Source organism: Domibacillus sp., assembly GCF_031181085.1.
In the GTDB taxonomy this organism is placed as follows: domain Bacteria; phylum Bacillota; class Bacilli; order Bacillales; family Domibacillaceae; genus Domibacillus.
On the sequence record NZ_JAPSLE010000006.1, the window covers coordinates 115,343 to 230,685 of the forward strand.

A 115,343-nucleotide genomic window follows, 5' to 3' on the forward strand; every position below is an offset into this window, starting at 1 on the left:
TCATTTAAAATATCCTCCTCTACTTTCGCCCGGACATAGCTGCCGAAATCGCGCACCTTTTTTTGAATGGCCGGGGTATTGTTATCCGAAATCATGTCTAATGCATCAAATACAGCCAAAAGGACAGACACGCGATCCCGCCCCGAATAACAAATTTCATAAAACGTTTCATATAAAATCTTTTCAAACGGACGTCGAGGGATGATTACTCTGTCTTCAAAAACAGTGTATTTTCCATCGAGGCGGCTTGCTTCATCAAGTGCCATCCCAATATGGCGGATGCCGTCAATTGCTGTATTCGGATCGTTCGCTCCCGGAGCCAGGGCCCGCAGCGTAATTTCAGCGAGCTTTTGAACGGCAAACTCCACATCCTGTACCGGCGTCCGTTCTTCACCGACTTTTACGTAATCGCGCACATCCCGATGAAACGAACGAGAGCGGTACATCTTAACGAGAGGCGTTTTTTTCGTTACAAAAGTTCCGATTGGTTCCAGCAATTCGATTACACAATCGTGTTTTTTCGCCGTCTCTAAAAGCTTTTCCCATTCATATAATTGAATGTAGCCTTTTTTACCGGAGATCAGCATTTCCGGTTCTCCCTCTGGCACAGGCGGATGCTCATCCACCCGGCTGCCTGCAACCTCCACTTTTTCAATGGTTTCCACTGCATCATCTGCCAGCCGGTCAATTAATTTGGTTACTTGAATAGAATCGGCCACATGCTGCAAGAAATGAGCAAAAAAACCGAGACAGACAAGCGCAATGCATACTCCCACTGCAGCAGAAATAACCGGGTCATCTGCATTTACTTCGCGGATAAACAGCAGGGAAAACATGGAGTAAACAAACCCGCCCATAAATATACCGAGAACCCGAAGCGTGACTTTATCATGAATAAAGTTTTGTAAAATACGCGGTGAAAATTGTCCTGAATAAGTGGTTAATACAACCATTAGTGTAGAAAAAGTAATCGAGGTCATCGTTAATAGAGAGCCTGCAATAGAGCCGAGAATGGTCTCAGACAAAGAAGTGCTGGTTAAAAGCCGGTCCGGCACCCACCTTTTGAGCTCTGCGTAATGCGAAATATCCATCCAAACCACTAAACTGGCCAAAAGGAGAGCGCCGATGCTGTAAATTCCCGGTACAATCCAAATATGGCGTGATAAATTTAATCTCGTCCGTTCCTTTATCATCAAACCACCTCTCTCTTCTTTTTTCCGTTTTGACTGTTTTCCAAAACATTTTCTGTTACTTTTCTGTTCGTTCCGGGTACAGTAAAGATAAGCATTGAATTTCAGGAGGTTATGTTTATGGAATGGATTGGCTGGATTAGTCTCGCTATTTTTGTGGCCGCGCTTATCTATCTTGCCGTTTCAGCGGTTAAAGCATTTAAATCGATCAAACCAAAAGTCGATCATTTAAAAGCAGCACAGCAGCGTATTCAAACAGAAACGGATAAAATCAAAGGCGAAACAGATGAACTAAAAGTTCATCAAGAACACATTATGGCGGATGTTGATCATGCAAAACAAGCGGTTACATTAACCGTAAATGAAGCAAAACAAATTCCACAAAACGCCAAATTTTTTGCCAAAACAGCGGTCGACCCAATAAAAAATAAAAAAACTGCTAAGGCTTAAGGTGATAGGAATGAAAGGCTTTTCGGATATGTGCCGAAGAGCCTCTTTTTTTTTACATTTTCATTTAGTTCGTTATAATGGTTACCGTTACGCAAAAAACAAGAAAGGATGTTTGAATGAGTTTTTGGCTGTTATTTTCAATTGGTATTTACATGGCCGGCATGTTGCTGATCGGGTGGTTAGCGTATCGAAAAACGTCTAACTTAACCGACTACATGCTTGGAGGCCGTGGGTTAGGTCCTGCTGTTACGGCGCTTTCTGCCGGTGCATCAGACATGAGCAGCTGGCTCCTGATGGGACTGCCGGGTGCCATTTATGTATCGGGTGTTAGTTCAGCATGGATTGTATTTGGATTAACTTTTGGAGCTTGGGCAAACTGGCTTTATGTAGCACCTCGGCTTCGCGTTTACACAGAAGTAGCAAATGACTCCATCACTATTCCCGGTTATCTGGAAAGCCGCTTTGATGACCGTAAAAAAGTGCTGCGTCTCGTATCGGGCATTGTCATCTTAGTTTTCTTTACGTTTTACGTGTCCTCTGGTATGGTATCCGGCGGCGTATTGTTTAATACAACGTTTGGACTTGATTATCATGCAGGACTTCTGCTTGTGACGGGAATTGTTGTGGCTTATACATTGTTCGGCGGCTTTCTTGCAGTGAGCTGGACTGATTTTGTACAGGGAATTATTATGGTTTTGGCACTTGTTCTTGTACCGATTGTGGCGCTTATCGAAATTGGCGGACTTGGTATAGCTGTATCAGAAGTACGATCTATTGATCCGAAAATACTGGATATTTTCCAGGGACAAAGTGTGTTAGGCATTGTTTCATTGATTGCATGGGGACTAGGCTACTTCGGGCAGCCGCACATCATCGTCCGTTTCATGGCGATCACGTCCAGAAAAGATGTGAAAACAGCGCGCCGGATCGGCATGAGCTGGATGATTTTCTCTATCGTTGGAGCAATGTTTACCGGTTTCCTTGGCATCGCGTATTACTCGATGAACAGTCTTACGATCGGTGATCCGGAAACGATTTTCATTAAACTAGGTGGAATTTTATTCCATCCATTTATTACAGGCTTTATTCTGTCCGCTATTTTAGCGGCCGTTATGAGTACGATTTCTTCGCAGCTTCTCGTCACATCGAGTTCGCTCGTGGAAGACCTGTACAAAACGTTTTTACGCCGTGATGCGTCCGATAAAGAGCTGGTATTTCTTGGACGTGCCGCTGTACTGGTCGTTTCTGTTATCGCGCTTGCGCTTGGCTGGGAGAAAAATGATACGATCTTAGGGCTTGTCAGCTATGCTTGGGCCGGGTTTGGTGCTGCGTTTGGACCGGCAATTCTGCTCAGTTTGTACTGGAAGCGAATGACGAAATGGGGCGCACTCGCCGGAATGCTCGTTGGAGCCGTAACCGTCATCCTCTGGGCGGAAGTCTCTGCACTGGCAGACTTCCTTTACGAATTAATTCCAGGATTCGTTCTTTCTCTTTTAGTGATTATCCTCGTTAGTCTGCTGACAAAAACAGAGGGTAAAACGGAAGAACGATTCAACGAATTTACCGCGAAAATGAAAGAATAAGGTCCAGCTCTTTCTTTCGTGCGGTCAGTGAAATATAATAGGCATACATGACCTTAACAGAGAAAGGCTGGATTCACTTGGAACAATCATCTAACTTTATTCGCACGATCATCAAACAGGATCTGGAATCAGGCAAACGGGATTATGTTATCACCCGTTTCCCGCCTGAGCCGAACGGCTATCTGCATATTGGCCACGCGAAATCGATCGTCATCAACTTCGGGCTTGCTGACGATTTTGGCGGCAAAACGAATTTGCGTTTTGACGATACAAACCCATTAAAAGAAGATCAGGAATATGTGGATTCAATCAAAGAAGACGTTGCCTGGCTTGGCTATGAGTGGGATGAACTTCGCTATGCATCCGATTATTTTGACGAAATGTACGCACGCGCTGTGCTACTAATTAAAAAAGAGCTCGCTTACGTGGACGACCTGTCTGCTGACGAAATCCGTGAATACCGCGGTACACTTACAGAGCCAGGGAAAGAAAGCCCGTACCGCACTCGGACTGTAGAAGAAAATCTTGATTTGTTCGAACGGATGAAAAACGGCGAATTTGCAGACGGAACAAAAGTGCTTCGGGCAAAAATCGATATGGCTTCCCCTAATTTAAATTTGCGTGATCCCGTTTTATACCGTGTTTCTCATGCGTCCCATCACAATACGGGCGATAAATGGTGCATTTATCCAATGTATGATTTTGCGCATCCGCTTGAAGACGCGATTGAAGGCGTGACACACTCTCTTTGTACAACGGAATTCGAAGACCACCGTCCTCTTTATGAATGGGTAGTCCGTGAATGTGAAATGGATATGCAGCCACAGCAAATCGAATTTGGCCGTCTAGGCCTTACCAATACGGTGATGAGTAAGCGGAAATTAAAACAGCTTGTGGACGAAAAGCATGTAGACGGCTGGGATGACCCGCGCCTTCCGACCATTTCCGGCATGCGCCGCCGTGGCTTTACAGCAGAAGCAATTCGCGAATTTGTGAAAGAAACAGGCGTATCGAAAAACTCTGGTGTGGTGGATTCTGCTATGCTTGACCACTTTGTCCGTGAAGACCTGAAGCTGAAAGCACCTCGGACAATGGGTGTACTCCGTCCATTAAAACTTGTCATTACCAATTATCCGGAAGGCCAGGTTGAATGGCTGGATGCGGAAATCAATCCGGAAAATCCAGAAATGGGTATGCGGAAAATTCCGTTTTCACGTGAGATCTATATCGAGCAGGAAGACTTTATGGAAGAACCGCCGAAAAAATATTTCCGCCTCTTCCCAGGCAATGAAGTTCGCTTGAAACACGCTTACTTTGTTAAATGCGAAGACTTCATTAAAGATGAGAACGGCAATGTAGTTGAGATTCACTGCACGTACGATCCACGCACAAAAAGCGGTTCTGACTTTAATGAACGGAAAGTAAAAGGAACGATTCACTGGGTAGATGCAAAACACGCAGTACCTGCTGAATTCCGCTTGTATGAGCCGCTCATTATGGACAGCGAAGAAGGCGAGGATACAGAAGGCAAAACGTTCCTCGATTATGTTAATAAAAACTCGCTTGAAACATTAAGCGGATTTATTGAGCCAAACTTGAAAGATGTAGATGTACAGGAAAAACTACAGTTTTTCCGCCACGGCTACTTTAACGTAGATCCGAAGCACTCCGAGCCTGACAAGCCAGTCTTTAACCGGATTGTCTCTTTAAAAAGCTCATTTAGATTGTAATGGCAAAAAACCCGCCGTCACTCAAGACGGCGGGTTTTTCTTTATTTTTTTTTATTTTTCTTTGCTGTTTTTTTACTTCTTTTGCCTGGTTGTTCTGTTTTCGCTATCCCCTCGTTCCATGGCTTTTCCCGTGCCAGCTCTTCTTTGATTTCCTTTTTAGCTTCTTCTATCGCTTCTTCTTCAATTTCAGCTTTTACTTCCTGCTTAATTTCCTGTTCGACTTCTTCCTTCACTTCTTGTTTCATTTTTTGTTCGACTTCTTCTTTTAATTCCTGTTTGATTTCCTGCTTAATTTCTTGTTTTACTTCCTCCATGAAGTCCTGTAACAGTTCGTTTTTTCGGTTCTCTTTATGATCCGGTTCTTCTACATCTGTTTCCGGAAGCGCCCAAACGGCAACAGAACCCGGATTGACCAGGAATGTGGCACAGCCGTCTTTACCTATTTCGATAATCTCATCACGGGAATTCAGCATATCTACCCACTTTTCGCCGGCTCTTTCTTCTCCGACAAACATATGCTTTTCTCCACCTTCTTCGCTGTTATTAATGACAACCGCACAGCCGGAGCGCTCAATTTCTTTTACGCCGCGCCGCACCCAGCCGATTGTATTCGGGTGGTCAAAGTAATCTTCCTGATCGCCATATGCTTTATGTAGGCGGCAGTATAAAAGCGGGTCAATTGCTTCTTTTTTCCCTTCTATTGGATGTTCGCCACTAATTCCATAATAATCACCATAAAAAACGCACGGATAACCATCATGCCGAAGCAGCGTCAGCGCATACGCACTTTGCTTGAACCAGTCTGCCAGAAAGGACTCAAGCGATTCTCCCGGCTGCGTATCGTGATTATCAACGAACGTTACGGCGTTTTGCGGATAATTTTGTACAACCGTGCCATCGAAAATTTTTGATAAATCATATTTCGCCCCTTCCTGGGAGGCCGTAAATAAATTGTATTTTAAGGGCACATCAAACAAATGAATCCGGCCGCCTGTTGCTTCAATCATATGAGCGCATGATTCGAGATCAGGCACCCAGAATTCACCGACAAAGAAGAAATCCCCATCATGCTCCTCTTCTACTTCTTTCGTAAATTGATCAATAAACTTGTAATCAATATGCTTGATCGCGTCAAGCCGGTATCCGTCACAATTTAATTCTTCTGCCAGCCATTTTCCCCACTTAATCATTTCTTCCCGCACAGCTGGATGTCGGTAGTCAATGTTGGCGAACATTAAATAATCATAATTGCCGAATTCGTCATCTACATTTTCATTCCACTTTTTATATTCGCCTTCAATTCGGAAAATACCGGTCCGATCCTCTTTAGCATCATAATCAGTGCCATTAAAATGATCAAATGTCCAAATAAAATCAGAGTACTTTCCTTTTCGTCCAGGGAATGTAAATTTGGTCCATCCTTCAATATCAAACGGCGCTTTTGAAATTACTTTTTTGCGATCAAGCTCGTCCACTTCCACAACTGCAAACGTTTCGGTTTCATCCGCTCCCGCCTTGTGGTTCATCACCACATCAACGTAAACATGAATACCGGCTTCATGGCATGCTTTAATCGCTTGCTGTAATTCCTCTTTTGTGCCGTACTTTGTTGGAATGGTTCCTTTTTGATCAAACTCGCCAAGATCAAATAAATCGTACACGCCGTATCCCTGGTCCTCGGCCGACTGTCCTTTCGTAACCGGCGGAACCCATACGGCACCGATGCCTGCTTCCTTTAATTCTTTTGCCCGCTCGGCAAGCCTTTTCCAATGATTTTGGTCGGCCGGCAAATGCCACTCAAAAAACTGCATCATTGTACGATTTCGCTCCATCTTCATCTCTCCTGTCTTCCTCTTGTGAAAAACTGTATAAACTCTTTATACCCAATTTGCAGAGAAAATGATCAGATTGACAAAAATAAATCGGCTGCCTTATACAAGGCAGCCGATGGTCGTTAAGCTGTTTGAATCGCCATCGCAATTTCATCACAGCTCGGAAATTTCGGGCAGTGCACACAATCCGTCCAGACTTTCTGCGGCATCTCTGTTTTTGAAATAATTTCAAATCCGCATTTTTCAAAAAAGGCGACTTGATACGTTAAGGAAATCAGCTTTGGAATCCCAATTAATTCAGTTTCTTCTATAATGCGCTTGACGAGCATCTTTCCAATGCCCCGTCCTTTTGCGCTGTCTTTCACCGCAAGCGAACGAACCTCAGCGAGATCGTGACCAAGTATCGCAAGGCTTGCGAGACCAAGAATCTCTCCATCTTCTTCTGCAACAGAAATCGATTGCAAATTTAGAATGAGCGAGTCTTTCGTTCGTGGCAGCATCAGCCCTTCTTTTGCATAATGATTCACAAGTTCAAATATTTGCTCCACGTCACCCAGCACGGCTTTGCGCACTTTAATCATGATATCTCACCCTTCCCGCTTCTCTTTTATCCTTTTATCTTACTTGATTCCGTAAAGATGTCAATACTATATATTCATTTAGTTTGAATAATTATTCAAATACTCTTCGCGTTCTCCCTTGTTTCCGTGTATAATAAAAGCATTGACATAAACGTATAGGGGGATTTTCTTTGACTCATTTTCCAAAAGGCTTTTCATCCTGCTCACTCAATGCAGGGATAAAAGACGACACACTTGATTTCACCATTATTTACTCAGACACACGGGCAGCGGCTGCGGCTATGTTTACGAAAAACCAATTCTGCGGTGCACCGATTGTGATTGGCAAAGAGCATGTGAAAGACGGTTACCTGCAGGCGATTGCCGTTAACAGCAAAAATGCCAACGTGGCGACCGGCGAAAAAGGGCTTCAGGATGCCCGGACGATGACGGAAGCGGTTGCGGCCGAGCTTGGAATTGACCCTTCTGATGTGCTTCCTTCTTCTACCGGTGTAATTGGCGTACCGCTGCCAATCGAAAAAATTGTGTCGGCTGTGCCCGGCTTAAAAGCCGAGCTTCGACAAGACGGCCTTGAGCAATCTGCGAAAGCAATCATGACAACCGATACGTACCCGAAATTTCGGACCCGCAAAATTGGAGAGGTTACGCTTGCTGCAATGGCAAAAGGATCCGGCATGATTGAGCCGAATATGGCGACAATGCTTAGTTATATTTTAACGGATGCAAAAATAGAAGCAGACGATTTAAAAGCAATGCTTCAGCGAGCGGTAAATGTATCGTTCAACAGCGTGTCAGTAGACGGCGATACAAGCACAAGCGATACAGTCGCGGTCATGGCAAACGGACTGGCAGGCGAAGTGAACCTGGCCGAGTTTGAAGCAGTACTGACGGATCTCTGCATCGAACTGGCGAAAGAAATCGCCCGGGATGGAGAAGGAGCGACGAAACTTGTGGAAGTCCAGGTTACAGGGGCTGACAGCGATACCGTGGCGAAGAAAATCGGTAAATCCATTATTAACTCGCCGCTTGTAAAAACCGCTCTCTTCGGTGAAGACCCGAACTGGGGCCGGATTATGTCCACGATTGGCAACTCAGAGGATGCCGTTGACACTTCTTCTGTTTCCGTTTCTTTTGCCGACGTATATGTATTCCAAGACGGTGCACCGACAGAAGACAAACGCGCCGAGCTGGAAGAATATTTAAAAACAGATGAAGTACTCATTAAAATATCGCTCGGAACTGGAACGGGTGCTGCTACCGTATGGGGCTGTGACCTTTCCTATGATTATGTGAAAATTAATGGTGAATACACGACGTGAAGCTCTGCCCGCCCCTCTCGGGCGGGCTTTTTGCTTTTTTCATCAACCTGTGTTACTCTTTGACTAACGACCGTTAGGAAGGAAACTATTATGAAAGAAACTATTAAAAAAGCGGCTGCGGCTCTTTTTGCCGAGTATGGGTATGCCGGAACATCACTGGCGCAGATCAGTGAAAAAGTCGGTATTAAAAAGCCCTCTCTTTACGCTCATTTTAAAAGCAAGGATCACTTGTTTGAATGTATTATGGAAGATGCCTTTGATGCGGAAACAAAACGGGTTGAAGAAGCAAGTGACTTACACAAGCTCCTTCAGTCTTACCTTTTTCTTTATGAGGAAGATGCGCTATTTCGATTTTTGCTGACAAGCTCTTTTTTCCCGCCTGATTTTTTAAAGAAGCGTATTTTAGAAAAGTATGATGAATATCTTCACGCGCTTGAAGAAAAAGTAAAAACGGTGCTGCCGCCCGATTCTGTTCATGCAGAAGATGCGGCCGTCATGTATACGATTATTTTAGACAGCTTATTTGTTGAGCTGTGTTATGGAACGCGGGAACGCTCGCAAAAGCGGCTCGATACAGCTTGGCGTGTGTATGAACAGGCTTTTATGAAAGGACAGAAAAAAAGATGAATGTAAAATGGTTTCTCGTTCTCGTAGCGGGATTTTTTGAAGTTGGATGGGCAGCAGGATTAAAGCATGCCGATTCACTGTTTGAATGGATGCTGACCGCAGCAGCGATTGTGATTAGTTTCCTTCTTTTGCTGTATTGCTCAACTCAGCTGCCGGCTACGACGGTTTACGCCGCTTTTGTCGGGCTTGGTTCTGCCGGTACCGTTCTGCTTGAGATGACACTTTTTGATGAGCCCTTCAGCTGGATTAAAATTGGCCTGATTGCCGTGCTCCTCATTGGGATAATTGGATTAAAGACCGTTACGGTTGAAAGAGATGTGACTGCTTCATGAGCTGGGTATTATTAATTTCAGCCGGTTTGTTGGAGGTAGTCGGCGTTGCCGGAATGACAATGGTCAGCGAGCAAAAAACAGTCCGTTCTTTTCTCGTTATGTTCGGCGGCTTTGGATTAAGCTTTCTTCTTCTTACCATTGCGATGAGCTCTCTTCCAATGGGAACGGCATACAGCGTCTGGACAGGCATTGGAACCGTCGGCAGCGCGCTGGTCGGCATGATTGTTTATAAAGAGCCTCGGGATTCTCGACGGATTCTTTTTATTGCCATGATTATTAGTTCAGTCATTGGCTTAAAGCTCGTTTCATAAAAAAAACTGCCCGAAGGCAGTTTTTTGTTTTTAGATAAACTTCGTATTGAGCCAGCCGCAAAACAGGACGTAATCGCTTTTTACACGCTCTTTGTATGCCATAGACATAAAAATAAGCTGTGTCTCAAACGCGTCATATTCTTCCCCAATGGCTTTTAAAATTTCTTCCTCACTATGGTAGTCAAGCAATGAATGTTCGATGTCACGGTCTGCACGGGCATGAATTTTTGCCGCGATGCCGCCGAACACTTCAAGTACTTTATCAAATTCCTGATTATTTTCGATATCTTCCGGCTTGATTCGTTTTTTGTATGGCGAGCGCTCCCGCACGTAAAAGTGGCGGTTATCAATCGTGACAAAACCTAGAAACGGATCGTCATAGTGATGCATCGCTTTTTGGGTCATCACTACCCGTTCACCTTGATGGCCATATCTCAGCCAAAATTCTTCATCGTACGGCATGAAGTAAGCAGGAACCGGTGCGCGAACTTCCTTCATTTCTAAAATAATATCATCAAGCTCTTGTTCGCATTCTTCTTTTCCTTCTATTAAAATGTAAAAGCGATCGAGACCGATCGAAGCTGTTCCGGAGCCGCTTTTGCGAACAATATGCTTGATTTCATAAAATTCGCTTTTCTTTCTGTCTTCTTCATCAAGGCTTTCTACATACTGGCACCAGGCGGCCTCGATTTTTTGCTGTTCTTTCTGTGTAACAGGCTGGAGTTCTTCAGAAAGTGCAAACATCCGCCTGCCCGCTTCTTTAACGGTCCAGCGGTCAAGCAGTCTGGCAAGGTCACGCTTTTCAAGCTTTTTGAGTACTTTCCGGATCGGTCCTTTCGTGTTTCCCTCTGTGAAAAACAGTGTCACCGGACTCTCTTTGCCTTTTACAAACTTTTTCAACTGTTTGTAATAAGCTTGAAGAAACGCACGCATTCTTTCTTCAGAATCAGTAAATCCATATTGTTCACAATAAAGTGCAATGCTGACCGTCATGCGGAGCAAATCATATACATAGGAACCCATATAACCTTCATCAAAATCATTTACGTCATAAACAAGTTCCCCTTCACTGTTTTGAAATGCCCCAAAATTCTCCAGATGCATATCACCTTGAATCCACGTCGGCTTATCTTCCGGTGTATGGAAAGAAAATGGAATTTTCGTTACGTCATAGTAAAATAAATACGCATTGCCCCGGAAAAAACGAAACGGATTTTCCGCCATTTGCCGGTATTTCTGTTTTCGTTTATCATGACTCAGGCCGGTGATCCGTGAGTCAAATTCATTCAGCACCGTTTCCAGCATATTGCACCGAAGTGTCCGGCGCGTTTTTTGCACTTCGGTCATCCAATTTTCAATCATCCCTACCCCTCCCTCGTCTTTTTTATTTTACCACAACAAAAAAGAGCGCGGTTTGAAAAAACAGCGCTTACGCAGGGAACCATATTTTGGCCAAATAAATGACAACAGCGACCGTAACGCTGCTCAGTATCGTCGTAACGATCACTGCCTGAGAAGCAAATTCAGGATAATTATCATACTCAAGTGCCAAAAGCGCACTATTCCGCGAAGTCGGAAACGAGCTGGCAATAAACATAGCTTGTGCCAGCGTGCCATGCACATTCAAGATTGTAATCACGAGCAGCCCGATTGCGGGAGACAGAAAAAGCCGGGTAAAAACAGCCAGCACAAGCGGCTTTGAAAGAGAAGTAATTTTCATATATGCACACTGAGCGCCTAATGTAAGAAGAGCCACTGCCAAAAATGCGTTAGAGGCGTTCTGAATGGGCGACCATAAAAAAGAAGGGACGGTCACACCGGCCGCCTTCAAGATAACCGCTGCCACAAGAGCATGAAGCACTGGCAGCTTCAACACTTTTTTTAATACTTTCTCACCTTGGGCAGAAGCAGAAACGGAATTGTAAAACCCCCACGTGTAGGTGAGCAGGTTTTGAAAAATCGAGATAATAATCTGAACCGACAAACCGAGCGGGTTCGCCGCGAAGACAAGACCGCTTACCGGCAGCCCATAGTTGCCGGAATTGCTTAACACTCCGCTGTTTTGATAGCTTGAGGACAGCTTCCGGTCAAAACCGGCTAGCTTGGAAATAAGGAGCGCTGCCACAATTAAAAGTCCATTGAACAACAGCAAATAGGCAAAAACAATCCCGGCTGTTTTGCCCGATAATTCCGTTTCATATATATTGACGAAGCAAACCATCGGCAGAAAAAAGTTAATCGTAAGCTTTGATAAAGTAGGCATATGCAGCGTGTACTTCCGGTGCAGCACAGCCCCCGCAGCGATGAGTAAAAACATCGGTAAAATAATTTGAAGGAACACACTAGCGAAAACCAACATATTGAAAACGCCTCCATCCTGTCAAAAAAGAAAACGGAGCGCGGCGCTCCGTTTTCCCTGGGGATGTGATCCACTTCTGTTCACATCAGGGGATAAAACAAGAGTAACATAGTACATTATGAAGAAACAGGTTATTGCTATTTTATTCTTTTTGTTCATATTGTTCATGATCCAGGTGCTTCTTCTTTTAAAAACCGGCTGATCCATGCACTTACAATTTCAGGATATTCATGATGAAGCCAATGAGTTGCTTCATCTATTAACACGAGCTGCCCGTTCCCACATTGCTCGACACTTTTCTTGGCCAGTATAAGAGACAACGTCGCGTCTTTTCGACCCCATAGCATCCGTACAGGCACAGCTGGTCCGGGAGCTGGAATTTCATAAAAAGCCTGCTGCCGCATCGCTCTGTACCAATTGAGCATTGCCGTGACGGATCCTTGTTTTGTCCATGCTTCTTTGTACATATGCATATCCTTCTCATCAAAGGTTCCCGGGCGGGCGGTCACTTTCATCAGTTTTTCGAGCAGGCTGTACTCATTTCGCTTGAGCAGCCATTCCGGCAAAAACGGAAGCTGAAAAAAGAAAATATAAGCGCTTTTGAGCCATTGAAGGGGATATAACGGAGCGTTTTTGGCAAAAACAGCTGGATGCGGTACGTTCAAAATGACCAGCTTTTGTACAAAATCCGGATAAACAGAAGCTAAAAACCAGCCGACAATGCCTCCCCAGTCATGACCCACCACAAGAGCTTTTTCACAGCCGAAAGATTGAATAAGGTTTATTATGTCTTTTGCAACCACACCGAGTGTATAAGCCTCGAGCGGCTCAGGCTTGCTGCTTTTTGAGTAGCCGCGCATATTGGGCACGACCACCCGATAGCCTTGCTCCACTAAAGCATCAGCTTGCTTCTTCCAGCCATAGGAGCATTCCGGGAATCCGTGCAGCAATAAAACGAGCTCTCCATTCTCCGGCCCGGCCATTTCGGTGTAAAGATCGATTCCATTTACCTCAATGAGCCGCTTCGTCCATTTATATGTATCCACCTTCTTCACTCCTTTTCCCGAATGTTTCTTCGTCTCTTTTTTCATTCCCCTTCACTGCCTAAATATGCAAAGAGAGAATAGAAAAAGCTGCCCGGTTTTCGGACAGCTTAGTGTGTAGACAAATTCTTTCGCTTTTAAAAAAGAGCCGATAAGTGAAGCCGGCCGGACTTCGCTTTCCACGGGCAGTGCGGGAGTCTTCGTCCGGCAGGCTTCACTAAGTAGTGTTGAAGATCAATAAACAAGGACCGAATAGAAACTTCTCTCCGGACAGCTCTTCTTTTCTTATTTCGGCATATTCACAAACATTTCGTCTACAGCCGGTTTTCCTTTAACCAATCCGGTCTGTTCCATCCAATCGGCTGTTTTTTGCCACGTTTCTTCTTCCTGATAGCCAAATCCCTGCTCTGATTCCATAAGCGGCAGCAAAATATCCAGGCTTTCTTTTTCCACTTTTTCTTCAAGCGGGAAGTTTTCTTTTTCCTGATTCGCCATTAAGATATCCAATGCGCCGTCCGGATCTTTTTTCACATCTTCAAATCCTTTTTCGGCTGAACGCCAGAATGCTTCGATCAATTCCGGATTTTCTTTCCATGTTTTATCGCTCGTCACAGCAATTAATTCATAAAAAGACGGCACCCCGTAGTCAGTCAAATCAAAATTAGCGGTTTTGTACCCTTCAAATTCCAACAGCGGCACTTCGTGGTTAATATAAGCACCTACCACTGCATCCGCTTTTTTGCTGATAAGAGATGCGTTTAATTCAAAGCCGATATCCACTAAGTCTACTTTCGACGGATCACCGCCGTCTTTCTCCACCATCGTTTTCACAATCGATTCATTCAACGGAATTCCTGTGTAGCCAACTGTTTTGCCTTCCAAATCTTTTGGCGATTTAATATTGCTTTCTGCAAGCGACACAACCCGGTTCAGCGGCTCCCGTACAATGGCGCCGACTGATTTCACACCAACATTTTGCTCAGTACGCGCTACAATCACGTCCGGCTGATACGTAATGGCCATTGTTACTTGATCAGACGCGGCCATTCCAATCGGGTCTGTCGCATTTGCCGGGAATTGAATGTCCAGGTTAATGCCTTCATCTTCAAAGTAGCCCTTTTCCTTCGCTACATATAAAAAGCTGTGCACGGCATTTGGGTACCAGTCCAGCATAATGCTGACATCCTGTATCTCCTTTTGGCCGCCCTCCTCTGCTGTTTCTTTTGGTTTTTCTTCATTGGCTCCGCATCCTGCGAGCATAACCGCAGCAAGAGCCCCCGCTATCCATTTTTTCATTCGTTTTTCCTCCATTTCATTGACCGCTTTTCAAGCAGTTTAACTAATACAAATAACACAATGCCTACAATCGAGAGCAGCACAACAGGCGCAAAAACAGCCGCTCCATCAAACTGGGTCATCATGCGGCGGCTGAAGTAGCCAAGCCCGGCCTGTGCCCCAAGCCATTCACCAATCGCCGCACCAATCACGCTTAGTGTAACCGCGACCTTTAACCCTGAATAAAAGTGCGGCTTCGCAGAAGGCACCTGCACTTTAAAGAAAATATCCTTTTTTGTTCCGCCCATTGTGAGCATCAATTCACGCAGCTCTTTACTGCTGGATTTCAAACCATCAAATGTATTGACCGTGATCGGAAAAAAGGTAATGAGCACTGTTACCACGACCTTGCTCCAGATCCCATAGCCGAAGAACAAGATAAAAATAGGTGCCAGTGCGATGGTTGGAATCATTTGCGATGAAATCACAATCGGATAAAAAGCCCGTTCTGCCGTTTCACTTGCTGCCATCCAGACCGCCAGCGCCACGCCAAGCACAATCGAGATGGCAAGCCCGATTAAAATGATCGACAGTGTAGACGGCAGATGCTCTAGAAAAAGTGTTTCCCGAAGCTCCCAAAAACGAACCGCTACACCAGACGGAGACGGAAAAATAAACGGAAGATTCACCAGGCGTGCGGCCAGCTCCCATAAGCCGAATAAGGGAAGCACAATCAGCAGGGCAGGTCCATATTTCTTCATCACAGCTTTTTCACCCCGTTCCGCAGCTGATCAATCAAGTCATTTTTCAGCTTTATTACAGCCGGATCATTTAAATCCCGCTGCGATCTTGGGCGGCCAAGCGGAACCGCTACTTCCTCAAGCGTACGGACCGGTGTATCCCGGAAAATAAAAATCCGGTCCGATAAAAACAGCGCTTCATTCACGTCATGGGTAATAAAGAGGATGGTTTTCTCCCGCTGTTCCCATTGATCCAAGAGCCACTCCTGCATGGACAGGCGTGTAATAGCATCCAATGCACTGAACGGTTCATCGAGAAGCAGAATATTGGAACCGGTCAAAACAGAGCGTAAAAAGGATACACGCTGGCGCATACCGCCGGACAGTTCAGACGGATATTTGCCTGCTGATCCTTCAAGTCCAAACTCATCCAGCAGCGGTATAATGCGTTTGGCTGCTTCCCTTTTGGATATGCCGGCCAGCTCAAGCGGAACAGACGCATTTTCAAGCACTGTCCGCCACGGCATTAACAAGTCCTGCTGCGGCATGTAGCCGGTACGGCCATGCCGGCTTTTGAACTGCTCTCCATTTAACCAAACAGCACCCGTCTCCTCCTGTTCCAGTCCGGTAATGAGCCGAAACAGAGTGCTTTTGCCGGAGCCGCTCGCTCCAATAATCGTCACAAATTCACGGTCGTACACCGTCATATTCAACTGATTAAGGATTGGTTTTTTGCCGCCGTACGAAAACGACACATCCCGAAACTGGAGAACCGGCTTACGCATCGCCAGGCCACATTTCTCCGTTGTATGCCATGTCCCAAAACATGTATTCAAACCGGGTCGTGTTTAGGAAAATATCCTCAAGCCGTGCACGCTCCCGTTCCGACTTTCCATCCGCCTGCTCATCCATTAAATCAATGCACCACTGGGCAAGCTGGCCGAATTCCTCGGAAGCATACATCCGAATCCACTCACCGTACAGCTCATGGTCTGCAGCGCCTGGCCGTTTACTTAATTCCTTGCCAATCTCCCAGTAGCTCCAGGCACATGGAAGTACAGCCGCCATCACATCCGCCAGCGTTCCATTTTGAGCCGCGTGCAGCATGTAATGCGTATAAGCAAGTGTAACCGGCGACGGCTTTGCCGCTTCAAGCTCTTCTTCTGTAATGCCAAAACGTGCGGCATACTGCCGGTGCAGAGTCATTTCTTCGTTTAACGTTCCGTCTAAAAGTGCGGCAAACCGGCCCATCGTCGCCACATCTTCCGCTTTCACTGCTCCAATCGCAAACACTTTCGCATATTGAATTAAATACAAATAATCCTGCACCATGTAAAAACGAAACCGGTCGGGACGAAGCGTTCCATCTCCCATTCCCTGCACAAATGGATGCTGATGGTTTTGCTTCCAGATCGGCAGGCATTTTTCCCTCAAATGATCACTAAATTTCATTTCAGCGCTCTCCTTTCTTTTGGTGTGTCCAATTGTAAATAAACGCCGCCATCACTTTTGTGTAGCGAACGAGTTCATCAATGTCGAGCTGTTCGTTCACCGCATGCGCATGACGAAGCGCGCCGGGTCCGTAAATAGCCGTTGGAATCCCGGCATCTGCCAGCCAGCCGCCGTCCGTTACAGAAGGGGACACATCGAGTACAGGCTTTTCATGAAAAACCGTTTGATGTGCATCTATCAGTGCATGGACAGCCGCATGATGAGGATCCACCTCAAACGAAGGGAAAATTTCGCCCCGGTCTTCAATCATAGACGTACCGCCCCACTCAAACCGCGGCGGATTTTCCTGCATCCACAAATCGCTTTTGGCGATGTTTCCGATAAATTCTTCGACTTCCCGCGCTACACTTTCGTACGTTTCATTCGGATAAAAATGAACCGTAATCCATAGACGGCATTCGTCCGCAATAAAAGCAGCATGGCGTCCGCCTTCGATCACCGCTGGATTGATCGTCGTCGTTCCCGGCGGAAAGCCCGGATAGCTTTTCATTACCGCCCAGTGCCGTTCAAGCTCCTGCAGGCCGTGGATGATTTTTGTCATTTTTTCAATGGCGCTCGCACCCATCAGCCGGCCGCCTGCATGAATCATCTGCCGCCGTGTAGCATCATGAAAGGTCTGGTCACTTTTTAGCGTAATCCAGCCGGTGATGACACCGCCCTGTCCCTGGATGTGCAGTTCACTCGTATCAGCTACAAGCGCAAAATCTGCATTGTAGCCGTGCCTGCAGCACTCCAGCGTTCCGGCTTCGCCGACTTCTTCGCCGATTACGGATTGAACGATCAAGTCACCCGGAAGCTTTATGCCCGCTTCGTGAAGAAGCTGGATGGCAAACAGGGCCCCGGCCAGGCCGCCTTTCATATCCGCCGCTCCACGTCCGATCACAGCATTTTCTTTTACGATTGGCGTAAACGGGTCTGACTCCCATTGCTCATCCGGCGTTACTTCTGCCACGTCCATATGACCATTAATAATGAGACTTTTATAAGCTTCGCTGTTTGTTCCCTTTAACGTACCCACCACATTCGGATCGCCTGGGTATACATCCCATTTGTCAATTTCAAAACCTTTTGTGCTCAAAAACCGGGCAACAAACTGCTGGGCTTCTTCTGTATTGCGGGCTGGCGGTGCCGGTGTCCGAAACGAAATTAATGTTTTCAGCAGTTCAACCAGCTCTTCTTTTCGTTCATCTATTTGTTTATGTATTCCTTCGATCGTCTCTTTCACAGCTCTCTTCCTTTCCCAAACAAAAAAACCGTTTCTTCGCATGGAAGAAACGGTTGTGATGACATATCGGACATAAAGCGTCAAAACACCTCTTCCTTACGCCGGTACAAACCGGATCAAGTTTTAAGGGTTAAGGCAGCTCGCCTCTCTCAGCCCGAAGGCACCCCCAGCGGTGATTCCTATTTAATTTGATCTTGATACTAGTTTTATCATACTAAAGCATCTCATTCAATAGCAAATGCAATTTTACCGATTTGTTCGGCATTTTCCATTCGGATGAATGCTTCTTTAAATTGGTCCAGCGTGTAGGTCTGGTCCATTACCGGACGCAGATTGTGAGTCTCAATAAACGCGAGCATCTCTCTCATTTCTTCACCGCTCCCAAGCGTGGAGCCGTACATATTAAACTGTCCATAGAAAAATGTACGCAAATTGATCATCACTTCATCGCCGGCAGAGGCGCCAAACGTCACAATGGTGCCGCCTGTTTTTAACTGCTCGAGTGACCGGTTAAAAGTCGCGGCTCCGACAGACTCGATCACCAGATCCACTTTTTCTCCCTCCAGTGCCTCACACCAATCAGCAGCTGAACCGATGGCCTTGTCCGCACCGAGTTCCAATGCTCTTTGGCGCTTTTCCTCTGACCGGGATGTTACATACACTATAGCACCAGCCGCTTTGGCAAACTGCAATAGGAAAGTGGCCACTCCGCTGCCAATCCCGGGAATAAAAACGGTCATGCCCGGCTTTACTTTTCCTCTTGTAAAAAGAGCACGGTAAGCAGTCAGGGCAGCGAGCGACAGGACACCCGCTTCTTCCCACGACAAATGAGCCGGCTTCGGTACAGCATTTTCTGCCGGTACCGTAATAAACTCGGCAAATGTTCCATGAAAAGGCAGACCGACGATTTCAAAGCCCTCCGGCGGGGCGTCGCTTTTATACGGCCATCCCAATCCCGGGTTGATCATCACCTCATCTCCAGTTTGGACTATGGTTACGCCAGCACCCACTTCATCTACAATGCCGGCACCGTCTGATCCGATTACAAGCGGCGGCTCTGTTTCTTTATGGCGGTGCAGAACAAAAAGATCGCGGTGGTTTAAGCCGGCTGCTTTTAACCGTATGCGTACTTCTCCCGGTCCGGGTACCGGCTTTTCAATCTGACCGGCCGAAACGCCTGACAAGCCTGGTCTTCCTGCGTGCAGAATGGCTTTCATCAAATTCCCCCTTCATTTTATCTGTATGGTATGATTTTAACATACACATAGATAGAGACCGGCATTTTGTGTTTTGGCAATCAGGCTCGCAAAAAGAGACAATAGAATAAAAGAAACCGTAATAAATCTTTTAGCTTGCGTTTTTTCAATGTTACTCCCGTGTTAAACCGGCAGATGGAGGAGCTGTATGAACGGACCGCTCACAAATAGCAGACGATCAAAGGAGGATAATAATGAATCTCCCGGGTAAACCAGACTATGTGATTGAGCTGAACATGAAAAGGATTCACATTTGGTCGCTTGTGCTGACTCTTCTGTTCGTCCTGATCGGCAGTTTTGCCGCTGTCATGCTTCACGGAGAAAGCTTTTTTTCCTTTTCCATGCTTGGTATCCTGTTATGGCTCATTCTATATGTCATCCTTATTGTGCTGCATGAAATTTGTCATTTGATCGGGTTTAAACTTTGGGGAAAATGTAAACGTGAAGATCTTGTATACGGAGTGAACCGGGAACTTGGTGTTGCGTATGCAGGCACGAAAAAAATGCTGCCGGCACGGGCTATGAAAAAAGCGCTCCTGCTCCCGTTTTGGCTGACCGGGCTGCTTCCGTTTGTAATAGGTATTTGGCTGAACAGTGCTTCTCTTATGACCGTTTCCGCTTTTTTAATCGGGGGAGCTGCGGGTGACTTTTCTATGTATGGACAGCTGCGCCGGGCACCTAAAAATGCGTTCGTTTTCGACCATCTTCACAAACCAATTTTGTATATTTTTAATCAAAAAATAGACAGTCCTTCTTGAGGAGCTGCCCACTTTTGCTTTCAAGCTTGATGCATTTCGATATGCGGTCATTAAATATCGAGTATGATTTTTCCGAATGAATCGCCATTTTCCATGTAGTCGAGAGCTTCCGCAGCTTTTTCAAGCGGAAAATGCTTATCAATCACTGGATGAATTTTTTCCTGTTCAAATAATGTCAGCATATCGGCAAATTCCTGTGGACTGCCCATTATGGTTCCGCGTATATCCAGATGCTTAAAAAACGCGCGGGGCAAAACGATCTGGGGCACTGGACCCGTTGTAGCACCAAAGCTTACAATCCGGCCTCCCGGCTTGGCAAGGTCGATTAAACGGTTAAAGGTTTCCCCGCCAACCCCATCAACGATCAAGTCGGCGCCGCCCATTTCGCTCTTTAATGTTTTGGCCCAGCCCTCACTCCGGTAGTTGATGCCGCCGGCTGCACCCATTTGTTTAGCCCGTTCGATTTTTTCATCATTACTTGACGAAATAAATACACGCGCTCCCTTTGCAACAGCAATTTGAAGAGCAAACAAAGCTACACCGCCGCCAATGCCAGGGATAAAGACCGTATCGCCTTTTTTCAGTTCTCCGCGCGTAATGAGTGCCCGGTAAGCCGTAAGGGCGGAAAGCGGAAGAGCCGCTGCTTCCGGCCATGTTAAGTAAGCCGGCTTTTTATACACATTCTCGCATGAGATTTTTACATATTCGGCATAGGTTCCATCTGCAGGCATGCCGAGAACGTGAAAGTCCGGCTGATTGAATCGAATGTCATCTCCCCACTGAAGGCCTGGATTGATGACAACTTCATCCCCTGCCCGCAGACTTTCCACACCGTCTCCCACAGACTCTACGATACCTGCTCCGTCTGCTCCAAGAACAGCCGGCAGCTTCATACCCGGGTACATGCCATATGTAATGAAAACATCACGCCGGTTTAAGGAAGCATTTTTCAGCTTCACAATAACTTCCCAGCTGCCCGCAGACGGCTTTTCTACTTCTATGCGCTTTAGCGCGTTCGGTCCGCCTGTTTCCTGCAGTAACATGGCTTTCATTGCATTCGCCTCCTTTTTGTTCGACATTTTTCTGCGTTTACCCGTTCATTTTAACAAGAAAACATACCTCTGCATACGATATAGCACTACGCTGCTGAAAAGGATGTGCTTGTGATGCTGAACGAGAAACTCACAAAAGCGATCAATGGAGAATATACAGCCATTCACATTTATGAGAAGCTAGCAGATATGGCTTCAACGCCTTCTCAGAAAGAAAGAATTTTAGCAATTCGCACAGATGAAGTCCGGCATTTAGAAACATTTTCCTCCCTTTATCATGCGTTAACTGGAAACGCTCCTTCTCCTGTATGTGCCGAACTCTTTCCTAAAACATTCAAGCAAGGTATTTTGCGGGCTTTTAAGGACGAACAAGAAACGTCTGAATTTTATCAGGACATAGCCGATTCCACTCATCTTCCTTACGTGAAAAAAGTATTTAACCGGGCGGCGGCCGATGAACAGCGCCATGCGGTTTGGTTTCTATCTTTTTTATAATCTCTTTTAAAAACCGTGCTTGCGAAGCCAGCTTTCACATACAGACGTCCATTTAGACACTTCCTTATAACCCTCAGCAAGGCCAAGTCCGTGGCGGCCACTTTCAAAGATGTGCAAATCAAAGGGAACCGAAGCACGGCTCAATGCAGCCGCGAATAACAAGCTGTTTTCCACTGGGACCGGCTCATCATCCGCTGTGTGCCATAAAAAGGAAGGCGGCGTTTCTTTCGTTACGTGCCGCTCATTTGATAGAAACAGCCGCTGTTCACCCGATGAACCGGGTCCAAGCAGATTTTCCATCGATCCTTCATGGCGATGCTCGCCGAGTGTAATAACGGGATAACCTAAAACGAGCAAGTCCGGACGAGACGGCTGCTGTTCAACTGGATCAGCAGCATCTGCCATTCCCTGATCGTATTTGGTGGCAAGCGTTGATGCGAGGTGGCCTCCCGCCGAAAAACCGAGCACGCCAATTCGGTTTGGATCCACATTCCACAACGCTGCATGATGCCGGACAAGACGAATGGCGCGGGAAGCATCCAAAAGCGGAACGGGATGACGGTAAGGTGCTGTTCGATAATGAACAACAAAGGCATGAATACCAAGACCGTTCAGCCATTTTGCGACAGGTTCTCCTTCATGATCAGCCCGTCTGGCATAGCTTCCTCCCGGAAAAATCAGCATAGCCGGCGCTCTACTGTCCCCAGCTGGATAAGCCATCATAGAAGGTGTTTCCTCTCCCTCAAGTTTAAAAGGAATCTCTTCTTCCCATAGGTGAATCATTCCGCTTCCTCCCTTATTTTGAATTGAATCCACGCTCGGTCACATAGCCATCCATAGACCAGATACCTTTTTTCTTTTTCTTGGCTATTTCTTGTTTCGCTTCAAACTCATCCAGGTAGCGTGTATTTGGCGGATATACATAAGCCACCCGCGCCAATCCCTCTTCAAGAAGCGTTTCCTGTACGCTTCTTCCATTCACATAGACATACACTAATATTCGATTGTACTTGTCCAGACGTTGTCCAATATCAAATTCAATCGTAATATCTCCGCCTTTGAGCAATTCTGCAGTCCGCTCCTTTGCTTCCTCACCGAGCGGCTGCCTGCCCAGCTGCGGATGACGGGTTTCTGGTGTATCAATAAGCAGAAACCGGGCACTGAATTCTTCTTCTTTCCCGTCACGGTCCGCGTCAAAAGCAAACACAGCGGTGTCACCGTCAACCGGGCGGGCGAGCTTTGCCGGTATCGGCTCCATTACTCCTTTTGTTTTTAGAATGCTGCCTGCTTCATTAACCGCCTCCTCTGCCTCATCGGTATTCGTTTCTGTTTGCTCATTTTCTTGTTCAATCGCTGTTAATACATCTTCTGTTACTTCAAGAACATCGCTCACATCTTCTAAGCTGCAGGCTGACAGAACGAAAGCTGCGGCTGAATATAGAATCAGTGTCACCTTTCTTTTCACGTTTTAATCCTCTTTTCTATCTACTTGAACTTCTACAAAAAAAACCTCTTTGAAAGAGGTTTGAGACTGTCAACAAAGCCGTCAGTCTTTTTTTGAAAGCTTTCACTATTAAAAAGGGCAGGTTTCTTTTCGGGAAACATTGCTTCTTGAAGAGAGCCGATAGGGGTAGCCGAGCGCCCGCCGCCTTATCGGCTCTCTTCCTAACCGCCCGCTCTCTCTGCATGAAAAAGAAACAATGAGGTCCTGCGGCAAAAGATTTATTTGCCTACAATCTGAATCTTCTTTGAAAGAGGTTTTTATTTTCGGGCAGCTGCTTCCTGGATATAGCCGGCAATAACCGGAACAGACAGCTCGAGGCCGCTTGTAGACAAACTATTTTGTACATATTGAAGTTTATTATCATCACTTGCATACGACTGAATATTGAGTATGTTATTAATATATAAAATGCCTTCATTTGTAATCATCGGCTTGATTACATGCCCGTCCGTTTCATAGTAATGACGGATTTTTGCCAGGCCATTAATAAGCCCCTGGTCAAACAAGTCGTTCATGGCAATCTCATAAACCGCCGGCTTCATATTCTCACTCATCCGTTCATGCAGCTCGTACATGACATCCGGCTTGTTCTCTAAATAATACTGTACGTAATAAGCAAGAAGCACCTGTTCTGCTACTGGTAACTGTTTTCCCATACAAACGCCTCCTTTTTAATCTTCTCTATTATACATGATGCAGGCGCCTATCAGTCAATTTCCATTCAACCTCTCTGTCTGAGGTACATATACTATGAATAATCTTAAATGCTCTGACGTGGGCATATTGACACAAAAATTCTATTAACAACTCTCTTAAATCATGATATAGTCATGACAACAAATACCATATAATAGAGGAGCTTTAAGATATGACCTTCAAAAAGGTGATGATAGCGATCATGCTTTGCGTAATGGCTTTATCACTCGTATCTCCCGCCGCAAAAGCCGCTGAACCTGCCGCTGCTTGTTATACAAAAAAAGCCGCCAGCAAAACATATATTAATGTATCTGTTGCCACGCTCTGGAAAGATACGAGTGCAAAACGAAAGATCGATCAGCCGTCCCTCTCAAATCCTGTCAACATGCGGGACTGGACAGCGAACATGTCCACTGTGAAAGACCGCCTTTGGCTTACTGGAAAAGCAGAAACACAGGCCCTGTATGGCCAGGAAGTCACTGTGCTTAAAACAAGCGGCAGCTGGGCACAAGTAGCTGTGAAAGATCAGCTCACATCCAAAAACAGTAAAGGTTATCCAGGCTGGCTGCCTAAATCACAACTTACCACACAGCCTGCTGCCTACGAGGGCTGCCAGACGGCATGGGTAAAATCCAAGACCGCTTTTTTGTTTCATGATAAGAAACAGTCGTTTATGGAAATCAGCTTTAATACAGAACTGCCAATTATTAAATCAGAAACGAACTGGGTACAAGTTATGACTCCGGCAAATGGCGCCAAATGGCTTAAGAAAAGCGACATCCGGGTGCTTGCTGCAGTTCCAAACATCCCGAAACCAACCGGGTCTGCGCTTTTGGCAACAGGAAAACAGTTTCTCGGCCTTCCATATTTATGGTCGGGGATGTCGGCTTACGGCTTTGACTGTTCAGGATTCACTTCTTCGGTTTACCGGTATCACGGCATCAGCATTCCACGTGATGCGTCCGAACAGGCAAAAGCGGGCAAAGCAGTGGCAAAATCCGCTCTTCAGCCAGGCGACCTACTGTTTTTTGCTTATAATAATGGCAAGGGACGTGTTCATCATGTCGCCATGTATGCCGGCAGCGGCCAGATGATCCATGCTCCAAAAGCCGGCAAGCGGGTTGAAATTATTTCTATGAATACTGCCCCATACAAACAGGAGTATGCGGGCGCACGCCGTTACATTCAATAAGAACATCCCCGGTTTTCTGCCGGGGATGTTTTTTACACTTCAATAATAATAGGGACAATCATCGGACGCCTTTTTGTTTGAGCGTACAAAAACTTCCCAACTGTTTCTTTTAAGTTTTGCTTCATCACTTTCCATTGGGTCACTTCAGCTTCCTGCAGTCGTTGAATCGTATTTGCCGCAATCTGGTTTACTTCCTTCAATAAATCCTCTGACTGGCGGGCGTACACAAACCCGCGTGAAATCGTATCAGGTCCTGAGACAATTTTGTTTTCCGCTTTGCTTAAAGTAATCACAATCACAAGCATGCCGTCCTCGGAAAGCTGTTTGCGGTCGCGCAGTACAATATCGCCAACATCCCCAATTCCAAGACCATCCACAAAAATGTTTCCAGCCGGGATTCTCCGTGTCTGACGAGCTTCAGACTGGTTGATATCTACAACATCTCCGTTATTCACCACAAAAATGTTCTCCCGCTGGACACCGACAGACTCAGCCAGCAGCCGGTGCTGCTGCAGCATTCTAAATTCGCCGTGAATCGGGATAAAGTACTTTGGCTTCATCAAGGTCAGCATAAGCTTTAGTTCTTCCTGACAGCCGTGGCCAGATACGTGCATCCCTGTCGCTGCTCCTGATCCATAAATAACATGAGCGCCAAGACGGAACAAATTATCGATAATGCGTGCGACATTTCGTTCATTTCCCGGAATTGGCGACGAAGACAAGATGACTGTGTCCCCCGGGTAAATTTCCACCTGTCGGTATTTTGAATTGGACAGTCGGGACAAAGCCGCCATCGGCTCCCCCTGGCTTCCCGTACAAAGGATTGCTACGTTTTCCGGATCCAAGTCATGGATTTCCTCTACATCAATGAGCATATCATCCGGAATATCTAAATAGCCAAGGTCAATGGCGACCGATACGACATTCACCATACTCCGTCCTAACAGTGCAAGCTTGCGGTTTGTTTTCCTTGCAGCATCCACTACCTGCTGTACACGATGAACATTAGAAGCAAATGTGGCAATAAACACTTTTCCCTGCGCTTTGCTGAATGCTTCTTCAATATGCCGTCCGACATGCTTTTCGGATGGCGTAAACCCCGGCCGCTCCGCGTTCGTGCTCTCTGATAAAAGAACAAGCACCCCGTTTTGGCCAAGCCCCGCCATTTTATGAATATCCGGATACTGATCATTAACCGGCGTCAAATCAAACTTAAAGTCCCCCGTATGCACGACTGTTCCTTCCGGCGTATGAAACGCCGCACCCAAGCAGTCCGGGATACTATGGTTTGTTTTAAAAAAGGTCAGACGGATGGTTCCAAGTTCAATGGTTGAATCGGAATCAATCGGTGTCAGCTTGGTATCGCCGAGCAGTCCGTGCTCTTTCAGCTTAATTTCGATCAAGCCGATTGTCAGCCGTGTCGCATAAATGGGCACATTCAGCTGTTTCAGAAAATACGGGATGCCCCCGATATGGTCTTCGTGTCCGTGCGTTACGACAAGTCCCCTAATTTTCTCTTCGTTTTCACGTAAATACGTAATATCCGGGATAATTAAATCAATGCCTAATAAACTTTCGTCCGGAAACTTCGAGCCGCAATCGATCAAAACAATATCATCCGCATATTGAACGGCATACATGTTTTTCCCAATTTCATTTACGCCGCCCAGGGCAACGATGGATAATGTATTTTCCTGTGCATTCATGATGTCTTCCTCCCAATGAACTCATTATCCAAATTGTGCCCTGTTCGAACACTTTTATGCCCTTCTTGAAGAAGAGGATTTTAACCTAAAAAGCGGTGCTTCAAAAGAAGCGCCGCTTTTTTCTGATTAAACGATTTTTCGGCCATGCTGCGCCAGCGCAAAGTAAATGCCATGCTGCAGTGTTTGAAAGCAATCAAATCGAGACAAATTGATTGTTGACTGTGAAATAACCATACCAAGTTCCGGGGAAATACCGACAAGAATCGTCTCAGTCCCGATCAAGGAGGCAGCAGAGCCAATTTTCTCAATCAAGCTGACAGTATGGCCGCTGATGTCTTTATCGAGTCCCGTTAAATCGAGGACAAGATAGTTTGCTTTATGGGCTGGAAGATTGTTGAGTGTTTTGACAACAAGCTCTTCTGAGCGGTCTTCATCATACTTGCCAATAAGCGGTACGACTACGATTCCTTCAAGAACAGGAATGATCGGCGAAGACAGCTGTCTGACCAATTCTTTCAGCTCTTTTGTTTTTTCTTCGACAATGGTTTCCAGCCGAAGAATTTCCTCCGCTTCTTTTTTACGAGCCAGCTCGTGAATGTTATGGGAGATGGTTACGTCTGATGGAAAATATTTAATAATGCTGTGCTCATGCCCATCCAGCTGGTCCTGCACAACTTCATACCAGATGTTCTGCCCAAACAGCCCCGTAAAAATACCGGCATAGTGAGCCGGAAGATAATTGCCGCCATGCTCTTTTTCCTGTGCTTTGTTGATTTTATATTCCCAGCTGTCTTTTATATAAGCGGTCAGCGTTTTTGCTTCAAAGTCCAAATCTTTGATCGTCGTCCGTCCCCAGCCTGCCGAGGCGTACGTGTTGGTAATCAGCTCTGCCGCTTGTGCCGCATCGACGTCTTTTATTTTTTCAAAATACTGTCCCACAACCAGCCCCTGCCGAAAACCAGTTGTTTCAAATACAAGATTTGATGCTTCTTCGCCAGAAATTTCTTCGATCGTATCAAAAAATGTTCTCATGGCGGAAGAAATCCAAAACAGAACCGCGTCTTCTCTTTCAAATATAAATCTGCCTTTTTCCAAATCCCATTCAAACTCAAGCCCGCCAACTGTAATATGTGAATTCGCTGCCATCTATGATGCCCCTTTATAGTAAGTACGTGTTTTTTATACAGTAATCTCATTATAGTTTTTGTCTAAGAACGTGTCCAATTTCGAATCTTTTTCTGTTATAAAAGCACACCCAAAGTTGCTTGTACCTTTTTTCCCTATGTTAACATCTCGATATCCAAACAAAAGTAATGATTTTAATTTAAACGCAGAAGGGACAAAAATATGCTTGTTCAACCTAAAATAGAAATAACCAACTTGCTCGAACTCATCCCAAATGCCCATGTACTTTATCTTTTTCAGGAAATAATGCTTATATTGACCATGCTGCAGCTTGTATTTTAAAGAGTATTCAGCTTGGAAAACGCACGCTCGTTATTGAGAATGACCTTTTTCGACGGCTGATTGAAGCCCGCCTGCAGCCTCTTTTATCCGCCAGCCAAATGAATAAAATTCTTTTCCAAAATAACTTTGAATTTTTTTCTATTATCTTCAATCCGAAAGATCCATCCCAGCATCATTTTTTAATGAAAAGCATAAAGAACATATTTATCATTATGCCGAGAGAATTTGGTCTCGTATAGAATAGAACAATCAAACCAGCTTCTCTGCTCAGCTAGAAGAATTTGAACAAAAGCGGACGTGCTTTTAAAAGAAACGAGGCCTCTCATGCGTATGTCCCTATAACCAAGAAAGCTTGACCGGCCTTTAAAAGCAGTCACTTCTTCTCTTTCACGATTTTATGCTGACAGACCAAGGCAAACTGCTTCGTTTACCTGCTTAAAAAGAAGCCTTAGATACAGGTGTGTTCCTTCTTCATTATTCATGCTTTCGCTATTGAATGATCACCCCTTTGTTTTTTACCTTTTACATAAAATGGCTAAACCATTTTCCTAACTTTTCCCTGATCACGAAAGAACTGAAAATCAATAACCTGATTTTCAATTCTTTCCTTAATGACATCTTTTGACCTAGAAAATAAGATTTATTTTATACAGCATTACAAAGTCAAAAAAGCGGGGAATGCAGCCAATTGACTTCTTCCCTGCTTTTTATGTTTTATTATCTTAATTCTAATACTGCTACCGCCTCGACATGAACCGTCTGCGGGAACATATCCACTGGCTGCACTTCACGTGTTTGAAAGCCGCCGTCTTCAAGTACACGAAGATCCCGTGCGAGTGTACCCGGGTTACAAGACACGTACACAACACGTTTCGGCTTCATTTTTAAAATCGTGTCAAGAAGTGCCTCGTCGCAGCCTTTACGGGGCGGGTCTACAACGATCACATCCGGCTTGATGCCCTGCTTGTACCAGGCTGGAATGACTTCTTCTGCTTTTCCCGCTTCAAAATGAGCGTTTGTAATGCCGTTGAGCTCTGCATTTTGCTTGGCGTCTTCAATGGCCTGCGGTACAATTTCAACCCCGTATACCTGCTTTGCTTTTTGCGCAAGAAACAGGGAGATCGTGCCGATACCGCAATAAGCGTCGATCACGGTTTCCTCACCAGTCAATCCGGCATACTCAAGTGCTTTATTGTAAAGTACTTCTGTTTGAACCGGATTGACTTGATAAAATGACCGGGCGGAAATGGCAAATCGAATGCCGCCGATCGTATCATAGATCACATCTTCTCCAAACAGCGTCCGCGTTGTGGAACCAAAAATAACGTTTGTTTTCTCCGGATTCACATTTTGTACAATCGATGTAATATCTGGAACAGCCTGGCGAATCCCCTCTATAATGGCCTCCTGGTTCGGCAGCTCACTGGTGCGTGTGATCAGCACAGCCATTTTTTCGCCGGTTTGATAGCCGATTCGCGCCATTACGTGACGGAGCACACCTTTATGGCGGCCTTCATCATAAGGCATAACCCCGTTCGCCGCACAAACATCTTTTACTTTTTGAATGATTGCGTCACTTTCTGTATGCTGGATCAAGCATTCTGTCATATCAATAATGTCATGCGAACGCTTTTTATAGAAACCGGCGACAATCTGCCCCTCAGGCGACAGACCAACCGGCACCTGCGCTTTGTTCCGGTAGCGCCACGGATCCTCCAAGCCGAGCACCGGATGTACCGGCACGTCCGGAAGCTTAGCGATCCGGTCAATCACATTGCGTACCTGGTTGTATTTCATATCCAGCTGCCCTGCGTAAGATAAGTGCTGCATCTGGCAGCCGCCGCACTCATCGTAGACCGGACAAGGCGGCTCCACCCGCTCTTTTGATGCTTGATCAAGCCGAACCAGCTTTGCAAACCCGTACCCCTTGTTTAACTTGGTTACTTGAATTTCTCCTGTTTCTCCCGGCAGAACACCTTCTATAAATAATGGATAGCCGTCAATTTTGGCTACTCCTTTTCCTTCATGCGTCAAATCAGCCACCGTTACATGAACGGTATCGCCTTTTTGAACCGGAGCTTGAATCTTTGCCACAATTACTCTCCTCTTTCTATTTGAAAAATGATTCCCACTCAGCCGAAGTCCATTTTTCTATTTCTTTTTCCCTTACAGAACGATTCACAAAAATATCATGCCAGACGTAGTTTTTCAGTAAACGAAGCTTGTCTGACTGTACACACCAAGTCCATTGACTGGCTGCCCCGCTTGAAAACGATACCCTTCATCTTACAACGATGTGCCGCTTTCTTCAAGAGCGTTTCAAGCATTTCATACATTTCTCTTTACCTGGATAGAATCACTTTCAGCTCCTCTTTATTCTGCTGACTGCAGCAGCAGTTTATACAGTCTTTAAAAGAGATTATGGCAGCGGATCCACCTATCGAGAATGAGCGGTTCTGCCCGCGACAGTTATTTTGATGAACGTTTTTTATAATGTTTCGGCGCGTTGAATGGATCAAAATGTGCGATTTAAAATGACACCTTGTACGAACGGCTTTTGTTTGTTATCGTGACAGTCTCTTCCACCGGTCAAAACGTTTATCACTTTTATCCGTTCACTAATCTGCTCGTATTCGTCACTCCTACTGGAAAATGATAGAATAATAGTGCAAACAAATACTTTATCAGGAGGTTTTACGTATGAAAGCTTTACGTTGGTATGAAGCAAAAGATATCCGTGTTGAAACCATTGATGAACCGGTAACAGCGCCTGGAAAAGTAAAGATTCAAGTAGAATGGACAGGTATTTGTGGCAGTGATTTGCATGAATACGCAGCAGGACCTATTTTTGTACCGGTGAAAGAGCCGCATTACGTCAGCCAGGATAGGGCACCGATTGTAATGGGGCATGAGTTTTCCGGCAGGGTGATCGAAGTAGGTGCAGGCGTCACACGTGTTCAGCCTGGTGATCCGGTTGTGGTGGAGCCTATTCTTTCCTGCGGTGAATGTGCAGCGTGTAAAAAAGGAAAATACAACTTATGTAAACATCTCGGCTTTCATGGATTGTCTGGAGGAGGCGGCGGGTTTGCTGAATACACAATGGTAGATGAACATATGGTACATAAAATGCCGGAAGGCCTTTCTTTCGAGCAGGGCGCACTCGTCGAACCGGCGGCGGTCGCTCTTCATGCAGTCCGCCTGAGCAAATTAAAAGCGGGTGATAAAGCGGCGGTTTTCGGTGCGGGTCCTATTGGCCTGCTTGTGATTGAAGCGTTGCGAGCAGCAGGTGCATCCGAAATTTATGCCGTTGAGCTTTCCCCTAAACGGGCAGCAAAAGCAAGAGAGCTGGGAGCGCGTGATGTGATTAACCCGAAGGAGGAAAATGTCGCAGAGCGTCTTCAGGAGCTGACAGACGGCGGCGTAGATGTGGCGTTTGAAGTTACCGGTGTGCCGGTTGTTCTCCAGCAGGCGATTGACGCTACAACATTTGAAGGAGAAACCGTCATCGTTTCTATTTGGGAATCCGAGGCGTCTGTGCAGCCAAATAATGTTGTGCTGCAGGAAAGGACTGTAAAAGGCATTATCGCCTATCGTGATATTTTCCCGGCCGTTATGGAGCTTATGCAGCAAGGCTATTTTCAGGCAGAAAAGCTTGTAACAAAACGCATTTCGCTGGACGATGTGGTAACAGAAGGGTTTGAAGCACTGGTGAAGGAAAAAAATCATATAAAGATTTTAGTCAAATCCCAGCCTGAATGATAAAAAAAGAACATCCTCCCTGGATGTTCTTTTTTTGTTTAGATCCGGCGGAAAGTGGAATAGTAATCCATATAAGGAGTGATTGAAAATGAGTTCACTAAAAGATCAAATTGCATCAATTATCGACAACAACCTTGTGGGGACGATGGCCACTATTCATGATAACAAGCCACGTTCACGCTATATGACTTTTTTTAATGACAATTTAACACTGTACACGGCCACAAGCAAAGACACTCATAAAACAGAAGATATTGAGCAGAACCCATATACGCATATTCTGCTTGGCTATAACGGCGAGGGAATCGGCGACGAATATGTTGAAATTGAAGGAAAAGTGACCGAGTCCGACGATGAAAGCTTAAAGAAAAAAGTATGGAATGAACATTTAGAGTCATGGTTTGACGGGCCGGAGGATCCGAAGTTATTGATTTTAAAGGTTACCCCTGAGCAAATCCGGCTCATGAATAAAAAAGGACAGCCGCCGCAAACGCTGGAGCTGTAACAGAAATCAAAAGCACCCCCTTAAAAGGCGGTGCTTTTTATCGGGCAGCTGCTACAACCTCTTCATATGAGCCGATTGCTTGAATGCCGCCGTTCTTCAGCCGGATCACTTGATCGGCACGGCGGATTGTATTCAGCCGGTGGGCGATGACAAAGCTGGTCCGTCCTTTCATCAAGCGGCCGAGCGCTTCCTGAATATGCAATTCAGTGATTGTATCGATACTGCTTGTTGCTTCATCTAAAATCAACAAAACCGGATCAGCCAAGATCGCCCGGGCAATCGCCAGAAGCTGGCGCTGCCCCTGGCTGATGCCTGATCCATCCTGCTTGAGCATGGAATTGTATCCGTCCGGCATCCGTTCAATAAACGAATGGGCATTGGCCTGCCTGGCGGCTTCTATGACTTCTTCATCCGTCGCATCCAGCCGCCCATAGCGGATATTTTCCATCACTGTTCCTTCAAAAAGCACCGTATCCTGCAGCACAAATCCCATTTGGCTGCGCAGTGCTGCTCCGGAAATATCCCGGCTGTCTATACCGTCAAACAAAATTTTGCCCCCATCCGGCTCATAAAACCGGACAAGCAAATTCATAATGGTCGTTTTACCTGAACCAGTCGGGCCGATCAAAGCGATCATCTCTCCCGGTAAAGCGTGGAATGAAACATGAGATAATGTTTTTTTTCCTTCTTCATAAGAAAAAGAGACATCATCAAACACTACTTCACCCGACAGAAGCGGTGTCTGTCCTTTCTTCCCGTCAACCGCTTCATCCGTATCCATAATATCAAATACCCGTTCCGCTCCGGCGACCGCTGACAGCATTGTGTTGTATTGATTGGCCAGATCATTGAGGGGGCGCGTGAACTGGCGGGCGTATTCTGTAAAGATCACAATGGTGCCAACCGTTGCCTGCCCGCTCAGCGCTAGAACACCGCCGACAAGAGCAATCACAGCGAAACCAGCGTTATTCAACACATTCATTAATTTCGGAATAAAGCCCGAATAAGCCTGTGCCAGATAACCGGCTTCACGCAGACGCTCATTTTTTTCCATAAATTCTTCAATGATGTCTTCTTCCCGCGAAAACATTTTGACAATATGCCGGCTCGAAATCGCTTCTTCAATAAACCCGTTTAAATCGCCAAGGTGGCGCTGCTGCTCCTTAAACCTCGGGCCGGTGCGGCTTGTGATCCATTTCATTCCGCCAAACATCAGCGGGATAATGAGCAAAGTCACAGCGGTTAAAAGCGGGCTTAAATAAAGCATCACGACAATGGAGCCGGTGAGTGTCAACAGCCCCGATGCCACTTGAATAATGGAGCTGTTCAATGTACTGCTGATATTATCGATGTCATTGGTGACACGGCTCATTAACTCACCGTGGCGGCGCTTATCAAAAAAAGAAATCGGCAGTGTGTGAAAATGGCGGAATAAATCATCACGAAGCTCGTAAACGGTTCGTTGGGCAATTTCCACCATCCAATAGTTTTGCAGAAAGCTGACGGCTGAATAACTGACATATACCAGTGCCAGGCCGGCGAGCAGCAGAAGCAGTCCGCGTTCATTCCCCGATGCGATATAATCATCGATCGCCTTCCCGATCAAAAAAGGGCCGGCCAGGGCTAATGCGGAGCCCAGCGCCACCATTACCATCGTCAGCATCAGTTTTCCTTTCCTTTTCAGCAAATAGCGGCCAATCCGCTTCAGCGTCTCAGACATGTTGCTGATCTGCGGCTTGGCTTCCCTGTTATTGCCCGGATGCTTCATGAATTCCATCTCCTCTGCCCTGCGACTCCAGCAGGCGTCTGTACAAGCCATTTGCCCGTGCCAGTTCCCTGTGTGTGCCGGAAGCGGCAATTCCACCGTCTTCCATTATAAAAATACAATCCGCTTGTTCAGCAGTTGAAATTTTTTGCGTTACAATCACTACGGTGCATGGCTGGGCAGTGATTGCCTCAATAAGTGCGGCTTCCGTTTTCACATCCAACGCGCTCGTACTGTCATCCAACAGTAAAATATCCGGCTGCCGGACGAGCGCCCTTGCGATGGACAGCCGCTGCTTCTGTCCTCCTGAGAGCGTAACGCCTTTTTGCCCGATCACCGTATGGTATCCGTCCGGCAATGAAACGATCATTTTATGAATTTGCGCTTTTTGAGCGGCTTCCATTACTTCTTCATCGGTCGCATTTTTTTTGCCCCAGCGAATATTATCGATAATCGATCCGGTAAACAAATGAGATTCCTGCGGGACAAAGCCAATATGACGCCGAAGCAGGCCGACATCCATCCGGCTTATATCACGGCCGCCGATGGCGACACGCCCTTTCTCCGGCTCATACAAGCGCGGAATCAAAGAAAGCAGTGCCGACTTGCCAGAGCCGGTTTCCCCCAGAACAGCCGCCATGCTGCCGCTCTTAATATTCATGGAAAGCGAATGAAGCACGGGCGTTTTACCGCCCGGGTATGTAAAGGTAATCTCTTCTAACGAGAGATCTCCTTCTGCTGGATAAGTCTCTGTTACAGCCGGCTGCTGCTCCTCTTCCATTATCAATACTTCATTGATCCGGGCAGCAGAGGCTCTGCCGCGGGCAAACGCAAGTGTAATAAACGTAAGGATTGACAGTGAAATAATAATCCGTGCCGCATAGTTGATCACGGCTACAATTTCACCCGTGGTCGCTGTGCCGCTTTGCATCTCGGCAAAGCCGAACCATAGGATAAATAAAAGACCGCCATTTATCACAAGCATCAAAATCGGCACAATACTTTCGAATGTGCGGATGACGCCGATCGTGTTTTCCATAAGTGCTTTGCCGGCCCGTTCAAATCGCGCTGTTTCATGTCCGCTGCGGACAAATGCCCGGATCAGCCGGATGCCCGTCAAGTTTTCACGCATTACGCTGTTTACACGGTCGAGCTTGAGCTGCACACGCTGGAACATCCCCGCTCCCTTTCGCATCATAAACAACATAAAGATGGTCATGACCGGCACCGTTATAAGCAGCACCGACGCTAGCTTAAAATGAACGAACAGCGCCATCACTGTACCAAAGAGAATCATCAGTGGTGCACGCAGCATAATGCGCAGACTCATAAAAACAGCGTTTTGCAGCTGGGTGACATCGTTTGTCATCCTTGTAATTAATGTCGACGTATCAAAGTGGCCGTACTGCCCGAACGAAAAAAACTGCACTTTCTCGATCAGTTTCTTTCGAATATCGAACCCGTAGTTTTGGCCAATCCGCGCAGCAATAAATGAATTAGTAATTCCAGCAGCGAATGAAAACAGCGACAGCCCGACCATGATACTGCCCCAAAATAAAATCGCGTTCATCTTTCCAGCCGCGATGCCGTCATCGATCATCTTCACCATTAAAACCGGCAGCACGAGTTCCACCGCAAGCTCAAGCAGCATCAGTCCCCAGGCAGCAGCCATCCGCAGACGGTATGGCTTTAATAACATCCAAACATGATTCATCCCCATTCCTTCTTCCACTTCTTTGTTATCTTTAGTGTAGCAAACATAAAAAAAAATCTCTTCTTTCAAGAAGCGCCAGTATGCTTGTCCGCTCAAAGAGCAAAAGGCATTCTCCAGCCTGTTTCATTTACCAGCTGTAGAATTGCCTTACCATTTTGGTTCGATAAACGTTCTTTTTACCATCAGCTCCATATCCAGGCATTGAATGGCACTGATTCCTTCTGTACAGACGGTTAAGCACCCATTTGTCCGCTCCGCTCATGAAAGCAGACTACTGTACCGCAGCACACATCTAACGGCTGAAGCAGTGATAGAGTCACTGTTTTTTTCTTTTCATCGAGGTGTTCGATGCAGAAGTACCTGGGCAATGGACTTCAGATATTGGACCATAACAGGGTAAGTAAAGCGGATAGGCATGACAATATCCTGGACAGGTATTCCGCTCTTTACAAGAAAAAACGCCAGGGTGTACGGCTGATGCGCAAAATGTTTACGCGTTTCTTTTTTGGTATGACCTATTTTCAATTTGGCATGGTCATTCGCCATGCATTGAACAAAAAGGCACGGCTTTTTATGCGGATGATCTGGAAAACTTAAAAAAGCCTGCCGGCATCGAACGAAGCGATGGCGGCAGGCGGGCAGTTTATAGCTGAGGAAACTGTTCTGTCTCCCTTTTACTTTTTTGTACAAAATAATAAACAATCAAACCAGCGAGCACGTATACCGCACACGCAGCGTAAAGCATTTTAAAGCCGAGGCCGGATGCCACAACCCCCATCACAAAAGACCCAAAGCCGATGCCGAGGTCAAAAAGAGACAAAAATGTCGCTGTCGCCAGCGCTTTTTTCTCAGGCCGCGCTTTCGATATGGCAATCGTTTGAAAGCCAGGGAATAAAGTGCCCCAGCCAAGCCCGATCACCCCTGCTGCAATCAGAAAAAGACCGGCTCCGCCAGCCTGGCTCAGCAAAAGCAGGCCCGCGGCGAATACAACAATCGACGGATAAACGATAGCATTGGCACCATAACGGTCAAACCAGCGGCCGGTAAACGGACGGGACAGTACAATAACAACCGCATACACAACAAAAAAGAAGCCTGATACGGCACCAATATGCAGCTCTTCGGCGTAAACCGAAACGAAGGATAAAATAGCTGAATAAACAATGGCGAAAAAAGTACCGGTCAGCGCAATCGGCAGAGCAGACTTTTCAATTAAATTACCCGGGGACAGATCCAGCTTAAACTGTTCAGCAGGCTTGCGGCTGCCCGCTTTCTCATTTTTCAATGATAAGCCGATCACCAACGCAATCAAGGCAACTGCTGCACACACGATAAAGCCCGCTTGAATGCTCCATTTGTTCATAATGGCAAGTCCCGCAAACGGGCCGATCGCCATAGCCAGGTTCATAGACATCACATAGTAGCCCATTCCCTCTCCCCGGCGTGAATTCGGGATAATATCTGCTACGACAGCCCCGGCTGCGGTAGTCGCCATTCCAAAGCCAATACCGTGGAAGAACCGAAGCACAAGAAGGGCTGTAAGTCCATTTGTGAACGGGTATAAAACCGATGCTGCAAAAAAGATCACAAGTGACGCAATCAATACTTTTTTCTTGCCGAAATGCTCGACCCATTGTCCAGAAACGAACCGGATCAAAATTGCTGAAATTAAAAAGACGGTTGTGGCCAGTCCTGCTTCACTTTCCGTGCTGTTCAATTCGTTTAATACATAAACGGGCAGCGTGACAAGCAGAAAATAAAACGTCATAAATAAGAAGAAGTTCGTTAATGAGATGCTGATAAAATCTTTTGTCCATAGAGCTGGTTTATTCATGCAAATCCCCTTTCATTTTTCCAAGCCAATCATGAAGTGCCAGCTGCACAAGCATACGCTGTTCCCGCGGCACCTGCTCAAGCAGACGGTCATTCATCGTTAAAATGGCCTTCTCCCATTCCGGATACGCCTCATGTGCTTTGTCCGTTAAGTGAATCACTTTTACCCGCTTGTCTTCGCCCGGCACCTGCTGTACATACCCCTGCCTGGCAAGACGCTGAATCGTCCGGGTCATCGGTGGTGCTTCAACTGCCAGGTATTCGCATAGCGCCGACTGCGGCATGGCTCCTTTTGTTTTCAGCACAAATAAAACCGCCCACTGTGCACTGTACAGACCGAACGGATGCAGCGTTTCATTCACTTGTTTAGTCAGCGTGCGAGACAGCTGATGAATCGTATGAAATAGCTCATGTGTTTCCATTCCATCCTCCAATTGATTACTTAGGTAACTAAATTATAACATGATTCTTCGTCACACGAAATACTTTCTATAAAAAAAGCTGCTTCGATATCACCGAAGCAGCTGATGTTAATAAATGCGGTCCTGTGGACGAAGCTTTTCGATTGGTGCAAAAACATCAAGATGGCGGTATAAATTTTCAAAATCAGCCGGGATCTCGCCGCCAAGCTCCCCGTCAAGATTAATCAGCAACGGTTCCGATGATTGAACATGAATCCGGCTTGCTTTTGTATAAATAACATGAGGGTCATTTAAGTGGTCTCCCCGCAGGGCAAGGCTCGCAATTCGGATAAATTCAGCCAGGTTGGTTTTCTTTAAGATAATCAGCGTAAATAAACCGTCGTTAACAGATGAATCCGGCGCCAGCTTTTCAAAACCGCCGACTGAATTCGTCAGCCCGATTAAAAAAAGAAGCGATTCTCCTTCAAACACTTCACCGTCATATTCAATTCTGATATTTGTCGGCTTGATCGAAGGCAGCATCTCGATACCTTTTAAATAATAAGCAAGCTGGCCGAGCATCGTCTTCAGCTTGCTTGGCACTTCATACGTAAGCTCTGTTAAACGGCCGCCCCCTGCAATATTAATGAAATAGCGCTCATTCATGCGCCCGACGTCCACCGGAATTGTTTCACCGGCTGTGATCACATCAATGGCTCCTTGTATATCACGCGGAATATGCAATGCCCGGGCAAAGTCATTGGTCGTGCCCATTGGAATCACACCGAATTTCGGACGATGCTCCTGCCCGGCCAGGCCATTCACTACTTCATTTAACGTTCCATCGCCGCCCGCCGCAATAACAACATCGAATTTCCGTTCCGTAGCGATTCGTGCTGCTTCGGTCGCATCTCCTTCTCCCGTTGTTGCATGCGCGGAAGTTTCATATCCGGCTCTTTCAAGCTTTTCGAGCGCTTCCGGCAAATGCTTGCGGAACAATTCGCGCCCAGAGGTTGGATTGTAAATAATTCGTGCTCGTTTCGTCATCTTTATCCCAGTCTTTCTGCTATTAATATAATCGTTCCGCAAGCGTCGTTTTTATGCTGCGGTATATTTCCTGCCAGATCGATTCGTCCGTGCGGTAAGTTTCTTTTAATGCCTGAATCATGTCACGGCTCTTTTCCTCGAAATCTTCATGGTCACGCGGCGGCAGCGATGAACGGTATCGCGTCACCATTTCCTGCACGGCTGGAGCACGCGGTCCCCATACGGCTTGCTCCGTTCCTTCTTCGTTTATAAAAATAAAAATAGGAATTGCCCGTGATGTTCCATTTGTTAAATACTGGTCCATCAGCTCCAGATTTTCATCGCGGTGCAGCATGCGGACTTCCATATTTGCTGCTTTTGCCATGGCAAGCAGAATCGGAATATTCACCATAGCGTCCCCGCACCAGTCTTCTGTGAGGACAATGACACGCCAATTGGCTTCGCTTACTTTATCAATGAGAGAAGCTTCTTCGCTCGATAAGTGAAAATTTTTTAATACATAAAGAAGATTTTCTTTATGCTCCGACATATTGTTTATATAGTCCTCAGGTGTCAGTCCTTTTTCAAACCATTCCTGCAGATTCATTTTTCGTTCCTCCGTTACGGATTTTCAAAACATCCTATCCTCCATTATGCACAAAAACGGCCGATTTGACAAAATCGGTTGATTTCAAGGAGGCACAATTCTATAATGAAGAAGAATGAATTAATAAATATTAATAATTATAAATAAAAATACAAAGGAGTTTTTCCATGAAAGCATCAGTCATCGGCGCTTCCGGCTACGGAGGCATTGAACTTATACGCCTTTTATCCAATCATCCACATTTTGAGCTGCACGCTGTTTATTCATCCAGCAAAGACGGCGTTCCTGTTACAGAAGAGTATCCTCATCTTGCCGAGATTTGCCCGCTTCCCTTAACGAAAATTGATACAGAAGCGATCAAACAGGAATCAGATGTTGTATTTTTAGCGGTTCCTTCCGGCGCAGCCGCTGCCCTTGCCCCCCAGCTTGCCGGCGGCCGGGCTAAAGTCGTCGATTTATCCGGAGACCTTCGTTTAAAAGAAACAGAACATTATAAAAAATGGTATAAAAAAGACCCGGCTCCGAAAGAATTTGTCGCCGATGCTGTGTATGGGCTGACAGAATGGAACCGTGAAAACATTAAGTCGGCATCCGTGCTATCAAATCCGGGCTGTTATCCGACAGCAGCGCTTTTAGGGCTTGCTCCCGCTGTACAAAACGGTGTAATTGATATGAAAAATATTATTATTGATGCCAAATCCGGTGTATCGGGTGCTGGACGCGGCTTGTCTCCGATCGTTCATTTCGCGGAGATGAATGATAACTTCCGCATTTATAAAGTAAATGAGCATCAGCACATTCCGGAAATTGAGCAGCAGCTTTCCTGGTGGAGCGAATCAGCCGCCCCCATTACGTTTTCTACACATCTTCTGCCGGTATCCCGTGGAATTATGGCAACGATGTATGCACCGCTCACACGCGATATGACAACAGAAGAAGCGCATGCTCTTTACGCTGATACCTACAAAAACGATCCATTTGTCCGTGTCCGCCCCGTGAAACAGTTCCCTGGCATTAAAGAAGTAGCCGGTTCAAACTTCTGTGATATTTCTGTTGATGTGGATACACGCACGAACCGTCTTGTAATCGTGTCTGTTATCGATAACCTTGTAAAAGGTGCAGCGGGACAAGCCGTTCAAAATGCAAATATTATGTTTGGATTCGAAGAAACATCGGGGCTTAAAGGCTTTCCGATGTACCCATAAAAGGAGGAGACCGATGAAAACAGTAGTCGTAAAATGCGGCGGCAGTGTGTTAAAAGAATTGTCACAAAGCTTTTTTGACAGTATGAACGCGCTGATCGCCGATGGATACAAAATTGTGTTTGTTCACGGCGGCGGCCCGGAAATTAACGCTATGCTCGAGAAAATGAATGTAAAAAGCGAGTTTAAAAATGGCCTGCGCGTTACGTCAGAGGAAGTGCTTCAGGCAGCGGAGCTTGTTCTTTCCGGAAGCATGAACCGGAAACTGGTCCGTATGCTTGAATCACAAGGTATTCCGGCTATCGGTGTACAGTCAAGCGACCAGGGGATCCTTCAGGCCGACTTTATTAACCAGGAAGAACTCGGGTTTGTCGGCGACGTAACAGCTGTTAACAAAGAAGTGCTCCAGCTGTTCCTTGAAGCCGGCCTCCTTCCCGTTCTTACACCGATTGCGAAAGGTCCAGACGGAACGGTGCTGAATGTGAATGCAGACCATGCAGCAGGCGCGGCTGCTTACGCTCTTGAGGCAGACCACCTTCTTATGGTGACAGACGTGCCCGGTGTTTTAAAAGATGGTGAACTGATTCCATCTCTCACTGCTTCCCAAACAAACGAACTTATTGATTCCGGTGTAATCAGCGGCGGGATGATCCCAAAAGTTCATACCGCCCTAAAAGCACTCGAAAGCTGCGGACATGTTCATATTGTCTCTGGCAAAAAACCGTTCTACGAAAATGAAACGTGGCATGGCACTTTATTTCAAAAGGAGGAAACAGTATGAGTCACTTATTTCCTACATATGCAAGATGGAATGTTACACCCGTCAAAGCAAAAGGCTCTTATTTAACAGCAAAAGACGGCAAGGAATATTTAGACTTTACATCCGGCATCAGCGTATGCAACCTTGGCCACGCACCGGACAACGTTAAAACAGCAGTTGAAGAGCAGCTGAACCAGTTTTGGCATACGTCAAACTTGTTTCAAATTGAGCTGCAGGAAGAAGTAGCGAAGCAGCTGGCAGATGCATCAGGACTCGATCTTGTGTTTTTCGGAAACAGCGGCGCTGAAGCAAATGAAGCAGCCATTAAGCTTGCCCGCAAATCAACTGGCCGTACAAAAGTGATTACATTCGTTGATTCATTCCATGGCCGCACTTTTGCCACGATGGCGGCGACCGGCCAGGACAAAATTAAAACCGGCTTCGGTCCCATGCTCGAATCATTTGAGTATGTCACCATGAATGATCTTGATTCCTTGACAGCTGCCCTTGATGACAATACCGCAGCCATTATGTTTGAAGTGATTCAAGGTGAAGGCGGTATTAATGAAGGAAATGCAGACTTTTTAAAGAAAGCCGAAGAACTGGCTCATCAAAATGGCTCTCTTGTTATTATTGATGAAATTCAAACAGGTATCGGCCGTACCGGAAAGCCATTTGCTTTTCAGCATATCGGCTTGAATCCGGATATTATCTCGGTTGCAAAAGGAATTGCGAGCGGCTTCCCTCTCGGTGCGATTATCGGTAAAGCGTCCCTTGCCGAAGCGTTTTCTGCCGGTTCACACGGCTCGACATTCGGCGGCAACCCGGTGGCTCTTGCAGCGGCCAAAGAAACATTGAACACCATTTTCGATGAATCCTTTTTAGCCGATGTAACACAAAAAGGCGAACTGATTCACTCGCTGCTCGAGGAAGCACTAAAAGAGCAGCCTATCTTTAAAAAGCTGAAAGGGCGCGGCTTAATGGTAGGTATTGAGCTGAATGAAGAAGCGGGGCCGTTTTTAGCTCAAGCGCGTGAACAAAACCTGCTTATTTTAACAGCCGGCACTCATGTAATCCGCCTTCTACCGCCTCTTACTGTAACAGAGGATGAAATTAAAACAGCTGTGAACGTGATCACCAATATTTTAAACAACTAAAAAAGCGGTCTCCATTCGGAGACCGCTTTTTACAATACTTTTCGAAATGCCGACTGTTTTTGGATGGTTTCTTCAATAAATGCAACAGCTTCTTCTACAATGCGGTCCGCATCATAATCCATGGTGGCTACATGGTAAGAATTTCGCAGTGTGACGATTTTCTTTTGTTTGGATGAAATCGCCTGGTAAATAAATGATGTGTTTTCCGGCGGCACGACGTGATCTACTGCTGATTTGATGCAAAGCGCCGGCACGCAGACACGGTGCAGTAAGCTCGGCACCTCTTTCATGAGCTTTTGCAGCTCGCGTACAGAAGCAACAGGTGCTTCTTCGTACGTGATTTCATGGACGCCATCTTTTTTAATATCCGGCGCTCCTTCCGGAATAAAACGAGGAGCCGGATCATACTGCAAGTAATCGAGTGACGGCAGTGTAAGAGCTGCATTAATCGTAATAATGCCTTCAATATCCTGATGAGCGGCTGCAAATTTGAGCGTCAGTGTGCCGCCCATGGACTGCCCCATTAAGAAAATACGCTTGCCGCGCTTTTTCAAAAAGCGGCAGGCGTTTGAATAGCTGTTATACCAGTCGTCATGTGTGCATGTTTCCATTTCTTCCTGGTGCGTGCCGTGGCCTTTCAATCTTGGAGCAACAACCGAAAATCCTTTTTGGTTTAATGCTTCGGCTATCTCCCGGACACTTTGCGGCGTACCAATAAATCCATGGGAAAGAACAATACCAATTTCATTTCCTTCTAAGTAAAATGACTCAGCACCTGGGATTACAGTATATTCTCTGCTCATTATCCGGCCCTCCGTTTTAATTCCGATTATTTTTATAAGATATATACACCTTAACGGATTTTATCCGACAAGTCAAGTTGGAATTAACATGAAAAGAAAACCCTGCGATTGAAAAGACGGTGCTATTACATACAAAAATGGCGCGATTGGAGTTCAACCGCGCCATCCTGTCTGGTCATTTATTATCTTTTTTGAATTTCTTCTACAAGCAGCTTATTGATCGCCTGCGGATTCGCCTGGCCTTTGGACGCTTTCATAATTTGTCCAACAAGGAAGCCGATCGCTTTTTTCTTGCCTTCTTTAAAGTCGGCAATAGATTGCGGGTTCGCATCTAAAGCGTCGTTTACGAATTTTAAAAGCGCTGATTCGTCAGAAATTTGCACAAGGCCTTTTTCTTTTACGATCGCTTCGGCATCGCCGCCGTTTTCAACAATTTCTTTAAATACGGTTTTAGCGATTTTAGAAGAGATGGTTCCTTCTTCAAGCAATTTAATCATACCAGCAAGGTTCTCTGGTGTCAGCTTTGTTTGAGCGAGCTCTTTGTTCTCTGCGTTCAAGTACGCCGGCACTTCGCCCATCATCCAGTTAGAAGCAAGCTTTGCTGCAGCACCGGCTGCTACCGTTGCTTCAAAGAAATCAGCAATGTCTTTTGACATCGTCAAAATTTTCGCGTCATGCGCCGGCAGACCAAGCTCTTCCATATAACGCTTTTTACGTGCATCTGGAAGCTCTGGAATCGACGCGCGAACACGCTCTTTCCATTCGTCATCAATGTAAACAGGAAGCAGATCCGGTTCCGGGAAATAACGGTAATCATCTGATCCTTCTTTTACACGCATCAAAACGGTTTTGCCTGTTGATTCATCAAAACGACGTGTTTCCTGCTCCACTTTTCCGCCTGAAGATACAACTTCCGCCTGGCGTTTTTCTTCATATTCAAGCCCTTTACGCACGAAGTTAAAGGAGTTTAAGTTTTTTAATTCTGTTCTTGTACCAAATTCTTCCTGGCCAAATGGACGGATCGAAATGTTCGCGTCACAGCGAAGCGATCCTTCCTCCATTTTACAGTCGGATACTTCCGTATATTGAATAATCGCTTTTAACTTTTCTAAAAATGCATAGGCTTCTTCGGGCGTGCGAATATCTGGTTCGGATACAATTTCTACAAGCGGTGTTCCCTGGCGATTATAATCGCAAAGAGAATGCTTGCCGGCATGCGTCAGCTTGCCCGCATCTTCTTCTAAATGAAGACGAGTGATGCCGATGCGTTTTGTTTCACCGTTCACTTCGATTTCTACCCATCCGTGTTCGCCGATCGGTTTATCATTTTGTGATATCTGGTATGCTTTCGGATTGTCTGGATAGAAATAGTTTTTCCGGTCCCAAATGGATTCCTCGGCGATTTCGCAATTGATGGCCATGGCTGCTTTCATTGCGAATTCCACCGCTTTGTCGTTCATCACCGGCAACACGCCTGGATATCCAAGGTCAATCACCGTTGTATTCGTATTTGGCTCCGCGCCGAAATGGGCCGGGGCCGACGAAAAGATTTTTGAGTTTGTTTTTAATTCAACGTGGACTTCAAGTCCAATCACCGTTTCAAATTGCACAGGTGGTCCCCTCCTTTACAGCTTCGGCTTTTCTTTGTGGAAATCAGTTGCCTGCTCGTACGCATGCGCAACACGGTATACGTTTTTTTCATCGAAATGGCGTCCAATAATCTGCAGGCCAAGCGGCAGCCCGTTTTCTGCGAATCCGCATGGAACGGAAATACCCGGTACGCCAGCAAGGTTTACTGGAATCGTTAAAATGTCATTTGCGTACATTGTTAACGGATCGTCGATAATTTCGCCGATTTTAAACGCCGGTGTTGGTGTTGTAGGGCCGATGATCACGTCATAGCTTGCGAACACATCTTCAAAGTCTTTTTTAATCAGTGTGCGCACTTGCTGCGCTTTTTTATAATACGCGTCGTAGTAGCCTGAGCTTAGCGCGAACGTACCAAGCATAATCCGACGTTTTACTTCGTCGCCAAAGCCTTCTGCACGTGTTTTTTTGTATAAATCGATTAAGTTTTCTGCGCCTTCTGCACGGTAGCCGTAGCGGATACCGTCAAAACGGGCCAGGTTGGATGACGCTTCAGATGACGCAAGCAGGTAGTACGTGGCCACGCCGTATTTTGAATGCGGAAGAGATACTTCTTCCCACGTAGCACCAAGCCCTTCCAATACTTTCAGCGCCGCAAGAACAGACTGCCTTACTTCTTCTGAAACACCTTCTCCAAGGTATTCTTTCGGTACAGCAATGCGCAACCCTTTAATGTCGCCTGTTAACCCGGCAGCAAAGTTTTCGGCCGGCACATTCGCCGAAGTTGAATCGTACGGATCAACGCCAGCAAGCGCTTCTAAAAGATATGCATTGTCTTCTACGTTGCGTGTAATAGGCCCAATCTGGTCAAGAGACGATGCAAAAGCAATCAAACCAAAGCGGGATACGCGTCCGTATGTAGGTTTCATGCCGACTACGCCGCAGAAAGAAGCCGGCTGGCGAATCGATCCGCCTGTATCTGAGCCAAGTGAAAACGGTACTTCGCCTGCTGCAACAGCCGCAGCAGAGCCGCCTGATGAACCGCCTGGCACGTGGGCTAAATTCCATGGGTTACGTGTTTTTTGGAAGCTTGAGTTTTCCGTTGATGAGCCCATCGCAAATTCGTCCATGTTTAGCTTGCCGACTGTAATGGTTCCGGCTTCACGAAGCTTATTTACCACGGTTGCATCATAAATCGGGTCAAAGTTGTGAAGGATTTGGCTGGCAGCAGTCGTGCGGAGTCCTTTTGTAACGATATTATCTTTTATGCCAATCGGAATCCCTGATAAAATACCGGTTTTTCCTGCACCTTGTGCTTCTTCCGCCTGCTTGCGGGCACGCTCTTCATCTAATGCAAGAAATGCTTTTACATCTCCGTCTACAGCGGCGATGCGCTTGAATGATTCATCCACAAGATCCGGAATCGATATTTCTTTTTTTTCGATCATCGATTGAATCTCGGTTAATTTGTGATCAAATAATGACACGGTCTCTCCTCCTTACTCGATAATAGACGGAACCCGAATTTGGCCGTCCTGCTGATCCGGTGCATTTTTCAATACTTCTTCCCGGTCTAGTCCTGGTGCCGATTCGTCTTTCCGCAATACATTCTTCATATTTAAAACGTGTGATGTCGGCTGCACGTTTGATGTATCCAGTTCATTCAGCTGCTCGGCAAATGTAATGATCGCATCGAGCTGTTCTGTAAATGTATGCACTTCTTCGTCCGTAACCGCAAGGCGCGCCAAATGGGCCACGTGCCGGACTTGTTCTTCTGAAATTCGCGTCAATGGAATCCACCTCCGTAAAAAATTTGTACGCTAATAATTGCACAAAGTCTATTTTACCATGATTTCAGCCCGCGTGAACAAAAAGAAGAACCGCCCTTCAAAATGAAGGCGGTTCTTATCTATTTTGCATCCCCCAATGCAAGACAAATCCCTTTGTTCGCGTCTGATCAGTTTGTTTGAAATTGTTCTTCTTCTGTTGACCCTTTCAATGCCGTTGTAGAAGACTGGCCTCCTGTTACCGTCATCGACACGGCATCAAAATAGCCAGTCCCTACTTCACGCTGGTGCCGGGTTGCCGTGTATCCGTCTTTTTCCGCTGCAAACTCCGCCTGCTGAAGCTCTGAGTAAGCACCCATTCCGCGGTTTTTATATCCGCTTGCAAGCTGGAACATGCTGTAATTCAATGTATGGAAGCCAGCAAGTGTAACAAATTGGAATTTGTAGCCCATGTTTCCAAGTTCCACTTGGTATTTCTCAATGGTTTTATCATCGAGTTTTGCTTTCCAGTTAAAGGAAGGCGAGCAGTTGTACGCAAGCAATTTGCCCGGAAATTTTTCATGAATGGCATCCGCAAAGCGCTTTGCATCCTCCAGACTCGGTTCGGATGTTTCGCACCAGATCATATCTGCATATGGCGCATAGGCAAGACCGCGTGCAATGGCTTGATCAAGGCCCGCTTTCGTCCGAAAAAAGCCTTCTGCTGTGCGTTCACCTGTAATAAACGGAGCATCAGCCGGATCGATGTCACTGGTGATCAGATCCGCTGCATCTGCATCCGTACGTGCGATTAAAACCGTCGGCGTCCCCATTACATCCGCTGCAAGGCGTGCCGCTATCAAGTTTCGTACAGCCGTTTGTGTCGGCAGGAGTACTTTCCCCCCCAGATGCCCGCATTTTTTTTCAGAAGAAAGCTGATCCTCAAAGTGAACACCTGCTGCACCCGCTTCAATCATCCCTTTCATCAATTCAAATACATTAAGCTGTCCCCCAAAGCCAGCTTCAGCATCGGCTACAATTGGTGCGAAATAATCAGTGGAATGGTCTCCTTCCATATGCGCGATCTGGTCAGCACGCTGAAGCGCCTGATTGATTCGTTTTACAACACTCGGCACGCTGTTTGCCGGATACAAGCTTTGATCGGGATACATATGGCCTGAAAGATTGGCATCGGCAGCAACTTGCCAGCCGCTTAAATAAATTGCTTTCAAACCTGCTTTTACCTGCTGTACAGCCTGGTTTCCCGTCAGGGCACCGAGTGCATTCACGAAGCCTTCTCCTGTTAACAGACTCCACAGTTTGTCAGCGCCGCGCTGAGCCAATGTATGCTCGATATCGATGGAGCCGCGAAGCTTGATCACTTCTTCTGCCGAATAAGGCCGTTCAATCCCTTTCCATCTAGCATCGTTTTTCCATGATTGTTGAAGCTGATTCACCCGTGCTTGATCCATATTCCCCATTTTAAAACATCCCCTTTGTTATAAAACAGATTGTTTATTACAATTTGTATTATATAACAGTATATTTTGCTTGCCAACCCATTTTTAAAAAAATTCAAAAAAATAAAGCTGGAAGAATAAATTCTTCCAGCTTTTCATTTTATAAAAGAAGCAATAAGCTGAGCGCCATAACCGCCATCCCGGAGACAATCCCATAAATGGCGAGATGTGTCTGGTCGTACTTTTGGGCAGCCGGCAACAGTTCATCAAGTGAAATAAACACCATAATGCCGGCAACACCAGCGAAAATCATACCAAACATCGTATCCGTTAAATAAGGCATTAAAACGATCCAGGCTACAAGCGCTCCTACCGGCTCTGAGAGGCCGGACAAAAAGGACCATTTAAACGCTTTTTTGCGGCTTCCTGTCGCAAAGTAAAGAGGTACAGCCACTGCAATGCCTTCTGGAATATTATGAATGGCAACTGCTACTGCAATCGCGATACCGAGAGCTGGATCCTGAATGGCCGATGCAAAAGTTGCAATGCCCTCCGGAAAATTGTGAATGGCAATGGCGATCGCGGTGAAAATCCCCATTTTTTTGAGCTTGGCGTATTCATCCCGCTCCGGCTCTTTATGAAATTCTTCTACCGTTTTTGTATCGTGCGGGTTTCCGGTTGACGGAATAAACTTGTCAATCAAGGCGATGACCACAATGCCGGCAAAAAAGCCGATGACGGTCAGCCAATAGCCCGTTTTCTCACCGTGCTCTAAAACAAGTGCATCTTTCGCTTTTACAAAAATTTCAATCATTGAGACGTAAATCATCACCCCCGCTGAAAACCCAAGCGCCCAGGCGAGAAACTTTGTGTTTGTACGCGATGTGAAAAATGCCAGCGCACTGCCAATACCTGTTGCGAGACCAGCAAATAATGTTAAACCGATGGCCAGCAGTACATTCTCATCCATTTGCGCCCTCCTCCCTCTTTTTTTTATTAGTGTATGCCATATGTTGCTCGCGTGCAACTTTTTTTGTTGAGGCAAATAAAAAAACCTGATCTCACCCATCTGGATGAAATCAGGTTCTTCCTTATTCGTAAACATGAACATATGGTTCTTTCGCATTCGCTTCCTTCACAATAAGCGCTTCTGGGCCGCCTGTTGACGTAATACTTACTTCAATCGGAATGTATGCCGGAAAATGCTCCATCACAAGGCCGGTTACATACTGCGTAAAGCCAATCGCTTCCGCTTTTCCGTAAAACTGAATTGGAATCTCAATTTTCAAGCTTGTCAGCTCTTCCCCGCTGTAAAGTCCGCGTCCAATTACACCGTTTGTGCCGTCAAAATAAGATTCGATATCCTGCTTAAAGTTAGCGAAATACGTAGAGTCTTCCCGGTGGTCTTCTTCTGCAGAGCTGGACGGGAACAATACGTATTTTTCATTGACCGCTTTCCAATCGGATGTATCCGCATCACCTGCATCAAGGTGGGTATAAGCAATAAAATTTCCTGCTGTTACCGAGTTTTGCGGCGCCTGCTTAAATAAAGCAATCGTGATCGGAATGTTTTTTGTTTTGTCCATCGCACGAAGGCGCGAAGCTACTTCCGCAGCGATTTTTTTGCCTTCTCTTTCAACCGTTTCGTCATCCATTTTAAATTCGTACTGTGCGCCGTATTCTTCCTTTTGATAATAATGAACAGAATTAAGCGCAAGCCCGATCACCATGCCGTCGAGCTGCAAAGAGTTATCCTCTTTTTTCGTTAAATAGTCCTGCTCCATAATATGAGCCAAATAAATCGGTGCTCTTTCGTTTCTTTCGTCAACGGACCCTTCCCCTGTATCTATTGGGTTCAGCCCAAGATTCTCTTTTGCTGTCAGCTCGTTTTCTTTTAGCTGTGCATCTGTATACTTTCTGCTCAGCCAGGACCGGATCACATCTTCATCCAGCACCTGTCCCTCTTGAAAGAAAAATTGTTCTGGGGAAAAATTCTTCTGTGCAATCCGCATTAAGCCCGTTTCAAATTCAGCAATATCATAGCGTGTGTTTAAATTGGAAACGACAAGGCCACGCGCTTTGCCCGGTTCAAACGGTACGATTGTACGGTAATAACTGTCCGAGATTTGATAGGTTGGAATAACAGATGTTTTTTCCTCCCCATCTCCCTGTATTACTTCATCATTGTTTTGCAGCGCCGGCGCGCATCCACCCATAAGCAGCATGGCGGATACTGCCGCCAGGACCCATTTCTTTTTCAAAAAAGCCACCTCTTATTTTGTAAGTTCATCCATAAACCGTTGTTCATCCCAAACTTCAATGCTAAGCTTTTCCGCTTTCTCAAGCTTCGAACCCGCTTCCTCTCCTGCAATTACAAGATCTGTTTTTTTACTGACACTGCCGGTGACGTTCCCGCCGAGCGCTTCAATTCGTTCCTTGGCTTCATTGCGCGTAAGCTGGATCAGCTTTCCTGTCAGCACAACCGTCTTGCCGGCAAAAGGAGATTCTCCTTCTGCAACTACCGGGCGAATCGGTCCTTCATAGGACATATTGACGCCTGCTGCTTTCAGCTTTTCAATCAGCTCGGCTACTTCCGGCTGCTGGAAGTACGTCACAACTGCATCCGCCATCTTGCCGCCAATTTCATGAATAGCCGTCAATTCTTCTTCTGTCACTTCTCTTAAGCGGTCCATTGTGCCAAACTCCATTGCCAGTATTCTTGCTGCTTTTGCGCCGACATGACGGATGCCAAGACCGAACAAAAGCCGTTCCAGCGAGTTGTTTTTGGACGCTTCAATAGCGGATAACAAATTGTCTACCGATTTTTCTCCCATTCGCTCAAGCTTCAGCAAATCCTCCCGTTGAAGCGTATATAAATCCGCTACATCTTTAATCAGTTCTTCACGGTACAGCTGCGCAATCACTTTTTCGCCGAGCCCTTCAATATTCATCGCATTACGCGACACAAAGTGCGTCAGACCCTCGCGGATTTGAGCCGGGCACTGCGGGTTTATACAGCGAAGCGCCACTTCTTCTTCCAGGCGGACCAGTTCACTGCCGCAATCCGGACACACTTCCGGCATGCGGAATTCTTTTTCTTCACCGGTGCGGCGGTCAGCCAGTGCACTGACCACTTCCGGAATAATATCACCGGCTTTTTTCACTACAACCATATCACCGATCCGAATGTCTTTTTCACGGATTAAATCTTCATTATGAAGTGAAGCACGGCTGACGGTTGTGCCTGCAACACGAACCGGCTGTAAAATGGCCGTTGGCGTAACCACTCCTGTGCGTCCTACACTCAGTTCAATGTCTACAAGCTTTGTGACAACCTCTTCTGCCGGAAATTTAAAAGCAGTGGCCCAGCGCGGGCTTTTCGCCGTAAATCCAAGCTCGTCCTGCTGGTCAAGCGAATTTACCTTAATGACGATTCCATCAATTTCATACGGCAGCTTCGCCCGCTTTTCGGACTGCTCCTCGACATAGGTGATCACGTTTTCAATCGTTTGGCATACGCGCCGCTCTTTATTCGTTTTAAAACCAAGCGTATCAAGCAGATCCAGCCCTTCGCTATGCGTGCTGATCCCAAGCGGTCCCGGGTTCGCAATGCCGTACAAGAAGATATCAAGGTTCCGCGAAGAGGCAATGCGGGGGTCCAGCTGGCGAAGAGACCCTGCTGCTGCATTCCGCGGATTGGCAAACGGCTCTTCTCCTTTTTCGTCGCGAATCGCATTTAAGGCGATAAATGACTGCTTTGGCATAAAAGCTTCGCCGCGCACTTCCATTGTAAGCGGCTCGGACAGCCGAAGTGGAATGGAGTGAATCGTTTTTAAGTTTGCCGTAATGTCTTCTCCCGTTGTGCCATCACCGCGTGTAGCGCCCTGCACAAACATTCCATTCTCGTATTTAAGCGCAACAGCAAGCCCGTCAATCTTCAGTTCGCATACGTAAGAGTAATCGGCGTGGCCGACAAGCTGATGGACGCGGCGGTCAAAATCCCGCAGGTCTTCTTCGTTAAAGGCATTGCCAAGACTAAGCATCGGCGTATCGTGGCGCACTTTTTGAAAAGCATCCAGAACCGCTCCGCCGACACGCTGCGTCGGTGAGTCCGGTGTTTGCAGCTGTGGAAATTGCGCTTCAATGTCATTCAGCTCTTTTAACAGCCGGTCGTATTCTGAATCTGGCACCGAAGGCTGATCCATTACATAATATTCATAGCTGTATTTATTCAGCGTGTCATGCAGTTCCTTCACACGCTGTTCGGCTGTTTTTATATCCATATACAATCTCCTTTTCCGGTGTTCACATCACGTGGTTACAAAGGCGCTGCCGCAGGACGCGGCGTGTGCGGCCTTTGATTCTTTAAACCGGTTTTTATATCTTTTCAATCGGTGCGAATTGTGCAAGAAGCCGCTTAATGCCGGTTGGACTCGGAAACGCAATGTCCAGCTCTGTGCTGTCGCCGTTTCCTTTTACCGCCACAACGGTTCCTGTTCCCCACTTTTTATGCGCCGCTTTATCGCCAACCCTCCACTCCAGCCCCGCCGCCGCACTCGTTTGCGGGCGTGTTACAGCCGGACGCGTTTTTTGGCCAAACGGCATCGCTTTTCGCGGCTGTCGTTTCAGATTCTCTGATTCAAGCAGATCCTCTGGAATTTCGCTGATAAAGCGCGACACAGGATTCATGTTTGTTTTTCCGTATAGTGTCCGCATTTCTGCATTGGTCATATACAGCTCTTCTTCCGCACGGGTAATCCCGACATACGCAAGACGGCGTTCTTCTTCCATTTCTTCATCATCCATAAGTGAGCGGCTGTGAGGAAAGACGCCTTCTTCCATTCCAATCAGGAATACAACGGGGAATTCAAGCCCTTTAGCGGAATGAAGCGTCATAAGGACGACGGATTCTGCCGGCCCTTCTTCTTTGCCGAGCTGGTCGATATCCGCAACAAGCGCCAGATCTGTTAAAAAAGCAATAAGCGTTTTGTCTTCGTTTGATTCTTCAAAAGACTTTGTGACGGATAAAAACTCTTCTATATTTTCAATCCGTGTCTGCGCTTCAATTGTTTTTTCCGCTGCAAGCATGTCCACGTACCCGGTCCGGTCAATCACTTCTTCTACAAGCTCGGAGACAGATAAGTATTCCTGCTGCTGCGTATAAACATGAATCAGATCACGAAAATCAGCTGCTGCATTCGCCGCTTTACCGCTTAAACCAATAAAATCGACTTCTGCAAGAGCTCTAAACATGGAAATGTCGTTCTCCTGCGCGTAGCGGGCAATTTTATCAAGTGACGTGGAACCGAGGCCCCTCTTCGGCACATTAATGACACGCGACAAGCTGATATCATCATCCGGATTTGCAATCAAGCGCAAATACGCAAGCAGGTCTTTAATTTCCTTCCGATCATAGAATTTAATACCGCCGACGATCGTATAGTCAATGTTTGACTTCATCAGTGTTTCCTCAATCAAACGCGACTGGGCATTTGTGCGGTACAAAACAGCAAAATCAGACGGCTTTCTTCCCGTAGCGGAAAGCTCTTTTATTTTACCGGCCACAAATTCAGCTTCTGTCCGTTCGCTGTCAGCCCGGAAATAAGCGATTTTTTTCCCGTCTACATTTTCAGTCCAAAGCTTTTTCGGCTTCCGGTTGGAATTGTTTTCAATCACTTCATTCGCTGCCTGTAGAATCCGTCCTGTTGACCGGTAGTTTTGTTCAAGAATAATCGCTTTTGCATGTGGATAATCTTTTTCGAAAGATAAAATATTCGCGATATCCGCACCGCGCCAGCGATAAATGCTTTGATCACTGTCGCCGACTACACACAAATTTTGAAAACGGCTCGCCAGCTGCTTCACAAGGGTGTACTGCGACTTATTCGTATCCTGATACTCATCCACGTGAATATACTGAAATTTGCGCTGATAAAACTCCAATACTTCCGGCACCCGCTCAAACAGGCGGATCGTCAGCATAATCAAATCGTCAAAATCAAGAGCATTGTTTTTCTTTAAGCGCTTTTCATATTCCGTGTACACATCAGACGTAACTTTATCCATATAGCCGCCCTGCTGGCGCGCAAACGCTGCCGCATCCACCAAAATGTTTTTAGACGAGCTGATCGCGCCAAGCAGCGCCCGCGGATCAAACTTTTTCGGATCAATATTTAAATCTTTTAAAATGCTTTTAATGACCGAAAGCTGATCTGCTGTATCTAAAATCGTAAAATTCCGGCTGTAGCCAATCCGGTCAATATCCCGGCGCAAAATACGCACACACATGGAGTGGAATGTCGACATCCAGATTTCTTCAGCTGCACCGCCGAGCAGCGCACCAATCCGGTCTTTCATTTCGCGCGCCGCTTTATTGGTAAACGTAAGCGCCAAAATGTTATAGGGATTGATTTCTTTTTCAACAATTAAATAGGCAATCCGGTGTGTCAGCACCCGGGTTTTGCCTGAACCCGCTCCAGCCATAATCAGGAGCGGCCCTTCTGTTGTTTTAACGGCTTCCTGCTGCTGCGGGTTCAAGCCATTTAATAACCGATCTGTTAAAAATTGCATCCTGCCACCACCATTTAGAACATTTGTTCTTTAATATACACTATTTTTGAACCGCCGCGACGGTTTTTAATGCTTCTTCCGGCTTTTCATAAACCGCATTTCCGACAACGACTACATCTGCATACTGACCAATTTCTTTCGCCTGCTGGGCTGTTTGAATACCGCCTCCGTAGAAAAACACGGTTTCGGTTTCTTTTAACACTTCGCCCGCTTGCTGCACGGCTTCAAGGTCACCATACGTGCCGCTGTATTCCAAATAAAAAACAGGCAGCTTCCATAAGTGACCGGCCAGACGTGCATACGCAATGACACCCTCTGTATCCGGCTTCTCGGAAACACCAGTCAGTTTCGCCGCCTTGCAGTCCGGGTTCGCAATACAATAGCCCTCTACAATCAATTCATCCGGGTCCATTAAATCGCCGTATTCTTTCATTGCTTCCACGTGCAGGCCGGTAATCCATTCGGCCCGGTTCGTATTTAAAACGGTTGGAATCAAATACAAATCAAAGCCTGGCGTTACGATCTCAAGTGACGATACTTCCAGCACACACGGAAGCGGAAAGCGGCGCACCCGTACCATTAAGTCCAGTACATTATCCAGCGTAACGCCATCTGAACCGCCTACTACAATAGCATCCGTTCCAGATTCGCATACACGTTCCAGCAATTCATCATCTATCGGTTTATTCGGATCTAATTTAAACACATGCCGCCATTCGCGAACATCATACATGTGCACTGCCTCCATTCATTCAACTACAACTTCGTATTATATCATGAAACAGCGTCCGCTTCATTCGTTCAACGAAACGGCTTCGTTCCACTTCCTTATTTATACTCTTTTAAGAATGCCTTCTCTGTATATAGAAAAAAGCAGCTCTTTTAAGAGCTGCTTTTTTGTTTTATTCTTTATCGTATACGCGCTTCAACACGAATTCATAGCCGTCATTTCCATAGTTTAAGCATCGTTTCACACGGGAAATAGTAGCGGTTGATGCACCGGTTTCTGTTTCAATTTTATGATAGGTTTTGCCTTCTTGAAGCATCCGTGCTACTTCAAGACGCTGGGCCAGTGACTGAATTTCATTTACTGTGCACAGATCATCGAAAAATCGATAGCATTCTTCCAGATCCTTCAGCGAGAGGACAGCTTGAAACAGCTGGTCCAGCTCCCTCCCCCGCAACTTATCTATCTGCATAATCAACTTCCATTCCCTTCACCATCTATTTCTACCTTTACTGCTTTATTTAATCCTCTTGAGGCCGGCACTACGTGAATCCACGTTTTTCCTGTTACGAAAGCAGGACCGCTTTCTGTATTAGGCATGATCCGTCCATTCTGATTGCGCCATTTCACGAGGTTCATGACACCTTCTTGAAAAAGAAACGCATCTCCACCAGAGGTTAAATCAATATCCAGACGCCCTTTTGCATCGACAACACGATGGTCCGCTTCGATGACGAAAACATTATCTGCTTCGATCTCTGCCCCGTCTATCGTCCGGCGGTATTGATCGCCATCATACTCATATCTTGATTCGAATAAATCATTTGATGACGGCCGAATAGAAAACGCTTCTGCCGGGTCACCGGTCAGCGACGCTGCTTCCTTCTTCGATAAAAAACCCAGCCGCGACGGCGCGTCATTTAAGCTGTAGCCTTTTTCTTCCGCAACATGGAACGCTTCCTTCATATCTACGTATGAATTATGCGGTGCTTTCCGGGACAGGTCCCGCTTAAACACATCGCCATCATGCTGGATACCATTAACATGATCTACTTCACCGGACAGCAGCATCTCCTGCGCTTCTGGACTATAGCCGTGGGCTAAAAACAGTGCATCGTACCCTTTAGAAAGCTCGACAAGATAATCGCGTGCGCTCCGGACAGGCCCCGCTTTATCTGGATATTCGCTTTGATAGATGGCTAAAAAACGAGTGATGCCGCCTTCTGTCAAAATTTCATATACAATATCCGCTTTCTCAAGAGCCGTCTGTGGACGGGCTGACGGATGATTGCTAATCACGACCGCTACAGCCCGGTGTGCATTATCTGATGATTGAATGCCTGTTAAAGGATTGAGCTCACTTTTTTCATTCTTGCTGGCAGGCTCGGCACTTGAACATCCGCTGATTAAAACGGCTGCTGCAGCCATTGCCATCCATTTTTTTCTCATATCGACACTCCGAAAATAGTTTTACTTTACTATTTTAACGCATTATCGTTGGAAAGAGTATCGTTTTCTTCATAACATCATATATCCCCTGCGAGGTAAGGCGGATATAAGGCAGGTGAGTGGACGTTAAAAACAGCAGTGAATAGATGGGATCTTCATATGGATAGCCACGCGCTGACAGCAGCTCCCGCAGCTTGGCTTCTTGTTCCATTACCGTTTCAAACGGCTGATCGGACATGATGCCGGACAGTGTAAGCGGGATTTCATGAATGACTTTTCCGTTCTCTGCGAGCACAATGCCGCCGCCCAGTTCTTTCACCCGGTTAAATGCCCGCTTCATTTCCTCTTTGGATGAACCAATCAAGACAATATCTTCCGTGCTGGAAAACGAGGAGGCAAATCCCTGCACGTTTGTAGCAAATCCTTTGATAGTGGTGTTTACCCGCCACTTTCCTTCGTAATCGAGGAGAACGAGGTAATTTTGGTCATGCTCCATATAAAAATGCTCTCCAGCCACATCTTTCACGACACTGCATGGCTTGGTGATGACATTGTTTACCATTTCTATACCAAATGGCATCGAAAATTGCAAATCATCCTCCCGCAGTTCCCAATCGAGCCGCATTTTCGTATGCCCGAACCGCTGCCAGGCAACAGGCAGGAATGGACTCGCTTCCTGGCCGCTTTTTTTCACCCACACGCCTCTTGACAGCACTGCTTCCGGTGTTGGGTCAAATTCACTTGTTAGAATGTTTACACTTGCCAGGCGGCCAGGTGCAATCATGCCATGTATATGTTCCATGCGATAATAACGAGCAGCGTTATATGACGCCATATGATATGCATCGATAGGCGGCACCCCATTTTCGATGGCGATGCGGATCAATTTATCGGTCAGCCCATCCTTACAAAAAACAGGCGATGGACCGTCTGTTGTCAGCATCATCATGTCGTACTGATCGAGGTCAAGCTCTTTCATCTCTTTCAGCAGCTTTTCAAGATCCGGACGGATGGATGAATGACGGAGTGTGACCATCATGCCATTCATCAGGCGCTTTCTCACGTCTTCTCCGGTCATCGATTCATGATCGCCGTCCGCTCCAAACAAGGTCATCTTCGTCAATGTTTTTTCCGAGGCGCCAGGGAAATGCCCTTCGATCCGCTTATTAGCTGCTTTTGTTTCCTGCATCCAATACAGCATCATATCGTCTCCATCTAAAAGCTTGGGCCAGCCGGTCAATTCACCGCCTTGAATGACACATTCATTTTTCAGCCAGGCACTTACCGTGCCGTTTGCAAAAACATCATCTTCATTTTCAATTTCGGTTTGGGCATCATACCGGCACCACCAGTACATCGAAACCGGCTGCTTATTCAGCTCTTCAATTAAAGAAAACGCTTTCTTTTTCGTAAGGGCCAGCATCATCATCAAGTTGTCATTGATAAGAGTGGTCGTTCCGCGCTTTGCCGCATATTCGGAAAAGGTTTTTGGATTGTAAATTAAAAAGGGGTGAACGTGCGGTTCAATATAGCCGGGCACGATCGTTTTTCCGGTGCAGTCAACGATCTCATCCGCATGGTCCGGAAGGTCGTCTCCGATGTAGACAATACGGTTTTCATGGATCCAGATGTTTCCCTGCAGCCAGCGCTTCATAGCTGAATGAAGATAACGCGCATTCTTCAAAACAAGAGTCGGCGCTTTTTTACGGTCTACTACGGCAACCTGTTCACGTATTTTTTTGTTTCTCCATCTATGTGTTAAATCGGACATACCAATCGTTCCTTTCAAAATGAGATCGCTTTCAAATATGCGATTGACTTTCATCGTAACATAGATCACACAGTAAAGCATTAAAGAAACACCGATTTTGTGAAAAAAGTTCGAACTTTTGGCAAGAAACTTGCAATAGTCTGATTTTCGGGACAAACCGGGTAAAATGCCTTCTTTTTTTGTCCCGTTTTAACGCGAAAAAGCAGGGGGAAACTCCCCCTGCTTTCTTTTTATAAACGGGCTTTTGCAATAGCGCGGCTGCCGATATCCTTACGGAAAAAGAAATGTTCCGTATCGATATGCTGCATTTTTTCATACGCGTTTTGCTGAGCTTCAACCGGGTTTGCTCCACTTCCTGCAACAAGAAGCACACGGCCGCCATTCGCACGGATAACGTCTCCATCTGCATACGTACCAGCGTGGATAACAGATCCTGCATCAATAGCCCGGAGCCCTTTGAGCTCATTGCCTTTCTCGTATGCTTCCGGGTAGCCTTTCGCTGCCAAAACAATACCGAGAACAGATTCTTCTTTCCAAGCGAGTTCAGGGTGTTTGCCATCAAGCACATCAAGCATCACCTGAACAAGATCATTTTCAAGGCGCGGCAGTACAACCTGCGTTTCCGGATCACCAAAACGGGCATTAAATTCAATCGTTTTCGGCCCTTCTTCTGTAAGCATTAAGCCTGCAAAAATAATGCCCGTAAACGAACGGCCTTCCGCAACCATGCCTTTTGCGATCGGACGGAGAATCTCTTCTACCGACTGGTCGTGAATGGCCTGTGAAATGTGCGGAACCGGTGAATAAGCACCCATGCCGCCTGTGTTTGGACCTTCGTCGTTATCGAATGCACGCTTATGATCCTGTGCTGCTTCCATCGGATATACATTTTCGCCATGCACAAATGCCATAAGAGAATACTCTTCTCCCTGCAAAAATTGCTCTACCACAACGCGTGCAGAAGCATCACCGAATTTTTTATCGAGCATCATATCATCCAGCGCCTCAAGCGCTTCATTCATCGTCATCGCAACGGTAACGCCTTTTCCGGCAGCCAGGCCGTCCGCTTTCAACACGATCGGTGCACCCTCTTGCTGGATATATGCTTTTGCTGCTTCGTAATCTTCAAATGACTGATAGCGTGCGGTTGGAATATTGTACTTTTCCATCATCATTTTCGAGAAGGATTTACTGCCTTCTAAAATAGCTGCATTTTGCCTTGGACCGAATACTTTCAGTCCCTCGCCTTCTAAATAGTCCGTAATCCCGGCAGAAAGCGGGTTTTCCGGACCAACAATTACAAGGTCAACGCCCTGCTCTTTTGCAAAAGCAGCCAGGTCGGCAAAGTTCATTTCATCGATATCAACAATGCTTGCGTCCTGTGCGATTCCGGCGTTCCCCGGTGCGCAAAAAACGGTTTGAACAAGCGGGCTTTCCGCCACTTTTTTACAAATGGCGTGCTCGCGTCCGCCGCGTCCTACAACGAGTACGTTCATGAGAAAAGCCCCCTCTTAATGTTTGAAATGGCGAATACCTGTCATTACCATTGTAATGCCGTATTCATCCGCTTTTTTAATGGAATCTTCATCCCGGATTGATCCGCCCGGCTGAATAATAGCTGTAATACCCGCTTTGGCAGCCGCTTCAACAGTGTCATCCATTGGGAAGAATGCATCTGAGGCGAGAGCGGCTCCTTTTGCTTTTTCACCAGCCTGCTCAAGCGCAATTTTCGCTGCACCGACACGGTTCATTTGTCCCGCACCAACACCAAGTGTCATTTTGTCGTCAGACACAACAATTGCGTTTGACTTAACATGCTTCACAACTTTCCAGCCCAGTTTCATCGCTTTCCATTCTTCTTCTGTCGGCTGGCGTTTCGTCGCAACTTTCACGTCTGCATCCGCAAGAGACAGTTCATCCAAATCTTGCGAAAGCAAGCCGCCTTCAACAGATGTGAGTACTTTTTCGCCTTTTTTGCCGTTTGCGAAATCCAGCGTTAGGAGGCGGATGTTTTTCTTTTGAGACAGTACGTCAATCGCTTCTGCATCAAAAGACGGCGCCACAATGATCTCAAGGAAAATCTCATGCAGCTTTTGGGCAAGCTCTTTTGATACAGGACGGTTCAATGCCACAATACCGCCGAAAATAGAAGTTGGATCTGCTTCATATGCACGGGCATATGCTTCTTCAATCGTTCCTCCTGCTCCAACCCCGCAAGGATTCATGTGCTTCACGGCTACCGCAGCCGGCTCGTCGAATTCTTTTACGATTTGAAGGGCGGCGTCTGTATCACGGATGTTGTTATATGAAAGCTCTTTTCCATGCAGCTGATCAGCTTGTGCCACAGAGAAAGAAGAGCCAAGCGGCTGTGAATAAAACGCTGCTTTTTGATGCGGGTTCTCGCCGTAGCGGAGCGATTGCTTTAATTCATACGTAACAGTCAGCTTTTCAGGGTTTTCTTCCCCGGCAAGATCCGTCATAAAGCCGGCAATCATCGCATCATATGCAGCTGTATGGCGGAACACTTTCGCAGCAAGCTTCCGGCGCGTTTCAAGCGTTGTTTTACCTTCGCCTTTCAGTTCAGACAGCACTTGATCGTAATCACTTGAATCCACAATTACAGTCACATATTCGTGGTTTTTCGCAGATGCACGAAGCATGGCCGGGCCGCCGATGTCGATGTTTTCAATCGCATCTTCTGTTGTGACATCCGGCTTTGCGATCGTTTGCTGGAATGGGTACAAGTTCACGCAGACGATATCGATTGGCTGAATATTATGCTCTTCAAGCTGCTTTTGATGATCCGGCTCGCCGTGTTTCGCAAGCAGGCCGCCGTGAATGAACGGGTTCAGCGTTTTAACGCGGCCTTCTAGAATTTCCGGAAACCCGGTTACATCTGTTACACCTTTTACCGGTACACCTGCTTCTGCAAGCATTTTTTTCGTGCCGCCTGTTGAAACAATTTCATAGCCAAGCGCCGCAATTTCTCTCGCAAATTCAGTTACGCCGCTTTTATCTGATACGCTGATTAATGCGCGTTTCGTCATTGTGTTTGTTCCTCCCTATGTTGATTCAAAAGTTTGGTGATTACATTCGGATAAAGGCTGTGTTCAATCTGTTGAATGGCATCCTGTACATCGCTGCGTGTCATGCCGGAATCAATTCGTACACATTCCTGATCAATGATCGGGCCGGTGTCCATCCCTTCATCAACAAAGTGAACGGTAACGCCGGATATTTTTACCCCTGCGTCAAACGCCTGGCCGATCGCATCTTTTCCTGGAAAAGCCGGCAAAAGAGACGGGTGAATGTTTACGATCCGGTTCCGGTATGCATTCAGTAAAACAGGGCCGATCAAACGCATATAGCCGGCTAGAAAAATAAATTCAACTCCTGCCTCCTGCAAGCGGTCCACAATTTCACTCTCAAACGCTGCTTTTGATTCGTATTGTTTCGGCTGAAATGAAAACGCCGGGATGTCGAGTGCTTTTGCGCGTTCAAGTACATACGCATCCGGTTTATCGCAGACGAGCAAGGCGATTTCAGCAGGAACCTTTCCTGCTGCCACCGCCTCGGCAATTGCCTGCACGTTGCTTCCGCTGCCGGATGCAAACAAGGCAATTTTCGTCATTGAACGGTAACTCCTTCGCCGCTCACAACACGTCCGATTGTATAAGCTGTTTCACCAGCTGCTTCGAGTGCTGCTTTTACGTTTGCTTCTTCTTCTTTCGATACAATCAATACAAAGCCAATACCCATATTGAAAATATTGTACATTTCCTGGCGGTCAAGCTCTCCATACGTCTCAAGTACATTAAAAATGTCCGGTACCGGCCACGAACCAGCTTTAATTGAAGCGCCAAGACCTTTTGGCAGAGCACGCGGAATGTTTTCCACAAATCCGCCTCCTGTAATGTGCGCCATCCCGTTTACAGCCGCTTGCTTTAGTACGGATAGAACCGGCTTCACATAAATACGTGTTGGTTCAAGGAGCGCTTCTCCAAGCGGAACTGAAAGACCTTCTACCTGCGCGTTTACATCAAGGTTATGTGTTTCAAAGAAAATTTTGCGAACGAGTGAATAACCGTTGCTGTGAATCCCGCTCGATGCGAGGCCGATCAGCACGTCGCCTTCTTTTACGTTTTCACCTGTTACAACGCTGCTCTTTTCAACAGCGCCAACTGTAAACCCGGCCATATCGTATTCTTCCTCATCGTAAAGTCCCGGCATTTCTGCTGTTTCTCCGCCAATAAGGGCAGAGCCCGCCTGCTCGCAGCCGTCTGCTACTCCTTTAACGATTTGTTCGATTTTTTCCGGCACTGCTTTGCCGCATGCAATATAATCAAGGAAAAACAGGGGCTCTGCTCCCTGTACGACAACATCGTTGACACACATGGCTACACAGTCGATGCCAATCGTATCATGCTTGTCCATCATAAACGCAAGCTTTAGTTTTGTGCCGACGCCATCTGTTCCGGAAACAAGAACCGGCTCCTTTAACTGCAGCGATGACAGATCAAACATGCCCCCGAAACTGCCGAGCGCTCCCATTACACCGGCGCGCTTCGTCCGCTCTACATGTTTTTTCATCCGTTCTACCGCTTCGTACCCTGCCTCGATGTTTACACCGGCTGCTTCATACGATTTTGCCATTTTTGTTCCTCCTGTTAGCACATGATTTCTTTATCATGCGGATGCTGTGTATCTGGGAAAATCTCCGTCGGGTATTCCCCTGTAAAGCAGGCCATGCACTGGCCGCATTCGCCAAGCTCACTTTTGCGGTGGCCGATTGCTTCAATCGTGCCCTCTACGCTTAAATACGTAAGAGAATCTGCTCCGATCAATTCACGTAATTCTTCATTCGTATAGTGTGCAGCGATCAATTCGCCTTTTTCAGATGTATCAATTCCATAAAAGCATGGATGCTTAATGGCTGGAGAGCTGATTACGACGTGGACTTCTTTTGCGCCGGCTTCTTTGAGCATTGTAACGATCCGTCGGCTCGTTGTGCCGCGGACAATCGAGTCATCTACCATAACCACTTTTTTGCCTTCTACAACCCCGCGTACAGGAGAAAGTTTCATTTTAACCCCCTGCTCACGAAGAGACTGGGACGGCTGAATAAATGTCCGGCCAACATAACGGTTTTTAATTAAACCAAGCTCATATGGAATACCTGTTGCTTCTGCAAAGCCGATAGCAGCAGAAATACTCGAATCCGGTACTCCCGTGACAACATCGGCTTCCAGTACCGCTGGATCTACTTCTTGTGCCAGCATCTTACCGAGGCGTTTACGGGCACTGTGAACATTCACGCCATGAATATTACTGTCCGGACGGGAGAAATAAACGTATTCCATCGTGCACATTGCGTCACTGATCGCTGCGGCAAACTGTTCAGAATGAAGACCGTCTTCATTAATGGTAATCAATTCACCCGGCTCCACATCACGTAAAAACTCAGCACCAATAATATCAAAGGCGCACGTTTCAGAGGCAACCACATAAGCATCTCCAAGTTTGCCGATTGAAAGCGGGCGCAGCCCTTGTGGATCAAGCGCTACATGCATTTCATTTTCCGTCATGACAAGAAACGCGTACGCTCCTTTTACCATGGAAAGAGCCGTTTTCAAACGGTCTTTGATCGTGCCATATGTGCTGCGGCGGATTAAGTGTGCCAGTACTTCAGTGTCAGACGTTGTCTGGAAAATACTTCCCTGAGCTTCCAGTTCACGCTTCAGTGATGTAGCGTTGACAAGGTTTCCGTTATGCGCAAGCGCCAGGCTGCCTGTTTGAAAGTGGAACAGGAGCGGCTGTACATTTTGGTAGCCGCCGCCTCCTGCTGTTTGGTAACGAACATGCCCAATGGCTGCTGTTCCTGTTAAACCGTTGATAATATCCTGGTTAAAAATTTCTGTAACAAGCCCTTCACCTTTATGGCCACGAAGGCGTTCTCCGTCGCTCATCACGACGCCAGCGCCCTCTTGTCCGCGGTGCTGTAAGCTTTGCAGGCCGTAATATGTGATTTGTGATGCATTTTCGTGTCCAAAAACCCCGAAGACACCACACTCTTCATTTAAGCCTCTGAGTTCAGCAAGCATGGAATAGCTCCTTTCCAGGCATCCTCCAGTTCACTAACCGGTGCCTGTACCACTTCTTCTCCGTTAATTGAAATTGATGCCACTGGCTGAGCTGTTACTTCACCAATTTGTTTTGCGTCCTGTACGGCTGTTTCAAACGCTTCTTTGTTTTCTGGCTTCACTGTAATGACAAAGCGTGACTGTGTTTCTGCAAATAGGGCAGCCGTTGCTTCACCTTGAAGAGAAACGCGGGCACCAAGACCTGTGCCGAATAGCTTTTCAACAAGTGCTACGGCAAATCCACCTTCTGAAATATCGTGAGCTGATTGAACAAGGCCCGACTGAATAGCCGCAAGAAGTGCATCCTGGCGTGCTTTTTCCACTGTCAAATCAATAGCTGGTGATTGACCGAAAATATCGCCATCATTCATCAATTTTTGCAGTTCGCTGCCGCCAAAGTCGTTCGCAGCGTCTCCAATTACATATACAAGGTCGCCAGCCTGCTTCGCTGCTTGTGTCGTAATATGGTTCACGTCTTCAATCAATCCAACCATGCCGATAATTGGTGTCGGGTAAATAGCTGTACCGTTTGTTTCATTATAAAGAGATACGTTTCCACCGATAACCGGTGATTGAAGCGCAAGGCACGCTTCACTAATTCCGTCTGCTGACTGCTCAAGCTGCCAGAATACACCTGGATTCTCAGGGCTTCCGTAGTTTAAGCCGTCCGTAATCGCAAGTGGACGGGCACCAGAAGCTACGATATTACGAGCCGCTTCTGCCACGGCAATTTTACCGCCTGTTTTTGGATCAAGGTAAATGTAACGTGCGTTACAGTCTGTTGTCATCGCAAGTGCTTTGTTTGTGCCGCGCAGACGGATGACCGCTGCGTCTGATCCTGGCGCTACCACTGTATTTGTGCGAACTTGGTAATCGTATTGGTCATACACCCACTCTTTGCTTGCAATCGTCGGCTGCTGAAGCAATTTCACAAGTGTTTCTTTGTGATCTGTAACGTCCGGTGTTACGTCTTCCATTGCCTGGAACGTACGGAAGTATTCCGGCTCTGCAGATGGCTTGTGGTACACTGGTGCATCTTCTGCAAGCGCATCAACCGGTACTTCTGCTGCTACTTCGCCTTTATGAATCAAACGAAGCATTTTGTCGTCTGTTACGACACCAACTGATGCCGCTTCAAGACCGTATTTCGCAAAAAGATCTTCGATTTCTTTTTCGTGTCCTTTTTTCACAACGATCAGCATGCGCTCCTGTGATTCAGACAGCATCATTTCATATGGTGTCATGCCTGTTTCGCGCTGCGGAATCAAATCAAGGTTCATTTCAATTCCTGATCCGGATTTTGACGCCATTTCTGCTGACGAGCTTGTTAAGCCGGCAGCACCCATATCTTGAATGCCGACAAGAACGTCCTGATGGTTGTAAATAAGCTCAAGGCATGCTTCTAAAAGCAATTTTTCCATGAATGGGTCGCCAACCTGTACCGCTGGGCGTTTTTCATCTGAGCTTTCGCTTAATTCTTCTGAAGCGAATGTTGCACCGTGAATACCATCGCGCCCTGTTTTCGCTCCTACATACATTACGGTGTTGCCAACGCCTTTTGCCTGGCCTTTTTGAATATCTTTATGATCAATCAGTCCCACACACATTGCGTTCACAAGCGGATTGCCGTCATAAGACGGATCAAAGCCGATTTCACCGCCGACTGTTGGGATCCCGATGCAGTTTCCGTAACCTGCAATACCGGCAACAACTTCTTCAAACAAATACTTTACACGTGCTGTTTCAAGTTCACCGAAACGAAGTGAGTTTAAAATCGCAACCGGACGGGCACCCATTGAGAATACATCACGGATGATACCGCCGACACCTGTTGCTGCACCCTGGTATGGCTCAATAGCAGATGGGTGGTTATGACTTTCAATTTTAAACGCAACGGCCTGACCGTCGCCGATATCAACGATACCAGCGCCTTCACCCGGTCCCTGCAAAACGTGCTCGCCTTTTGTCGGGAAACGGCTTAAAACAGGTTTGGAATTTTTATAGCTGCAATGCTCTGACCACATAACCGAGAAAAGACCTGTTTCTGCGTAGTTTGGCAGACGACCAAGAATTTTTTCTACTTTCGCAAATTCTTCATCCGTTAAGCCCATTGTGCTGTATAGTTTTTCGTCTTTAATTTGCTGTGGATTTGGTTCAAGCATTAACGACATGAGAATTCCTCCAGTGCTTTACAATTGATTGGAAAAGTTTAAGGCCATCCGCGCTGCCAAGAAGTTCATCAACAGCCCGCTCCGGATGCGGCATCATGCCAAGTACGTTGCCTTTTTCGTTTGTAATACCTGCAATATCAGAAAGGCTTCCGTTTACATCGCTCGCATATGTGAAGGCAATTTGATTGTTTTCCTTCAGTTTTGCCAGTGTTGCTTCGTCACAGTAGTAGTTTCCTTCACCGTGCGCAACTGGAATGCTGATTTTTTCGCCTTTTTCGTATAAAGAAGTAAACATCGTTTCATTATTTTCAACAGACAGCTCTACCGTCCGGCAAATAAACTTTAAGTTTTTGTTGCGAAGCATAGCTCCTGGAAGAAGGCCTGATTCAAGCAAAATTTGAAACCCGTTGCAGACGCCAAGAACCGGCTTGCCCGCTTCCGCAGCCCGTTTAACTGCGGCCATTACGTTTGACATATGAGCGATCGCGCCTGAACGCAGGTAGTCTCCGTATGAAAAGCCTCCTGGAAGCAAAATACCGTCATATTCATCAAGGTTGTCTGCATCATGCCAGACAAGATCAACCTGCTCGCCTAATTCGTCTTTTACTGCATGGTACATGTCCACATCACAGTTAGATCCTGGAAATACGATGACTGCAAATTTCACTGTTTCGCACTCTCCTCGATTTCATATCGGTAATCTTCAATAACCGGGTTTGACAAAAGTTTTTCACATACTTCTTTGACTGTGCCCTCTACGTCACGAACAGAATCATCGAATTGAAGCTCCATGTATTTGCCGATGCGCACTTCTTCTACTCCTTGGTAGCCAAGGTTTGACAGAGATTGCTGTACTGCTTTTCCTTGCGGGTCTAATACACTTTCACGAAGTGTTACGTAAACTTTCACTTTATACATTATAGAGTTCCTCCAAGTCGATTGTAGATTTCGGTATATGCTTCTGTCAGTCCGCCAAGATCCCGGCGGAACAAGTCTTTATCGAGTTTGCGGTTTGTGCCTTTCTCCCATAAGCGGCATGTATCCGGCGAAATTTCATCGGCTAGCAGAATGCTTCCATCCTTTTGACGGCCAAATTCGATTTTAAAGTCAATGAGGTCAACACCCATTTCGCTAAACAATGGAATAAGTACGTCGTTTACACGAAGAGCTTCTTTTTTCAAAATTTGGACTTCTTCAGGTGCTGCCACGTCAAGCAGACGGATATGATCTTCTGTTAAGAGCGGATCACCGAGGTCATCGTTTTTGTAATAAAACTCAACGATTGGCTCCTTAAACCGCACGCCTTCTTCAAAGCCGAGGCGCTTGGCAATGCTGCCAGCGGCAACATTGCGCACCACAACTTCAAGCGGAATAATGTCAACATGCTTCACAAGCTGCTCGTTTTCAGACAGCTGCTCAACAAAGTGAGACTGAATACCCTGCTCAGCGAGCTTCTCAAACAATAGCCCAGTGATTAAATTATTTAAGCGGCCTTTACCGTCGATTTCTGCTTTTTTCTCACCGTTAAAAGCAGTCGCTGAGTTTTTATATTCGATCCAGACGATATCTTCCTGGTCTGTTGCATAAATGCGTTTTGCTTTTCCTTCGTAGAGCTGCTTGCCTTTTTGCATGATGTGATCCTCCCAGGTTCCGGTTTAATTAAAGACCAATGCGGTCAAAGATCGTGTCGACATGTTTGATATGGTAGTTATAGTCAAAGCAGTCAGCAATTTCTTCCGGTGTTAATTTCGATGTGATCGTTTCATCCGCTTCTACAAGTGAACGGAACTGAACTTGCTTGTCCCATGCTTCCATCGCCCGCGGCTGTACAGTGTCATAAGCTGCTTCACGCGCCATGCCTTTGTCGATCAGAGCAAGAAGAATACGCTGTGAGTAAATAAGGCCAAGCGTACGGTCCATATTGCGCTTCATGTTTTCCGGGAATACCGTCAAGTTCTTTACAATGTTGCCGAAACGGTTCAGCATGTAATTCAAGGCAATCGTTGCATCCGGCAGAATCACGCGCTCTGCAGATGAATGGGAGATATCGCGCTCATGCCAAAGGGATACATTCTCGTATGCTGTAACCATGTGGCCGCGAATCACACGCGCAAGGCCAACCATGTTTTCAGATCCGATTGGATTACGTTTATGCGGCATTGCTGATGAGCCTTTTTGTCCTTTTGCAAATGCTTCTTCTACTTCGCGTGTTTCTGACTTTTGCAGGCCGCGAATTTCCGTTGCGAATTTTTCGATAGATGCAGCAACGAGTGCAAGAGTAGCCATATAATGTGCATGACGGTCACGCTGAAGAGTCTGCGTTGAAACCGGTGCTGGTTTCGTACCCAGCTTTTCGCAAACATACTGCTCAACGAACGGATCGATGTTTGCGTATGTGCCGACTGCGCCGGAAATTTTTCCGTACTGAACGCCGTCAGCTGCGTCGTTAAAGCGCTCAAGGTTGCGTTTCATTTCTTCATACCAAAGGGCCATCTTCAAGCCAAATGTTGTCGGTTCTGCATGAACGCCGTGTGTGCGGCCCATCATAACCGTGTGTTTATGTTCAATCGCTTTGTCGCGAAGGATGTCAATAAAGTTCTCAATGTCTTTACGTAAAATGTCGTTCGCCTGCTTTAATAGATAAGAAAGGGCCGTGTCGACTACATCTGTTGACGTTAATCCGTAATGCACCCATTTGCGTTCTTCTCCAAGTGTTTCGGATACAGCGCGGGTAAATGCCACTACGTCATGGCGTGTTTCTAGTTCAATTTCGTTAATGCGGTCAATGTCAAAGCTTGCATTTTCACGAAGTTTTTGAACATCTTCTTTCGGGATTTCACCAAGCTCAGACCATGCCTCGCAAGCTAAGATTTCTACTTCAAGCCATGCTTTGAATTTGTTTTCTTCTGTCCAGATGCTGCCCATTTCAGGTCGTGTATAGCGTTCGATCATTAGTTGTCATCCTCCGATTAATCGTCGTTTATTTTGTCCAAATCCGGCTTTCCTGGATTTCGGTTAAGGTTTCATTGATATTCTCCGTCAAAATGGTTACATGCCCCATTTTCCGTTTTTCTTTTGCTTCATCTTTTCCGTATAAGTGAATGGACCATTCCGGCTTGTTTACAATGGCGCTCACAACACCCTCTACATGTTCACCGAGCACATTAACCATGACAGCTGGCTTTAAGAGCGCTGTGCTTTTAAGCGGCCAGTTGCAAACAGCGCGGATGTGCTGGCCAAACTGGGAGATTCCGCACGCTTCGATCGTATAATGCCCGGAGTTGTGCGGCCGCGGTGCCAATTCATTAATATAAATGCCGCCTTCTTCTGTTACGAACATCTCAACAGCCAGGGTGCCGACAAGGGACAGCGCCGATGCAATGCTCTCTGCTGCCTCATGTGCAGCCTGCTCGGTTTCTTTCGAAATACGGGCCGGTACAATTGATTCGTGCAGAATGTTATCTACGTGAATGTTTTCTGCCACCGGGAAAAATGTCGTTTCCCCTTCCAGGTTGCGTGTCACAATGACGGATATTTCTTTTTGGAATGGAATCCATTGTTCAAGTACGCAGTCACCGTGCGTAAGCAGCTTGGCTGCTTCTGATGCCTGGTTCACTTCTCTTAACACAAACTGCCCTTTGCCGTCATATCCGCCGGTTGCCGTTTTCAGTACAGCCGGCAGGCCGAGCGCCTCGATTCCTTCCAGCAGATCTGACTCGGTCCGAATCACCCGATAAGGGGCAACCGGCACGCCTGCATTCGAGATCGCTTCTTTTTCGTAAACGCGGTTTTGCGTAATACGGATCAGCTCTGCTCCCTGCGGAATATGTGCCGTGTTCATCAGCTCTTTTAAGCCTTCATAATCGATATTTTCAAATTCGTAGGTGATTACGTCACTTACTTGTGCCAGGCGCTGAAGTGCGTCCTGGTCATTGTAAGGCGCTTGGATGACGATATCCGCTGTCTGCGTGCATGGGGCTCCTTCTGCCGGTTCAAGAACTGCTATGCGAAAGCCCGCTTCTTTAGCGGCCAGTGCCATCATACGTCCTAATTGTCCGCCGCCGATGATGCCGATTGTTTTGCCCGGTTCAATGATTTCCCTAGCCAAGCTGATCACTGCTTTCGAGGACCGTTTTTTCTGTTTCCTTCCGGCGCTTGTCCAACCGCGCCGCTACACCTGTGTCTGCGATCGACAAAATTTGCGCCGCCAGCAGACCGGCATTGGTTGCACCGGCTTTGCCAATCGCTGTTGTAGCAACAGGCACGCCGCCCGGCATTTGAACGATAGAAAGAAGAGAATCAAATCCATTTAACGCTTTTGACTGAACAGGGACGCCGATAACCGGCAGAGTCGTTTTTGCTGCCGTCATGCCTGGCAGATGAGCAGCCCCTCCTGCTCCCGCAATGATTACTTTAATTCCTCGCTCCCGTGCCGTTTCGGCATATTCAAACATCAAATCAGGGGTGCGGTGTGCGGACACCACTTTTTTTTCATAGGGAATGTCAAGTTCATCGAGTACGTCACATGCGTGCTTCATTGTTTCCCAATCTGATGTGCTTCCCATAATAACGCCAACTTCAATCGTCATCTTGATCCTCCATTGTGAGATTTTTTTACATAAAAAAACGGGCAGACCGCTTCTCCGGTAAAAAGGAGAAAGCGATTCGCCCGTAGTCGATCGAGAGTACGAATGCTTTCCCCATAGTCGGCTCGTTTACGGCGGCCGGTAGAAACTCGCGGGCCATATTCCCGCTATTATATGAGGTGCTTTATTTGTCCTCTACATATTAACAACCGATCGAAGGGGTTGTCAACAAAAAATCGAACGATATTTATCACTTATATTTTAATGTTCGTATTTAAGTCATTATTTTTCCTTCAAAGACGATTTCACGACCAATCGGCACATGAATTGTTTCCCCGTTTTCCTTCCGTTCTTCAAAAAGAGGCTTTTCCATCCGCCGCACCGGCATATAGCCTTCACGCTTCATTCGTTCGAGGCACTCATCAATCGTTTCGTTTTCCTGCACGTAAAAACTCTTTTTTTTGCTCATTGCATCAATTTTCCCTTTCTCACTTGTTTTACCCAGAAGCCGCCATGAATAGTTTTCGGTTCAAAAGCAATAATAAATGCTTTTGGGTCAAGGTCTTTAATTTTCTCATACAGCTTCAGCTCATATTTACGCGGTGTCAAAATCTGCATCGCCATCCGTTCGCCTTCAAGCCCGTTCGCCGCCCAGCTGGTGACTCCGTAGCCTTCCTGGCGCAATTGCTTCGGCAGGTCTTTATCATATTCCTTTGTGATCACATTCACCGTAATATATCCAAGCGCCAGCTTTTCCTCGATCTTCATACCAACGATCACTCCCACACCGTAGCCGACCGCATAAGCAATCAAGTTTTGAATTTCGTTTAAGTTATCGAGCACCAGTCCAAGACCTACAACATAAATGACAACCTCAATCGTACTGACAAAAGCGGCTGTATACCGATAGCCCTTCAGTGTCAAAATCATGCGGATCGTAAAAAATGAAACGTATACAATATTGATCAGCAAAATAATGACAACCATTAGTAACGCATTATCCATCATCGTGATTCACTCCTCTTCCCCGGCAGTTTACCATATCGGCGCTCATTAAAAAAGCCTCAGCCGAATGATCGGCTGAGGCAGATTGCTTCTTATTTAATAGTGATGATGTTCTCGTCGCCATTTTTCACAGTTCCCGGCTTTTCAACCGTTACGGATTGACCTTCTGCAAGGTTTGTGAAAATAATCGGCGTGATCGTCGATGTGGCATTTTTTGCAATGTAGTCCAGATCCACTTTAAGAAGCGGCTGGCCTGCTTTGACTTCATCACCTTCTGATACAAGGGCTTCAAAACCTTCCCCGTTCAGCTTTACTGTATCGATACCGAAGTGAATCAAGATTTCGCGTCCACTGTCCGCAGTAATACCAATCGCATGCTTTGTCGGGAAGACGTTGATGATTTTACCGTTTACCGGAGATACGACTGTACCATCGTCCGGCTTGATCGCAAAGCCGTCACCCATCATTTTTCCAGCGAAAACAGGGTCCGGTACTTCTGTAATTGGCAGAAGTTCACCTGAAATAGGTGCTACAAATTTATCTTCTATATCATTGCGGATTGCAGCTGGTGCCGCGTTTTCCACTTCTTTTTGTACTTCCTGGTCCGCCGGCTTTGCAGCTGCTGTTGGACGAGGCTTGTTGCCTTTCATAATATCCGCCATTTGGTGGCGAAGACCGTCTGATTTCGGTCCAAAGATGGCCTGGATGTTGTTGCCCACTTCAAGGACACCCGCTGCTCCAAGCTGTTTCAAGCGTTTTTTATCAACGTTGCCAATATCATTTACAGATACACGAAGACGTGTGATACAAGCGTCAAGGTTCGCAATGTTTTCTTTTCCGCCCATCGCATCCAGAATCTCGTATGGAAGATCACCGGCTACAACTGCTGGTCCTTCTTCACTATCTGCATCTTCTGTCTCACGTCCTGGTGTTGCAAGGTTAAACTTGCGGATCGCAAAACGGAAACCGAAGTAGTAGATAACCGCAAATACAAAACCTACTGGAATGACAATCCATGCATTTGTTTGCGGGTTTAAAAGACCGAATAGTGTATAGTCAATCAAACCGCCTGAGAATGTCATACCAATTTTTACATCCAGCAAGTTCATTGTCATAAATGACAGACCTGCAAAAATCGCGTGAACTCCGAACAAAACAGGTGCTACGAACAAGAATGAGAACTCAAGCGGCTCTGTAATCCCTGTTAGGAAAGATGTTAATGCAGCAGAACCCATAAGGCCAGCTACTACTTTTTTGCGCTCCGGACGCGCTTCATGATAAATCGCAAGCGCTGCTGCCGGAAGACCAAACATCATGAATGGATATTTACCCGTCATAAATGTACCAGCTGTTAAGTTTTCAACACCGTCTCGAATCTGCGCCATAAACATTGGCTGGTCACCACGAACAATTTCACCCGCCGCCGTTGTGTACTGGCCAAATTCATACCAGAATGGTGAGTAAAAAATGTGATGTAGACCGAATGGAATTAAGCTACGTTCAATTACACCGAAAATAAAAGCTGATAGTGCAAGATTACCTTCTAGCAGTACGTGTGAAAAGGCATTTAAGCCACTTTGAATTGGCGGCCAGATCACAATCATAAGAAGACCAAGAACCACTGCTGAAGCTGCTGTTGCAATTGGAACAAACCTTTTGCCCGCAAAGAATCCTAAGTATGACGGCAATTCAATGTTAAAGAATTTGTTGTACATGTAAGCAGCAATTGCTCCCACGATAATCCCGCCGAATACACCGGTTTGCAGGGATGGAATTCCAAGAATAAGCGCATAAGCAGGATTTCCGCCTTCTAGAACAGCGATTCTCTCCAAGCCTAGCGCTGTACCCATCGTTGCGTTCATAATTAAATATCCGACGATCGCAGCAAGACCGGCAACACCGTCACCGCCTGCAAGACCAATCGCTACACCGACCGCAAAGAGTATCGGCAGGTTTCCGAAAACAATGTCACCTGAGTTTTCCATAACAGATGCGACTGTAACAACCCAGTCAGCTGTTAAAAACGGTGCTAAATCAGTTAAAGCTGGGTTTTGCAGCGCATTACCAAACGCAAGCAAAAGTCCGGCAGCCGGCAAAATCGCAACAGGCAGCATAAGTGCTTTACCGATTTTCTGAAGCACACCGAAAAGCTTTTTAAACATGTGTGTTTCCTCCTCTATTATTAAATAGTATGTGCATTTCAAAGATGAATCAGACAGACAAGCACGAAAAAAGGCATGAAGAAAGAAGACATCAGAAAATAGAAGTCTTAATAAACCCCTAGTTTCCCTGTATCTTCTTTACTCATGCCTGATCGTATCAGTAACACGTAAAGAACAATGTAATTATTTCATTTTTGTCTGTATCCGCTGCAGATGCATCGTTAAATAAACCGCTTCCGCATCATACACGGGATGTTTTAATGTCTGCTGCATCACTTTGATCAGCTTCCACGACAAATTATAACACACAGGATATTCCGCTTTCAATAGGTTTGCGATTTTTTCTGGTTCTTCGACTTTTTCCCCGCGGACTACCCGTTCAATCGTATATCGTATATGGCGTACAAGGCGCATATAATCAATACTTTCCTTGTCCAGCTCCACCTCAAGCTGAGATTCAATCATTCCAACTAATGTCGCAATGAGCTCAGAGTGACGGCTTAAATCTTTCACATCTTTATTGGCGATCGCACTGTGAATATGAAGAGCAATAAAGCCGGTTTCTCCTTCTGGCAGTTTAATCGTCAGCTTGCTGTTAATCAGCTTTGTAACCTCTTCTGCTATTTCATATTCAAACGGATAGAGCGCTTTCGTTTCCAATAAAAACGGGTTGCTAATTCCCATGCCGCGCATCATGCGATTTACCGCAAACAACAGGTGATCTGTCAAACCGACGTGAATGTGCTCGTTCAGCGTTTCCCCTACCCGCTCACGAATGATCTCCACTGCCCCGATAATGACTTTCAACGTTTCATCATCTAAGTGAGGCAGCAGCTTTTTATACTGCTCCTGCTCGCTCCGGTCCTTTAATACAAACAGCTTTTCCACCGAACTCCGCACAATGCTGTCTCCCTGATGCCGGCCAAAGCCGATCCCTCTGCCGATCAGTACAACTTCTGTTTTATCACCTGACGCTGCAATGAGCACATTGTTGTTTAATACCTTTTTCACAAAAAATTTCTCCATGGCACATCCCCGTTGTTTTGTTTTTTACAGTATAGCATGAGGGCGACGCAAAAAAACACCTCCCTGTTTGGCAGAGAGGTGTTTTAGAACTATTTTAAAAATACAAAATAAAGCACAAATACAACAAATAAGAAATACATAATTGGATGGATTTCTTTTCCGCGCCCTTTTACAAGCATTGTAATCGGATAGAAAATAAAGCCCATTGCAATTCCAGTTGCAATACTGTAAGAAAGCGGCATAGCAATAATTGTTAAAAACGCCGGAACGGCAATTTCAAACTTCGTCCAGTCAATTCGACCTAAAGCCGAGACCATCAATACCCCAACAATAATGATTGCCGGTGCTGTTACATGTGATGTAATCACCGACAGCAACGGGAAGAAAAACAGAGATAGAAGGAACAATACACCCGTTACGACAGCCGCAAGCCCTGTCCGTGCCCCAGCAGCTACGCCAGCAGATGACTCAATATACGAAGTTGTAGTCGAAGTTCCAAGTAGTGCCCCAGCTACCGTTGCGCAAGAATCAGCTAGTAACGCTTTTCCTGCCCGCGGCAGCTTATTGTCTTTCATTAAGCCTGCTTGAGTAGCCACTGCGACAAGTGTGCCTGCTGTATCAAAAAAGTCCACAAACAAAAACGTTAAGACAATAACAAGCATTTGCAGTGTGAAAATGTCGCCCGGCGTTTGAAAAATGTTTTCAAGTGCTACGCCGAATGTCGGTGCTACGCTTGGTGCCGCTGAAACAATTTTAGCCGGCAGGTCAACAAGGCCGAAAATCATGCCGACTACCGCTGTGATCAGCATGCCGTAAAAAATGCCTCCATTGACTCCTTTAGTCATCATAATCACGGTAATAATCAAACCAAAAATCGTCAGAAGTGTTGGACCAGAACTTAAATCTCCAAGTCCGACAAGTACAGCGTCGTCATTGACGATAATACCGGCATTTTGAAAGCCGACAAATGTAATAAATAAACCAATCCCTGCTCCAACTGCATATTTAAGCTCAAGCGGAATTGAGTTAATAATTGTTTCCCGCAAGCCTGTCATTGTTAAGAAAATGAAGATAATACCTGAGAACAAAACGCCAGTCAGCGCTGTCTGCCAAGGAATTCCGTACGTTAATATGACAGTATATGCAAAAAATGCATTTAATCCCATGCCCGGAGCAAGCCCAATCGGGTACTTGGCAAGCAGCCCCATGATTATTGATCCAATCGCGGCAGCCAATGCTGTAGCTGTAAAAACTGCCCCGTGATCCATTCGCATTGTATCTGGCAAATCCGGTATAGACTGCAAAGATAATGTCAGCGGATTGACCACTAAAATATACGCCATAGATAAAAACGTGGTTAAGCCGCCAATCATCTCGCGGCGGTACGTTGTTCCAAGTTCATCCATATGGAAAAACTTTCTCATTCTTTTTTCTCCCTTCGATCTTATATACGAACGAAAAATACCCGGAGCGGTGGATGCTCCGGGTACGACTAGCAAAGGAATATAGAAAGAGACATTCTCTTTCCATTCATTCGTAGTCGGACCATTTACGGCAGTCCGGTAGAAACTGTCAAGCCTTATTCTCGACGATATACGATGCATGTAAAAGTAATAATGTACTCTTTCATTTTACTGATATACCATTCGTTCGTCAATACAAAACACGAACGAAAAGTATTTTTTTATGTTTTTTGTTCGTTTATTCCCACTCGATTGTTGCAGGCGGCTTGCTCGTAATGTCATACACAACGCGGTTTACGTGTGCGACCTCGTTGACAATACGCGTAGAAATCACTTCAAGCACATCCCATGGAATACGCGCCCAATCTGATGTCATACCGTCAATGGATGTTACGGCACGGATACCGACTGTGTAATCATATGTGCGTGCATCTCCCATAACTCCTACGCTGCGGATGTCCGGAAGTACAGTGAAGTACTGCCAAATTTCACGCTCAAGACCATGATTGGCGATTTCTTCGCGCAAAATCATATCAGATTCACGAACAATTTCCAATTTTTCTTCTGAAATCGCTCCAAGTACACGGATGCCCAGTCCAGGACCTGGGAACGGCTGGCGCCAAACGATATGTTCTGGAATACCAAGCTCTGTTCCAAGCGCGCGCACTTCATCTTTAAACAGCGTGCTAAGCGGCTCAATCAGCTTAAACTGCATATCTTCCGGCAGTCCGCCCACGTTGTGGTGCGATTTAATCGTCTGCGCCGTAGCTGTACCACTTTCGATGATATCTGTGTAAAGTGTTCCCTGCGCCAGGAATTCAATACCTTGAAGTTTTGATGCTTCATCATCAAAAACGTAAATAAACTCGTTACCGATAATTTTCCGTTTTTGTTCTGGATCTGATACGCCTGCCAGCTTGTTCATAAAGCGCTCTTTCGCATCAACTTTAATAATATTAATGTTAAAGCCGTTAGCAAATGTATCCATAACCTGCTCAGCTTCTCCTTTACGAAGAAGGCCGTGGTCAACAAAAATACATGTTAACTGATCGCCGATTGCTTTATGGATCAAAACCGCTACAACAGATGAATCTACACCGCCGGACATCGCGCAAAGCACTTTTTTATCGCCGACGATTTGGCGGATTTTTTCCACTTCGATTTCAACGTAGTTTTCCATAGACCAGTCGCCTGTGCAGCCACATACACCAAATACAAAGTTCTTTAAAAGATCGTTTCCGTATACGGAATGCTTTACTTCCGGATGGAATTGAACTGCGTACAGGTTTTCAGCTTTATTGCTCATTGCAGCAATTGGGCATGATGGACTTACCGCATCAACTGTAAAACCAGCTGGTGCTTCTGTTACAAGGTCACTATGGCTCATCCAGACAACCTGTTCGTTCGGAAGATCTGTAAATAGAGCAGACTCATTTTGAACGGTAATAGCGGCTTTTCCGTATTCACGGTGCGACGCTTTTGAAACTGTACCGCCAAAGTGTTTTGTCATCAGCTGCATACCGTAGCAAATACCGAAAATCGGCACATTCAAGTCAAAAATACGCTCATCGCAGTGAAAGGCGTCATCTGCGTATACGCTGTTTGGGCCACCTGAGAAAATAATCCCTTTCGGATTGATCTCTTTGATTTCTTCAACTGTAATAGTGTGCGGATGCAGCTCGCTGTATACGCCAAATTCACGAATACGACGTGTGATCAACTGGTTGTACTGGCTTCCAAAGTCAAGTACAAGAATCATTTCCTGGTGCTGCAATTCTGATTTCCCTGTCATGATTTTACTCTCTTCCCTTCAATTCCGTATTATCGGAAACATTTATCTATTTTTTGTTCGTGTTCACACATTTTGACCTCATTTTATATGGTTCAATGGAGCCGGTCAAGGCATTGTTCTGTTTATTGAAAATTCAAAAAGTAAAAATACGCACTGCTCTGCGGCGGATACCGTTTACATCATTTTTTGTTCCCATAAAAAAACTTCCCGGCGTCAGCCGGAAAGTTTTAGTTTTTCCAAAAATCATCAAATACCGTAATTGGAAGATGGCGTTTATGGCGTGTTTTTGTAAAATGCGCCTCGATTTTTTCAGCTGCCTCAGCTGGAATTTCTTTTCCTTCAAGATAGTCATCAATTTGTTCATACGTTACACCGAGCGCCACTTCATCCGGGATCAACGGTTTATTGTCTTCAAGGTCAGCAGTCGGTACTTTCATATACAAGTGCTCCGGTGCACCGAGCTCCTTCAGCATAGAACGGCCCTGGCGCTTATTTAAACGGAACAACGGAACAACGTCGGCTGCCCCGTCACCAAACTTTGTATAAAAGCCGGTAACAGCTTCCGCCGAATGGTCCGTTCCGATCACTACCGCTCCTTTTGCTGCAGCGATCGCATACTGCACTTTCATTCGCTCACGCGCTTTATCATTTCCTTTTATAAAATCGGAAATCTCAATACCGGCGGCTTCAACGGCCGCTTCGCTGGCGTCCACCGCTCCTTTAATATTAACCGTCAGGCGCTCATCCGCTCCAATAAAGTCCATAGCAGCCTGTGCATCCGGCTCGTCTTTTTGGACTCCATATGGAAGGCGGACGGCATAAAAGGTATAATCCTTGCCAGTTTCTTCACGAAGCTCTTCCACTGCAAGCTGCGCAAGGCGCCCGGCAAGCGTGGAATCTTGCCCCCCAGAAATTCCGAGCACGTATCCTTTCAGGAAAGGATACTGGCGGAGATAGTCTTTAAGAAAATCAATGCTTCGGCGAATCTCTTTTTGTGGATCGATTTGCGGCTGTACTTGCAGCTCTTCAATGATTTCTTTTTGTAATTCACGCATGATACAAGAAGTCCCCTTTCATTTCTGGTTCTTTCTAGTATCATACCACTTCCGCATGTGAATCAACCAACAAAAGCAAAAGTTTATCCCTCTCTTCCAAATCGGCATTTGAAAAAATAATGTGCATCCGTGTATGAAAAGGAAGCAATTATCAATACTAAAAAAGAGGACAGCCAGATGGCTGCCCTTCATTTTTACACTTCTGGTACGAATGTTTTACAGTCAGTTTCTTCCTGGTTGGAGGCCTGTTTGCCTTTATGACTCACCACGTAAATGGCATCTGCACTACATTTGTTTCCAGAACTCCAGTATTTGCAGTTGTTTACTTCACAAAGAACGTCTTTCGCCATTTGCTTACACCTCCTGGTCTTTAGTATGACCAATGCGGATGGTATCATACTTCGTTTTAACGTTTGATCCCGCGCTATTCAGGGAACAGGCGAAACGATAATACGACACTAAACGGAGGCCAAAATCATGAACAATGAACAAGTAGACGTTGTCATTGCAGGCGGCGGACCGGGCGGTTTAAATGCGGCACTCGTTTTGGGCAGGTCTTTGAAAAAAGTGCTTGTGATTGATGAAGACAGGCCGAGAAACAGTGCCACATTAAGATCGCACGGTTTTTTAACAAGGGATGGCGCCAGCCCGGATGAAATTCGCGAAATTGCCAGAGAACAACTAAAAACGTATCCAAATGTTACCTTCATTAAGGATGTCGTGGAAGATGTTGAACGAAAAAACGGCCTCTTTATGGTAAAAACTAAAAATGGAAAAATGGCTTCCGGCAGGAAAATGATTTTCGCAACCGGTATGAAGGACCACCTGCCCGATATTCCGGGGCTTGATAAAGTATATGGAAAAACGGTTTTTCATTGTCCATACTGTGACGGCTGGGAACGGCAGCACGATCCGATTGCCCTTTTTGCAGACGGAAAAGCTCTTCTTCCGTTCGTTAAACTCATTTTTAACTGGAGTAAAGACTTAATCGTTTTTTCCAACGGGCCGGCTGGAATCACAGCAGAAGAAAAAAAACAGCTTATGCATTACAATATTCCGCTGATTGAAACACCTATCGCTAACCTGCAGTCGACGGATGGGCAATTAGAAAAAGTGGTGTTGCAAAATGGGGACAGCATCCGCCGCACCGGCGGCTTTATGGCTTCTACCGGAGAACGACAAGGCTCCTCTCTTCCCGCCCAGCTCGGCATTCGGCTCAATGATCAACATGAATATGTGACCGGCCAGCACGGACAAACAGAGATCAAGGATTTGTTTATTATTGGCGATGCCAAAAACACCTTTACGAGTCTGGTCGGTGCAGCAAGCCAGGGCTATGAGGCAGCCGTAAAAATAAATGGGGACTTTGCGGCAGAAAACTGGGCCGCCGGCTTACAAACAACTTCTCATTAAGCTCATTCGATACGCTTGGCCAGCGGATTTTGGGTTTAAATTTTCCGAACTGCGGCAAGCTATACAGGCATGCCATACAACAGGAGGATCGATCCATGGATTTAAAAGATAAAATGACTTTTCATGTAACCGGTACGACAGAAAAATTAAAAACGACAATTCAATCAAAGCAGCATACACTTATATTGGATGAGCCGCCGGCAGTCGGCGGAGGCGACAACGGCCCCGATCCCCTTTCTTATCTCCTCGCTTCTTTAGCTGGATGCGAAAACATTATCGCGTATATGGTGGCACAGGAAATGAATTTTGACCTTCAATCCATGGAGATGGATGTAAAAGGAGTACTTGATCCGCTCGGTATGCGGGGAGAGCCTGGAGTTCAAGTGTTTTTTGAAAAAGTTTCCTTTAAAGCAAAGGTTTCCACAAGCGAATCGGAAGAACGCCTTGCAGAACTACAAGAAAAAACCGATGCCCGGTGCCCGTTGATGACGATGATGAGAGCAGCCGGCATTGAATTAGAAACAGAATGGGTAAAAGCGTAAATGATATCCGAGTCAGCCCGAATGATTCATTCAGGCTGACTTTTTTATTCGATTAACTGTATAAGGTGCGCGGCTGCTTTCTCAATGTCCACTCTTTTATTGCCGGATGCCATATCATGAACAGCTCTTATCCGGCCGTCCGCGTCTACCATATACATGGAAGTTGAATGCGTAATGACGCCCTCTTCGCTTTTTTCATATACCATGTTAAATTGCTCAGCGTATTTTCTCGTTTGCTGTTCAGTGCCGCGCAGAAACAGCCAGTTCGATGATTGAATATCAAAGGCTTCCTTATACTGCAAAATGACTGGTACAGTATCAAACGCTGGATCAAGCGTAACAGATAAGATACTATACTGCTCCTCTTCTATTCCTTTTTCCTCCAATGTCCGCTGAAGCTTTTTTAAATCCTGTATCGTAAAGGGACAGACATCCGGGCACTTGGTGTAAAAAAACGACACAAGCGCCGGCTTCCCATTCGTCGAAAAAGCATTACCGCTTACCTCTTGGAGAGAAGATTCATCCACTCGGCCTAGATTAGGCAGGTCTGACAGAGAAACCCAAATATAATAAAAGAAAACACACCCTATAACAGCGGCAGCGGCGAGCGAAGCTTTCTTCATCGCATCTACTCTCCTTTCTACATGCGAAGCGAATAGCGAATAGATAACAGAATACAGGCATAAAAGCAGGCAGCAGCAAATGGAATGGCGGCCAGATCCATAGCAGCGGCTGATTCGACCGGTATTCTGCATAAAGCCGGGTTCTGCAGAACAGCACCAAGCATCGTACCCATTGCTCCTCCGATTGCTCCATTATATAACCCATTCAATTGAGCTGGATTTCGCAGCAATTTACCAAAATTCCAGCCACTCCATGTCCCGAAAAGCAAAGAAGCACCATAAAAGCCGGGAAAAAGCAGAATCAAGTACATACTAAAAAGGAAGGAAGTAAGCATCGTGATAGTCATACAAATGACAAGTGTAAAATGATCGTCAAAAAGCAGCTGCTTTTTCTTTAATAAATGATAAATGCGATATAATTCAACTCCATTCCAGCTGCTTAATAATAAAATGAATAGCAATTTCCTCACGACCTTTGAATAGAGATAATAATAAGAAGGAAGCAGAACAAAAAGAGACCGTGAACAAACAAAATAATTTGGCCTGGCATATCTAGTACTGATCCCAGCATAGGAGCCATAATGCCAACCATGAAACCGTTTGTTACTCCAGCTAAACAGGTTTGATAATCAAAAAGCAGTCCAAACGCTGCGCCTGCTGCAGCACCGATTGCAGCGGAAGTGATTGTAATGAGCGAAAAATGAAAAGGAAAGGCCAAAATCAAAACAATCCCGGCCAGCAGCGCCGCGACTCCGCCCATCACCTGGCTGATATTCATCCCAAGTTGAATGCCGACCCATTTTTTCCGGCGAAATACATACACAAACAGAATACTGCATAATAGTAGGTCTATAGCCAAAAGATACAGCAGCGTAACTTCCTTCATTCTTGCACCTCACCTTCACAGGCTGAATAATTTAATAAAAACAACTTTCTTTGCAATTTTTGCTTTTTATAGCTATGCGTATTCTCAAGCAGATATCTCTTGTTCACACAAATAAGACCCCTTCTAGCTCAGGGGTCTTACAAAACACTAATCATGCTGCTTTACTTTTTTTCCAGCAAAACAAAATCTTTGAATGAGAACAAAGCGGCTGTTACTGCTGCGCCTGCTGCCGGCTCTTCTTCTTCTTCTTCTTCAAGCCCTAGCACATCGATTTCTTCTACCTCCGGCTCTACTGCTTCTGCGCTGTAAGAAACCGCATTGAAAACAACTTTTGCATCAGGATCCTTACTGATAACTGTGATGCGGATTTCAAATGAAAGAACCGGTGTTGCCATAGGACCGCCATTTAGTAAGTCCGCAAAAAAGTGCTGCGTCTGATGGCATGGAATTTTCGTTTTTTCTGCCGGCATGACCGGTGCAGCCATCGCTTTCATTGGAACGGCCATACCAACAGGCGTAGTCGTAAGTCCAGCAGAAATAGCCGGGTCGCCCCAGTTCAATACTTCTACTTTCACCTGTACAGAATCTTTGTCAAAGTTTGTGGCAGATACCCATAGCTCTTGGGCAACCTGAGCCCCTGCTGCCGCATTTGAAATAGGCCCCGACGTATATACTTTTTTGTGTTTTTGCTTTTTACACTCCATATCCTTTTCCTCCTTTTTATAATAATAAGCATTGCAGCGTTTGCAATTTTTTACCTTATCGTCATTCTTAGACTTGCAGTGATAACATTTCCAACTGCCCATATATTCGTTAACCCCCCTCCCTATTTATTCCAAGTTTTTTCTTGGTTCTATATCGTATGAACGTACTTACAGCCCCGTATAATGCATCTAACCATTTTTACTGATTTTTTAAAGTAATCACTCAGCAGATTACAAAGACAACCTGCTGTCCTTAATGTTTTTCGTAAGAATAATCATTCTGCATGTACATATACATTTTCTGTAGTTTGGCATAAGGGGGAACATAATGAAAACCCATATGAGATTTGATCAATACCTTTCCGCATTGCTCGAAAAAAGAAAATGCGAACCACGAACTGAAAGCAAAACAGACGAAACAAAAGAAAGATTCAGCTCCCCTGCCGGGGCGGCGCCTACAGAAGAAATACGCTTGTTTACTGAATACAAAGAACAGGCGAATCTGCTGCAGATCGCAAAATCTGCTCCCCAAAAAAGAAAGTTTTTAATACTGAAAAAATTCTTTAAGATGAGACGAAATCAGCAGGTAATCGTTTTTCTGAGAAAAGGCGGGCATGTTGTTGAAACAACGGGCAAAGTGAATGCGGTTGGCCGTGATTTTGTGATGCTCACAAATGCAAAAGAGCGGATTTGGATTCCTTTTCAAGCAATTGAATCCGCTAATATTCCAACAGGTATTCCTCTTTATTCCACTACCCACCAAAATCTTATTTATGATAATCAGCTAAAACAGCGTTTACTTTCCAATTTTGGCGAGACCGTTGCCGCGAGAGATATACTCATTCAGCAGTTTTATGAGGAAACACTTTTAACGAATTTGAATTCCTGGAAGTACTTATGGGTGAAGGTTGAAACTGAAAAAAAAGCTTTATTCGGAAAAATGGAGGATATAGACAGCCAAACTCTCCGTCTATCTTTTTGGAAGGAAAAGCACGAAATTGATATTGCGCATATTGTTACAATTCAAAACATACGTTACATAAGCCTCTTTCCATTAATTGTAACAAGACTTTCCCGAATATTTTAGGTGAATGTATTCCCATTTCTCACTGCCTCAGTCTTCACATGTCTTGCCTGCGGATTCTTTTAGTAAAGGAGAGATAGAATGAGTAACAAACGGGATGAAAAAGAAAAACAAGCTGAAAACCTAATTGCCGCGGAAAATGAAAATACGAGTAAAGAACTGGAGATATCCGAGGACAACACGGAAGAAAAGGAACATGCAGCAGAACAAGAAAACGATAAAAAAGAGGATGAGGAAAAAGACCACGAGGAGGAAGACGAGGAAGAAGAAGAAGAGGAGGAAGACGAGGAAGAGGAAGAGGAAGAAGAAGAAGAGGAGGAAGACGAGGAAGAGGATGACGAGGATGATTTTTTTGAAGAATTGACCAGTTTGATAGGCCAGAGTGTATTAATTATTACCGAAGCGTCTCAACTAAATTTGCTCGGCCAGACATTCAGACCTATTTTTTGCGGACCGATTGTTGAAGTAGAGAGAAGCCATCTGACAATTGATCCAGTCACCATTAAAATTTTAAATGCGCCATTTTTTCAGTTTCCGCTGCCGCTGTCCATTCCTCTTGAAAAAATTGCCCAGCTGACACCTTGTTTTGATTGCAATGAGCGGTTCCCGCTTATTTAAAGCCAGGAAGAAAGGAAGTGCAGAAGAATGACGTCTAGATCTTCCAGTTTAAATTCCCTTAATGTTATGCATGATACGGCTCTTGTGGAATACTTCGGGGCATCCATTGGCCAAAGGGCTTTTATATTGACCCCTTCCTATCCCTTTATGTTTGTCGGTGAAATTGTTTCCTTGATAGGAGACCAAGTAGAGCTTGCAGTCGAAACGACCCATTTTGCCCAGCTTGAAAACCGAAGCTGGCTCATTCATATTGACAATATCGAAGTGTTTTATATTGAGTTTTCCGGTGATCCGCGCATCCCAGAGTTAAATGACATGCTGTAACGAGGAGGAAAACGATGATACGTCGTTATCATGTAGTCGCGATTCCCATCCGGATGGTGGTAAACAATTTTGGCGACCATAACCCTGATGGACAGATGTATGTGTTGAAGGAAAATGAAGAAAAGGTAAAAGAGCTGATCCGTAAAAACCCCTTTACGCCGGTAGAACTTGTACAGCCGCTTACGATCAGGGCGAACGAAGGTGATACGGTTGAAATTCTCTTTGAAAATCAGCTTCCTTTTGCAGCAGGCATGCATTTTCAGGATCTCGATTATAACGTGTTAACGTCAGACGGAGCCAATGTCGGATTTAATCCGAGCTCACTGGCTGAATGTGGTGAACAGCTTCTTTACAAGCTGGAGGCCACGTTTGAAGGCATTTGTTTTTTCACCGATGTCGGCAATGTATCGAGCACCGAAGAAGGTTCCAGTATTCAAGGCCTTTTCGGTACGCTGCTCGTCGAAAAAAGAGGGTCCTGGTGGACGGACCCCGTTACAGGCGGGCCGATTAACAGCGGTGTGTTTGCAGACATTCATCATCCTTTCCTTCCCTCCTTCCGTGAATACGCATGGTTTTTCCATGATGAGATGGAAGTGGATGATTTAACCGGCAACCCGCCGCTTAATGCGATGACCAATCAGGAAGCCGAATCGTTTCATGGCGTGAATTACCGGTATGAACCTCTTCATAACCGCCTAAAGCTGGTGGAAGAAGGTGTTGTGTCCCCCGAGGTTGAAGGCGAGGAAGTTCATCACGACTCCTGGATGTTTGGCGATCCTGCAACGCCGATTCTGCGCGGATACCGGGATGATCCGGCTGTGATCCGCCTGATTCATGCAGCTGCCAAAGAGACACATGTTTTTCACTATCATGCACATCAATGGCTGAGAGACCCGAGTAACGTTCAGTCAGAATTCGTAGATGCACAGGCGATCAGCCCGCAGTCCCACTACAGCATTCAGCCTTTGTACGGACTCGGGAGTCTGCCCGGGACGATCGGGGATGTGATCATTCACTGCCACCTGTATACGCACTTTGAAGCCGGGATGTGGGGGCTGAACCGGATTTTTGACACATTACAGGACGGAAGCCAGTGCTATCCGAACGGCGCGCCGATTGCCCCGCTTCAGCCGCTGCCGGACCGCCCAGCCCCGCCGAGCCCGACAAAAGAAAGGCCGGGATTCCCGAACTTCATTCCCGGAAAAGTCGGCTGCAAGGCACCCCGGCCCCCTCTCGGTATTGTCGGCGGCCGGGAGATGACGGAGCTTGAGAAAAACGCAGCTATCCCGAATGCAAGGCCTGGAGCTGTTTTTGTAGATCCATGCATGAATAATTCGGTTGTTGAAGAGTTCAACATATCCGTCATTGAGCTGCCGATTGTTTATAACAAACAAGGCTGGTATGACCCAAAAGGAAGGATTTATGTGCGGGATGAAGACCTGGATGATGTGCTGTCCGGAAAAAAAGAACCGGAACCGCTTGTGCTGCATGTAGCCGCCAATACGTGTATTCGAGTTAATTTCACCAACCGGCTCCCCCATATTCTCGATGGAGACGCTTTTCAGCTGGTGACCCGAACGTATGAGACTGCTTTCCATATTCATTTCGTCAAATTTGATGTTCTCGTAGCAGACGGCGCTAACGTAGGGTGGAATTATGACAGCTCCGTTTTGCCGAATGAAACGATTCGGTATGAATATTTCGCCGAAACGGAATTAAAAGCCTTTTTCGTTCATGACCATCTGTTTCCTGTTTCCCATCAGCTGCATGGTATTTTTGGAACCATTGTCGTGCATCCGCGCTTTTCTCAATTTTTAGATTCTAAAACAGGTGAAGAAACGGATAAGGGAGCCGAAATAACGGTCAGACATCCGCTTATCCCTGATTATCGTGACTTTGCACTGTTTGTCCAGGATTTTGCTTTTTTATTTGATAAAGACGGCTGTCCGATTCAGCCGCCGAAGTTTCCTGGTTCACCGGATGATCCTGGTATTTTTGCGGTTAATTATAAAAACGAGCCGCTGCAGTTCCGGCTTGGGAAAGACTGTGACCCCGCCTACTCGTTCAGCTCCTATGTAAATGGAGATCCCATCACGCCCGTTTTCAAGGCTTATGAAGGAGATTCCATCCGTATTCGGCTTCTGCAGGGTGCTCATGAAGAATCACACAGCTTTAATTTACATGGATTAAGATGGAGATCAGAGCGGCCGAGTAATGATTCCCAGATCCGGTCACAGCAGCATATCGGCATTTCAGAATCTTTTACGTTTGAAATAGACGTTCCAAGAGCCGGGGATTATTTGTGGGCTTTTGAAACAGAAGAAGATGTGTGGAACGGTACGTGGGGATTAATCCGCGCATATGATCAGGAAGTAGATCATCTCATTCCACTGTCCGACCAGCCTTTACCGGAGCCAAGAACACGGCCGCTGCCTGAAGTAACCGGAAAGCCGCCGGCTCCTGCCGATCCACAGTCTACCCTTCCGCCTGAAGCAGCGCATAATGCGCCAATTCGGCGATACAGTGTCGTCGCTTTTCAAACGCCAATTTTATACAACTCATTTGGGGATCATGACCCATTTGGCATCGTGTTTGCTTTAGAAGAAGACGTAGCTGACATTCTGTCAGGTAGAAAAAACCCGGAGCCGCTGGTACTGAGAGGTAATTCTGGTGATTTAGTCGAAGTTACCTTAACCAGCCGGCTCAAGTTTGACTTATTCCCGTTCCCGGATGGCATTCATCCTTATCCACCAGTAAAAGAGCAGGCTTTTTACCCGCCGTCCCTGCGGATTTCCCTGCATGTCAATATGCTGGACTATGATGTGACCACTTCGAGCGGCGGCACCGTTGGCTTTAATCCTGACCAGACGGTAGGACCTGGCGAATCAATTACGTATCGCTGGCATGTGCAGGACGGATTTGGCACCTGCGCCATGTGGGATATGGCCGATTTGCGGAATCACCGCTCCTTTGGAACATTTGGCGCATTTATTGCGGAGCCGCGGTTTACAACATACCACGATCCTTACACGCTGGAACCTGTTCGAACTGGCACGAATGTAGTGCTTAAGAATCCGCTGGTCGGCGGCGGATACAGAGAATTTGTTTTAGTCATGCATGACGGTGTTCGTTTAGAAGACAAGAACGGTAAAGTGATTATCGATCCACTGGACGGCGTAATTCCAGAACCTGACCCTGAAGACGATGAAGTAGATACCTATGATTTCGGGTCACGCGGCTTCAATTATCGGACAGAACGATTAATTAACCGTTTTAGGAAACATCCTGTTTTAAGTGACTTATTTAGCTCAGAGGTTCACGGTGATCCGGCCACACCTGTTTTTGAAGCGTATCCTGGTGATCCAGTCGTGATTCGGCTTACGACACCGTCAGAACGCCGAAGAGCGCACACCTTTCACCTTCACGGCCATAATTGGAAATTCGACCCGAGAGATATTGAATCCCGTATTGATTCATACACAGGCCATATGGCTGTGGGTGTCACAGAAGACCTGCTTTTAATCGGCGGTGCTGGGGGAATCTACAACTATCCAGGGGATTATATGTACCGGTCCGGCAACATTCGCTGGGATATTGAGCAGGGAATGTGGGGAATTATGCGGGTTCACAGCAAAGTACAGCCCCATTTGCCGCCTTTATCTCATTGACATTGGTAAGATTAAACGGTTTGTTTCCTTTTCACATGGAAAAGCGGTGTTCCATAAGGAATACCGCTTTTTTCATAGGGCTTGTCAGCAGAATTTATCAAGCCGTTCTACCCACTTGATTTGATCAAATTGGACAAGGAACACTTTTTGCTTGAATCCATGATTATGATTCTCTTTTTTCACTTTCACAACAATCTCAATAAAATCATTGCCTACAAAAGTAATTCTCCCTTGAACAATCTTCTCCTCTTCAAGGACAACCTTAACTCGCTCACCGATCAGCTGCCGCAAACGAAATGCCATGCTGCTTCTTAACCCGCTCAAGCGGATGCGGAAACGATCATCGCACAAACATCTGTCCATAAAATGGTGGTCTCCATGCCCATGTCCGCAGCGGCTGCATAAACCATGATGCTGGAAATCATGATGCAGATGGTGGTTGTGTGAATGAAACTGGCTGAAAGAATGGCCTTTGCTGCAGCCGCAGGAATGATGATGATTTTTTCCAAAATCATGACAATTACAGTTTAGCATACTCATAGTTTTCCTCCTTTCCCATTACAGTGAAGTATTTAGACTGAGAAAAGCGCAAGCCGTAAACCGTTTCGCTGCTTTCATCTGCTTCTCACAGTCTACTATCATCCTATGCTTAACTAGTAAATCTGAATAAACTACCGTCCCCTTTTTTAGAAAAAAATAGAATTATTTTTACAAGTCACCAGTGAAAAATGATCACATACGATATGAAGAAAGAGGAACGTTGTTTCTTTACGTGTGATAAAAAGGAAAGCTTGAGCAAAAAGGAAGTGACCCCATGCAGGAACATTCACATTTCGATGATTCTTTTGGCCATAAAGAGGACTGTTCAAAGAGCGAAAACAGGCCAACTTTTCCATCCCCTCCTTCCTGTCTTCCTGAGAGACAGCAGGAGGAGCTCGAAGCCAAAATTGATGAAACGAACGCACTATTGCTTAACCTTGCTTTGTCGAACGAACAGTCGGAAGAAGGACGAAGAGTATCATTCGAAGGATTAGTCGGCCAGTGGGCAGAAGTAGTACTTACGCGTGAAGGAGAAGCAGGGCTGCCAGCCGTTAAAAAAGGAAACCGAACAAAAATAAAAAACAGTAAAGAAAGTTTATTTAAGAAAAAGCTGGCAGCAAGAAAACGCAAGAAAAGACGGACTGTCCGGCTGAAAGCGCATGCCGGCAAAAAAAAGCTGCCGCAGACAGCACTACCCAAAAGCAGCGTGCTTCTTTACAAGCAATCCGGGCGTGTTCAGCTGGCTGGACGTAATTTCGTGCTCTTAAAGAAAAAAGAGCACGAAATAATCATTCCTTTTTCAAAAATAAAATCGATCAAGTCCTTTACACGCCATCCCGGACTCGAAAAAGGACCGGCTTTACTTGACATTGACCCCGTACTTCGACGTGCACTTATGTTTAAATTCGGGGAAACAGTTGCTTCTTCTCCCGAATTGATTCACCTTTTCTTTAAAATGACACTCCCTATTTTCTTATTAGGTTACATCGACAAAAAGGTAAATATTGTATTATCAAAAAAAGCCATATCCGGCCATATTCATGAAGTGGATAAAGAAACAGTTACGATCATCACAGCCCAAAAAAAGCAACGTGTAATTCCTCTGGATTCCATTTGTTTAATTGTTTCATCATCCCAATAATACAACAGCTGCATTCTTTTCTTTATTTTTTCTTTTCCAGATCCGTTTTATACTGACTCATTGATAAAAAGGCCGGCCTCTTTCAAACAAAGGGACCGGCCTTTTTTATTGCCGGAAATCCTGAATCCTTAAAAAGCAAAAAACAAAATAAGTTTAAATATTTTCACCGCCAACTCCACATCCTACGTAAAGGCATGACCAACCAGTAATGGTCTGTCCGCTGTTTACCCAGTATTGCGCTCTTATTGTATGCAGGAAAGCATAACGGCCATGATTCTAAAGTTGGAGGAGGAACGAACACGATGAAATATGTATCAGCATTGTTAATAAAATTTGTCATGGTAACGCTCGTTCTTTGGATTATTCTAGGCGGATTCTTTAATATTTCCTTGGGTGACATCTTCACAATCAGCGTTCTGCTCACTGCCGCCGGCTTTCTGATCGGGGATTTATTTATTTTACCGAGATTCGGAAATCCTACAGCATCTGCTGCTGATTTTGGCTTAACACTTATTGGTGTCTGGCTGCTGGGAGCCCTTTTGTTTGAACCGCGTATTTCATTATGGGCAGCTGCTCTTTTATGCGCCGTTGTCATTGCAATTGGCGAATATTTTTTCCATATGTATATGCTAAAGCAGGGACCCGCTGGACAATCTCAGCAAAACAAGAAAAAGGACGGCGGCAAAAACGCGGACAAAAACGCCAACCAGGCTGTATCCACTTTCAAATACCAAACCGAAGCCGGCTCCGATATGGCGGTTCGGCCGAATGTCAACAAAGCCAATATTGATCAACAAGGCGCCGTCATTCAAGATCAAAAAAAGAAAACCATTTCGATGGACCGATACCAAACCGAAGCCGGATCGGATATCTCTGTGAAACCGGCTGACGAGCAAAATAAAAAGAATAAACAAGGCGAAGCGGCAAAGTCTGAGAAAAAACAAAAAGACTCAACCGGCCAATACGGGACAGAAGCCGGCTTAGACATGTCCTTCGCTTCCCGTATTCAAAAAACCGGGAAAAACAGCAAGAAGGGCGTGTCAGCACAATCCGGGAAAAACCAGCAGAATTCGTCTGATCAGTATGGCACAGAGGCCGGTTCCGATATGTCCGTTACTTCCGGCAATAAAAAAGCCGGGAAAAACAACAAGCAGGACGGCTCGGCACAATCCGGGAAAAACCAGCAGAATTCATCCGATCAGTATGGTACAGAAGCCGGATCTGATACGTCCTTTACTTTCGGTAATCAAAAACCGGGACGGAGCAACAAACAGGGCAGCTCCGCGCAAACTGGAAAAAGCCCGCAAAATGCATCGGATCAATATAGTACAGAAGCTGGATCGGATACGTCCTTTACTTTCGGCAATCAAAAACCGGGACGGAGCAACAAACAGGGCAGCTCCGCACAAGCTGGGAAAAATCAACAGAATGCATCGGATCCGTATAGCACAGAAGCTGGATCTGATATGTCTGTTGCCTCTTCTAACCAACAAGCTGGTACGAGCAATAAACAAGGGCAGCCATCACAGTCCGGAAAAGCGGATCAAGGCTCAAGCGATCCATACGGGACAGAAGCCGGCTGTGAGATGACTATTATAGATGTACCAAGAAAACGCAAGAAGATGAACCTGAAACGAAAATAAGGCAGGACCATATAAAGCCAATCCTTTATTAAAAAGGATTGGCTTTATATTTTGGCACCTGTTTTAAAGATCAAATATGCGTTTATACATATTCCTCTTTCCTTTATCCCTGTATATAAAAGCTGGCTCCATCCACTTGTTCAATTCCTTCTTTTTTCAATTCCCTCATCAAGGCAAAAAGGGCATTATCTTTTTGTTTCGCTTCAATCATGACATCAATTTGCGGCACGCTTCCTTTCACACGATGAAGAAAATGCAGAAATTCCTTTTCATCAATGAAATCTGCATGGGCTCTGAAATCTTCTTCTGACTTTGGACTCGACATATGCATTTTCACTGGCAGCGCAGAGGATTGCCATGTAGCAGTGACGCGCTCCCATGCCGCCTCCCACTCTGCTTCCTTTTCATGGTTGGCTGCATGGTGATGATAATCGAACACCGCCGGAATACCAAGCTTTTCACATAGGTACAGCGTTTCATTGATCGTAAAGGTTTTATCATCATTTTCAAGCATCATCATGCGCTGCAAAGGAGCGGGAAGAAGCCCCCAATTTTCCACGAACTGCTCGAGTGCCGCTTCTTTGTCACGATAGCCGCCGCCTACGTGTACGACACATCGGTGTTCGGGGGCAATCCCCATTCCTTTTAACAGCAACCGATGCATACGGAGTGTTTGAACAGCCGTTTTTAAAATATCAGGTTTTGGTGAGTTTAACACAACAAAATGATCCGGATGAAAGTCAATCCGCATGTCCTGATGCTCTTTTAAATACGAACGAATGGCCTTTAAGCTTTCTCCAAGCGGCTTTATGTAATTCCAATCCGAAAGTTCCGGGTGATTCGCCATTGGAATCAGTTTGGAACTAAGCCGAAAAAAGTGGATATCGTGCGCCGCATTGTGCCGAAGCAGCCGCAGACAATTATGGAGATTTGACATTGCAATACGTTCTAGTTTATGGATGGCCGCTTCCCTATCCCCAATTTTTGAAAACTGAGCATGGGTCATTGTTTGAGAAGGAGAACCATTTTGAACATTCATGCTCATAGCTGCGTAACCGAGACGGACCAGCGTCATTCTTTCACCCCTTTTCTTTCTATTTTATCCAAAATAAAAGACGGCATACCCGTCAGAAAGAAGGAACACTTTTCAATATTTTTTGCCCTTTGTCCTCATACTACGTTTTGAGGTGAAAAATATGTACAAACTGTTATCTCATAATGATCTGGACGGTGTTTCATGCGGGATTTTAGCAAAGCTTGCCTTTGGCTCTGATGTAAGTGTCCGCTACAATTCCATTTCCGGACTAAACCAGGAAGTCGAATGGTTTTTAGAAAACGGAGATCCGGACACGTTTCTGTTTATTACCGATTTATCCGTGAACGAAGAAAACGAAGAAAAGCTGAACCAGTTTTATCAAAACGGCGGAAAAGTTCAGCTGCTCGATCACCATCAAACAGCGCTGCACCTGAACAACTATAAATGGGCAGAGGTCGTTATAGAGGAAAAAGAAAGCCGTCCGGCTTCGGCGACTTCTTTGTTTTACGAGTATCTGCTGAAATATGAGCACCTTACACACTCGGCAGCGGTAGCCGAATTTGTGGAGCTCGTCCGGCAATATGACACGTGGGATTGGGAAAAGCTCAACAATCGAAAAGCCCAGCGGCTGAACGCCCTTTTCTTTTTAATCTCTATCGATGAATTTGAAGAAGCAATGCTGAACCGGCTGAACACAGGCGACCACTTTTTCTTTAATGAGTTTGAAGAGAAAATTCTGGATATGGAAGAAAGAAAAACAGAGCGATACATCCGCCGGAAAAAGCGCGAGGTTATACAAGCCTATGTCCACGACCAATGGGCCGGCGTTGTCCATGCAGAATCGTACCATTCTGAGCTTGGCAATGAACTAAGCAAAGAGTTTTCCCATCTCGATTATATCGCCATCATCAGTGTGGGCAGCAGGCGAATCAGTCTCCGGACTATTCACGATGACGTTGATGTTTCGCGCACTGCCGGGCTTTTTGGCGGCGGCGGCCATGCAAAAGCCTCGGGCTGCTCTTTATCAGCAGAAGCGTTTGAACTGTTTGTAACAGCTGTATTCGGCCGCGAGCCGCTCAAAGAAGATGCGAGACGTAACCGCTACAACCTGCCAGACAGTTCTTTTGGCGCCCTGTACACAAACAGGCAGGATGATGGCTTTTTACTGCATCCTCTGTCTTCTGAACAATGGGGTATTGAACAAAATCATGAACAGCGGCCGGAAACGTTCTCAAGTTTTGAAGAAGGAGAACGTTTTTTAAAACGGCAGGAAGCCGTCTGGCTGGCTCGTGACGAAGTATTTGTCCAGTATTTAATGAATGCGAAAAAACGCCACTCTACTCACTAAAAAAGCCGTCCATCCTTTTACAGCAGGGATGGACGGCTTTATTTACATCAAAACAAGACCTTCATTTATCTCTTGATATCCTTTTCATGATCGAAACGGCCGGCTTACCACGTAGCCTATGTATAAAAACACTTCCCGGCAGAGAAACGGGATTTGGCTGTTGATCGTTTGATAAGCGGAGGTTTGGGCAGGTGACGAATAAACATTCATTCCGATTGTTTTCGCCAACAGCATAGCACGCTTCATATGCAGCGGATCACTGACAAGCGCAAAAGTTTTCAGCTTTTTTTCTTTCGCCAGCTTGTAAGCATATTGAAGGTTTTCTTCCGTAATGGCGGATTCTGTTTCAATCAAAATGTCATCCGCCTGTACGTCTTTCTTCATCGCATAGTCTCTTGCCGCCTCCGATTCCGCTGTTTTCTCTCCATCGCCTCTTCCGCCCGTAAAAACCAGCTTGTCCACATACCCCTTCTTATACAGCCAAAGGGCATGATCGACTCTTTCACGCAAAACAGGCGACGGCTGGCCGTTCCAGACCGCAGCGCCGAGTACGATAGCGGCATCTGCCTTTTGATATTCCACCTGGCTGCCGAAAGACCAGATGCGGAATGCTGTGAAGGATGTTATCAGCAGACCCGCCGCCCCAAAAACGATCACAAGCTTCATCCATAGTTTGTTAAACAAAAGTCTCCATCCTTTTATGTGAGGCAAATGTTCCTCACAGCCAATATTTACTATTTTAATGCATATTCTCATCATTGAAAACTGCTCATTTTAAAGAAAGAAAAAACGATCATCCTCTTTCGTTAATAAAGGATGATCGTTTTTTCGCTTATTTAACTGCTGCTTTTTTGTTATGAATAGGCGCTACTGTAATTCCTGTTGTTTCTTCAAAATCATACAAGCTGGTTGGCACATCGGTAAAACGCTCCAACTCGTTGTAAGCCGGAATCCCATGAAAAGACATATCCAGCCCTTCCTCTTCTTCCCGCTCGCTTACACGCAAACCAACTGTTTTTTCACAAATGACTGCCATCATATGTCCGGCAGTCAGACCCCAGACAACGACTACCGCCGCTCCTAGCACTTGAACACCGAGCAGCTTGGCATCTCCTGTTGTAAAAAGACCTTGAGAAGAATCAAACAAGCCAACAGCGATTGTACCAAACACCCCGTTGAACCCGTGGACAGCTACTGCTCCAACAGGATCATCTACCTTCAAGCGGTCGACAAACAATGTTGCATAAATGACAATGATGCCGCTGACAGCCCCAATAACGATGGCGCTCCAGCTTTCCACAAATGCACAGCCGGCCGTTACAGCTACAAGACCGGCAAGTACTCCGTTCATCGTCATACTCGGATCTGCTTTACCAAACTTGCTCATTGTCATCAAAAGAGCCGTCGTTCCGCCACCCGCTCCCGCCAGCATGGTATGCAGGGCAATCGCTGCTAAAGAAGCATTGGTTGCATCAAGCGTACTACCCGCATTAAACGCAAACCAGCCGAACCATAAAATAAAAGCGCCGGCAGATGCTAATGGAATATTACTTGGCGCAAATACGTTGACGCTGCCATCTGAATTAAAGCGGCCTTTTCTTGCTCCTAAGCGCTTTGCCATGGCAAATGCCGCAAAGCCGCCAAGTGCATGAATGGCCGCAGAACCGGCAAAGTCCTTCATGCCGAGCTGTGCCAGCCAGCCGTCGCTGTTCCAAATCCAATGGCCGGACAGCGGATAAACAAGTACACAAATCATCGCTGCTGTTAACATGTATGCTTTAAAGCTCATTCGTTCTGCTACTGCGCCAGATACAATAGACACGCAGGCAACCGCGAAGCCCATTTGAAACAACACAAATGCCGCACTAGGCAGGTCGATGGATAGAGCAATATTTTCCGGGCTGCCAAACAAGCTTGTCCCAATTAAACCAAATGCATCTTTTCCATACATAATGCCAAATCCGACCATCCAAAACGCCAATGCGCCAATTGTTAAATCGACAAAAATTTTCATCGTCACATTGACCGCGTTTTTTGTCCGCACAAAACCTGCTTCCAGTAAACTAAAGCCGCCTTCCATAAACAGCACCATAGCCGCCGCGATGACGACCCAGATTGTATTCAAATGGATGACTTCCATCAGCTTCGCCCTCCCTGCTTCACATCATCAATTTCAACGTCCGGCTGGCCTGTACGAATATTATAAGCTTCTAGAATCGGGTACACATAAATTTTTCCGTCTCCGTCTTCCCCTGTTTGAGCAGACTTGATAATCGTATCAATCGTCGGCTCTACCATATAATCAGATAAAATAATTTCCAGCTTTACTTTCGGATGCAGTGTGACTTTATAACTTTTCCCCCGATACACTCCTTGTGTATCTTTTTGTTTCCCCCTGCCTACCACCTGCGAGACTGTAAAACCCGTAACACCAATATGTTTTAACCCCTTGATTGTTTCCGTGATTTTTTCCGGCCGAATAATCGCTTCGATTTTTTTCATGTCCCTCACCCTTTGTTAGATTTCCTAACATAGATTTGTCCATAATTATAACAACATATTTCATAGAGTCAATGGTTTCATCTGGAAGTCCCTCGAAAAAGATCATCTTGAATCGACATATTGAAGAGAAAAACATGCTAATCTACTTCCCCCTTGCGTTTGTTCCTTTTTAAAAAAGGAAAAACAGTGAAGAAGAGTAAAAACGCAGTTTATAACAGCAAAAAGGAGTGACATGTTATGACAGACAAAAAAGAGCCAGAGGTTCATACTGTTCCAAATTCAAACGGCGGCTGGGATAACAAACAAGGAGGGGAAACGATCAGCCATCATTCAACCAAAGCGGAAGCAGAAAAAGACGGGCGCGAAAAAGCGAAAAGAGATAAAACAGAACATAGAATTCATAAAAAAAATGGACAAATCGGAGAATCAAACAGCTACGGTCATGATCCCTATCCCCCGAAAGGATAACTATTTCTTTTATAATAGGAGAGCCGCTTAAGCAGGCGGCTCTCCTTTTCCCTGTGCATTCGCAGCTGTTGCTTTCTGTTTTCTTTGAATATGAAAAGTGCGTTGAAGAGGGAGAAAGAAGGTGGCATACTGAAGCTACGTCATCTCTTAAAAAAAGTGAGGAAATCCGAACGTGAAATCAGCACAAAACGAAGCAGGAAATTGGGACCTGACTGCCTTTAAACTGCTTCCTTCCGCCAAGCCCCCTTTTTTCCATGGCCATACGGTTCGCCAAACGGTCTCGTCTTTCTTTTGGCGGACGAAGCTGCGTCCATTTGTACTGGAGCAGCAGGGAAAACAATGCGGCATTTGCGGATGGAAGCCCCAGCAGGAGCGGGATATGCGGCACCTTCACCTTCATGAAGTGGAGGAATACGACTTTACGAACAAGGTGTGCCACCTGCTCGACATCCAGCTTATTTGCCGAAAATGCCACGCTTTTCATCACATTATCCGGACGGAAATGGTTTCGACGAAAGAACAATGGCACGATTTAATGCAGCATTTTATTTATGTAAATAACTGTTCTCCGGATGTTGTTGAAAAGTTTGACTGGATCACCGCCAAAGCCCTTCTGTCAGAAGGATTCGAATCCGAAGAATGGCACCCGCGATCGGCTGAAGAAGCAGCTGAGCTGGCAGCAAAGCCGGCCCGATATACGATTCATCCCAAAATTCCATTTGCAGAAGAGCTGGAAGGGCGAATCCATAAAAAAGGATTGCTTTATCAAACCGAATCATAAAAGCAGATGCCGGCCGGCATCTGCCGTTTTTTTCGGCAGCAAAGCCAGCTAGTCTTCTATTACTTTCGTAAACCGGCACTCCGGAAAATGGCTGCAGCCCTTGAAGGCTCCATACCTTCCAGTCCGCTTTACCAATGCCCCGCCGCATCTAGGGCAGACTCCCTCACTTTTGTTTCGTTCCCTTTGCCGTTTTCCGCTTTTAATAGCCCGTACGTGCTTTTTTTCGGCCGCCCGTTTTTTTCTCCTTCCCGCTTCATTAAAAGGCTCAAGCTTCTCGGCAAGCTCTCGCACAAGCACGGCATTCATACGCTGTTTTCGTTGAGTACAGAGTGCTTCCACCAGTTGATCTGCATACAAAACACTTGCTTCCTTGAAAGGCTCTCCAAGCTCAAGCTGGGACTTTCTTGTAAAAGCGATGAATGAATAATATTTTATTCCATTCGAATGGCCAAAAAACTCTTTTAATGCCCGAATATGGCCTGCATTTTGCCAAACTGGATTGTAAAAGGTCTCTCTTCGTTTCAAGGTCTTTTGGATCCAATACTTTTCTGACTCATCACCGAAAATTCTGCCGCTGAAGTTTTTGGTTTCAATTACGAAAATACCGTGCGTTGACAAAACCAGGTGGTCAATTTGCGCCGTCCAGCCATTGCTTCTTGGAATATAAAGATCATGAAAAACGGTGTATATCGATTGGTCGAGCTTGTTCAGCTCCTCTTGAACGGTTCTTTCACCAAGCACTCCTTTTTTACGTCTGGAACTGCCGGAAAACCTGGCGGCCGATATCATTATCGCGCCTAATAGAAGTAAAACAATAAAACCCATAAATCAATTCCTTTCCACCAAAATAGAACATCTGTTTTTATATCGACCGAAACGTACAAATATAAAGCTGGTTCAAAAAAGAAAGCACCGTTTTAACCATAAAAAAATCCACCCTAAAAGGATTGCCTTCTAGGGTGGACGTTCAATTGATTATTGTTCTTTAATCCGTGCCCGTTTCACAAAAAATACAAGAATGAGGGCGAGCACAGAAAGCCCTGTCGCGACCATAAAAGCATCATTAGTGCCGTCAATGGTCGATTGCTGTACGGCCTGGGCGTAAAGAAGCTGAGTTGTAAGCTGGTTTCCTGCCGCCCCTGGCAAGTGGGCCATAGCAGACAAGCTTTGGCCAAGCTGCTCAAACTGACTGGAAAGAAAAGAGTTAGAGCTTGTAACCGTATTTTGATAGGCACCATAATGCACCCCTTGTCTCGTGGTCATTACCGTGACAAGAAATGCGGTTCCAATACTGCCGGCAACCTGTCTCGCCGTATTGGAAGCGGCTGTTCCATGCGAACCAAGGTGGCGGGGCAGCTGGTTGAGCCCTTCCGTCATTATGGTCATCATAATAAAGGACATACCGAACATCCGAAGTACGTATAAAACCAGCAGATGACTGTAACTTGTTGTCATGCTGAGCATCGTAAACTGCCATGTTGTTAAAACGGTAATCGTTAAGCCGATCACGCCGAGCCATCTGGCACCTATTTTATCAAACAGCGCCCCGGCAATCGGAGACATGATCCCCATCACGATCGCACCCGGAAGCATCAGCAGTCCGGATTCGAGCGCGGTAAAACCGCGAATGTTCTGCAGATAAATCGGAAGCAGAATCATTGCACCAAACATCGCCATATTCACGATCATGCTGACGACCGTTGTCAGTGCAAAAATATCATATTTAAATACACGCAAATCAAGCATTGGCTTATCTGTAGTCAATTCCCGCCAAACAAAAGCGATCAATGACACAATCCCGATCATGAGTGAAAGAACGACTACCGCGCTTTCCCACCCGTTATTTCCGGCTTCACTGAAGCCATACAGCAGGAATCCAAAACCAATCGTGGAAAACAGGAACCCAGGCAAATCAAATTTTGGATTGGTTACTTTCGTGACATCCCTCATCCACAAAAAGCTTAAAATCAATACAAGCACACCAATTGGAATAACGATGTCAAACAACAGTCTCCAGGAATAATGGCCGATCAGCCATCCGGATAAGGTTGGGCCGACCGCGGGCGCAAAAATCATAACAACTCCCATAAGCCCCATTGCCTTCCCGCGTTTTTCCGGCGGGAACAGCACGAAAAATACCGTCATGAGAAGCGGCATAATAATCCCTGCTCCGCTCGCCTGAATCACCCGTCCAATCATCAGCATGGTGAAGTTCACCGATAACGAACAAACAAGTGAACCGACCGTAAACAGGAGGATCGCCGTAATATACAGCTTTCTCGTCCCGAACTTGTCAATAAGAAACGCCGTAACCGGGATTAAAATTCCGTTTACAAGCATATAGCCCGTTGTCAGCCATTGAACTGTATTAGCTGAAACACCCAAATCATTCATAATATGCGGAATCGCTACATTCAGCAGTGTTTGGTTTAAAATGGCCACGAAGGCACCAAGCATTAAAGCCGTTAAAATTCTTCCCGTGTGGAAGTTTTTCGGCGCTTCCGAAGCCGTTTGTTTCGGCTCCTCGATTACTTCTTCTTTCGGCTGAACGTTTGCTTCTACATATTCTAGTGCCGGCTCTGAGACAGCGGAATTTTGAAGCACCTCTGCTGTTTCTTCGGATAAATCCCGTGGAAAAGCGGCCTTATCCTCTTCTTCTTTCCAATCCAGACGGGCTTCTTCAGGGCTTCTTTTACTCTCTTCACGTATCATAACCGGTTGATTCACGTTCTGTTTTCTTCGTTTTACCGCTCTAAAATTAAAGAGCAGCAGCACTAAAGCGCATAAAAGAACATAGACTGCTCCATACATTAACATGTGATCACCTACTTATGGATTCGCACGGTTACGTTCATACCAGGAACGATGGCTACGCCCTTGCTGTCATCAATCGATACTTCTACAGGAACGACCTGCGTGACTTTCGTGAAGTTTCCTGTATTGTTTGAGCTTGGCAGTAAAGAAAATGTTCCAGCTGTTGCTGAGCCGATTTGCGTGACTTTTCCTTTTAACGTTGAATTCGGAAAAGCATCTACATAGATGTCCGCATCCTGCCCTACATCTACTTGATCCACTTCTGTTTCTTCAATATTAGCCGTAACCCATAAATTGTTTAAATCGTACGCTTTCGCAAGCGGTGTTCCAGCAGCAACAAATGAATTTTGAATAGCTGTGCTTTGAACAATCGTTCCAGCTGTTGGAAGTGTAATGTTCATCTGTGATGCTTGTCCATCTGTACCTGTGACAGAAAGCGTGCCAACTTTCGCGTCTTTAGAGAACTCTTCACCGACACTGCCTTTCCATTCTGTTAATTTTCCGTTTGCAGGTGCAGAAATGGTTACTTGCTGACCGGCGATTTGAGCGTTGTCTGTCGTTAAGTAATTGACAGCTTTATTGTAGTAAGCATAGCCGCCTACGCCGCCGCCTACTAAAACCAATAGGATAATAATGTTAATCAAAATTAAACGCTTTGCGTTCATGACCCCTGTTCCTCCTCTGATGAGAGCTTTGTTAAAACAATTTGATGCAGGCGCAGAAGATGGGAAATTTCCTCTTCTGGCAGCTCAAGAATATCATTTAACTTTTTGACGAGCTTCGATTCAGACGAAACGATTTGCTCGAACACGGCTTTTCCTTCTTCTGTTAAATCAATAAACACACTTCTTCGATCCTCCTGCGGAATGATCCTTTCAGCCAGCCCGCTGTGAACAAGCCGCTCAATCACACCGCTGACCGTACTGTTTGTCAGCATCAGCCTTTCAGCTAATTCTCCCAGGCTTATATTTGGGTTTAAATGAATGATATAAATGGCTTTCAGCTGCACAACCGTAATGCCAAGCCGATCCGCGTCTTGCTTTATTAACTTATTGATCGCTTTATTGATCCTCCAAAAGGAAGCCAAAATTTCGTTGTTCAACACGATGTCCATTCCTCCCTTCTTCTGTCTTTTTTATTTTCTATCAAAACATTTCGTATACGAAATGTTTACTCACGAAGAAAAATTATAATCACCTGCAACGGCATTGTCAACTTAAAATACTTGAAAAAACGGCTTCCTCTTATCCTTTGCTCTTCGGCTGTTTTTAGCCGTTTTTGCTGATGGCAATAAAAAAGCCCGGCGCAAGTAATGTTTACTTGCGCCGGGCCTTGGATCACGTTTTTTAAAAAATAGAAATCAGCTCTTTTGTATAAGAATGGCGTTCTTCCGCCCATAGTTGCTCCCGGCTGAATTGGTCGACCAGTTTCCCTTCCTTCATGACTATGATGCGCTGGCTCATTTTTTGCACAGCGGCCAGGTCATGGGAGATAAATAAATAAGAAAGACCGAGTGTGCGTTGCAGCTCTGTTAATAAATCAAGAACAGCTCCCTGGGAAAGTACATCAAGGCTCGCTGTAGGCTCGTCTAATACAATCAGCTCTGGTTCAATGCTGATCGCCCGGGCGATTGTAACCCGCTGTTTTTGTCCGCCGCTTAATTCATGAGGATACCGGTTTGCCAAATCCCCTGGCAATTCAACCGCCTCTAAAAGCTGTTTAACAAACGCTTTTTTGGACGTATACGAAAAGTGGGCAGGCTTTAGCTCTTTCCTGTACTGTTCATACGGGTCAATGAGAGAATCCTTTATTTTCAGCTTTGGATTCAGAGCAGCCGACGGGTTTTGAAACACAATTTGCATTTGTTTTCGGTAAGGATATAATTGGCGTTCGGTGTGCCTTTCAATCGCTTCACCTTTAAAACGAATAGAGCCGCTGTCGATCGACTCTATTCTCAGCAGGCACCTAGCCAATGTACTTTTGCCACAGCCGCTTTCCCCTACAAGCCCAAGACATTCGCCTTTATCTAATTCAAAAGACACGTCATTTACAGCCGTTTTTCCTTTGCTATATGATTTCGTCAATTGCTGTACGGCAAGAAGCTTCATGCTTTCCCCTCCTCCTGTAAACCGGATGGCAGGCGGTGGTCAAGCACAGGCGCCGCCTTGATTAACTGCTTTGTATAAGGATGCTGCGGATGATCAAGGATACGATGCTTTCCTCCTGATTCAATGATTTCGCCTTCTTTCATGACGGCAATCCGATCCGCATAACGTCTTACATGGCGCCAGTCATGTGTAATAAACAAAATGGCACAGCCGGTTTCCTGCTGCCTCCTGGCAAGCAGCTCTAAAATCTGATTCCCGGATACACTGTCGAGCGCGGTGGTGATTTCATCGGCAATCACCAAATCGGGAGCCAGCAAAAGAGCCATCGCAATCGACACGCGTTGCAGCTGGCCTCCGCTCAACTGAAACGGATAGCGTCCGGCCAGCTCCTCACTTAAACCGACGGATCGAAGTGCTTCCCTCACTCCAGCCATACGGGCTTGCGGCGAATGAAGGCCATGAGCTTTTTGGTATTCATCGAGGTGCTGGCCAATCGTGCGAAATGGTGTGAAGGAGCCCTGGTAATCTTGAAAAATATAAGACAGCTTCCGGCCGCGGACTGTCCGCATTTCTTTTTTGGACAGCTCCAGTACATTTTGTCCGTTGAAAAAAATGTTTCCTTCCACATTCAAGCCAGGGGCAAGCATTTGTCCAACAGCTTGTGACAGGATGCTTTTTCCGCTGCCGCTCTGCCCAACAAGAGCAAACCATTCTCCTTTTTGAATCGCGAGGGAAACGTTTTGAACGAGCTTTTTCCGCCTGCTGCCAATTGTTACCTGCTCAACGGATAAAATCATGACTGTCCCTCCTTTTTTACATCAAAGCAATCACGCAAATAATCACCCAGCATATTCGCCAGCAGTACGACAAGGACAATCGCAAGGCCCGGGTAGATCATTAAAGCCGGCATCGACTGAAAATACGGGCGTGCATCATTCAGCATAGCTCCCCATTCCGGTGTTGGCGGCTGGGCACCAAGACCGATATAAGATAAGGAAGAAATCAGCAAAATGATTTTGCCAAGGTCGAGACTGGCCAGTACAAGCACGTTTCCTGCTATGTGCGGAAACAAATGTTTACACATAATTTTTCGTGCGGACAGCCCATTAATCCGGGCGATGAGCACGTATTCCTTTTGTGATTCCGATAAAACCGTGCTACGAACAAGCCGGGCATAGCTGACCCATTTCACCATCACGATCGCGAGCACAAGGTTGCCGATTCCCGGTCCAAGCAGCCCGCTCAACACGATTGCCACGATCGTGTCCGGAAAAGCTAAAAAACCATCGGCAATCCGCATAAAGACGCGGTCAACCCATCCCCGCTTGAAACCCGCAATCAATCCGAACGGAATCCCGATGGCGAGAGCGGCGAGCAGAGCTAAAAAGCTGGAGCCGATTGTTTGCTGCCCTCCCCAAAAAAGCCTTGTTAATACATCGCGGCCAAGATGGTCGGTGCCGAGCGGATGCTCCAGGCTCATTCCCTGCAGCCGGCCGCTCATATTTGTCAAAGTCGGGTCATGCCGTAAATAAAAGAAAGTATACAGGGTACCCGCCAGCACAGCAGCCAGGATCAAAATGGCAGCGGCTCCCTGCCAATTGTGCTTTTTTCCTTTTGGCAGTTGTATAGAAAAACCTCTCATCATGGTGTGTTCCTTTCTTTTAATTTCATTTCCGGATTCAAATACCGATACGAGACATCCACGCATGTATTCACCACAAACACGATGACGGCCATGACCAAAATATATCCTTGTATAAGCGGATAATCACGCTGGCGTATCGCATCAACGACCATTTTTCCAACACCAGGATACGCAAACAACACTTCAATCACCACGACACCGCCAATTAAGCTGCCTAAACTAACGCCAAACACCGTAATAACAGGCGGAAGGCTGTGGCGCAGCGCATGAACGAAGAAAATGCGCCCTTCTGACAGCCCCCTCGCTCTTGCGGCACGGATAAATTCCTGACTAATCGAGTCAAGCAGGCTGGAGCGAAGCAGACGGACGTATACACTTGAAATCGCCAGCCCAAGTGTGACCGACGGCAAAACCAATGACATAAACCCGTCTCTTCCCATCGTGGGCAGCCAATTCAACTGAACACCAAACAAATGGATCAAAATCAAGCCAAGCCAAAAGCTCGGAATCGCCGCTCCGACAATAGATGTAACCCGGCTTATATGGTCGATCCAACTATCCCGGTAAAGAGCTGACAGGGAACCAAGCGGAATCGATACGATCAGCATCACGAACATGGATCCGGCTGCCAGCTCAAGAGTAGCAGGAAGGCTCATCGCAATCATGTCTGCCACCGGCTGGCCTGTCACATAAGACTGTCCAAAATCAAGCTGAATAAAACGAAAAAGCCAAAGCCCGTATTGAACGAGCAGCGGCTTATTAAACCCCATTTCCTCCCGTAATGCTTCTACTTGTTCCCGGCTTACAGAAAGCTCATCCACATTCAAGATCGTTAACACGGGATCGCCCGGCGCCAGACGAACAAACAGAAAACTTATAAAAGTAATAAACAGCAGGAAAAGAGTTACTTCAAGAAATTTACGGACAAGAATCTGAAGCATTTATTTCACATCCAATTGGTTCGTTATCATATAGTACTCGCTCCGAGTTGTGACCCAGTTTTTCACTTTATCATCGTTATACGCAACGATTGTGGACGGGTGCAGCACAAAAGAGTTAATCACATTCTCATGCACATAATCCGCCGCCTGCTCTGCCAGCACTCCACGTTTCTTCTGGCCGACTGTTTGATTAAGCTTGTCAATAATTTTTGTCAGTTCCGGTTCTTCTGCACCGCTGAAATTCAAAGCACCTTTCGGATGATACGTTGCGTTTAAATAATAGCCGGCATCGCCACGCGGCGCTGTTAAATTACTGTATGTCGCCAAATCCCAGTCACGGTTAGACGCCATGTATTCTTCCGGAATTTCAATTTGCTTAATTTTTACGTCAATGCCAATTCGTTTTGCATCAGATTGAAACACCTGGGCAATAAGCGGCAGGTCAGCTCTGGCGCTGTACGTGAGCAGCTCAAACTGGAGCGGTTTCCCACCCTTCTGCATCTTTCCATCCTTCAGTGTGTAGCCTGCTTTCTGCAAATATTGCACAGCCGCGTCCGGGCCGGATGGCGGGCGTTTCTCGTACGTTGGCGCAAATGGCAGCGATGGCAAAAACGGTCCTTCTGCTGCTTCCCCGTATCCTAACAAAATCGTATCAACAATTTCCTGGCGGTCAATTAATGCATCAACCGCACGGCGTACATTGACATCTTTTAAACTTTCACGCTGCATATTCATCGTCATTTGATGAACACGGAAGGTCTCCGTTGATTCTACTTTCATGCCGGGCTGCGCTTTCAATGCCTCTAAGCTCTCCACTTCCGGCCGGTAGACAATATCGACCTGCCCGGATTGCAGTGCCATGGAACGCGCATTGGCATCTTCGTTAAACGAGAATGTAACCGAGTTCAGCTTTGCAGCCCCGTCCCAGTAGCCATCATAGCGCTTAAGCTCAAGCCGGCTTCCCGGAACAAAGGACGTCAGAGTAAAAGGTCCCGTGCCGACCGGTTTATTGACGATGTCTTTTTCCGATACATCGATGATAGATACATTTGGATTCACCAGTTCAGAAATAAATTCAGGAAACGGCTCTGTATTTGAAACGCGCAATGTATAGCCGTCTGCTTCCATTTTGTCGATTTTTAATGCATTTTGAACAGCTGTGCTCTCTATCAGTGCCCGCTCCAGAGAGGCTTTCACTGCCTTCGCATCCATTTTCTTTCCGTTTTGAAAAGTGACATCTTCGCGCAGGTGAATCGTCCAGTTTTGCCCGTCTGTACCTTCCCAGCTTTTTGCCAGCCATGGCGCGATTGTTAACTTGTTCTCATCAAGCCGGACAAGCGTTTCCGTTATGCCGGCTCGCAGCGGAACGTAGCTTGAATCCACATGTGGATCTAAAGAATTGGTTGAGAAATTATAAAGAAAATGAATGTGCTTGTCTTCGCTTGTTGACGCCGTCGTACTCGATGAAGACTGTCCGCAGGCTCCCAATAAGCCAAGACAAGCTGCTGCTATCCCTATCTTCAACAAGCCTTTCCATAAAACACGCTTTTTCCTCATCCTTACTGTCTGCATCCAACATCCCCCTTGTTTCGTAATCATTCCGTTTTAATATATCGTAATCATTCCGCTTTATCAATAGCATTGGGCAAAAAAGAAAAACAAATCTATGCTCTCTACTCTTTCATGAAATAGAAAATAAAGTAATATTATTTTGCACATTTTGAGAATAAAGGAAATTTACTTATACAATGAATCTAGCATTTTCATAAAATAATGAGATAGGGATAAAGGAGGGATCAAGCAGCAGTAGAAAAAATTTACGGACGTACATCAAATGATTTAGATGAGCAGCTTAACGGACAAAAAGCGATTCTTGAATAAATTTCCTGCTTTAAGAAAGCAGGGAAAACAAATTAAGGCCTTTATGAGTTTTATTGATCCACTGGTAAGCCTTGCAGCCGATATTTCCCGGGAATTAAATCATGCCGGTCTTTCGGTAAAGGCGCTTTTTAATATGGGAAATAAACCAAGGTTTCGGGGATTATTAAAAGAAAACCAAGCCTCCCCTTTTTATACTGTTTGTTCAATTGAAGAAAATAAAGACAATCCCATTAAAAAATATAGTGTACACCTCCCTTTCATTATGAATTCCCTGTGTCTAATGGCTCTAAAGATGTTCTTCTCGTTCCTTCAAAGAAAAAGTTTAAAGAAGCGGTCAGGCATTTCCAAAAACGCTTCCCTGGTGTGCCGGTCTTGATGGAAGAATACCTTGATGGTCTCCATATTTAATTCTTTCCTAACTTCTTTAACAGCCACTTCAGCTAGTTTCATCCGTACAGCCTTCATTTGATTCCTGCTGGACAACTGACTCCCGTACCCATATAGAAAAACACCTTCAAGTTGGCTTTTCAGGTCATTACATACCCATTTTTCAACTTAAAGGTGTTTTGTTTATCTCACTTTATAAGGTATTTTCTAATTCATAGTTTAATGCTTTTACAAAGCTTAGCTGATTATTACCTAATGGATGTCGTGTCTGGAGTTATAGGAGAGGTTAATATAAGTAAAAGTATATGTAGAAAAAAGTTCTAGATTCTAAAAATCCGGCCCTTTTCCAATACATATACTAACACTTATATTGTATTTAGATTTCTAATCTCAAATACGATTTCGTTTCATACATTTTTAACCTGTAACTATTTTCTGCTCCGTTTCCTGCGGGAAGATCAGAAACTAAGTGAAAATCACCTGTACCCAGTAGAATAACAAGAATAATGTGACGATCGTTGTCAAGGGTATGACAATCAATGACACGCTTAAATAATCTTTCCAAGAAACATGAATTTTATTTTTCTTTAAAATATCCATCCAAATTAGGGAGGCGAGAGTTCCGATCGGCAATAACAAAGAGCCCATATCACTGCCAATAATGTTCGCAAGATAAATCGTCTTTAAAGTGATGGGGTCTATCCCCATTTCTGTTAAGGTAATGGTTCCAATCATTAAGGCAGGATGGTTATTGAAAAGATTGGATAAAACCGAGACTAATCCGCCCATCATAAGGCTCGCCTGGAACAGTCCCTGGTTAACAATCGGTTCACATGCCCTTACAAGCATGGCCGTTAATCCTGCATTGTGAAGCCCGTAAATAATGACATACATAGAGAAGGCAAAAAGTAAAATGTGCCATGGAGTCTTTTTTAAAATATCCAGCGGGTTTGTTCGCAAATGGTACCATCTCCATGCAAGCAAGAGGAAGGAGCCAAGCACTGCCACCAGCTCAATTGGAATGGACAGATAGGATGCCACAAAGAGCAGGCAGCGTATCACAAATACAAACAGTAAAACCTTTAACATAAATTTTGTGCGTTTATGTTTTGTTTCAACAGACAGTGTCTCTTTTAATGGATGAAAATTTTTAGTGAAAAAGTTTTCTTCTATGTCCTGCAAAGAAACAGGCAGCGTTTTGGGTAATTTCTTCTTCACTACAATAAACATTAAAGTTGACATGAACAATAATCCAAGTGTTCCAGGCACAAACATCATGGCAGTATGCATATAAAGAGTCATATGGACAATTTCCAATGCAATTAAATTGACAATATTGCTTACGCCAATCGGTGCACTAGAAGCGGTAGCGATCAGAGCGCCACTTAAGAGATACGGAAGCTGTTCAGATGGTTTCAGCTGAAGGTTGTGAAGGAGTAAAATTAAAATAGGTGTCGTAATTAGGATACTGCCATCATTGTTAAATAAAAGCGTCATCAAAAAACATAAAAGCTGAATGTACCAATAGAGACGATAGCCCGAGCCTTTAGCTAACTTTGCAAGCCTCGCAGCTGCCCAGTGAAAAAAACCGAAGCTTTCCAATACGACTGCCATGACGATCGTGGCTATAATTGTAATGGATGCACCGCCTATCTTATCGATAATATCTATAATATCTCCATACGATACAATTCCCGTCAGCAAAATAATCCCTGCCCCAATCGACGCCGGCCATGCTTCATTAATCCCGCCTGGCCTTAAAAATATAACAAACATTGTCATGATAAAGATCAAAAAAGTCAATCCAATTTCAAAGCTCATTCGTCCCTTCCCCTTTTTGAAAAGTCGTCAATTAGAGTCCCTTCTTCTCCGTTTTATTACATTTATATTCACCTCTATTAAAAAGCAACTGTACAACCACCTAGTCTTTAAACTTATGCCGAAACAATTCTTAAACTTCTAGACATGAAAGACTCTGGATGGTTTATACTTATCCAGACACAAAATAAAGACGGCGTACACTTGATCTAAAAAAGATGGGAATCCGGACATTTACGTTTCATTTCAACAAAGGCTTCTTTCTTCGGCCGACTATGGAAGAAAGGCTATGCAATTTTTATCAGTACCTATTTAACATTATGGATGAGATGCTTTATTCTTTTAGCTGTATGGGTCTGTTCTTAGAATGGGTGAATCTCATTGAGAAAAATGCATGCCTAAAAGTCTACTACTTAATTATTTAACTAATTATCTTTGTTTTTTGTTACTTCAATTGCTCCTGCTAAAGAAAGAATATACTCCTGTATCATTTGCTTAATTTTTATTTTCACATTTGAGGTAATCTCCATCCAGAGGGCGAATTCCATTTATTAAGAATTCTTTTTTACCTCGTCTGCTGTCTCTCCTGTTGTTATGCAATTCCCCTTGGGGTCAATCAAAGCTAGTAGTGGAGTGGAGTCGATTTGAGTGTACAGAGCTTACAACATAAGTGCAAATTTAACAGGATGGTTTTTTGTTTCTTCCACCTGAAACCCCCGTTTTCATTCATTGGCCCCTTCTGAATCATTGTATAGCGTTTTTTGAAATGGGAATCGGAAGCGAGGCTGAAGAAACAAGCCCCTGTTCACTTAGAATGCAGATTCTCAACATAGTGAATCCACACTGCAGACGGACTTTAACTGTTCGGGTGCCGTAAGTATGCCGATGTTATTCAAAAATACGAATAATGGCGCTCGTTACATCATGTTTAATCTGGTTCTTTTCAGTCATCGGGTAAATAACTTAGAAGTATAAGGGAAAAGCATATTCCTTTTCCCTTTGGCTTTTCACCTGTATCATTTGCAATACTGAACGTAAAACGATCGTCCCAAGTCCTATTTTCTTTTCATTTATTGTAAAACACGTTCCCCAAGGTGATTGATTTGTTTTTGTCTTATATCTATTCCCTCATGACAAAGGTCAATTTATATATGAGAGTGATGATAGAAATAAGAAACAAAAAGACCCTAAAAAGCAACAAAGATAAAAAGGGAAAAGCGGCGGTGACAGGGTTTGTTCCATTTTATATAAAACAGAGAAGACAGCGTTGCTCTTACCATCAGAGCTAGGGCCTATAAACATAAAGGGAGAATTCTTTTAATTCAAATCGGCTAAGTGTTTTCTCAAATAGTTGCTGCGATCACGAATGAATTGAAAAATAAAATCCGGTTCGCTATCAAATACGTCGATCGTTTTCTTTTTATAAGGATCTCGAAGAATATGCGGACGTAAAGCTTGGTGCAGCAACATCACTTTGTTTTCCATGTATTCGACAGTAAACTTAGTTTCTAAGGTCTCTTCCAATATGTTTCGGTAAAGTTGACGGTACTCCGGTACCTGCAGAAGCAGGCAGGAAAGGTGGTTGCTTTTCTTTCCTTCAATCGGAACGTAATCGTACCGCATTACCCCGCCGTCGACCTTTCTTCCCCAGGTTGCATCATAATCCCAGGGAATGATTTCGAACAAACCCGTCTCACTGTTGCGATACAGTGCGTAGTTATGAGTGAATCCATCATTATTCATTGTGCAGACGGCACCAGCAAGCCAGCGTAAATATTTATCAATATTAAGGTACTGAGGAATTTCATCAGGGAATTGAGAAAGGTGGGTATGGTTGATTTTCTCTATCAATGTTTGAAGAAAATCATCATCTGACGGGCTTCCAGACACTCGTTTATACCCCGAAAGAAGTGACTCTTTTTGCTTCTCATCTCTTGTTAAGGAGAAATTAGCATTATTGTTGACGGCATAATAAATAGGACCCAAAGGAAGGTCTCTCTTTTTCAAGAACAAATCATCGACGGATTCTAATTGTAAGTAGACACCTCTAAGAGAGTCATTTCGGATTAAATTGATATGCTGGCTATGTGGAGAGAGAACACTAAGATCGCGGAATAAGTCCAAAGAAAGTTTATTGCGGATAAGAGAGGGGTCCTTGTACTCTGCATTAAGATGAATAACGCGGGCCCCGGAGCATGTTGACGGCTTGACGAATTCAATTTGGTAGGATCTTTTGCGAAATTTTCGTGTATAAGAACCCCGATAGGCAATATCGATATCATAGATGGCTCCCTCTATTTGTAAATAGGCAGGAACAGGGGTATCGCTCCGCACATCTCGCCGCAGTTCTTCTAGGTCCTCTTCTTCGATTATCAAAAAATAAGATGGAATTAGATAGGACATATCATTTCTTTTCCTTTCTATATGCGTGATAAAATGACACGCTGGCATTGTACCTTTGTGGACAACTAATAAACCAAGTGATTTTAAGAGGGAGAAGAAGTTTAGGCCCTTCTACAAAAAAACCCAGGAACGTATCCCTGGTTTTTTTGTTTAGCCGATCTCTTGGTTCAATCTACGTTCTTATTTGATCTATCCTCTGTTAATATTACACCTTTTACGTTTTTTCAAAGTCGGTGTTACTTACCTTCCACTTTTCTTTTGGTAAAAAAAACTCCCTTTAATCATCAATACAGTATATTCAAACGGCTATAAAGGTGATACCGAAACAGGACACTGGCGGAGATCTTGTAATCGCCTGCTCAGTGAAATAAATGTATAAAGAGGGAATCTTCTTTCATCCAAAAATAAGGGGATAAAGAAGACAAAATGCAGCTTTAATGGAGGTGAATTTGTCTATGGTCTGAAGAGCTTTTAATGACAACACATTTAAATATAAGTGAAGGCGCAATAAAAATTTTTACCATTTTTGGGATGCCACATCAAGTTATGTAATCAATTACCTCAAACCATACTGCAGATTTATCTTCAGGATCACAGTTGTAATTTATTGTGATTTCTTCATTCCTGCTAATGTTAGTTATTGCATAAAAGTCTATAGATAAATTTTCTAGATTATAAACAAACACAGCATTTGGCGTATAGGAATGATTAAACAGGGATCCATATCCTAAAGCAATCGCTGTTTGCTTATAATTTTTTCCCCAAGTGAAGCAGTAATCAACAAGCACTGTCTTTTCTAGATATTCCCACTCATTTTGAGGCGATATTAAAACTGGGGAGGCTTCAAAAAGCTCGCCTGTTTTAATATCACGCGCCGCATAAATTCCTCTGCCATATTTATCAGTGTTTCTTACGTATATCGGGTTCACAGTGTTTGCCCCTTTCTATAACACCAGAACGCATTTTAGATTTGCATGGCCGATAAAAATCATTACCGATTTATTAATATGAATTCCCTCTTTTACTATTCTTTTTGGAGTTGATAAGATTGCTCTTTAAGCAGCAATTGCTTCTGTTTGATCAATGAGTAATTGATCAAACAGAAGCAATTTTTTCTATCTTCGCGGACCTTTTCTAGGTCCTTTTTTTGGACCTGTTGTTGTATCGCCTGTGCTTGTCGTGCCTGTTGATGTATCGCCCGTGCTTGTTGTGCCCGTTGATGTATCGCCTGTGCTTGTTGTGCCCGTTGATGTATCGCCTGTGCTTGTCGTGCACGTTGATGTATCGCCTGTGCTTGTTGTGCACGTTGATGTCTTGCCTGTGCTTGTCGTGCCCGTTGATGTCTTGCCTGTGCTTGTCGTGCCTGTTGATGTCTTGCCTGTGCTTGTCGTGCCTGTTGAGCTTGTCGTGCCTGTTGATGTCTTACCTGTGCTTGTCGTGCCTGTTGATGTATCGCCTGTGCCTGCATGTTTCTTTTTCTTCTTTTCAGACATTTACCATCTCTCCTTTATATTCATGTTCGGAATAC

Annotated in this window: 107 protein-coding genes, 1 pseudogene and 3 riboswitches (2 of these 111 running past the window's edge); of the genes and pseudogenes, 27 read left to right on the forward strand and 81 right to left on the reverse strand. The window is 45.6% G+C overall.

Going from position 1 to position 115,343, the window contains the following annotated elements; translation table 11 throughout:
- Positions 1–4 carry the 5' end (the start) of a DNA-3-methyladenine glycosylase gene (locus RIN81_RS10850; protein WP_309090064.1) on the reverse strand. The gene continues 623 nt to the left of window position 1, outside the view, so 4 of the gene's 627 nt are visible here — the first part of the coding sequence; the start codon lies at positions 2–4; its stop codon lies beyond the left edge, outside the window.
- Positions 1–1,193, reverse strand: partial view of a DUF2254 domain-containing protein gene (locus RIN81_RS10855; RefSeq protein WP_309090066.1) — the 5' portion only. 43 nt of this gene lie to the left of the window's left edge; 1,193 of the gene's 1,236 nt are visible here — the first part of the coding sequence; the start codon lies at positions 1,191–1,193; its stop codon lies beyond the left edge, outside the window. The genes RIN81_RS10850 and RIN81_RS10855 overlap by 47 nt, the downstream gene beginning before the upstream one ends.
- Before the next feature lie 117 nt (positions 1,194–1,310).
- Between RIN81_RS10855 and RIN81_RS10860 the strand changes: the two genes are divergently transcribed.
- From RIN81_RS10860 to RIN81_RS10870, 3 genes are all read left to right on the forward strand, one after another.
- On the forward strand, positions 1,311–1,640 hold the full coding sequence (locus tag RIN81_RS10860; protein ID WP_050181857.1) for a DUF948 domain-containing protein: 330 nt from the start codon (positions 1,311–1,313) through the stop codon (positions 1,638–1,640).
- A gap of 152 nt (positions 1,641–1,792) precedes the next feature.
- Positions 1,793–3,223: a sodium/proline symporter PutP gene (putP, locus tag RIN81_RS10865; protein ID WP_375164536.1), complete on the forward strand. Its 1,431-nt coding sequence runs from the start codon at positions 1,793–1,795 to the stop codon at positions 3,221–3,223.
- 77 nt (positions 3,224–3,300) lie between these two features.
- Positions 3,301–4,953, forward strand: a complete 1,653-nt coding sequence (locus RIN81_RS10870; RefSeq protein WP_309090070.1) for a glutamine--tRNA ligase/YqeY domain fusion protein — start codon at positions 3,301–3,303, stop codon at positions 4,951–4,953.
- A 374-nt stretch (positions 4,954–5,327) separates the two neighbouring features.
- Here RIN81_RS10870 and RIN81_RS10875 read toward each other — a convergent pair.
- Positions 5,328–6,785 (reverse strand): annotated as a pseudogene (locus RIN81_RS10875) (alpha-amylase); the annotation flags it as partial.
- A gap of 122 nt (positions 6,786–6,907) precedes the next feature.
- Positions 6,908–7,366, reverse strand: coding sequence for an N-acetyltransferase (locus RIN81_RS10880; protein WP_251272073.1), 459 nt, complete (start codon positions 7,364–7,366; stop codon positions 6,908–6,910).
- A gap of 170 nt (positions 7,367–7,536) precedes the next feature.
- On the opposite strand from RIN81_RS10880, the gene argJ reads away from it, so the two are divergent.
- The 4 genes from argJ (at position 7,537) to RIN81_RS10900 (ending at position 9,955) form a co-directional block, all read left to right on the forward strand.
- Positions 7,537–8,685, forward strand: coding sequence for a bifunctional glutamate N-acetyltransferase/amino-acid acetyltransferase ArgJ (gene argJ / locus RIN81_RS10885; protein WP_309090072.1), 1,149 nt, complete (start codon positions 7,537–7,539; stop codon positions 8,683–8,685).
- A gap of 90 nt (positions 8,686–8,775) precedes the next feature.
- A complete protein-coding gene (locus RIN81_RS10890; RefSeq protein ID WP_309090074.1) occupies positions 8,776–9,312 on the forward strand; it encodes a TetR/AcrR family transcriptional regulator in 537 nt (178 codons plus the stop codon).
- Positions 9,309–9,644 carry a DMT family transporter gene (locus RIN81_RS10895; RefSeq protein ID WP_309090076.1) on the forward strand — a complete coding sequence of 112 codons (336 nt, stop codon included), beginning with the start codon at positions 9,309–9,311 and terminating at the stop codon, positions 9,642–9,644. Before RIN81_RS10890 ends, RIN81_RS10895 begins: the two co-directional genes overlap by 4 nt.
- Complete coding sequence (locus RIN81_RS10900; protein WP_309090078.1) at positions 9,641–9,955, forward strand: DMT family transporter; 315 nt, start codon at positions 9,641–9,643, stop codon at positions 9,953–9,955. Before RIN81_RS10895 ends, RIN81_RS10900 begins: the two co-directional genes overlap by 4 nt.
- A 30-nt stretch (positions 9,956–9,985) precedes the next feature.
- Here the strand turns inward: RIN81_RS10900 and RIN81_RS10905 are convergent, their stop codons facing one another.
- The 9 genes from RIN81_RS10905 to RIN81_RS10945 form a co-directional block, all read right to left on the reverse strand.
- Complete coding sequence (locus RIN81_RS10905) at positions 9,986–11,317, reverse strand: DUF2252 domain-containing protein (RefSeq protein ID WP_309090080.1); 1,332 nt, start codon at positions 11,315–11,317, stop codon at positions 9,986–9,988.
- Positions 11,318–11,384: 67 nt separating this feature from the next.
- Positions 11,385–12,314: an AEC family transporter gene (locus RIN81_RS10910; RefSeq protein WP_251272079.1), complete on the reverse strand. Its 930-nt coding sequence runs from the start codon at positions 12,312–12,314 to the stop codon at positions 11,385–11,387.
- Positions 12,315–12,478: 164 nt separating this feature from the next.
- The gene (locus RIN81_RS10915) at positions 12,479–13,360 is read right to left on the reverse strand and encodes an alpha/beta fold hydrolase (RefSeq protein ID WP_309090083.1); all 882 of its coding nucleotides are present in this window, start codon (positions 13,358–13,360) and stop codon (positions 12,479–12,481) included.
- 282 nt (positions 13,361–13,642) lie between these two features.
- Entirely contained in the window at positions 13,643–14,653 is a 1,011-nt protein-coding gene (locus RIN81_RS10920) for an ABC transporter substrate-binding protein (RefSeq protein ID WP_309090085.1), read from the reverse strand.
- On the reverse strand, positions 14,650–15,393 hold the full coding sequence (locus RIN81_RS10925) for an ABC transporter permease (RefSeq protein WP_309090276.1): 744 nt from the start codon (positions 15,391–15,393) through the stop codon (positions 14,650–14,652). The genes RIN81_RS10920 and RIN81_RS10925 overlap by 4 nt, the downstream gene beginning before the upstream one ends.
- Positions 15,393–16,157, reverse strand: coding sequence for an ABC transporter ATP-binding protein (locus RIN81_RS10930; protein WP_309090087.1), 765 nt, complete (start codon positions 16,155–16,157; stop codon positions 15,393–15,395). The genes RIN81_RS10925 and RIN81_RS10930 overlap by 1 nt, the downstream gene beginning before the upstream one ends.
- The gene (tenA, locus tag RIN81_RS10935; RefSeq protein WP_309090089.1) at positions 16,150–16,824 is read right to left on the reverse strand and encodes a thiaminase II; all 675 of its coding nucleotides are present in this window, start codon (positions 16,822–16,824) and stop codon (positions 16,150–16,152) included. Before tenA ends, RIN81_RS10930 begins: the two co-directional genes overlap by 8 nt.
- Before the next feature lies 1 nt (position 16,825).
- Positions 16,826–18,109: an acetylornithine deacetylase gene (locus RIN81_RS10940; protein WP_375164533.1), complete on the reverse strand. Its 1,284-nt coding sequence runs from the start codon at positions 18,107–18,109 to the stop codon at positions 16,826–16,828.
- A 76-nt stretch (positions 18,110–18,185) separates the two neighbouring features.
- Positions 18,186–18,287, reverse strand: a riboswitch (TPP riboswitch).
- Positions 18,288–18,333: 46 nt separating this feature from the next.
- On the reverse strand, positions 18,334–19,326 hold the full coding sequence (locus RIN81_RS10945) for a zinc-binding dehydrogenase (protein ID WP_309090091.1): 993 nt from the start codon (positions 19,324–19,326) through the stop codon (positions 18,334–18,336).
- A 233-nt stretch (positions 19,327–19,559) separates the two neighbouring features.
- Here RIN81_RS10945 and RIN81_RS10950 point away from each other — a divergent pair, with 233 nt between their 5' ends.
- On the forward strand, positions 19,560–20,123 hold the full coding sequence (locus RIN81_RS10950) for a DUF3267 domain-containing protein (protein ID WP_309090093.1): 564 nt from the start codon (positions 19,560–19,562) through the stop codon (positions 20,121–20,123).
- A gap of 50 nt (positions 20,124–20,173) precedes the next feature.
- Here RIN81_RS10950 and RIN81_RS10955 read toward each other — a convergent pair whose 3' ends face one another.
- Complete coding sequence (locus RIN81_RS10955) at positions 20,174–21,175, reverse strand: quinone oxidoreductase family protein (RefSeq protein ID WP_309090095.1); 1,002 nt, start codon at positions 21,173–21,175, stop codon at positions 20,174–20,176.
- Between the two features lie 114 nt (positions 21,176–21,289).
- Between RIN81_RS10955 and RIN81_RS10960 the strand changes: the two genes are divergently transcribed.
- Positions 21,290–21,670 (forward strand): ferritin-like domain-containing protein, encoded by a 381-nt coding sequence (locus tag RIN81_RS10960; RefSeq protein ID WP_309090097.1) that lies wholly within the window; start codon positions 21,290–21,292, stop codon positions 21,668–21,670.
- Between the two features lie 6 nt (positions 21,671–21,676).
- On the opposite strand, the gene RIN81_RS10965 is transcribed toward RIN81_RS10960, so the two are convergent.
- The 3 genes from RIN81_RS10965 to RIN81_RS10975 all read right to left on the reverse strand — a co-directional run bounded on the left by RIN81_RS10965 (position 21,677) and on the right by RIN81_RS10975 (position 23,830).
- Positions 21,677–22,453: an alpha/beta hydrolase gene (locus RIN81_RS10965; protein WP_309090099.1), complete on the reverse strand. Its 777-nt coding sequence runs from the start codon at positions 22,451–22,453 to the stop codon at positions 21,677–21,679.
- Between the two features lie 13 nt (positions 22,454–22,466).
- Complete coding sequence (locus RIN81_RS10970; RefSeq protein ID WP_309090101.1) at positions 22,467–23,135, reverse strand: thermonuclease family protein; 669 nt, start codon at positions 23,133–23,135, stop codon at positions 22,467–22,469.
- 296 nt (positions 23,136–23,431) lie between these two features.
- Complete coding sequence (locus tag RIN81_RS10975; protein ID WP_309090103.1) at positions 23,432–23,830, reverse strand: hypothetical protein; 399 nt, start codon at positions 23,828–23,830, stop codon at positions 23,432–23,434.
- Positions 23,831–24,042: 212 nt separating this feature from the next.
- On the opposite strand from RIN81_RS10975, the gene RIN81_RS10980 reads away from it, so the two are divergent.
- Entirely contained in the window at positions 24,043–25,062 is a 1,020-nt protein-coding gene (locus RIN81_RS10980) for a C40 family peptidase (protein WP_309090105.1), read from the forward strand.
- Positions 25,063–25,094: 32 nt separating this feature from the next.
- On the opposite strand, the gene RIN81_RS10985 is transcribed toward RIN81_RS10980, so the two are convergent.
- From RIN81_RS10985 to rlmD, 3 genes are all read right to left on the reverse strand, one after another.
- Entirely contained in the window at positions 25,095–26,768 is a 1,674-nt protein-coding gene (locus RIN81_RS10985) for a ribonuclease J (protein ID WP_309090107.1), read from the reverse strand.
- Between the two features lie 126 nt (positions 26,769–26,894).
- Complete coding sequence (locus tag RIN81_RS10990) at positions 26,895–27,914, reverse strand: STAS domain-containing protein (RefSeq protein WP_309090108.1); 1,020 nt, start codon at positions 27,912–27,914, stop codon at positions 26,895–26,897.
- A 1,038-nt stretch (positions 27,915–28,952) separates the two neighbouring features.
- Positions 28,953–30,329, reverse strand: a complete 1,377-nt coding sequence (gene rlmD, locus RIN81_RS10995) for a 23S rRNA (uracil(1939)-C(5))-methyltransferase RlmD (protein ID WP_309090110.1) — start codon at positions 30,327–30,329, stop codon at positions 28,953–28,955.
- Positions 30,330–30,935: 606 nt separating this feature from the next.
- On the opposite strand from rlmD, the gene RIN81_RS11000 reads away from it, so the two are divergent.
- A complete protein-coding gene (locus tag RIN81_RS11000; RefSeq protein ID WP_309090112.1) occupies positions 30,936–31,994 on the forward strand; it encodes a 2,3-butanediol dehydrogenase in 1,059 nt (352 codons plus the stop codon).
- A gap of 88 nt (positions 31,995–32,082) precedes the next feature.
- Positions 32,083–32,499: a pyridoxamine 5'-phosphate oxidase family protein gene (locus RIN81_RS11005; protein ID WP_309090114.1), complete on the forward strand. Its 417-nt coding sequence runs from the start codon at positions 32,083–32,085 to the stop codon at positions 32,497–32,499.
- A gap of 37 nt (positions 32,500–32,536) precedes the next feature.
- Here the strand turns inward: RIN81_RS11005 and RIN81_RS11010 are convergent, their stop codons facing one another.
- From RIN81_RS11010 to RIN81_RS11035, 6 genes are all read right to left on the reverse strand, one after another.
- A complete protein-coding gene (locus RIN81_RS11010) occupies positions 32,537–34,267 on the reverse strand; it encodes an ABC transporter ATP-binding protein (protein WP_309090116.1) in 1,731 nt (576 codons plus the stop codon).
- Positions 34,248–35,978 (reverse strand): ABC transporter ATP-binding protein, encoded by a 1,731-nt coding sequence (locus RIN81_RS11015; protein ID WP_309090118.1) that lies wholly within the window; start codon positions 35,976–35,978, stop codon positions 34,248–34,250. Before RIN81_RS11015 ends, RIN81_RS11010 begins: the two co-directional genes overlap by 20 nt.
- A 643-nt stretch (positions 35,979–36,621) precedes the next feature.
- The gene (locus tag RIN81_RS11020) at positions 36,622–37,812 is read right to left on the reverse strand and encodes an MFS transporter (RefSeq protein ID WP_309090120.1); all 1,191 of its coding nucleotides are present in this window, start codon (positions 37,810–37,812) and stop codon (positions 36,622–36,624) included.
- Entirely contained in the window at positions 37,805–38,233 is a 429-nt protein-coding gene (locus RIN81_RS11025; protein WP_309090122.1) for a MarR family winged helix-turn-helix transcriptional regulator, read from the reverse strand. Before RIN81_RS11025 ends, RIN81_RS11020 begins: the two co-directional genes overlap by 8 nt.
- 108 nt (positions 38,234–38,341) lie before the next feature.
- Positions 38,342–39,259: a diacylglycerol kinase gene (locus RIN81_RS11030; protein ID WP_309090124.1), complete on the reverse strand. Its 918-nt coding sequence runs from the start codon at positions 39,257–39,259 to the stop codon at positions 38,342–38,344.
- 22 nt (positions 39,260–39,281) lie between these two features.
- A complete protein-coding gene (locus tag RIN81_RS11035; RefSeq protein ID WP_309090126.1) occupies positions 39,282–39,845 on the reverse strand; it encodes a thioredoxin family protein in 564 nt (187 codons plus the stop codon).
- 167 nt (positions 39,846–40,012) lie between these two features.
- Here RIN81_RS11035 and argC point away from each other — a divergent pair, with 167 nt between their 5' ends.
- The 3 genes from argC to RIN81_RS11050 are packed head-to-tail and all read left to right on the forward strand — an operon-like array spanning position 40,013 to position 42,964.
- Entirely contained in the window at positions 40,013–41,050 is a 1,038-nt protein-coding gene (gene argC, locus RIN81_RS11040) for an N-acetyl-gamma-glutamyl-phosphate reductase (protein ID WP_309090128.1), read from the forward strand.
- A 13-nt stretch (positions 41,051–41,063) separates the two neighbouring features.
- Complete coding sequence (argB, locus tag RIN81_RS11045; protein WP_309090131.1) at positions 41,064–41,828, forward strand: acetylglutamate kinase; 765 nt, start codon at positions 41,064–41,066, stop codon at positions 41,826–41,828.
- Positions 41,825–42,964: an acetylornithine transaminase gene (locus tag RIN81_RS11050; protein ID WP_309090133.1), complete on the forward strand. Its 1,140-nt coding sequence runs from the start codon at positions 41,825–41,827 to the stop codon at positions 42,962–42,964. Before argB ends, RIN81_RS11050 begins: the two co-directional genes overlap by 4 nt.
- Positions 42,965–42,993: 29 nt before the next feature.
- Here RIN81_RS11050 and RIN81_RS11055 read toward each other — a convergent pair whose 3' ends face one another.
- The 33 genes from RIN81_RS11055 to RIN81_RS11215 all read right to left on the reverse strand — a co-directional run bounded on the left by RIN81_RS11055 (position 42,994) and on the right by RIN81_RS11215 (position 80,847).
- On the reverse strand, positions 42,994–43,767 hold the full coding sequence (locus RIN81_RS11055) for an alpha/beta hydrolase (protein WP_309090135.1): 774 nt from the start codon (positions 43,765–43,767) through the stop codon (positions 42,994–42,996).
- Between the two features lie 182 nt (positions 43,768–43,949).
- Positions 43,950–45,377 carry an Asp-tRNA(Asn)/Glu-tRNA(Gln) amidotransferase subunit GatB gene (gatB, locus tag RIN81_RS11060; RefSeq protein ID WP_309090137.1) on the reverse strand — a complete coding sequence of 476 codons (1,428 nt, stop codon included), beginning with the start codon at positions 45,375–45,377 and terminating at the stop codon, positions 43,950–43,952.
- A gap of 15 nt (positions 45,378–45,392) precedes the next feature.
- A complete protein-coding gene (gene gatA / locus RIN81_RS11065) occupies positions 45,393–46,841 on the reverse strand; it encodes an Asp-tRNA(Asn)/Glu-tRNA(Gln) amidotransferase subunit GatA (RefSeq protein ID WP_309090140.1) in 1,449 nt (482 codons plus the stop codon).
- Between the two features lie 12 nt (positions 46,842–46,853).
- Positions 46,854–47,144 (reverse strand): Asp-tRNA(Asn)/Glu-tRNA(Gln) amidotransferase subunit GatC, encoded by a 291-nt coding sequence (gene gatC / locus RIN81_RS11070; protein WP_050181916.1) that lies wholly within the window; start codon positions 47,142–47,144, stop codon positions 46,854–46,856.
- A 167-nt stretch (positions 47,145–47,311) separates the two neighbouring features.
- Positions 47,312–48,592, reverse strand: a complete 1,281-nt coding sequence (aceA, locus tag RIN81_RS11075) for an isocitrate lyase (protein ID WP_309090280.1) — start codon at positions 48,590–48,592, stop codon at positions 47,312–47,314.
- Between the two features lie 148 nt (positions 48,593–48,740).
- Positions 48,741–49,550: a zinc transporter ZupT gene (gene zupT, locus RIN81_RS11080; protein ID WP_309090142.1), complete on the reverse strand. Its 810-nt coding sequence runs from the start codon at positions 49,548–49,550 to the stop codon at positions 48,741–48,743.
- Positions 49,551–49,671: 121 nt separating this feature from the next.
- A complete protein-coding gene (locus RIN81_RS11085; protein ID WP_309090144.1) occupies positions 49,672–50,841 on the reverse strand; it encodes a CamS family sex pheromone protein in 1,170 nt (389 codons plus the stop codon).
- A 12-nt stretch (positions 50,842–50,853) separates the two neighbouring features.
- Positions 50,854–52,863: an NAD-dependent DNA ligase LigA gene (ligA, locus tag RIN81_RS11090; RefSeq protein ID WP_309090146.1), complete on the reverse strand. Its 2,010-nt coding sequence runs from the start codon at positions 52,861–52,863 to the stop codon at positions 50,854–50,856.
- A 94-nt stretch (positions 52,864–52,957) separates the two neighbouring features.
- Entirely contained in the window at positions 52,958–55,150 is a 2,193-nt protein-coding gene (pcrA, locus tag RIN81_RS11095) for a DNA helicase PcrA (protein ID WP_309090148.1), read from the reverse strand.
- Positions 55,151–55,190: 40 nt separating this feature from the next.
- Entirely contained in the window at positions 55,191–55,883 is a 693-nt protein-coding gene (pcrB, locus tag RIN81_RS11100) for a heptaprenylglyceryl phosphate synthase (protein WP_309090150.1), read from the reverse strand.
- Between the two features lie 169 nt (positions 55,884–56,052).
- Positions 56,053–56,349 carry a YerC/YecD family TrpR-related protein gene (locus RIN81_RS11105; protein ID WP_242233935.1) on the reverse strand — a complete coding sequence of 99 codons (297 nt, stop codon included), beginning with the start codon at positions 56,347–56,349 and terminating at the stop codon, positions 56,053–56,055.
- 2 nt (positions 56,350–56,351) lie between these two features.
- Positions 56,352–57,326: a DUF3048 domain-containing protein gene (locus RIN81_RS11110; RefSeq protein WP_309090153.1), complete on the reverse strand. Its 975-nt coding sequence runs from the start codon at positions 57,324–57,326 to the stop codon at positions 56,352–56,354.
- A gap of 34 nt (positions 57,327–57,360) precedes the next feature.
- Positions 57,361–59,097: an adenine deaminase C-terminal domain-containing protein gene (locus tag RIN81_RS11115; RefSeq protein ID WP_309090156.1), complete on the reverse strand. Its 1,737-nt coding sequence runs from the start codon at positions 59,095–59,097 to the stop codon at positions 57,361–57,363.
- Between the two features lie 230 nt (positions 59,098–59,327).
- Entirely contained in the window at positions 59,328–60,593 is a 1,266-nt protein-coding gene (gene purD, locus RIN81_RS11120; RefSeq protein ID WP_309090158.1) for a phosphoribosylamine--glycine ligase, read from the reverse strand.
- 15 nt (positions 60,594–60,608) lie between these two features.
- Positions 60,609–62,144 carry a bifunctional phosphoribosylaminoimidazolecarboxamide formyltransferase/IMP cyclohydrolase gene (gene purH / locus RIN81_RS11125; protein WP_309090160.1) on the reverse strand — a complete coding sequence of 512 codons (1,536 nt, stop codon included), beginning with the start codon at positions 62,142–62,144 and terminating at the stop codon, positions 60,609–60,611.
- The gene (purN, locus tag RIN81_RS11130; RefSeq protein ID WP_309090162.1) at positions 62,141–62,728 is read right to left on the reverse strand and encodes a phosphoribosylglycinamide formyltransferase; all 588 of its coding nucleotides are present in this window, start codon (positions 62,726–62,728) and stop codon (positions 62,141–62,143) included. The genes purH and purN overlap by 4 nt, the downstream gene beginning before the upstream one ends.
- Positions 62,725–63,750 (reverse strand): phosphoribosylformylglycinamidine cyclo-ligase, encoded by a 1,026-nt coding sequence (gene purM / locus RIN81_RS11135; protein ID WP_309090164.1) that lies wholly within the window; start codon positions 63,748–63,750, stop codon positions 62,725–62,727. The genes purN and purM overlap by 4 nt, the downstream gene beginning before the upstream one ends.
- Before the next feature lie 14 nt (positions 63,751–63,764).
- A complete protein-coding gene (purF, locus tag RIN81_RS11140; RefSeq protein WP_309090166.1) occupies positions 63,765–65,198 on the reverse strand; it encodes an amidophosphoribosyltransferase in 1,434 nt (477 codons plus the stop codon).
- Entirely contained in the window at positions 65,174–67,408 is a 2,235-nt protein-coding gene (gene purL / locus RIN81_RS11145; protein ID WP_309090168.1) for a phosphoribosylformylglycinamidine synthase subunit PurL, read from the reverse strand. Before purL ends, purF begins: the two co-directional genes overlap by 25 nt.
- A complete protein-coding gene (gene purQ / locus RIN81_RS11150; protein WP_309090170.1) occupies positions 67,392–68,075 on the reverse strand; it encodes a phosphoribosylformylglycinamidine synthase subunit PurQ in 684 nt (227 codons plus the stop codon). The genes purL and purQ overlap by 17 nt, the downstream gene beginning before the upstream one ends.
- Entirely contained in the window at positions 68,072–68,326 is a 255-nt protein-coding gene (gene purS, locus RIN81_RS11155) for a phosphoribosylformylglycinamidine synthase subunit PurS (protein ID WP_050181945.1), read from the reverse strand. The genes purQ and purS overlap by 4 nt, the downstream gene beginning before the upstream one ends.
- A complete protein-coding gene (gene purC, locus RIN81_RS11160; RefSeq protein ID WP_309090172.1) occupies positions 68,326–69,039 on the reverse strand; it encodes a phosphoribosylaminoimidazolesuccinocarboxamide synthase in 714 nt (237 codons plus the stop codon). Before purC ends, purS begins: the two co-directional genes overlap by 1 nt.
- A gap of 28 nt (positions 69,040–69,067) precedes the next feature.
- Positions 69,068–70,360: an adenylosuccinate lyase gene (gene purB, locus RIN81_RS11165; RefSeq protein WP_309090175.1), complete on the reverse strand. Its 1,293-nt coding sequence runs from the start codon at positions 70,358–70,360 to the stop codon at positions 69,068–69,070.
- Between the two features lie 28 nt (positions 70,361–70,388).
- The gene (gene purK / locus RIN81_RS11170; RefSeq protein ID WP_309090177.1) at positions 70,389–71,516 is read right to left on the reverse strand and encodes a 5-(carboxyamino)imidazole ribonucleotide synthase; all 1,128 of its coding nucleotides are present in this window, start codon (positions 71,514–71,516) and stop codon (positions 70,389–70,391) included.
- The gene (gene purE, locus RIN81_RS11175) at positions 71,509–71,997 is read right to left on the reverse strand and encodes a 5-(carboxyamino)imidazole ribonucleotide mutase (protein WP_309090179.1); all 489 of its coding nucleotides are present in this window, start codon (positions 71,995–71,997) and stop codon (positions 71,509–71,511) included. The genes purK and purE overlap by 8 nt, the downstream gene beginning before the upstream one ends.
- Before the next feature lie 94 nt (positions 71,998–72,091).
- Positions 72,092–72,192, reverse strand: a riboswitch (purine riboswitch).
- 76 nt (positions 72,193–72,268) lie between these two features.
- Positions 72,269–72,463 (reverse strand): NETI motif-containing protein, encoded by a 195-nt coding sequence (locus tag RIN81_RS11180; protein ID WP_309090181.1) that lies wholly within the window; start codon positions 72,461–72,463, stop codon positions 72,269–72,271.
- Complete coding sequence (locus RIN81_RS11185) at positions 72,460–73,002, reverse strand: DUF2179 domain-containing protein (protein WP_309090184.1); 543 nt, start codon at positions 73,000–73,002, stop codon at positions 72,460–72,462. The genes RIN81_RS11180 and RIN81_RS11185 overlap by 4 nt, the downstream gene beginning before the upstream one ends.
- A gap of 89 nt (positions 73,003–73,091) precedes the next feature.
- Entirely contained in the window at positions 73,092–75,161 is a 2,070-nt protein-coding gene (gene ptsG, locus RIN81_RS11190; protein ID WP_309090186.1) for a glucose-specific PTS transporter subunit IIBC, read from the reverse strand.
- Positions 75,162–75,344: 183 nt separating this feature from the next.
- The gene (gene glcT / locus RIN81_RS11195; protein WP_309090188.1) at positions 75,345–76,187 is read right to left on the reverse strand and encodes a glucose PTS transporter transcription antiterminator GlcT; all 843 of its coding nucleotides are present in this window, start codon (positions 76,185–76,187) and stop codon (positions 75,345–75,347) included.
- A gap of 89 nt (positions 76,188–76,276) precedes the next feature.
- A complete protein-coding gene (locus RIN81_RS11200; RefSeq protein ID WP_309090191.1) occupies positions 76,277–77,611 on the reverse strand; it encodes an NCS2 family permease in 1,335 nt (444 codons plus the stop codon).
- Positions 77,612–77,704: 93 nt separating this feature from the next.
- Positions 77,705–77,805: riboswitch (purine riboswitch) on the reverse strand.
- Positions 77,806–77,888: 83 nt separating this feature from the next.
- Complete coding sequence (guaA, locus tag RIN81_RS11205) at positions 77,889–79,442, reverse strand: glutamine-hydrolyzing GMP synthase (RefSeq protein ID WP_242233954.1); 1,554 nt, start codon at positions 79,440–79,442, stop codon at positions 77,889–77,891.
- Between the two features lie 227 nt (positions 79,443–79,669).
- Positions 79,670–80,497, reverse strand: coding sequence for an ammonia-dependent NAD(+) synthetase (nadE, locus tag RIN81_RS11210; protein ID WP_251272669.1), 828 nt, complete (start codon positions 80,495–80,497; stop codon positions 79,670–79,672).
- 194 nt (positions 80,498–80,691) lie between these two features.
- Positions 80,692–80,847, reverse strand: a complete 156-nt coding sequence (locus RIN81_RS11215; protein ID WP_242233956.1) for a DUF1540 domain-containing protein — start codon at positions 80,845–80,847, stop codon at positions 80,692–80,694.
- A gap of 127 nt (positions 80,848–80,974) precedes the next feature.
- Between RIN81_RS11215 and RIN81_RS11220 the strand changes: the two genes are divergently transcribed.
- Positions 80,975–81,910: an NAD(P)/FAD-dependent oxidoreductase gene (locus RIN81_RS11220; protein ID WP_309090193.1), complete on the forward strand. Its 936-nt coding sequence runs from the start codon at positions 80,975–80,977 to the stop codon at positions 81,908–81,910.
- A 95-nt stretch (positions 81,911–82,005) separates the two neighbouring features.
- Positions 82,006–82,452: an OsmC family protein gene (locus RIN81_RS11225; protein WP_309090195.1), complete on the forward strand. Its 447-nt coding sequence runs from the start codon at positions 82,006–82,008 to the stop codon at positions 82,450–82,452.
- Positions 82,453–82,496: 44 nt separating this feature from the next.
- Here RIN81_RS11225 and RIN81_RS11230 read toward each other — a convergent pair whose 3' ends face one another.
- From RIN81_RS11230 to RIN81_RS11245, 4 genes are all read right to left on the reverse strand, one after another.
- A complete protein-coding gene (locus tag RIN81_RS11230; RefSeq protein WP_309090197.1) occupies positions 82,497–83,075 on the reverse strand; it encodes an SCO family protein in 579 nt (192 codons plus the stop codon).
- Positions 83,076–83,092: 17 nt separating this feature from the next.
- Entirely contained in the window at positions 83,093–83,536 is a 444-nt protein-coding gene (locus RIN81_RS11235) for a hypothetical protein (RefSeq protein ID WP_309090199.1), read from the reverse strand.
- 5 nt (positions 83,537–83,541) lie between these two features.
- Entirely contained in the window at positions 83,542–83,961 is a 420-nt protein-coding gene (locus RIN81_RS11240) for a hypothetical protein (protein ID WP_309090201.1), read from the reverse strand.
- Positions 83,962–84,122: 161 nt separating this feature from the next.
- A complete protein-coding gene (locus RIN81_RS11245; protein ID WP_309090203.1) occupies positions 84,123–84,665 on the reverse strand; it encodes a hypothetical protein in 543 nt (180 codons plus the stop codon).
- Positions 84,666–84,993: 328 nt separating this feature from the next.
- Between RIN81_RS11245 and RIN81_RS11250 the strand changes: the two genes are divergently transcribed.
- From RIN81_RS11250 to RIN81_RS11265, 4 genes are all read left to right on the forward strand, one after another.
- On the forward strand, positions 84,994–85,752 hold the full coding sequence (locus RIN81_RS11250; protein WP_309090205.1) for a hypothetical protein: 759 nt from the start codon (positions 84,994–84,996) through the stop codon (positions 85,750–85,752).
- 78 nt (positions 85,753–85,830) lie between these two features.
- Complete coding sequence (locus tag RIN81_RS11255) at positions 85,831–86,367, forward strand: hypothetical protein (protein ID WP_309090207.1); 537 nt, start codon at positions 85,831–85,833, stop codon at positions 86,365–86,367.
- Positions 86,368–86,394: 27 nt separating this feature from the next.
- Positions 86,395–86,691, forward strand: coding sequence for a hypothetical protein (locus tag RIN81_RS11260; protein ID WP_309090209.1), 297 nt, complete (start codon positions 86,395–86,397; stop codon positions 86,689–86,691).
- A 14-nt stretch (positions 86,692–86,705) separates the two neighbouring features.
- A complete protein-coding gene (locus RIN81_RS11265; RefSeq protein WP_309090210.1) occupies positions 86,706–90,359 on the forward strand; it encodes a multicopper oxidase domain-containing protein in 3,654 nt (1,217 codons plus the stop codon).
- Positions 90,360–90,443: 84 nt separating this feature from the next.
- On the opposite strand, the gene RIN81_RS11270 is transcribed toward RIN81_RS11265, so the two are convergent.
- On the reverse strand, positions 90,444–90,899 hold the full coding sequence (locus RIN81_RS11270) for a hypothetical protein (RefSeq protein ID WP_309090211.1): 456 nt from the start codon (positions 90,897–90,899) through the stop codon (positions 90,444–90,446).
- A gap of 274 nt (positions 90,900–91,173) precedes the next feature.
- Between RIN81_RS11270 and RIN81_RS11275 the strand changes: the two genes are divergently transcribed.
- On the forward strand, positions 91,174–92,040 hold the full coding sequence (locus tag RIN81_RS11275; protein ID WP_309090214.1) for an LSm family protein: 867 nt from the start codon (positions 91,174–91,176) through the stop codon (positions 92,038–92,040).
- Positions 92,041–92,342: 302 nt separating this feature from the next.
- Positions 92,343–93,683 carry a DUF2512 family protein gene (locus RIN81_RS11280; RefSeq protein ID WP_309090216.1) on the forward strand — a complete coding sequence of 447 codons (1,341 nt, stop codon included), beginning with the start codon at positions 92,343–92,345 and terminating at the stop codon, positions 93,681–93,683.
- 103 nt (positions 93,684–93,786) lie between these two features.
- Here the strand turns inward: RIN81_RS11280 and uvsE are convergent, their stop codons facing one another.
- Positions 93,787–94,758, reverse strand: coding sequence for a UV DNA damage repair endonuclease UvsE (gene uvsE / locus RIN81_RS11285; protein WP_309090218.1), 972 nt, complete (start codon positions 94,756–94,758; stop codon positions 93,787–93,789).
- A gap of 121 nt (positions 94,759–94,879) precedes the next feature.
- On the opposite strand from uvsE, the gene RIN81_RS11290 reads away from it, so the two are divergent.
- Entirely contained in the window at positions 94,880–96,067 is a 1,188-nt protein-coding gene (locus RIN81_RS11290) for a DHH family phosphoesterase (protein ID WP_309090220.1), read from the forward strand.
- Between the two features lie 84 nt (positions 96,068–96,151).
- Here the strand turns inward: RIN81_RS11290 and RIN81_RS11295 are convergent, their stop codons facing one another.
- The 3 genes from RIN81_RS11295 to RIN81_RS11305 all read right to left on the reverse strand — a co-directional run bounded on the left by RIN81_RS11295 (position 96,152) and on the right by RIN81_RS11305 (position 98,569).
- Positions 96,152–96,751, reverse strand: coding sequence for a YdcF family protein (locus RIN81_RS11295; protein ID WP_309090222.1), 600 nt, complete (start codon positions 96,749–96,751; stop codon positions 96,152–96,154).
- Positions 96,752–96,899: 148 nt separating this feature from the next.
- Complete coding sequence (locus RIN81_RS11300; protein WP_309090224.1) at positions 96,900–98,207, reverse strand: ammonium transporter; 1,308 nt, start codon at positions 98,205–98,207, stop codon at positions 96,900–96,902.
- Positions 98,207–98,569, reverse strand: a complete 363-nt coding sequence (locus tag RIN81_RS11305) for a P-II family nitrogen regulator (protein ID WP_251272685.1) — start codon at positions 98,567–98,569, stop codon at positions 98,207–98,209. The genes RIN81_RS11300 and RIN81_RS11305 overlap by 1 nt, the downstream gene beginning before the upstream one ends.
- Positions 98,570–98,806: 237 nt before the next feature.
- On the opposite strand from RIN81_RS11305, the gene RIN81_RS11310 reads away from it, so the two are divergent.
- Entirely contained in the window at positions 98,807–99,037 is a 231-nt protein-coding gene (locus tag RIN81_RS11310) for a DUF2188 domain-containing protein (protein WP_309090226.1), read from the forward strand.
- A 172-nt stretch (positions 99,038–99,209) separates the two neighbouring features.
- The gene (locus RIN81_RS11315) at positions 99,210–99,818 is read left to right on the forward strand and encodes a hypothetical protein (RefSeq protein ID WP_309090228.1); all 609 of its coding nucleotides are present in this window, start codon (positions 99,210–99,212) and stop codon (positions 99,816–99,818) included.
- 48 nt (positions 99,819–99,866) lie between these two features.
- On the opposite strand, the gene RIN81_RS11320 is transcribed toward RIN81_RS11315, so the two are convergent.
- The 9 genes from RIN81_RS11320 to nikA form a co-directional block, all read right to left on the reverse strand.
- Positions 99,867–100,643, reverse strand: coding sequence for an NERD domain-containing protein (locus RIN81_RS11320; protein WP_309090230.1), 777 nt, complete (start codon positions 100,641–100,643; stop codon positions 99,867–99,869).
- A 150-nt stretch (positions 100,644–100,793) separates the two neighbouring features.
- A complete protein-coding gene (locus RIN81_RS11325) occupies positions 100,794–102,635 on the reverse strand; it encodes a DHA2 family efflux MFS transporter permease subunit (RefSeq protein ID WP_309090232.1) in 1,842 nt (613 codons plus the stop codon).
- 8 nt (positions 102,636–102,643) lie between these two features.
- On the reverse strand, positions 102,644–103,297 hold the full coding sequence (locus tag RIN81_RS11330) for an HlyD family secretion protein (RefSeq protein WP_309090234.1): 654 nt from the start codon (positions 103,295–103,297) through the stop codon (positions 102,644–102,646).
- Complete coding sequence (locus tag RIN81_RS11335) at positions 103,294–103,737, reverse strand: MarR family winged helix-turn-helix transcriptional regulator (protein WP_309090236.1); 444 nt, start codon at positions 103,735–103,737, stop codon at positions 103,294–103,296. The genes RIN81_RS11330 and RIN81_RS11335 overlap by 4 nt, the downstream gene beginning before the upstream one ends.
- Positions 103,738–103,978: 241 nt before the next feature.
- Positions 103,979–104,740: an ABC transporter ATP-binding protein gene (locus tag RIN81_RS11340; RefSeq protein WP_309090238.1), complete on the reverse strand. Its 762-nt coding sequence runs from the start codon at positions 104,738–104,740 to the stop codon at positions 103,979–103,981.
- Entirely contained in the window at positions 104,737–105,537 is an 801-nt protein-coding gene (locus tag RIN81_RS11345; protein ID WP_309090240.1) for an ABC transporter ATP-binding protein, read from the reverse strand. Before RIN81_RS11345 ends, RIN81_RS11340 begins: the two co-directional genes overlap by 4 nt.
- A complete protein-coding gene (gene nikC / locus RIN81_RS11350) occupies positions 105,534–106,382 on the reverse strand; it encodes a nickel transporter permease (RefSeq protein WP_309090282.1) in 849 nt (282 codons plus the stop codon). The genes RIN81_RS11345 and nikC overlap by 4 nt, the downstream gene beginning before the upstream one ends.
- The gene (gene nikB / locus RIN81_RS11355) at positions 106,382–107,326 is read right to left on the reverse strand and encodes a nickel ABC transporter permease (protein ID WP_309090242.1); all 945 of its coding nucleotides are present in this window, start codon (positions 107,324–107,326) and stop codon (positions 106,382–106,384) included. The genes nikC and nikB overlap by 1 nt, the downstream gene beginning before the upstream one ends.
- The gene (gene nikA, locus RIN81_RS11360) at positions 107,327–108,883 is read right to left on the reverse strand and encodes a nickel ABC transporter substrate-binding protein (RefSeq protein ID WP_309090284.1); all 1,557 of its coding nucleotides are present in this window, start codon (positions 108,881–108,883) and stop codon (positions 107,327–107,329) included.
- 286 nt (positions 108,884–109,169) lie between these two features.
- Here nikA and RIN81_RS11365 point away from each other — a divergent pair, with 286 nt between their 5' ends.
- Positions 109,170–109,583 carry an ATP-grasp domain-containing protein gene (locus RIN81_RS11365; RefSeq protein WP_309090244.1) on the forward strand — a complete coding sequence of 138 codons (414 nt, stop codon included), beginning with the start codon at positions 109,170–109,172 and terminating at the stop codon, positions 109,581–109,583.
- A 476-nt stretch (positions 109,584–110,059) separates the two neighbouring features.
- Here RIN81_RS11365 and RIN81_RS11370 read toward each other — a convergent pair whose 3' ends face one another.
- From RIN81_RS11370 to RIN81_RS11385, 4 genes are all read right to left on the reverse strand, one after another.
- Complete coding sequence (locus RIN81_RS11370) at positions 110,060–111,415, reverse strand: arsenic transporter (RefSeq protein ID WP_309090246.1); 1,356 nt, start codon at positions 111,413–111,415, stop codon at positions 110,060–110,062.
- Between the two features lie 1,314 nt (positions 111,416–112,729).
- A complete protein-coding gene (locus tag RIN81_RS11375) occupies positions 112,730–113,815 on the reverse strand; it encodes a CotH kinase family protein (RefSeq protein ID WP_309090248.1) in 1,086 nt (361 codons plus the stop codon).
- A 539-nt stretch (positions 113,816–114,354) separates the two neighbouring features.
- Complete coding sequence (locus tag RIN81_RS11380) at positions 114,355–114,744, reverse strand: SET domain-containing protein (RefSeq protein WP_309090250.1); 390 nt, start codon at positions 114,742–114,744, stop codon at positions 114,355–114,357.
- Between the two features lie 186 nt (positions 114,745–114,930).
- Positions 114,931–115,308, reverse strand: a complete 378-nt coding sequence (locus RIN81_RS11385) for a hypothetical protein (protein ID WP_309090252.1) — start codon at positions 115,306–115,308, stop codon at positions 114,931–114,933.
- Positions 115,309–115,343: the final 35 nt, after the last annotated feature.

Bases quoted from the DNA above. Each gene is read 5' to 3' on its own strand.
- RIN81_RS10860 (WP_050181857.1), top strand. From the start codon at position 1,311: ATGGAATGGATTGGCTGGATTAGTCTCGCTATTTTTGTGGCCGCGCTT.
- putP (WP_375164536.1), top strand. From the start codon at position 1,793: ATGGCCGGCATGTTGCTGATCGGGTGGTTAGCGTATCGAAAAACGTCT.
- RIN81_RS10880 (WP_251272073.1), bottom strand. From the start codon at position 7,366: ATGATTAAAGTGCGCAAAGCCGTGCTGGGTGACGTGGAGCAAATATTT.
- RIN81_RS10890 (WP_309090074.1), top strand. From the start codon at position 8,776: ATGAAAGAAACTATTAAAAAAGCGGCTGCGGCTCTTTTTGCCGAGTAT.
- RIN81_RS10895 (WP_309090076.1), top strand. From the start codon at position 9,309: ATGAATGTAAAATGGTTTCTCGTTCTCGTAGCGGGATTTTTTGAAGTT.
- RIN81_RS10900 (WP_309090078.1), top strand. From the start codon at position 9,641: ATGAGCTGGGTATTATTAATTTCAGCCGGTTTGTTGGAGGTAGTCGGC.
- RIN81_RS10905 (WP_309090080.1), bottom strand. From the start codon at position 11,317: ATGATTGAAAATTGGATGACCGAAGTGCAAAAAACGCGCCGGACACTT.
- RIN81_RS10910 (WP_251272079.1), bottom strand. From the start codon at position 12,314: ATGTTGGTTTTCGCTAGTGTGTTCCTTCAAATTATTTTACCGATGTTT.
- RIN81_RS10920 (WP_309090085.1), bottom strand. From the start codon at position 14,653: ATGAAAAAATGGATAGCGGGGGCTCTTGCTGCGGTTATGCTCGCAGGA.
- RIN81_RS10925 (WP_309090276.1), bottom strand. From the start codon at position 15,393: ATGAAGAAATATGGACCTGCCCTGCTGATTGTGCTTCCCTTATTCGGC.
- RIN81_RS10930 (WP_309090087.1), bottom strand. From the start codon at position 16,157: ATGCGTAAGCCGGTTCTCCAGTTTCGGGATGTGTCGTTTTCGTACGGC.
- tenA (WP_309090089.1), bottom strand. From the start codon at position 16,824: ATGAAATTTAGTGATCATTTGAGGGAAAAATGCCTGCCGATCTGGAAG.
- RIN81_RS10945 (WP_309090091.1), bottom strand. From the start codon at position 19,326: ATGAAAGCCATTCTGCACGCAGGAAGACCAGGCTTGTCAGGCGTTTCG.
- RIN81_RS10950 (WP_309090093.1), top strand. From the start codon at position 19,560: ATGAATCTCCCGGGTAAACCAGACTATGTGATTGAGCTGAACATGAAA.
- RIN81_RS10955 (WP_309090095.1), bottom strand. From the start codon at position 21,175: ATGAAAGCCATGTTACTGCAGGAAACAGGCGGACCGAACGCGCTAAAG.
- RIN81_RS10960 (WP_309090097.1), top strand. From the start codon at position 21,290: ATGCTGAACGAGAAACTCACAAAAGCGATCAATGGAGAATATACAGCC.
- RIN81_RS10965 (WP_309090099.1), bottom strand. From the start codon at position 22,453: ATGATTCACCTATGGGAAGAAGAGATTCCTTTTAAACTTGAGGGAGAG.
- RIN81_RS10975 (WP_309090103.1), bottom strand. From the start codon at position 23,830: ATGGGAAAACAGTTACCAGTAGCAGAACAGGTGCTTCTTGCTTATTAC.
- RIN81_RS10980 (WP_309090105.1), top strand. From the start codon at position 24,043: ATGACCTTCAAAAAGGTGATGATAGCGATCATGCTTTGCGTAATGGCT.
- RIN81_RS10985 (WP_309090107.1), bottom strand. From the start codon at position 26,768: ATGAATGCACAGGAAAATACATTATCCATCGTTGCCCTGGGCGGCGTA.
- RIN81_RS10990 (WP_309090108.1), bottom strand. From the start codon at position 27,914: ATGGCAGCGAATTCACATATTACAGTTGGCGGGCTTGAGTTTGAATGG.
- RIN81_RS11000 (WP_309090112.1), top strand. From the start codon at position 30,936: ATGAAAGCTTTACGTTGGTATGAAGCAAAAGATATCCGTGTTGAAACC.
- RIN81_RS11005 (WP_309090114.1), top strand. From the start codon at position 32,083: ATGAGTTCACTAAAAGATCAAATTGCATCAATTATCGACAACAACCTT.
- RIN81_RS11010 (WP_309090116.1), bottom strand. From the start codon at position 34,267: ATGAAGCATCCGGGCAATAACAGGGAAGCCAAGCCGCAGATCAGCAAC.
- RIN81_RS11015 (WP_309090118.1), bottom strand. From the start codon at position 35,978: ATGAATCATGTTTGGATGTTATTAAAGCCATACCGTCTGCGGATGGCT.
- RIN81_RS11020 (WP_309090120.1), bottom strand. From the start codon at position 37,812: ATGAATAAACCAGCTCTATGGACAAAAGATTTTATCAGCATCTCATTA.
- RIN81_RS11025 (WP_309090122.1), bottom strand. From the start codon at position 38,233: ATGGAAACACATGAGCTATTTCATACGATTCATCAGCTGTCTCGCACG.
- RIN81_RS11030 (WP_309090124.1), bottom strand. From the start codon at position 39,259: ATGACGAAACGAGCACGAATTATTTACAATCCAACCTCTGGGCGCGAA.
- RIN81_RS11035 (WP_309090126.1), bottom strand. From the start codon at position 39,845: ATGAATCTGCAGGAATGGTTTGAAAAAGGACTGACACCTGAGGACTAT.
- argC (WP_309090128.1), top strand. From the start codon at position 40,013: ATGAAAGCATCAGTCATCGGCGCTTCCGGCTACGGAGGCATTGAACTT.
- argB (WP_309090131.1), top strand. From the start codon at position 41,064: ATGAAAACAGTAGTCGTAAAATGCGGCGGCAGTGTGTTAAAAGAATTG.
- RIN81_RS11050 (WP_309090133.1), top strand. From the start codon at position 41,825: ATGAGTCACTTATTTCCTACATATGCAAGATGGAATGTTACACCCGTC.
- RIN81_RS11055 (WP_309090135.1), bottom strand. From the start codon at position 43,767: ATGAGCAGAGAATATACTGTAATCCCAGGTGCTGAGTCATTTTACTTA.
- aceA (WP_309090280.1), bottom strand. From the start codon at position 48,592: ATGGATCAAGCACGGGTGAATCAGCTTCAACAATCATGGAAAAACGAT.
- zupT (WP_309090142.1), bottom strand. From the start codon at position 49,550: ATGGATGAGAATGTACTGCTGGCCATCGGTTTAACATTATTTGCTGGT.
- ligA (WP_309090146.1), bottom strand. From the start codon at position 52,863: ATGGATATAAAAACAGCCGAACAGCGTGTGAAGGAACTGCATGACACG.
- pcrA (WP_309090148.1), bottom strand. From the start codon at position 55,150: ATGCAATTTTTAACAGATCGGTTATTAAATGGCTTGAACCCGCAGCAG.
- pcrB (WP_309090150.1), bottom strand. From the start codon at position 55,883: ATGTATGATGTTCGCGAATGGCGGCATGTGTTTAAATTAGATCCGAAT.
- RIN81_RS11105 (WP_242233935.1), bottom strand. From the start codon at position 56,349: ATGCAGATAGATAAGTTGCGGGGGAGGGAGCTGGACCAGCTGTTTCAA.
- RIN81_RS11110 (WP_309090153.1), bottom strand. From the start codon at position 57,326: ATGAGAAAAAAATGGATGGCAATGGCTGCAGCAGCCGTTTTAATCAGC.
- RIN81_RS11115 (WP_309090156.1), bottom strand. From the start codon at position 59,097: ATGTCCGATTTAACACATAGATGGAGAAACAAAAAAATACGTGAACAG.
- purD (WP_309090158.1), bottom strand. From the start codon at position 60,593: ATGAACGTACTCGTTGTAGGACGCGGCGGACGCGAGCACGCCATTTGT.
- purH (WP_309090160.1), bottom strand. From the start codon at position 62,144: ATGACGAAACGCGCATTAATCAGCGTATCAGATAAAAGCGGCGTAACT.
- purN (WP_309090162.1), bottom strand. From the start codon at position 62,728: ATGACGAAAATTGCCTTGTTTGCATCCGGCAGCGGAAGCAACGTGCAG.
- purM (WP_309090164.1), bottom strand. From the start codon at position 63,750: ATGGCAAAATCGTATGAAGCAGCCGGTGTAAACATCGAGGCAGGGTAC.
- purF (WP_309090166.1), bottom strand. From the start codon at position 65,198: ATGCTTGCTGAACTCAGAGGCTTAAATGAAGAGTGTGGTGTCTTCGGG.
- purL (WP_309090168.1), bottom strand. From the start codon at position 67,408: ATGTCGTTAATGCTTGAACCAAATCCACAGCAAATTAAAGACGAAAAA.
- purS (WP_050181945.1), bottom strand. From the start codon at position 68,326: ATGTATAAAGTGAAAGTTTACGTAACACTTCGTGAAAGTGTATTAGAC.
- purC (WP_309090172.1), bottom strand. From the start codon at position 69,039: ATGCAAAAAGGCAAGCAGCTCTACGAAGGAAAAGCAAAACGCATTTAT.
- purB (WP_309090175.1), bottom strand. From the start codon at position 70,360: ATGATCGAACGCTATACACGACCTGAAATGGGCAGCATCTGGACAGAA.
- purE (WP_309090179.1), bottom strand. From the start codon at position 71,997: ATGACGATTGAAGTTGGCGTTATTATGGGAAGCACATCAGATTGGGAA.
- RIN81_RS11180 (WP_309090181.1), bottom strand. From the start codon at position 72,463: ATGAGCAAAAAAAAGAGTTTTTACGTGCAGGAAAACGAAACGATTGAT.
- RIN81_RS11185 (WP_309090184.1), bottom strand. From the start codon at position 73,002: ATGATGGATAATGCGTTACTAATGGTTGTCATTATTTTGCTGATCAAT.
- ptsG (WP_309090186.1), bottom strand. From the start codon at position 75,161: ATGTTTAAAAAGCTTTTCGGTGTGCTTCAGAAAATCGGTAAAGCACTT.
- glcT (WP_309090188.1), bottom strand. From the start codon at position 76,187: ATGGAGAAATTTTTTGTGAAAAAGGTATTAAACAACAATGTGCTCATT.
- RIN81_RS11200 (WP_309090191.1), bottom strand. From the start codon at position 77,611: ATGAGAAAGTTTTTCCATATGGATGAACTTGGAACAACGTACCGCCGC.
- guaA (WP_242233954.1), bottom strand. From the start codon at position 79,442: ATGACAGGGAAATCAGAATTGCAGCACCAGGAAATGATTCTTGTACTT.
- nadE (WP_251272669.1), bottom strand. From the start codon at position 80,497: ATGCGTGAATTACAAAAAGAAATCATTGAAGAGCTGCAAGTACAGCCG.
- RIN81_RS11215 (WP_242233956.1), bottom strand. From the start codon at position 80,847: ATGGCGAAAGACGTTCTTTGTGAAGTAAACAACTGCAAATACTGGAGT.
- RIN81_RS11220 (WP_309090193.1), top strand. From the start codon at position 80,975: ATGAACAATGAACAAGTAGACGTTGTCATTGCAGGCGGCGGACCGGGC.
- RIN81_RS11225 (WP_309090195.1), top strand. From the start codon at position 82,006: ATGGATTTAAAAGATAAAATGACTTTTCATGTAACCGGTACGACAGAA.
- RIN81_RS11230 (WP_309090197.1), bottom strand. From the start codon at position 83,075: ATGAAGAAAGCTTCGCTCGCCGCTGCCGCTGTTATAGGGTGTGTTTTC.
- RIN81_RS11240 (WP_309090201.1), bottom strand. From the start codon at position 83,961: ATGAAGGAAGTTACGCTGCTGTATCTTTTGGCTATAGACCTACTATTA.
- RIN81_RS11245 (WP_309090203.1), bottom strand. From the start codon at position 84,665: ATGGAGTGTAAAAAGCAAAAACACAAAAAAGTATATACGTCGGGGCCT.
- RIN81_RS11250 (WP_309090205.1), top strand. From the start codon at position 84,994: ATGAAAACCCATATGAGATTTGATCAATACCTTTCCGCATTGCTCGAA.
- RIN81_RS11255 (WP_309090207.1), top strand. From the start codon at position 85,831: ATGAGTAACAAACGGGATGAAAAAGAAAAACAAGCTGAAAACCTAATT.
- RIN81_RS11260 (WP_309090209.1), top strand. From the start codon at position 86,395: ATGACGTCTAGATCTTCCAGTTTAAATTCCCTTAATGTTATGCATGAT.
- RIN81_RS11265 (WP_309090210.1), top strand. From the start codon at position 86,706: ATGATACGTCGTTATCATGTAGTCGCGATTCCCATCCGGATGGTGGTA.
- RIN81_RS11270 (WP_309090211.1), bottom strand. From the start codon at position 90,899: ATGAGTATGCTAAACTGTAATTGTCATGATTTTGGAAAAAATCATCAT.
- RIN81_RS11275 (WP_309090214.1), top strand. From the start codon at position 91,174: ATGCAGGAACATTCACATTTCGATGATTCTTTTGGCCATAAAGAGGAC.
- RIN81_RS11280 (WP_309090216.1), top strand. From the start codon at position 92,343: ATGAAATATGTATCAGCATTGTTAATAAAATTTGTCATGGTAACGCTC.
- uvsE (WP_309090218.1), bottom strand. From the start codon at position 94,758: ATGACGCTGGTCCGTCTCGGTTACGCAGCTATGAGCATGAATGTTCAA.
- RIN81_RS11290 (WP_309090220.1), top strand. From the start codon at position 94,880: ATGTACAAACTGTTATCTCATAATGATCTGGACGGTGTTTCATGCGGG.
- RIN81_RS11300 (WP_309090224.1), bottom strand. From the start codon at position 98,207: ATGGAAGTCATCCATTTGAATACAATCTGGGTCGTCATCGCGGCGGCT.
- RIN81_RS11305 (WP_251272685.1), bottom strand. From the start codon at position 98,569: ATGAAAAAAATCGAAGCGATTATTCGGCCGGAAAAAATCACGGAAACA.
- RIN81_RS11310 (WP_309090226.1), top strand. From the start codon at position 98,807: ATGACAGACAAAAAAGAGCCAGAGGTTCATACTGTTCCAAATTCAAAC.
- RIN81_RS11320 (WP_309090230.1), bottom strand. From the start codon at position 100,643: ATGGGTTTTATTGTTTTACTTCTATTAGGCGCGATAATGATATCGGCC.
- RIN81_RS11325 (WP_309090232.1), bottom strand. From the start codon at position 102,635: ATGTTAATGTATGGAGCAGTCTATGTTCTTTTATGCGCTTTAGTGCTG.
- RIN81_RS11330 (WP_309090234.1), bottom strand. From the start codon at position 103,297: ATGAACGCAAAGCGTTTAATTTTGATTAACATTATTATCCTATTGGTT.
- RIN81_RS11340 (WP_309090238.1), bottom strand. From the start codon at position 104,740: ATGAAGCTTCTTGCCGTACAGCAATTGACGAAATCATATAGCAAAGGA.
- RIN81_RS11345 (WP_309090240.1), bottom strand. From the start codon at position 105,537: ATGATTTTATCCGTTGAGCAGGTAACAATTGGCAGCAGGCGGAAAAAG.
- nikC (WP_309090282.1), bottom strand. From the start codon at position 106,382: ATGAGAGGTTTTTCTATACAACTGCCAAAAGGAAAAAAGCACAATTGG.
- nikB (WP_309090242.1), bottom strand. From the start codon at position 107,326: ATGCTTCAGATTCTTGTCCGTAAATTTCTTGAAGTAACTCTTTTCCTG.
- nikA (WP_309090284.1), bottom strand. From the start codon at position 108,883: ATGAGGAAAAAGCGTGTTTTATGGAAAGGCTTGTTGAAGATAGGGATA.
- RIN81_RS11365 (WP_309090244.1), top strand. From the start codon at position 109,170: ATGAGCAGCTTAACGGACAAAAAGCGATTCTTGAATAAATTTCCTGCT.
- RIN81_RS11370 (WP_309090246.1), bottom strand. From the start codon at position 111,415: ATGAGCTTTGAAATTGGATTGACTTTTTTGATCTTTATCATGACAATG.
- RIN81_RS11375 (WP_309090248.1), bottom strand. From the start codon at position 113,815: ATGTCCTATCTAATTCCATCTTATTTTTTGATAATCGAAGAAGAGGAC.
- RIN81_RS11385 (WP_309090252.1), bottom strand. From the start codon at position 115,308: ATGTCTGAAAAGAAGAAAAAGAAACATGCAGGCACAGGCGATACATCA.